The sequence below is a fragment of the Natrinema sp. 1APR25-10V2 genome (genome assembly GCF_031626495.1).
Taxonomy (GTDB): domain Archaea; phylum Halobacteriota; class Halobacteria; order Halobacteriales; family Natrialbaceae; genus Natrinema.
Genome location: NZ_JAMQOJ010000002.1, coordinates 396,986 through 507,186 on the forward strand (window position 1 = coordinate 396,986; position 110,201 = coordinate 507,186).

117 protein-coding genes, 2 tRNA genes and 3 pseudogenes (1 of these 122 cut by a window edge) are annotated in these 110,201 nt (G+C 64.8%); 71 read left to right on the forward strand and 51 right to left on the reverse strand.

The features are described 5' to 3' along the window. Positions 1-332: 332 nt before the first annotated feature. Positions 333-2,588: an NADP-dependent malic enzyme gene (locus NDO75_RS07705; protein ID WP_310905571.1), complete on the forward strand. Its 2,256-nt coding sequence runs from the start codon at positions 333-335 to the stop codon at positions 2,586-2,588. A gap of 56 nt (positions 2,589-2,644) precedes the next feature. Here NDO75_RS07705 and NDO75_RS27745 read toward each other — a convergent pair. Together NDO75_RS27745 and NDO75_RS07710 are read right to left on the reverse strand one after the other, a co-directional pair. Further along, positions 2,645-2,815, reverse strand: a pseudogene (locus NDO75_RS27745) (RICIN domain-containing protein); the annotation flags it as partial. Further along, the gene (locus NDO75_RS07710) at positions 2,796-3,011 is read right to left on the reverse strand and encodes a hypothetical protein (protein WP_310905572.1); all 216 of its coding nucleotides are present in this window, start codon (positions 3,009-3,011) and stop codon (positions 2,796-2,798) included. The pseudogene NDO75_RS27745 and the gene NDO75_RS07710, both read right to left, overlap by 20 nt. Before the next feature lie 869 nt (positions 3,012-3,880). On the opposite strand from NDO75_RS07710, the gene NDO75_RS07715 reads away from it, so the two are divergent. The 4 genes from NDO75_RS07715 to NDO75_RS07730 all read left to right on the forward strand — a co-directional run bounded on the left by NDO75_RS07715 (position 3,881) and on the right by NDO75_RS07730 (position 8,696). Beyond that, positions 3,881-5,185 (forward strand): MFS transporter, encoded by a 1,305-nt coding sequence (locus NDO75_RS07715; RefSeq protein ID WP_310905573.1) that lies wholly within the window; start codon positions 3,881-3,883, stop codon positions 5,183-5,185. 54 nt (positions 5,186-5,239) lie between these two features. Beyond that, positions 5,240-6,259 carry an MBL fold metallo-hydrolase gene (locus NDO75_RS07720; RefSeq protein ID WP_310905574.1) on the forward strand — a complete coding sequence of 340 codons (1,020 nt, stop codon included), beginning with the start codon at positions 5,240-5,242 and terminating at the stop codon, positions 6,257-6,259. Between the two features lie 625 nt (positions 6,260-6,884). Further along, positions 6,885-7,946, forward strand: coding sequence for a zinc-dependent alcohol dehydrogenase family protein (locus NDO75_RS07725; protein ID WP_310905575.1), 1,062 nt, complete (start codon positions 6,885-6,887; stop codon positions 7,944-7,946). A 225-nt stretch (positions 7,947-8,171) separates the two neighbouring features. Beyond that, entirely contained in the window at positions 8,172-8,696 is a 525-nt protein-coding gene (locus NDO75_RS07730) for a winged helix-turn-helix domain-containing protein (protein ID WP_310905576.1), read from the forward strand. 6 nt (positions 8,697-8,702) lie between these two features. Here the strand turns inward: NDO75_RS07730 and NDO75_RS07735 are convergent, their stop codons facing one another. From NDO75_RS07735 to NDO75_RS07755, 5 genes are read right to left on the reverse strand one after another with little or no spacing between them, the layout of a single operon-like run. Further along, entirely contained in the window at positions 8,703-9,524 is an 822-nt protein-coding gene (locus NDO75_RS07735) for an ABC transporter permease (protein WP_310905577.1), read from the reverse strand. Then, positions 9,521-10,453: an ABC transporter permease gene (locus tag NDO75_RS07740; RefSeq protein ID WP_310905578.1), complete on the reverse strand. Its 933-nt coding sequence runs from the start codon at positions 10,451-10,453 to the stop codon at positions 9,521-9,523. The genes NDO75_RS07735 and NDO75_RS07740 overlap by 4 nt, the downstream gene beginning before the upstream one ends. A 9-nt stretch (positions 10,454-10,462) precedes the next feature. Next, positions 10,463-11,662: a Xaa-Pro peptidase family protein gene (locus tag NDO75_RS07745; RefSeq protein ID WP_310905579.1), complete on the reverse strand. Its 1,200-nt coding sequence runs from the start codon at positions 11,660-11,662 to the stop codon at positions 10,463-10,465. Next, on the reverse strand, positions 11,659-12,771 hold the full coding sequence (locus tag NDO75_RS07750) for an ABC transporter ATP-binding protein (RefSeq protein WP_310905580.1): 1,113 nt from the start codon (positions 12,769-12,771) through the stop codon (positions 11,659-11,661). The genes NDO75_RS07745 and NDO75_RS07750 overlap by 4 nt, the downstream gene beginning before the upstream one ends. Before the next feature lie 37 nt (positions 12,772-12,808). Continuing rightward, complete coding sequence (locus tag NDO75_RS07755; protein WP_310905581.1) at positions 12,809-13,945, reverse strand: PotD/PotF family extracellular solute-binding protein; 1,137 nt, start codon at positions 13,943-13,945, stop codon at positions 12,809-12,811. A 199-nt stretch (positions 13,946-14,144) separates the two neighbouring features. On the opposite strand from NDO75_RS07755, the gene NDO75_RS07760 reads away from it, so the two are divergent. The 5 genes from NDO75_RS07760 to NDO75_RS07780 are packed head-to-tail and all read left to right on the forward strand — an operon-like array spanning position 14,145 to position 19,645. Then, the gene (locus tag NDO75_RS07760; RefSeq protein ID WP_310905582.1) at positions 14,145-15,455 is read left to right on the forward strand and encodes an ArgE/DapE family deacylase; all 1,311 of its coding nucleotides are present in this window, start codon (positions 14,145-14,147) and stop codon (positions 15,453-15,455) included. After that, positions 15,445-16,326, forward strand: coding sequence for a creatininase family protein (locus NDO75_RS07765; protein WP_310905583.1), 882 nt, complete (start codon positions 15,445-15,447; stop codon positions 16,324-16,326). Before NDO75_RS07760 ends, NDO75_RS07765 begins: the two co-directional genes overlap by 11 nt. Continuing rightward, positions 16,323-17,306, forward strand: coding sequence for a CoA-transferase (locus NDO75_RS07770; RefSeq protein WP_310905584.1), 984 nt, complete (start codon positions 16,323-16,325; stop codon positions 17,304-17,306). Before NDO75_RS07765 ends, NDO75_RS07770 begins: the two co-directional genes overlap by 4 nt. Next, the gene (locus tag NDO75_RS07775; RefSeq protein ID WP_310905585.1) at positions 17,299-18,249 is read left to right on the forward strand and encodes a CoA-transferase; all 951 of its coding nucleotides are present in this window, start codon (positions 17,299-17,301) and stop codon (positions 18,247-18,249) included. Before NDO75_RS07770 ends, NDO75_RS07775 begins: the two co-directional genes overlap by 8 nt. Before the next feature lie 10 nt (positions 18,250-18,259). After that, positions 18,260-19,645, forward strand: a complete 1,386-nt coding sequence (locus tag NDO75_RS07780; RefSeq protein WP_310905586.1) for an aspartate aminotransferase family protein — start codon at positions 18,260-18,262, stop codon at positions 19,643-19,645. Between the two features lie 431 nt (positions 19,646-20,076). Here the strand turns inward: NDO75_RS07780 and NDO75_RS07785 are convergent, their stop codons facing one another. Continuing rightward, positions 20,077-20,322 carry a glutaredoxin gene (locus tag NDO75_RS07785; RefSeq protein WP_310905587.1) on the reverse strand — a complete coding sequence of 82 codons (246 nt, stop codon included), beginning with the start codon at positions 20,320-20,322 and terminating at the stop codon, positions 20,077-20,079. A gap of 122 nt (positions 20,323-20,444) precedes the next feature. Here NDO75_RS07785 and NDO75_RS07790 point away from each other — a divergent pair, with 122 nt between their 5' ends. Together NDO75_RS07790 and NDO75_RS07795 are read left to right on the forward strand one after the other, a co-directional pair. After that, entirely contained in the window at positions 20,445-21,455 is a 1,011-nt protein-coding gene (locus tag NDO75_RS07790) for a Gfo/Idh/MocA family oxidoreductase (protein ID WP_310905588.1), read from the forward strand. Positions 21,456-21,813: 358 nt separating this feature from the next. Then, on the forward strand, positions 21,814-22,029 hold the full coding sequence (locus tag NDO75_RS07795) for a hypothetical protein (protein ID WP_310905589.1): 216 nt from the start codon (positions 21,814-21,816) through the stop codon (positions 22,027-22,029). Positions 22,030-22,086: 57 nt separating this feature from the next. Here the strand turns inward: NDO75_RS07795 and NDO75_RS07800 are convergent, their stop codons facing one another. The 8 genes from NDO75_RS07800 to NDO75_RS07835 all read right to left on the reverse strand — a co-directional run bounded on the left by NDO75_RS07800 (position 22,087) and on the right by NDO75_RS07835 (position 26,675). Further along, positions 22,087-22,410, reverse strand: a complete 324-nt coding sequence (locus NDO75_RS07800) for a gas vesicle protein (protein WP_310905590.1) — start codon at positions 22,408-22,410, stop codon at positions 22,087-22,089. Further along, complete coding sequence (gvpL, locus tag NDO75_RS07805; RefSeq protein ID WP_310905591.1) at positions 22,407-23,345, reverse strand: gas vesicle protein GvpL; 939 nt, start codon at positions 23,343-23,345, stop codon at positions 22,407-22,409. The genes NDO75_RS07800 and gvpL overlap by 4 nt, the downstream gene beginning before the upstream one ends. Continuing rightward, positions 23,342-23,686, reverse strand: coding sequence for a gas vesicle protein K (locus NDO75_RS07810; protein ID WP_310905592.1), 345 nt, complete (start codon positions 23,684-23,686; stop codon positions 23,342-23,344). The genes gvpL and NDO75_RS07810 overlap by 4 nt, the downstream gene beginning before the upstream one ends. Then, a complete protein-coding gene (locus tag NDO75_RS07815; RefSeq protein ID WP_310905593.1) occupies positions 23,683-24,261 on the reverse strand; it encodes a gas vesicle protein in 579 nt (192 codons plus the stop codon). The genes NDO75_RS07810 and NDO75_RS07815 overlap by 4 nt, the downstream gene beginning before the upstream one ends. A gap of 77 nt (positions 24,262-24,338) precedes the next feature. Further along, positions 24,339-25,247, reverse strand: coding sequence for a hypothetical protein (locus tag NDO75_RS07820; protein ID WP_310905594.1), 909 nt, complete (start codon positions 25,245-25,247; stop codon positions 24,339-24,341). Continuing rightward, on the reverse strand, positions 25,244-25,795 hold the full coding sequence (locus NDO75_RS07825) for an Hsp20/alpha crystallin family protein (RefSeq protein ID WP_310905595.1): 552 nt from the start codon (positions 25,793-25,795) through the stop codon (positions 25,244-25,246). Before NDO75_RS07825 ends, NDO75_RS07820 begins: the two co-directional genes overlap by 4 nt. Next, a complete protein-coding gene (gene gvpF, locus NDO75_RS07830) occupies positions 25,795-26,049 on the reverse strand; it encodes a gas vesicle protein GvpF (protein ID WP_310905596.1) in 255 nt (84 codons plus the stop codon). Before gvpF ends, NDO75_RS07825 begins: the two co-directional genes overlap by 1 nt. Positions 26,050-26,051: 2 nt before the next feature. Further along, on the reverse strand, positions 26,052-26,675 hold the full coding sequence (locus NDO75_RS07835) for a GvpL/GvpF family gas vesicle protein (RefSeq protein ID WP_310905597.1): 624 nt from the start codon (positions 26,673-26,675) through the stop codon (positions 26,052-26,054). A gap of 384 nt (positions 26,676-27,059) precedes the next feature. Between NDO75_RS07835 and gvpA the strand changes: the two genes are divergently transcribed. Genes gvpA through gvpO form a run of 3 tightly spaced genes read left to right on the forward strand, consistent with a single transcriptional unit; the run spans position 27,060 to position 28,985 of the window. Beyond that, positions 27,060-27,338, forward strand: a complete 279-nt coding sequence (gene gvpA / locus NDO75_RS07840) for a gas vesicle structural protein GvpA (RefSeq protein ID WP_310905889.1) — start codon at positions 27,060-27,062, stop codon at positions 27,336-27,338. 5 nt (positions 27,339-27,343) lie between these two features. Continuing rightward, positions 27,344-28,369, forward strand: a complete 1,026-nt coding sequence (gvpN, locus tag NDO75_RS07845) for a gas vesicle protein GvpN (protein WP_310905598.1) — start codon at positions 27,344-27,346, stop codon at positions 28,367-28,369. Between the two features lie 58 nt (positions 28,370-28,427). Then, positions 28,428-28,985 (forward strand): gas vesicle protein GvpO, halophile-type, encoded by a 558-nt coding sequence (gene gvpO, locus NDO75_RS07850; RefSeq protein ID WP_310905599.1) that lies wholly within the window; start codon positions 28,428-28,430, stop codon positions 28,983-28,985. 267 nt (positions 28,986-29,252) lie between these two features. Here the strand turns inward: gvpO and NDO75_RS07855 are convergent, their stop codons facing one another. Further along, positions 29,253-29,465, reverse strand: coding sequence for a hypothetical protein (locus tag NDO75_RS07855; RefSeq protein WP_310905600.1), 213 nt, complete (start codon positions 29,463-29,465; stop codon positions 29,253-29,255). 121 nt (positions 29,466-29,586) lie between these two features. Between NDO75_RS07855 and NDO75_RS07860 the strand changes: the two genes are divergently transcribed. The 3 genes from NDO75_RS07860 to NDO75_RS07870 all read left to right on the forward strand — a co-directional run bounded on the left by NDO75_RS07860 (position 29,587) and on the right by NDO75_RS07870 (position 30,908). Then, the gene (locus tag NDO75_RS07860) at positions 29,587-29,928 is read left to right on the forward strand and encodes a helix-turn-helix domain-containing protein (protein ID WP_310905601.1); all 342 of its coding nucleotides are present in this window, start codon (positions 29,587-29,589) and stop codon (positions 29,926-29,928) included. A 35-nt stretch (positions 29,929-29,963) separates the two neighbouring features. Continuing rightward, positions 29,964-30,269: a hypothetical protein gene (locus tag NDO75_RS07865; protein ID WP_310905602.1), complete on the forward strand. Its 306-nt coding sequence runs from the start codon at positions 29,964-29,966 to the stop codon at positions 30,267-30,269. 285 nt (positions 30,270-30,554) lie between these two features. After that, on the forward strand, positions 30,555-30,908 hold the full coding sequence (locus NDO75_RS07870) for a CHY zinc finger protein (RefSeq protein WP_310905603.1): 354 nt from the start codon (positions 30,555-30,557) through the stop codon (positions 30,906-30,908). A 39-nt stretch (positions 30,909-30,947) separates the two neighbouring features. Here the strand turns inward: NDO75_RS07870 and NDO75_RS07875 are convergent, their stop codons facing one another. Next, complete coding sequence (locus NDO75_RS07875) at positions 30,948-32,171, reverse strand: helix-turn-helix domain-containing protein (protein ID WP_310905604.1); 1,224 nt, start codon at positions 32,169-32,171, stop codon at positions 30,948-30,950. Positions 32,172-32,312: 141 nt separating this feature from the next. Here NDO75_RS07875 and mutS point away from each other — a divergent pair, with 141 nt between their 5' ends. The 4 genes from mutS (at position 32,313) to NDO75_RS07895 (ending at position 38,660) form a co-directional block, all read left to right on the forward strand. Then, positions 32,313-35,054 (forward strand): DNA mismatch repair protein MutS, encoded by a 2,742-nt coding sequence (mutS, locus tag NDO75_RS07880; protein ID WP_310905605.1) that lies wholly within the window; start codon positions 32,313-32,315, stop codon positions 35,052-35,054. Positions 35,055-35,384: 330 nt separating this feature from the next. Then, the gene (locus tag NDO75_RS07885; protein WP_310905606.1) at positions 35,385-35,528 is read left to right on the forward strand and encodes a hypothetical protein; all 144 of its coding nucleotides are present in this window, start codon (positions 35,385-35,387) and stop codon (positions 35,526-35,528) included. Positions 35,529-35,654: 126 nt separating this feature from the next. Then, positions 35,655-36,110 carry a YbhB/YbcL family Raf kinase inhibitor-like protein gene (locus NDO75_RS07890; protein WP_310905607.1) on the forward strand — a complete coding sequence of 152 codons (456 nt, stop codon included), beginning with the start codon at positions 35,655-35,657 and terminating at the stop codon, positions 36,108-36,110. Positions 36,111-36,182: 72 nt separating this feature from the next. Continuing rightward, positions 36,183-38,660 (forward strand): bacterio-opsin activator domain-containing protein, encoded by a 2,478-nt coding sequence (locus NDO75_RS07895; protein ID WP_310905608.1) that lies wholly within the window; start codon positions 36,183-36,185, stop codon positions 38,658-38,660. Between the two features lie 19 nt (positions 38,661-38,679). Here NDO75_RS07895 and nucS read toward each other — a convergent pair whose 3' ends face one another. Next, complete coding sequence (nucS, locus tag NDO75_RS07900) at positions 38,680-39,423, reverse strand: endonuclease NucS (RefSeq protein ID WP_310905609.1); 744 nt, start codon at positions 39,421-39,423, stop codon at positions 38,680-38,682. Between the two features lie 115 nt (positions 39,424-39,538). Between nucS and NDO75_RS07905 the strand changes: the two genes are divergently transcribed. Then, positions 39,539-40,099, forward strand: coding sequence for a hypothetical protein (locus NDO75_RS07905; RefSeq protein WP_310905610.1), 561 nt, complete (start codon positions 39,539-39,541; stop codon positions 40,097-40,099). A gap of 40 nt (positions 40,100-40,139) precedes the next feature. Here the strand turns inward: NDO75_RS07905 and NDO75_RS07910 are convergent, their stop codons facing one another. Then, positions 40,140-40,622, reverse strand: coding sequence for a hypothetical protein (locus NDO75_RS07910; protein WP_310905611.1), 483 nt, complete (start codon positions 40,620-40,622; stop codon positions 40,140-40,142). A gap of 434 nt (positions 40,623-41,056) precedes the next feature. Between NDO75_RS07910 and NDO75_RS07915 the strand changes: the two genes are divergently transcribed. After that, positions 41,057-42,991: a beta-CASP ribonuclease aCPSF1 gene (locus NDO75_RS07915; RefSeq protein ID WP_310905612.1), complete on the forward strand. Its 1,935-nt coding sequence runs from the start codon at positions 41,057-41,059 to the stop codon at positions 42,989-42,991. A gap of 279 nt (positions 42,992-43,270) precedes the next feature. On the opposite strand, the gene NDO75_RS07920 is transcribed toward NDO75_RS07915, so the two are convergent. Then, a complete protein-coding gene (locus NDO75_RS07920; RefSeq protein ID WP_310905613.1) occupies positions 43,271-44,968 on the reverse strand; it encodes a histidine kinase N-terminal 7TM domain-containing protein in 1,698 nt (565 codons plus the stop codon). A 712-nt stretch (positions 44,969-45,680) separates the two neighbouring features. Here NDO75_RS07920 and NDO75_RS07925 point away from each other — a divergent pair. After that, complete coding sequence (locus NDO75_RS07925; protein ID WP_310905614.1) at positions 45,681-46,205, forward strand: hypothetical protein; 525 nt, start codon at positions 45,681-45,683, stop codon at positions 46,203-46,205. Between the two features lie 536 nt (positions 46,206-46,741). On the opposite strand, the gene NDO75_RS07930 is transcribed toward NDO75_RS07925, so the two are convergent. Then, the gene (locus NDO75_RS07930) at positions 46,742-47,761 is read right to left on the reverse strand and encodes an endonuclease III (protein ID WP_310905615.1); all 1,020 of its coding nucleotides are present in this window, start codon (positions 47,759-47,761) and stop codon (positions 46,742-46,744) included. A 277-nt stretch (positions 47,762-48,038) separates the two neighbouring features. Here NDO75_RS07930 and NDO75_RS07935 point away from each other — a divergent pair, with 277 nt between their 5' ends. Next, a complete protein-coding gene (locus NDO75_RS07935; protein ID WP_310905616.1) occupies positions 48,039-49,976 on the forward strand; it encodes an MEDS domain-containing protein in 1,938 nt (645 codons plus the stop codon). A gap of 36 nt (positions 49,977-50,012) precedes the next feature. Here NDO75_RS07935 and NDO75_RS07940 read toward each other — a convergent pair. The 6 genes and pseudogenes from NDO75_RS07940 to NDO75_RS07965 all read right to left on the reverse strand — a co-directional run. Further along, positions 50,013-50,105, reverse strand: a pseudogene (locus NDO75_RS07940) (endonuclease III); the annotation flags it as partial. Positions 50,106-50,218: 113 nt separating this feature from the next. Then, positions 50,219-50,632 carry a DUF371 domain-containing protein gene (locus NDO75_RS07945; RefSeq protein WP_310905617.1) on the reverse strand — a complete coding sequence of 138 codons (414 nt, stop codon included), beginning with the start codon at positions 50,630-50,632 and terminating at the stop codon, positions 50,219-50,221. Positions 50,633-50,691: 59 nt separating this feature from the next. Further along, complete coding sequence (locus NDO75_RS07950; protein ID WP_310905618.1) at positions 50,692-51,066, reverse strand: hypothetical protein; 375 nt, start codon at positions 51,064-51,066, stop codon at positions 50,692-50,694. A 64-nt stretch (positions 51,067-51,130) separates the two neighbouring features. Further along, entirely contained in the window at positions 51,131-52,474 is a 1,344-nt protein-coding gene (locus NDO75_RS07955; protein WP_310905619.1) for an alkaline phosphatase family protein, read from the reverse strand. A 138-nt stretch (positions 52,475-52,612) separates the two neighbouring features. After that, on the reverse strand, positions 52,613-52,747 hold the full coding sequence (locus tag NDO75_RS07960; protein ID WP_310905620.1) for a hypothetical protein: 135 nt from the start codon (positions 52,745-52,747) through the stop codon (positions 52,613-52,615). Positions 52,748-52,879: 132 nt separating this feature from the next. Beyond that, the gene (locus NDO75_RS07965; RefSeq protein ID WP_310905621.1) at positions 52,880-53,413 is read right to left on the reverse strand and encodes an inorganic diphosphatase; all 534 of its coding nucleotides are present in this window, start codon (positions 53,411-53,413) and stop codon (positions 52,880-52,882) included. A 206-nt stretch (positions 53,414-53,619) separates the two neighbouring features. Here NDO75_RS07965 and NDO75_RS07970 point away from each other — a divergent pair, with 206 nt between their 5' ends. Beyond that, the gene (locus tag NDO75_RS07970; RefSeq protein ID WP_310905622.1) at positions 53,620-53,979 is read left to right on the forward strand and encodes a PadR family transcriptional regulator; all 360 of its coding nucleotides are present in this window, start codon (positions 53,620-53,622) and stop codon (positions 53,977-53,979) included. On the opposite strand, the gene NDO75_RS07975 is transcribed toward NDO75_RS07970, so the two are convergent. Both NDO75_RS07975 and rnhA read right to left on the reverse strand, forming a co-directional pair. Beyond that, positions 53,973-54,593, reverse strand: coding sequence for a rnhA operon protein (locus NDO75_RS07975; protein ID WP_310905623.1), 621 nt, complete (start codon positions 54,591-54,593; stop codon positions 53,973-53,975). The genes NDO75_RS07970 and NDO75_RS07975 overlap by 7 nt on opposite strands. 270 nt (positions 54,594-54,863) lie before the next feature. Beyond that, a complete protein-coding gene (gene rnhA / locus NDO75_RS07980; RefSeq protein ID WP_310905624.1) occupies positions 54,864-55,457 on the reverse strand; it encodes a ribonuclease HI in 594 nt (197 codons plus the stop codon). 162 nt (positions 55,458-55,619) lie between these two features. Here rnhA and NDO75_RS07985 point away from each other — a divergent pair, with 162 nt between their 5' ends. Continuing rightward, complete coding sequence (locus tag NDO75_RS07985; protein ID WP_006184711.1) at positions 55,620-56,582, forward strand: transcription initiation factor IIB; 963 nt, start codon at positions 55,620-55,622, stop codon at positions 56,580-56,582. Positions 56,583-56,680: 98 nt separating this feature from the next. Here NDO75_RS07985 and gfcR read toward each other — a convergent pair whose 3' ends face one another. Together gfcR and NDO75_RS07995 are read right to left on the reverse strand one after the other, a co-directional pair. After that, on the reverse strand, positions 56,681-57,334 hold the full coding sequence (gene gfcR / locus NDO75_RS07990) for a transcriptional regulator GfcR (protein ID WP_310905625.1): 654 nt from the start codon (positions 57,332-57,334) through the stop codon (positions 56,681-56,683). After that, complete coding sequence (locus NDO75_RS07995) at positions 57,331-58,452, reverse strand: glucose 1-dehydrogenase (protein WP_310905626.1); 1,122 nt, start codon at positions 58,450-58,452, stop codon at positions 57,331-57,333. Before NDO75_RS07995 ends, gfcR begins: the two co-directional genes overlap by 4 nt. 172 nt (positions 58,453-58,624) lie before the next feature. Between NDO75_RS07995 and NDO75_RS08000 the strand changes: the two genes are divergently transcribed. The 5 genes from NDO75_RS08000 (at position 58,625) to NDO75_RS08020 (ending at position 63,731) form a co-directional block, all read left to right on the forward strand. Then, a complete protein-coding gene (locus tag NDO75_RS08000; protein ID WP_310905627.1) occupies positions 58,625-59,926 on the forward strand; it encodes an HAD family hydrolase in 1,302 nt (433 codons plus the stop codon). Between the two features lie 312 nt (positions 59,927-60,238). Then, positions 60,239-60,922 carry a helix-turn-helix domain-containing protein gene (locus NDO75_RS08005; RefSeq protein WP_310905628.1) on the forward strand — a complete coding sequence of 228 codons (684 nt, stop codon included), beginning with the start codon at positions 60,239-60,241 and terminating at the stop codon, positions 60,920-60,922. 74 nt (positions 60,923-60,996) lie between these two features. Next, a complete protein-coding gene (locus tag NDO75_RS08010; RefSeq protein WP_310905629.1) occupies positions 60,997-61,914 on the forward strand; it encodes a dihydrodipicolinate synthase family protein in 918 nt (305 codons plus the stop codon). Between the two features lie 54 nt (positions 61,915-61,968). Further along, positions 61,969-63,105: an acyl-CoA dehydrogenase family protein gene (locus NDO75_RS08015; protein WP_310905630.1), complete on the forward strand. Its 1,137-nt coding sequence runs from the start codon at positions 61,969-61,971 to the stop codon at positions 63,103-63,105. An 86-nt stretch (positions 63,106-63,191) separates the two neighbouring features. Continuing rightward, the gene (locus NDO75_RS08020; protein ID WP_310905631.1) at positions 63,192-63,731 is read left to right on the forward strand and encodes an HAD-IA family hydrolase; all 540 of its coding nucleotides are present in this window, start codon (positions 63,192-63,194) and stop codon (positions 63,729-63,731) included. A 26-nt stretch (positions 63,732-63,757) separates the two neighbouring features. On the opposite strand, the gene NDO75_RS08025 is transcribed toward NDO75_RS08020, so the two are convergent. Continuing rightward, entirely contained in the window at positions 63,758-63,997 is a 240-nt protein-coding gene (locus tag NDO75_RS08025; protein ID WP_310905632.1) for a DUF5822 domain-containing protein, read from the reverse strand. 143 nt (positions 63,998-64,140) lie between these two features. Between NDO75_RS08025 and panB the strand changes: the two genes are divergently transcribed. Continuing rightward, positions 64,141-64,953, forward strand: a complete 813-nt coding sequence (gene panB / locus NDO75_RS08030) for a 3-methyl-2-oxobutanoate hydroxymethyltransferase (protein WP_310905633.1) — start codon at positions 64,141-64,143, stop codon at positions 64,951-64,953. 221 nt (positions 64,954-65,174) lie between these two features. Continuing rightward, positions 65,175-65,375: a hypothetical protein gene (locus tag NDO75_RS08035; RefSeq protein WP_310905634.1), complete on the forward strand. Its 201-nt coding sequence runs from the start codon at positions 65,175-65,177 to the stop codon at positions 65,373-65,375. 74 nt (positions 65,376-65,449) lie between these two features. Here the strand turns inward: NDO75_RS08035 and NDO75_RS08040 are convergent, their stop codons facing one another. Beyond that, positions 65,450-66,226: an alpha/beta hydrolase gene (locus NDO75_RS08040; protein WP_310905635.1), complete on the reverse strand. Its 777-nt coding sequence runs from the start codon at positions 66,224-66,226 to the stop codon at positions 65,450-65,452. A 237-nt stretch (positions 66,227-66,463) separates the two neighbouring features. Here NDO75_RS08040 and NDO75_RS08045 point away from each other — a divergent pair, with 237 nt between their 5' ends. Next, a complete protein-coding gene (locus NDO75_RS08045) occupies positions 66,464-66,712 on the forward strand; it encodes an Hsp20/alpha crystallin family protein (RefSeq protein WP_310905636.1) in 249 nt (82 codons plus the stop codon). Beyond that, positions 66,709-68,970: a CDC48 family AAA ATPase gene (locus NDO75_RS08050; RefSeq protein ID WP_310905637.1), complete on the forward strand. Its 2,262-nt coding sequence runs from the start codon at positions 66,709-66,711 to the stop codon at positions 68,968-68,970. The genes NDO75_RS08045 and NDO75_RS08050 overlap by 4 nt, the downstream gene beginning before the upstream one ends. Before the next feature lie 31 nt (positions 68,971-69,001). Here NDO75_RS08050 and NDO75_RS08055 read toward each other — a convergent pair whose 3' ends face one another. Next, positions 69,002-69,838, reverse strand: a complete 837-nt coding sequence (locus NDO75_RS08055; protein ID WP_310905638.1) for a helix-turn-helix domain-containing protein — start codon at positions 69,836-69,838, stop codon at positions 69,002-69,004. 310 nt (positions 69,839-70,148) lie between these two features. On the opposite strand from NDO75_RS08055, the gene NDO75_RS08060 reads away from it, so the two are divergent. Further along, positions 70,149-70,475 carry a HalOD1 output domain-containing protein gene (locus tag NDO75_RS08060; RefSeq protein ID WP_310905639.1) on the forward strand — a complete coding sequence of 109 codons (327 nt, stop codon included), beginning with the start codon at positions 70,149-70,151 and terminating at the stop codon, positions 70,473-70,475. A gap of 22 nt (positions 70,476-70,497) precedes the next feature. On the opposite strand, the gene NDO75_RS08065 is transcribed toward NDO75_RS08060, so the two are convergent. The 3 genes from NDO75_RS08065 to priS all read right to left on the reverse strand — a co-directional run bounded on the left by NDO75_RS08065 (position 70,498) and on the right by priS (position 73,236). After that, entirely contained in the window at positions 70,498-70,971 is a 474-nt protein-coding gene (locus NDO75_RS08065) for a peroxiredoxin (RefSeq protein WP_310905640.1), read from the reverse strand. A 118-nt stretch (positions 70,972-71,089) separates the two neighbouring features. After that, a complete protein-coding gene (locus NDO75_RS08070) occupies positions 71,090-72,064 on the reverse strand; it encodes a hypothetical protein (RefSeq protein ID WP_310905641.1) in 975 nt (324 codons plus the stop codon). Next, on the reverse strand, positions 72,061-73,236 hold the full coding sequence (gene priS / locus NDO75_RS08075; RefSeq protein ID WP_310905642.1) for a DNA primase small subunit PriS: 1,176 nt from the start codon (positions 73,234-73,236) through the stop codon (positions 72,061-72,063). The genes NDO75_RS08070 and priS overlap by 4 nt, the downstream gene beginning before the upstream one ends. A 257-nt stretch (positions 73,237-73,493) precedes the next feature. On the opposite strand from priS, the gene NDO75_RS08080 reads away from it, so the two are divergent. After that, positions 73,494-73,685: a hypothetical protein gene (locus NDO75_RS08080; RefSeq protein WP_310905643.1), complete on the forward strand. Its 192-nt coding sequence runs from the start codon at positions 73,494-73,496 to the stop codon at positions 73,683-73,685. 66 nt (positions 73,686-73,751) lie between these two features. On the opposite strand, the gene NDO75_RS08085 is transcribed toward NDO75_RS08080, so the two are convergent. Further along, on the reverse strand, positions 73,752-74,228 hold the full coding sequence (locus tag NDO75_RS08085) for an N-acetyltransferase (protein ID WP_310905644.1): 477 nt from the start codon (positions 74,226-74,228) through the stop codon (positions 73,752-73,754). Positions 74,229-74,395: 167 nt separating this feature from the next. On the opposite strand from NDO75_RS08085, the gene NDO75_RS08090 reads away from it, so the two are divergent. From NDO75_RS08090 to NDO75_RS08105, 4 genes are all read left to right on the forward strand, one after another. Then, complete coding sequence (locus NDO75_RS08090) at positions 74,396-74,827, forward strand: archease (protein WP_310905645.1); 432 nt, start codon at positions 74,396-74,398, stop codon at positions 74,825-74,827. Positions 74,828-74,918: 91 nt separating this feature from the next. Continuing rightward, positions 74,919-76,379, forward strand: a complete 1,461-nt coding sequence (locus NDO75_RS08095; protein WP_310905646.1) for an RtcB family protein — start codon at positions 74,919-74,921, stop codon at positions 76,377-76,379. Between the two features lie 98 nt (positions 76,380-76,477). Further along, on the forward strand, positions 76,478-76,702 hold the full coding sequence (locus tag NDO75_RS08100; protein WP_310905647.1) for an AbrB/MazE/SpoVT family DNA-binding domain-containing protein: 225 nt from the start codon (positions 76,478-76,480) through the stop codon (positions 76,700-76,702). Between the two features lie 20 nt (positions 76,703-76,722). After that, positions 76,723-77,067, forward strand: a complete 345-nt coding sequence (locus NDO75_RS08105) for a hypothetical protein (protein WP_345784892.1) — start codon at positions 76,723-76,725, stop codon at positions 77,065-77,067. 139 nt (positions 77,068-77,206) lie between these two features. On the opposite strand, the gene NDO75_RS08110 is transcribed toward NDO75_RS08105, so the two are convergent. Beyond that, the gene (locus tag NDO75_RS08110; protein ID WP_310905648.1) at positions 77,207-77,425 is read right to left on the reverse strand and encodes a hypothetical protein; all 219 of its coding nucleotides are present in this window, start codon (positions 77,423-77,425) and stop codon (positions 77,207-77,209) included. 63 nt (positions 77,426-77,488) lie between these two features. Beyond that, positions 77,489-78,157, reverse strand: a complete 669-nt coding sequence (locus tag NDO75_RS08115; protein ID WP_310905649.1) for a helix-turn-helix domain-containing protein — start codon at positions 78,155-78,157, stop codon at positions 77,489-77,491. Positions 78,158-78,325: 168 nt separating this feature from the next. Between NDO75_RS08115 and moaA the strand changes: the two genes are divergently transcribed. From moaA to rpsB, 14 genes are all read left to right on the forward strand, one after another. Next, entirely contained in the window at positions 78,326-79,315 is a 990-nt protein-coding gene (moaA, locus tag NDO75_RS08120) for a GTP 3',8-cyclase MoaA (RefSeq protein WP_310905650.1), read from the forward strand. A gap of 209 nt (positions 79,316-79,524) precedes the next feature. Further along, positions 79,525-79,607 (forward strand) — tRNA-Ser (locus NDO75_RS08125). Positions 79,608-79,679: 72 nt separating this feature from the next. Beyond that, positions 79,680-80,204, forward strand: coding sequence for a 30S ribosomal protein S13 (locus tag NDO75_RS08130; protein ID WP_310905651.1), 525 nt, complete (start codon positions 79,680-79,682; stop codon positions 80,202-80,204). Further along, positions 80,204-80,725: a 30S ribosomal protein S4 gene (locus NDO75_RS08135; RefSeq protein WP_310905652.1), complete on the forward strand. Its 522-nt coding sequence runs from the start codon at positions 80,204-80,206 to the stop codon at positions 80,723-80,725. Before NDO75_RS08130 ends, NDO75_RS08135 begins: the two co-directional genes overlap by 1 nt. A gap of 1 nt (position 80,726) precedes the next feature. Further along, positions 80,727-81,116 carry a 30S ribosomal protein S11 gene (locus tag NDO75_RS08140; RefSeq protein ID WP_006182145.1) on the forward strand — a complete coding sequence of 130 codons (390 nt, stop codon included), beginning with the start codon at positions 80,727-80,729 and terminating at the stop codon, positions 81,114-81,116. A gap of 3 nt (positions 81,117-81,119) precedes the next feature. Next, a complete protein-coding gene (locus tag NDO75_RS08145; protein ID WP_310905653.1) occupies positions 81,120-81,869 on the forward strand; it encodes a DNA-directed RNA polymerase subunit D in 750 nt (249 codons plus the stop codon). A 129-nt stretch (positions 81,870-81,998) separates the two neighbouring features. Beyond that, positions 81,999-82,083, forward strand: a tRNA-Leu gene (locus NDO75_RS08150). An 84-nt stretch (positions 82,084-82,167) separates the two neighbouring features. Further along, positions 82,168-82,521, forward strand: a complete 354-nt coding sequence (locus tag NDO75_RS08155; RefSeq protein ID WP_310905654.1) for a 50S ribosomal protein L18e — start codon at positions 82,168-82,170, stop codon at positions 82,519-82,521. Continuing rightward, the gene (locus NDO75_RS08160; protein ID WP_310905655.1) at positions 82,518-82,967 is read left to right on the forward strand and encodes a 50S ribosomal protein L13; all 450 of its coding nucleotides are present in this window, start codon (positions 82,518-82,520) and stop codon (positions 82,965-82,967) included. The genes NDO75_RS08155 and NDO75_RS08160 overlap by 4 nt, the downstream gene beginning before the upstream one ends. Beyond that, positions 82,961-83,359, forward strand: coding sequence for a 30S ribosomal protein S9 (locus NDO75_RS08165; protein ID WP_090614065.1), 399 nt, complete (start codon positions 82,961-82,963; stop codon positions 83,357-83,359). Before NDO75_RS08160 ends, NDO75_RS08165 begins: the two co-directional genes overlap by 7 nt. 12 nt (positions 83,360-83,371) lie before the next feature. Then, positions 83,372-83,566, forward strand: coding sequence for a DNA-directed RNA polymerase subunit N (locus tag NDO75_RS08170; protein ID WP_207269892.1), 195 nt, complete (start codon positions 83,372-83,374; stop codon positions 83,564-83,566). 3 nt (positions 83,567-83,569) lie between these two features. Beyond that, positions 83,570-83,755 carry a DNA-directed RNA polymerase subunit K gene (locus NDO75_RS08175; protein WP_092931150.1) on the forward strand — a complete coding sequence of 62 codons (186 nt, stop codon included), beginning with the start codon at positions 83,570-83,572 and terminating at the stop codon, positions 83,753-83,755. Then, positions 83,752-84,957, forward strand: a complete 1,206-nt coding sequence (gene eno / locus NDO75_RS08180; protein WP_310905656.1) for a phosphopyruvate hydratase — start codon at positions 83,752-83,754, stop codon at positions 84,955-84,957. The genes NDO75_RS08175 and eno overlap by 4 nt, the downstream gene beginning before the upstream one ends. After that, entirely contained in the window at positions 84,954-85,763 is an 810-nt protein-coding gene (gene rpsB / locus NDO75_RS08185; RefSeq protein WP_310905657.1) for a 30S ribosomal protein S2, read from the forward strand. Before eno ends, rpsB begins: the two co-directional genes overlap by 4 nt. Before the next feature lie 95 nt (positions 85,764-85,858). On the opposite strand, the gene NDO75_RS08190 is transcribed toward rpsB, so the two are convergent. From NDO75_RS08190 to NDO75_RS08205, 4 genes are all read right to left on the reverse strand, one after another. After that, positions 85,859-86,818, reverse strand: coding sequence for a glycosyltransferase family 4 protein (locus tag NDO75_RS08190; protein WP_310905658.1), 960 nt, complete (start codon positions 86,816-86,818; stop codon positions 85,859-85,861). Beyond that, on the reverse strand, positions 86,815-87,960 hold the full coding sequence (locus NDO75_RS08195; protein WP_310905659.1) for a DUF354 domain-containing protein: 1,146 nt from the start codon (positions 87,958-87,960) through the stop codon (positions 86,815-86,817). Before NDO75_RS08195 ends, NDO75_RS08190 begins: the two co-directional genes overlap by 4 nt. Positions 87,961-88,121: 161 nt before the next feature. Continuing rightward, entirely contained in the window at positions 88,122-88,289 is a 168-nt protein-coding gene (locus tag NDO75_RS08200; RefSeq protein ID WP_310905660.1) for a hypothetical protein, read from the reverse strand. Further along, the gene (locus NDO75_RS08205; RefSeq protein ID WP_310905661.1) at positions 88,286-89,218 is read right to left on the reverse strand and encodes a thiamine-phosphate synthase family protein; all 933 of its coding nucleotides are present in this window, start codon (positions 89,216-89,218) and stop codon (positions 88,286-88,288) included. Before NDO75_RS08205 ends, NDO75_RS08200 begins: the two co-directional genes overlap by 4 nt. Positions 89,219-89,329: 111 nt before the next feature. On the opposite strand from NDO75_RS08205, the pseudogene mvk reads away from it, so the two are divergent. Together mvk and NDO75_RS08215 are read left to right on the forward strand one after the other, a co-directional pair. Next, positions 89,330-90,319 (forward strand): annotated as a pseudogene (mvk, locus tag NDO75_RS08210) (mevalonate kinase); the annotation flags it as partial. Next, entirely contained in the window at positions 90,316-91,056 is a 741-nt protein-coding gene (locus NDO75_RS08215) for an isopentenyl phosphate kinase (protein ID WP_310905662.1), read from the forward strand. The pseudogene mvk and the gene NDO75_RS08215, both read left to right, overlap by 4 nt. A 17-nt stretch (positions 91,057-91,073) precedes the next feature. Here the strand turns inward: NDO75_RS08215 and NDO75_RS08220 are convergent, their stop codons facing one another. Next, positions 91,074-92,618, reverse strand: a complete 1,545-nt coding sequence (locus NDO75_RS08220; protein WP_310905663.1) for a TrkH family potassium uptake protein — start codon at positions 92,616-92,618, stop codon at positions 91,074-91,076. Between the two features lie 209 nt (positions 92,619-92,827). Between NDO75_RS08220 and NDO75_RS08225 the strand changes: the two genes are divergently transcribed. From NDO75_RS08225 to NDO75_RS08240, 4 genes are all read left to right on the forward strand, one after another. Then, positions 92,828-93,073, forward strand: a complete 246-nt coding sequence (locus tag NDO75_RS08225) for a hypothetical protein (protein ID WP_310905664.1) — start codon at positions 92,828-92,830, stop codon at positions 93,071-93,073. Between the two features lie 142 nt (positions 93,074-93,215). Further along, complete coding sequence (locus tag NDO75_RS08230; protein WP_310905665.1) at positions 93,216-93,902, forward strand: TrkA family potassium uptake protein; 687 nt, start codon at positions 93,216-93,218, stop codon at positions 93,900-93,902. A 103-nt stretch (positions 93,903-94,005) separates the two neighbouring features. After that, on the forward strand, positions 94,006-95,556 hold the full coding sequence (locus NDO75_RS08235; protein ID WP_310905666.1) for a TrkH family potassium uptake protein: 1,551 nt from the start codon (positions 94,006-94,008) through the stop codon (positions 95,554-95,556). Continuing rightward, a complete protein-coding gene (locus NDO75_RS08240) occupies positions 95,553-95,762 on the forward strand; it encodes a hypothetical protein (RefSeq protein ID WP_310905667.1) in 210 nt (69 codons plus the stop codon). The genes NDO75_RS08235 and NDO75_RS08240 overlap by 4 nt, the downstream gene beginning before the upstream one ends. A 24-nt stretch (positions 95,763-95,786) precedes the next feature. Here the strand turns inward: NDO75_RS08240 and trkA are convergent, their stop codons facing one another. Next, a complete protein-coding gene (gene trkA / locus NDO75_RS08245; RefSeq protein WP_310905668.1) occupies positions 95,787-97,118 on the reverse strand; it encodes a Trk system potassium transporter TrkA in 1,332 nt (443 codons plus the stop codon). Between the two features lie 369 nt (positions 97,119-97,487). Between trkA and NDO75_RS08250 the strand changes: the two genes are divergently transcribed. From NDO75_RS08250 to NDO75_RS08270, 5 genes are all read left to right on the forward strand, one after another. Further along, entirely contained in the window at positions 97,488-98,840 is a 1,353-nt protein-coding gene (locus tag NDO75_RS08250) for a ribonuclease J (RefSeq protein ID WP_310905669.1), read from the forward strand. Position 98,841: 1 nt separating this feature from the next. Further along, on the forward strand, positions 98,842-99,894 hold the full coding sequence (locus tag NDO75_RS08255; protein WP_310905670.1) for a polyprenyl synthetase family protein: 1,053 nt from the start codon (positions 98,842-98,844) through the stop codon (positions 99,892-99,894). A gap of 110 nt (positions 99,895-100,004) precedes the next feature. Beyond that, a complete protein-coding gene (locus NDO75_RS08260; protein WP_310905671.1) occupies positions 100,005-100,328 on the forward strand; it encodes a hypothetical protein in 324 nt (107 codons plus the stop codon). Between the two features lie 12 nt (positions 100,329-100,340). Then, on the forward strand, positions 100,341-100,664 hold the full coding sequence (locus NDO75_RS08265) for a hypothetical protein (RefSeq protein ID WP_310905672.1): 324 nt from the start codon (positions 100,341-100,343) through the stop codon (positions 100,662-100,664). Between the two features lie 60 nt (positions 100,665-100,724). Continuing rightward, a complete protein-coding gene (locus NDO75_RS08270) occupies positions 100,725-102,446 on the forward strand; it encodes a glutamate--tRNA ligase (protein ID WP_310905673.1) in 1,722 nt (573 codons plus the stop codon). Positions 102,447-102,830: 384 nt separating this feature from the next. On the opposite strand, the gene NDO75_RS08275 is transcribed toward NDO75_RS08270, so the two are convergent. Both NDO75_RS08275 and NDO75_RS08280 read right to left on the reverse strand, forming a co-directional pair. After that, complete coding sequence (locus NDO75_RS08275; protein ID WP_310905674.1) at positions 102,831-102,995, reverse strand: hypothetical protein; 165 nt, start codon at positions 102,993-102,995, stop codon at positions 102,831-102,833. 38 nt (positions 102,996-103,033) lie between these two features. Then, on the reverse strand, positions 103,034-103,519 hold the full coding sequence (locus NDO75_RS08280; protein WP_310905675.1) for a DUF456 domain-containing protein: 486 nt from the start codon (positions 103,517-103,519) through the stop codon (positions 103,034-103,036). A 77-nt stretch (positions 103,520-103,596) separates the two neighbouring features. On the opposite strand from NDO75_RS08280, the gene NDO75_RS08285 reads away from it, so the two are divergent. From NDO75_RS08285 to NDO75_RS08295, 3 genes are all read left to right on the forward strand, one after another. Beyond that, complete coding sequence (locus NDO75_RS08285; RefSeq protein WP_310905676.1) at positions 103,597-104,337, forward strand: SDR family NAD(P)-dependent oxidoreductase; 741 nt, start codon at positions 103,597-103,599, stop codon at positions 104,335-104,337. A gap of 259 nt (positions 104,338-104,596) precedes the next feature. Beyond that, entirely contained in the window at positions 104,597-104,926 is a 330-nt protein-coding gene (locus NDO75_RS08290; RefSeq protein WP_310905677.1) for a hypothetical protein, read from the forward strand. Between the two features lie 385 nt (positions 104,927-105,311). After that, entirely contained in the window at positions 105,312-105,551 is a 240-nt protein-coding gene (locus NDO75_RS08295; protein WP_310905678.1) for a hypothetical protein, read from the forward strand. 219 nt (positions 105,552-105,770) lie between these two features. Here the strand turns inward: NDO75_RS08295 and tmcA are convergent, their stop codons facing one another. Further along, positions 105,771-108,038 carry a tRNA(Met) cytidine acetyltransferase TmcA gene (tmcA, locus tag NDO75_RS08300; protein WP_310905679.1) on the reverse strand — a complete coding sequence of 756 codons (2,268 nt, stop codon included), beginning with the start codon at positions 108,036-108,038 and terminating at the stop codon, positions 105,771-105,773. A 111-nt stretch (positions 108,039-108,149) separates the two neighbouring features. Next, positions 108,150-110,201 carry the 3' portion of an OB-fold nucleic acid binding domain-containing protein gene (locus NDO75_RS08305; protein ID WP_310905680.1) on the reverse strand. Its footprint extends 150 nt past the window's final position, so 2,052 of the gene's 2,202 nt are visible here — the last part of the coding sequence; its start codon lies off the right edge, out of view; it ends in the stop codon at positions 108,150-108,152.

The window sequence follows — 110,201 nt, forward strand, 5'->3', positions numbered from 1 at the left end:
CGTCGTGACGGTTTCGAACCAACCTCGTCACTTGTCGTTCGGCGATGACGACGTCGGACGGTTCCGTCATCGGAGAGAACGTTCAAGACTAGTGCTGTTTAATCGGAGACGATGGCAGCCCAGTTCCTAACTAGCCGCTCGTATCGATGTCCGGGCTGGGAGGGAGCCCTCACGTTCGAGGAACAGTCCTGACAGCACACCGTATGCGGACACGTCCCGTTCCACGGTGCGGACTAAATCCTTTTGATATCGCGACGTGTGTTGGTTCTCAATGATAGATCAAACACGACCGTACACTTTTATCGGTCCGGAGGAGACACCCGAACACAACAATGGACGAAGACGCGCTCGAGTATCACAGGGCCGATCCACCGGGAAAGATCGAGATATCGACGACGAAACCGACGAACACGCAGCGAGACCTCTCGCTCGCGTACTCGCCGGGCGTCGCCGCGCCGTGTCTCGAGATCGACGAGGACGAGACCGACGCCTACAGATATACGGCGAAGGGAAACCTCGTGGGCGTCGTCTCGAACGGCTCGGCCGTCCTCGGCCTGGGTGACATCGGCGCGCAGGCCTCGAAACCCGTCATGGAGGGAAAGGGCGTCCTCTTCAAGCGCTTCGCCGATATCGACGTCTTCGACATCGAACTCGATCACGACGACCCGGACGCGTTCGTCGAGTCCGTCGCGGCGATGGAGTCGACCTTCGGCGGGATCAACCTCGAGGATGTCGCGGCACCCGACTGCTTCGAGATCGAGGAGCGGCTTCGCGATCGGCTGTCGATCCCCGTATTCCACGACGACCAGCACGGGACCGCGATCATCTCCGGGGCCGCGCTGCTCAACGCCGTGGAGATCTCCGGCAAAGAGCTCGGCGACCTCGAGGTCACATTTGCCGGCGCGGGTGCGGCCGCGGTCGCGACCGCGAAATTCTACGTCTCGCTGGGCGTCCCGCGCGAGAACATCACGATGTGCGATATCGACGGGATCCTGACGACTGGCCGGGCGGAAGCCGGTGATCTGAACGAGTACAACCGGGCGTTCGCTCAGGATCGCCCCGACGGAGACCTCGCGGACGCGATCGACGGAGCCGACGCGTTCGTCGGCCTCTCGGCCGGCGGCATCGTGAGCCCGGAGATGGTCCGGTCCATGGCGGACGATCCCATCATCTTCGCGATGGCCAACCCCGATCCCGAGATCGGCTACGAGGAGGCCAAGACGGCTCGCGACGACACCGTCATCATGGCGACCGGTCGCTCTGATTACCCGAACCAGGTCAACAACGTGCTCGGCTTCCCCTTCATCTTCCGCGGCGCGCTCGACGTCCGCGCCACCGAGATCAACGAGGAAATGAAAGTGGCGGCGGCCCGCGCACTGGCGAATCTCGCCAGACGGGACGTACCCGATTCTGTGGTCAAAGCCTACGGCGACGAGCCGCTGCAGTTCGGCCCCGACTACATCATCCCGAAGCCGCTGGACGCGCGCGTCCTCTTCGAGGTTGCCCCCGCCGTCGCTCGAGCGGCGATCGAGTCGGGTGCAGCCCGCGCCGAACTCGAGGTCGACGAGTACGTCGAAAGGCTCGAGGCCCGACTCGGGAAGTCTCGCGAGATGATGCGCGTCGTGATCAACAAGGCCAAGTCCGATCCCAAGCGGATCGCGCTGGCCGAGGGGACCGACGAGACCATCGTGCGGGCGGCGGCACAGATGTCCGACCGCGGAATCGCGGAACCGATCCTGATCGGCGACGAGGACGAGATCCTGACGGCGGTCACGAGCCTCGGCCTCGAGTTCGATCCCGACGTCGTCGACCCCGAGAACGGCGAGTACGAGGAGTACGCCGAACACCTCTACGAGCGACGGAGCCGCAACGGCGTCACCCGCCGCGAAGCTGCGTCGATGATCCGCGACGACACCAACTACTTCGGCAGCGTCATGGTCGACCGCGGCGACGCCGACGCGATGCTCACGGGGCTGACGAACCACTACCCGTCGGCCCTGCGACCGCCGCTGCAGGTGATCGGGACGGCCGACGACGCCGAGTACGCGGCGGGCGTCTACATGCTGACGTTCAAGAACCGCGTCGTCTTCGTCGCCGACGCGACGGTCAATCAGGCTCCCGACGAGGACGTCCTCGAGGAGGTAACCCGCCACACCGCCGAACTGGCCCGTCGGTTCGACGTCGAGCCTCGCGCCGCCCTGCTCTCGTATTCGGACTTCGGCAGCGTCGACAACGAGGGGACGCGCAAACCGCGGGAAGCGGCTCGCCGCCTGCGCGACGACCCCGACGTCGAGTTCCCCGTCGACGGCGAGATGCAGGCCGACACCGCCGTCCTCGAGGAGATGCTGACCGGCACGTACGACTTTGCCGACCTGGAGCGACCCGCGAACGTGCTGGTCTTCCCGAACCTCGAGGCCGGTAACATCGGCTACAAGCTGCTCCAGCGCCTCGGCGGCGCGGACGCCACCGGCCCGATGCTGGCCGGCATGGACGAGCCGGTCCACGTCCTCCAACGTGGCGACGAGGTCAAAGACATCGTGAACCTCGCGGCAGTCGCGACCGTCGACGCGCAGGACGACGGTTCCTGATCGGCGGAGCGGCCGGCGACCTCGAGGTACAGGCCGCTGTTGACGTTGGTGATGTCGTACGTGCCGTCCCGGTTCTGCGAGAGGGTCCACAGCTGGCAGAGACAGCCGGTGTCCGCGTACCGGCGGACGGTGTCACCGTTCGCGGTGCCGACGTTGGCGACTTCCAGCAGTTTCCCGCTGTTGACGCACACGATGTAGTAGGTGCCCTCAGCGAGGGGACCGGACACCGGGCCGCTGCAGCAGTTCGCTGCCCGGCGCCCGGGCCGTCCTGCTCGGCGTGTTGGTACACCCGACGACCGGCCAGTCGTACTCCCACGTGATCCGGTCCAGCATGAGGACGCGCCGCGGGACGCCGTCGACGAAGCCGCTCATAGTCACAGCGCTGGCCGTCGTGAGCGCGCCGATACCGATCGTCTGCAGCACTGTCCGTCGATCGAAACCGTCTTTGTGACCATTCAACATGTCGACTGGCAAGTCATCGATGTCGAACTAATAACCTTTATATAAGCAGAAAAATATAACCAAATAGTAGTGAGAAATGGAGTTTCTCGATCATTGCCGTCCCCCTGCGTCTTTCGGCGCGTCCTCGGCCTCCCGTCGCGAGTCACTCGAGTACGACCGGGCCACCTCGCTCCGCGGAGTCGTGGAGTGATTCGACGATCCGCATTGGCCTGCAGACCGTGTCGACCGTCCGGTTAGAAGTCGCCGTGGCCGGGGAGGCGGTCCGCGAAGTAGTCGTACTAATCCGTCATCTCGCGCTCAGCATTCATTACACGCATATAGCTGTAAACCAGGTCGAAACCGTGGTCGGGAGCGTCGACTGACGCTCGGCTGGCAGTGCGAGGCGACCCGCTGGGGCCGATTACCGCGACTCGACACAAGCGTAGAAAGAAGCAGAAACAGACGCAGATAATACCATTTTAGTTTTATGTATATGTATCGGATACGAGTTCTACTCGACTGTTCATCGTACCTCGGCACGTCGCATTTTTCTCGTATTACTCTATAATCCCTTCCAGTTCAACCTGCCTCCTATTATATTTATACAATTGCTGAATAGACAACTCCTGATTCCATTTTTGTACTCGGAGAGAGTATGAACTCTCATTGTTGTACATGTCTAAAATAGTATGTTAGGTAAATGCTGTCGATCGAACTGAATGAGACTCGACCCGTATACAGTCGGGGTCGGCCAGCGAACCGAGGCGTGCGTGAACGACGAACGGTGAGTTGAAGTCCACGAGGTAGAAAGAGAGGGCCAATATGGACGAACGGTGCGGCCGACGGGAACTATGAGCGGAGCGACGACGGAGACGCAGCCGTATACGTCCGGTGAGATTCGAACGATCGCGCTCGCGATCATCTCGGGGATCTTCTTCGGGGGCGTGGCGACGGGCGTCGCGTTCCCGACGCTGCCGCTGCTCGACGAGAAGCTCGTGATCAGCGCGGTGATGCTGAGCGTGATCCTCTCGGCCAACCGTATCGCGCGGCTGGTGATGAATACGCCCGCGGGGACGATCATCGATCGGATCGGTGCGCGCAAACCGATGATCTTCGGGCTGTTCACCCAGGCGCTGGCCCCTTTCGGCTACATCGTCGGACTGAAGGCACCGTCGGTCATCGTCGGCTCGCTGCCCGTCTTCGGCGAGGTATCGCTTCCGGGTGTCGTCTTCGTCCTCTCGCGGCTGTTCTGGGGCGTCGGTAGCGCGTTCGTCTTCATCGGCGCGTTCGCGACGATCTCCGCCGTTACCACCGCGGCAAATCGGGGCCGGTGGATCGGGTACATGCGCGGCGGTCAGTCGCTCGGCTTCCCGACTGGCCTCGTCCTCGGCGGTCTGCTGACCGACCTCGCCGATATGCAGACGGCCTTTCTGGTCGCCGGTGTGCTCGCGCTGATCGCCGGGACGATCGCGACGCTCGTCCTCCCTGACGTCCACGGCGGTGCCGAAACGCGGTCGGCGAGCATCCGCGAACTGCCATCGCTGCTCGCGGGTCGCCCGACTGTCCTCGTGATCGGCTTCGGAAACTTCACCGTCCAGTTCCTCTGGGGCGGGATCATCCTCTCGACGCTCGCCCGCTATGCGAGCGACTACGACCTCGAGCTCGCACTCCTCGACGCAGCGGGCGTCAGCGGCGTCGTCATGGCGCTCGGCGTGCTCACCTCCGGCGCGACGACGCTCGGGACCAGTCGGATCTCCGACCGGATGAACGACCGGACGGTGCTGACGGTGCCCGCGTTCCTGTCGATGGGTGCGGGATTCCTCCTCATCGCCACCGTCCCGACGATCGAGGCGCTGCTCGTCGCGATAGCGCTCGCCGGCGGCGGCATAGGCGTCGCAGCACCCGCGTTGATGGCGATCCTCGGTGATCTCACGCCCGGCGACGAGCTCGGTCGGATGGGCGGCGTCTATAACGTGATGGGCGACATCGGGCTCAGCCTCGGTCCGCTGGTCGCGATTCCGGCCGTCGACAGCGGTCTCGGTTACCAGTGGACCTACATCGGCTGTGCCGCACTGATCGCCAGCTGTCTGGCGATCGTCTCGCTCCCGCTACTGCGTAATCCGGCGGTCTCTACGACCGCCGTCGAAACCGACTGACCGCGGTGGGCCGGCACGTCAATCTTTTTCACCCGCGGGAGTCGACTCGAGACCGTGCCACGGACGAACCGATCGGAGGCGGCCGGAGACGGCTCCCGGCCACCGATTCGTCGGCTCGAGTGTTCGGTCGACTGGCCGCCCGGCCACGTCGCGTCGTATCTGCTTCCCGGCGACGAGCGCGTGCTCGTCGACGCCGGTGCGATCGGCGACGAAGCCGAAGAGAAGCTCCGTACCGACCTCACGGCCGCCGACTGCGAGCCGGGCGATATCGATCACCTGCTGTTGACTCACGGCCACTCCGATCACGTCGGACAGGTACAGATGATCCGCGAAGCCGGCGACGTGACGGTTTACGCGCCGGATCTGATCAGACGGCGCTGGAATCGAAGCCTCGAGGCCGTCCGCGATGCGACGCGGGCGAACCTGCGCGAGGCCGGCGTCGCGGACGACCGACTCGAGCCGTCGGTCGATCGTCTCGTCGCGGCCCACCGCTCCGTACGGGAGGCGCTGCCGCTCGAGGCGGTCGACGTCTGGATCGAACGGGGCGACCGACTCACGATCGGCGACTACGAGTTCGAGCCGATATATACTCCCGGCCACCACGTCACCCACTTCTGTTACGGGACGACCGTCGGCGACGAGCGCGTGCTGCTCTCCGGTGACGTAGCGATCGAACCGTTCCGCGCGGCGGCGATCCACGTCAACTTCGACGACGGCGTTACCGAGGGAATCGACGCCTTCCGCGACGCCCTCGAACGCCTGCAGGGATACTCGTTCGACCGGGTCTACCCCGGTCACGGCCCTGTCCACGGTCGCTTCGACGAGGCGGTCGAACGATCACGTGCGGATCTCGAGGAGCGAATCCGGCGCAGTTTCGAGGCGCTCGAGCCGGCCGGCACCACCGCCGTCGAGATCGCCGACGCACAGACGGACGGTCTGTACGAACGGGCACGAGTGCTCCCCGAAATCGTTGGCTCGCTCAGTCACCTCGAGGAGCGGGGGCGCGTCCAATCGCAACTCGACGACGGGGCGCGGATCTTCCAACCGGTCGAGTCGAACGGCGGCCACACCTGATATCTGAAACTACGTGGGAGAAACAATACCTCTTCCGGGAATTATTCCCTCTGTGGTAATACATGTCGAAAAACGGAATCTGACTTCGATTCGACCCAGATTACGACGCGCGACTGAACTACAGGGCTCGAAACGCCGAATAAATAGACTATTAACGCTTTCGTAGCGCTCGTCGATCTATCGAGACGGTCATCGTCCCGATCGGCGGCCGATAGCGGAAACCAAATGCAATCCGCCTTCAGCCTCTGAGGCATCGGGTAAGTAGTTTCTACGGAGTCAGCGGCGAAACGTGAGCTTCACAGTCGGATCACGGCCGACTGAAAATATCACTTTGCATTTGTGTATTCGAATATGGTAGTACAGCAGTATCTCTAGTTCTTTCAAGCGCTTGCACGACAACTGGATGATACGAAGATGGGACCGAATTAGCTATCCGTACATTCTCCGAATTCGACACACCGTCTGCGCGTTTTCGCGCCGAAATCAGGTAGCGGATCGAATGCACGGTAGAACCAATTCAGTGGTGAGTGGCCGATATCCAACGAAGAGAAACTCAAACAGAGTTTGTGATACATCCCAAACGTACCTCATACACTTTTATACTATCTGTCCCTACCGTTGGAATATGCGAGCAGCCGTACTCGAAGAGCATGGGGAACCGCTGGCAGTCAAAGACGTCGACTATCCGGAGCCGGGTGCCGATCAGGTCATCGTCGAAACCGAGGCGTGTGGCATCTGTCGAAGCGACTGGCACGCCTGGCAGGGCGACTGGAGCTGGATCGGCGCGGGCGTCCCGGAAGGTCAGATCCTCGGCCACGAGCCCGCCGGCGTCGTCTCGGAAGTCGGGAGTGACGTCGAGACACTCGAGGAGGGCGACCGCGTGGCGGTGCCGTTCCACCTCGGTGACGGGACCTGTCCCCACTGTCGCGAGGGGCGGGCGAACAACTGCGAGACGGTGCTCCCGCTCGGCCTCTCCGAGTTCTCCCAGGGCGCGTTCGCGGAGGCGTTCCCCGTTCGCGAAGCCGACTTCAACTGCGTGAAACTCCCCGACGACGTCGGCTTCGCCGAGATGGCCGGCCTCGGATGCCGGTTCATGACGGCCTACCACGCACTGGCCGACCGCGCCGACCTTCGGCCCGGCGACTGGGTCGCCGTCCACGGCTGTGGCGGCGTCGGCCTCTCGGCGATTCACATCGCGGACGCGCTGGGCGCCCACCCGATCGCGATCGATCTCGTCGACGACAAACTCGAGCGCGCCGAGGAACTCGGTGCCCGCGAGACGGTCAACGTGACCGAGGTCGACAGTTCGGCCCAGGCGGTCCAGGCCATCACCGACGGCGGTGCCGACGTCTCCATCGATGCGCTGGGCGTCGCCGACACCTGCAAGAACTCGGTCAACAGCCTCGGAACGCGTGGCAGCCACGTTCAGGTTGGCCTGACCACCGGCGAGGAGGAGGGACAGATCGAACTCCCCGTCGACATCATGACGATGCAGGAGATCGACTTCCACGGCTCGTTCGGGATGCCGCTGGTCCGCTACGAGGAACTGTTCAACCTGATCGCACAGGGCACCTTAGAGCCCGACAAGATCATCGGCGAGACGCTCTCGCTCGAGGAGGCTCCCGAAACGCTGGCCTCGATGGACGACTACGAAACGGTCGGGATTCCCGTCATCACCGAATTCTGAGTGCGGGCAGACGGGCGGATCCTCACACCGTTCCCGGTTTCGGCCCGAGGCGTTGGGGGCCGGACGTGGCACAGCACCGTCAGAGCCTCGCGGCAGTTCTGTCGACTCCGGACGACGTACGGAGACTGATATATCGACCGACGTAACGAACGCGTTCGCTCGCCGTGAAGCGGCGTTCGGCCGAAACACGGAACGTAAATATGATTTCCTCGCTAACTGCTGTCCATGGCCAAGGAGCCGAAACCGGACGATATCGACTGGGATTTCAAGGAGCGTGATATTAAGATCCTCCGTGAACTTGCGGCCAACCCACAGATTTCGAGCCGCGATCTCGCGGATCTCCTCGATGAGAAGTACGATATCGACATCTCGAACGTCACAGTGAGCGAAACGATCCGGAAGATGCGGGAGTCGCGGATCTTTCACGAGGCTATCCTCCCGAACGAGGAGTTCTACAACTTCGCGCTGTTCGAGTTCAAATTCTTCCCGTGGGGGTTCAGCGACAACTGGAAGGACGCGATGGAGCACATCATCGAGGACGAACACACCATGATGTACTTCATCTCGAACGGGGAGTACCAGTGGAAGACGATCATGATGTTCAGGACACGCGAGGCGGAATCGAAGTGGATTCACGACTTTTACCGGGAGTACGGCGACGTCGTTCTGAACGTCCGCAACTCCGTGGCGCACAACATGCTGAAGTTCAGAACCGACCCGAAAATCTTCGAACTGCTCGACGAGCCGTAAGCGAAGTCAGCTCGCGTCGTTGGTCAGCCAGCGCTGGATTCCGAGCCCGACGACCGGGACGACCATCGTGATCACGAGCACGAGCGTCGCGAGCACGTTCACCTTCGGCGTGATCGTCGTTCGCACCATCGAATAGATGACGACCGGAACCGTCGTCGTCTCCCGCTGTACCCAGAACTGCGAGGCGGTAAATTCGCCAAAGGAGATGACGAACGAGAGCACCATCGCCGTGACGATCGCCGGCGCGACCTGCGGGAGCGTGATCTCTCGGAACGTCACCAAACGATCCGCGCCGAGGGTCATCGCCGCGTCCTCGAGCGTTTCGTCGAAGAGGAAGAGGCGGCTGCGGATGATCAGGAACGCGTAGGGCAGCGCGAGCAACGTGTGCATGACGATCAGCCACCAGATACTTCGATCGATACCGATCTCGGTGAAGAAACTCGTCGCCGCGACGCCGACGATCACGGGCGGGACGATCATCGGGGTCAGGAGCGCGATCGAGAGCGCCTTCTTCGCGGGAAACGGCTTTCGGACGAATCCCATGGCCGTGAGCGTCCCGATCGTGCCCGCCAGTATCGCGGCTGCGATCCCGACCTGCGTGCTCACCCAGACGGCGCTGAGGAACATCTCGTCCCTGAAGAACTCGACGTACCACTCGAGTGTCAGTCCGCTCGGCGGGAACGTCGCGATTCGCTGCGCGCTAAAGGAATTGACGACGACCACGACGAGCGGGAGGATCATGCTCAGGTAGACCAGCGCGGAGACGAGTTTGATCCCGTGCCAGTTCCAGTTCGACGTGATATCGGATGCGTAGTTTCGGATGCTCATAGCTGGGTCCCCTCGAGTGCTTCCTCGATATCCGCTTTCCTGCTGAACAGGTAGAGTATCCCGACGATCAGCGCCACGTAGACGAGCGACAGCGTCGCCGCGAACGGCCAGTTGAAGTCCTGGCTGAACACGGTCTCGATGACGGGGGCGATCAGTCGGTCACCGGTACCCCCGAGTAGCTGGGGTGCGAGAAACGATCCCGCCGAGAGGATGAACGTGAACAGGATTCCGGAGACGACGCCGGGCCAGGAGAGGGGGAACGTCACCTCCCAGAACGCTCGAGCGTCGCTCGCACCCAGCGTCTTCGCCGCCTGAATGATCTCCTCGTCGATCGTGCTGACGATCGAGTACACCGGCAACACCATGAACGGCATGATGCTCACCGACAGTCCGAGAATCATCCCGCGGGTCGTATAGAGGATCTCGACCGGTTGATTGACGACGCCGAGCCACAGCAGGAAGTCGTTGAAGATTCCCTGGCGGCCGAGGATCGGAATCCACGCGTAGGTGCGGATCACGAGCGGGACCCAGAACTGGACGACGACGAGCCCCAACAGTATCGGCGTCCAGCGGCTCTTGGACCGTCCCAGGAAGTATCCGAGCGTGTAGCCGAACGGCAACACGATCAGCGTCGTCACGACGCCGACCAGCAGCGACCGAACGATCACGCGCTGGTAGACGGTTCCGTTGACGAACCGGCGATAGTTCTCGAGCGTCGGTTCGTAGATGATGGTCCCGAACTCGCCGGACCGGAAGAAGCTGAAGGCGACGATGACCGTCAACGGGAGGAACAGGAACAGCAGTACCCACAGCAGTCCGGATCCCGGCGAGAGCAGGTAGCCGACCCGTTCGCTCTCCATCAGTCGCTGCCGGATCGATTCGGCTCGATCGGGCGTCTCTGCCGTCGTCGATGCGGTTTCGCTGCTCATTGATTCACCTCAGATAAATTTCTCATGGTCGGGATGGGGGGTCCGCGAGAGTACCTCGCTGCCGCGGTCGGTTACGAGCACCATGTCTTCGAAGCGGACGCCGGCGACGCCGCGTCGGAACAGGCCCGGTTCGATCATGACGATCATGTTCTCCTCGAGTGTGGCGTCCGCGGTCGGGCCCACGTACGGCGGTTCGTGGGCGACGACGCCGATGCCGTGGCCGATGTCGCCGTCGGTCAACCACTCCTCGTAGCCGAACTCGGCGAAGACGTCGCGCGCGGCGTCGTACACCTCGCGACCGGTCGCGCCGGGTTCGACGGCGTCGATCGCGGCCTCGTGGGCCGCGAACGTCGCCTGGTACATCGATCGCTGTTCGTCGGACGGCGTGCCAGGGAACGCCATTCGGGCCAGTTCGCTGTAGTACCCCTTCCACATCGGGCCTTCGTCGAGTTGGACGAACTCGCCCCGCCGGATGCGCTTTCTGGACGGATACTCCTGGCAGCGCGACCAGCGGACGCCGGAGCTGACGATCGCCGGGAGGGCGTACGCGCCGGCCGCGCCGGCCGAGAGCATGGCGTCCATGATCGCCCCGGAGACCTCGCACTCCCGCACACCGACCTCGACGGCCTCGATCCCGGCCTCGATCGCGAGTTCGGCGATCGAGAGTCCCTCGTCGATGAGTGCTATCTCCGCGTCCGTCTTGACGGCCCTCGCCTCGAAGAGCAGATCGCCCGCGTCACGCAGCTCACAGTTCGGGAGCGACGCCTCGAGCGTCCGGGCGAACCGGTACTCCATGTGCGGATCGAGGCCGACGGCGCCGTCCGCGACGCCGCGTTCCTCGAGCACCGTCGCGAACGTCTCCGCGGCCTCGTCGTTCGTCGTCGAGAACGGGACGACATCCGGGAGCCAGTGGCGGTCGTCGAGGTCCGCGGCCAGCCGGGGCGCGGCGACGATCGTCGGCGCTCCCGACTGCGTCACGACCGCACCGTGTTCGGCCGACAGCGAGAAACTGTCGTACGGGCCGTAGCCGGTGAGATACCGGAGGTTGTCGGACCGGTTGACGATCAGAGCATCGACGTCCGCGTCGACCATCCGTTCTTGGACGAGCTCGAGGTTCTCCCGCGCGACGGGCTCGAGCACTCGGAAGAGTTCCTGGCGCTCGTAGTCCCGGTGGCTCGCCTCGCCGTGCTGGCCTCGTGTGCCGCTCATCGACCCTCCGCGGGAATCTCGGGCCGCTCCGAGCTGTCAGCCGACGCCCCCGACGCCGTGTAGATGACGTCCGACGGATCGATGCTTACCCAGACCTCGTTACCGGGCTCGAGCATGCTCGCGTTCGCGTGGTGGTTCACCTGCACCGTCGTCTCGAACGCGGGGACGGACACGAAGTAGACGGCGCCCTGTCCCTGGTAGTCCACGCTCTCGATAGTTCCCCGGAAGGCGTTCTCGACCGCGGGTCGCTCCGTGCTGAGGGACGCGAGTTCGGTCCGGACGAAGACGGCGACGTCGTCGCCGTCGTCGATCCCGTCGCGGGCCTCGACGGTCATCGTCGAGTCGCCGAACCGAACGTCGGGGGTCGATCCGAGTCGGAGCGTGCCGTCGATCCTGCTCGAGGTGCCGAGGAAGTCAGCGACGAACGGCGACGCCGGCCGTTCGTACGCCGTTTTCGGGTCGTCGTACTGCTCTAAGGTACCGTCGTTGAGCACCGCGATCCGGTCGCCCATCGAGAGCGCTTCCGTCTGGTTGTGGGTGACGTAGATCGTCGTGATCCCGGTCTCGCGCTGGATGCGTTTGAGTTCGGTTCGCATCTCTCCCCGAAGCTTCTTGTCGAGGTTGGACAGCGGCTCGTCCATCAACACGAGGTCGGGGTCGAACGCGAGCGCTCGAGCGACCGCGACTCGCTGTTGCTGTCCCCCGCTGCACTCGTGGGGATACTCGTTTTCGTACCCCTCGAGATTGATCATCGAGAGCATCTCGGAGACTTTCGCCTCGCGCTCGCGTTCGTCGGCACCGCGCATCTTCAGTCCGAAGGCGATGTTCTCCCCGACGGTTTTGTGGGGAAAGAGCGCGTAATCCTGAAAGACGACGCCGATGTCGCGTTCGTACGGCGGGAGGTCCGTGAGGTCGGTTCCCTGCAGTCGGATCGATCCGGACGTCGGCGTCTGGAGACCGGCGATGTTCAGGAGCGTCGTCGTCTTCCCACAGCCGCTCGGACCGACGACGGTGACGAACTCCCCCTCCTCGACGGAAAAGGAAATACCGTCGACGGCGACTGTCTCGCCGAACTCCTTTCGCAAGTTGTCAATATCGAGAAATTCCATGTGATGGTTGTATGTATGTCGTTAGTCAGCGGAATAACTACGACGATTGGATGCTCTCCCACTCCTGGGACCACTCGTCGGAGTGGTCCTCCTGGTAGCCGGGGTTGAGGAACGTGAGCCGCTCGCCGCCCGTCGGATCGTAGTCGCCGAGGTTCTCGATCACGTCGGAGGTCGCGCCGGTCGCCGGCGGGTAGCCGAGCGCTTCCGCGAGCGGGACCAACACGTCCTCCTCGAGCAGGAAGTCGAAGAACGCCATCGCGGTGCTTCGCTTGTCGTCGTCGATCCCGGACACCATCGCCCAGTTGTCGGACCAGCCGTACGCGCCCTCCTTCGGAATGACGTAGTCGAGGTGGTCGTGACCGTCGTCGACGGCAGCCTTGATTCGGCCGCCCCACGCTTCGCCGACGTAGGCCTCGTTTTGCGCGTACATTCGAACGTGCTCGTCGCCCGTCGACCAGTAGCTGGAGATCAGCTCCTTCTGTTCGCGGACCGAATCCCAGATCCGTCCGATGCCGTCCTCGTAGGAGCTGTCGGCGCCGATATCGTTGGGGTCCATGCCGAGGTAGAGGGCCGTCGTGAAGACGCGCACGAAGTCGGTCCCTTGCATGGTGACGTTGCCGGCGTTCGCCTGATCCCAGCACGCTTCCCACGAGTCGAGTTCGCCGAGTTCGTCGCGGTTGTACGCCATCCCGATGGTCCCGTACACCGTCGGAATGCCGTGAACGTCGTCGCCGGCGTCGTACACCGGGTTCTTGAACGTATCGGCGAGGCTATCGTAGTTGTCGAGTTCGCCTGTGTTGATCGGCGCCCAGACGCCCTCGCTTGCGCCCATATACAGCGTGTTCGCGGAGGTGATCGTCACGTGGGCGTCGGACTGCCCGGACTGGATCTGGTTGTAGCCGTCGAACTGGTCGCTAATCTGGTTGACTGCGACGTCGACGTCCTGTTCCTCTTCGAACGCAGAGAACACCTCGCTCTCGTAGGAGTCGATGTAGTTTCCGCCGGTAACCTGAACGACGAACGGATCGCTCGAGCTGCCGCCGAGACAACCGGCCAGCCCGGCGATACCGGCGGCACTGATACCGCCGATCGATCGTAAAACCCGTCGCCGTCCACGAGTTCTGTTCGTTGAACTGCCGGCGGTATCGGTCGACCCGGTGTGAGCTTCTCTCATTGTACGGGATTAGCATAGGTCAAGGTGGTAATAAAACTTGCTACATCAAAGCCGATTATTCGGAAATGGCGATTGTGTGATCTGCCCTATTCCAAATCAGAATACGACAATAACGGCGCAAGGCTTAACATCATTTGAGATAATTGGTGATCGATGGCACTGCACAGATCACCGCGATATTCGCCAACGGAGGACGAAAATGGAGCCGAATGAGCGCGTCGAGGCGGCCGCGAGCGAGCGCGTCGAGGCCGCCGTTGGGGAAATCAGCGACGACATCGTCGATTTCGCCGCCGATCTCGTCCGCGTTCGAAGCGTTCTGAACGAGGAACAACCCGCCCAGAAACTCGTTCGAGAGCGCCTCGAGGCGCTCGATCTCGAGGTCGAAGAGATCCGCGCCGACGACGTCCCCGGCATCGAGGATCACGACGAGTACGTCGAACGCGACCTGTCCTACGAGGACCGGCCGAACCTCCTCGCGACGCGCGAGGGTGCGGGTGACGGTCAATCGCTGCTGTTCAACGGACACGTCGACGTCGTCCCCGAGGGCGACCGCGACGCGTGGTCGTTCGACCCGTTCGCCGGAACCGTCGAGGACGGACGACTCCTCGGCCGGGGCGCGTCGGACATGAAAGGAGGCGTCGCCGCGATGATTTACGCGCTCGAGGCCCTCGATCGTGCGGGGATCGAGCTCCTCGGCGACCTGTCGTTCAACACCGTCATCGAGGAGGAGTACGGCGGATCCGGCGGGACGCTCGCGAGTGTTCTCGCGGGCGTCGACGCGGACGCCGTCGTGATCCCGGAGCCGACGGGCTTCGACTCGTGGATCGCGAACGACGGCGTCTCCTACTTCCGCGTGACCGTCGAGGGGAAGAGCGCTCACGCCGCGGAGACCGACGCCGGCGTGAACGCCGTCTCGAAGCTGTTGCCGATCTACCACGCGCTCGAGGACCTCCACGACGAGCGCAAGACGACGGTCCACGACGAGCTGTTCGAGGAGTGGCACGAGCACACGGTCTCGCTGAACCTCGGCACGCTGCGCGGCGGCGACTGGGTCTCGAGCGTCCCAGACGAAGCGGTGCTCGAGGCGCGAATCTCGCACGCGCCCGAAGAGACGCGCGAAGACCTCCGCGAGACGGTCGAACGGACGGTCGAGCGGGCCGCCGAGGGCGATCCGTGGCTCGCAGAGCACCCGCCCGAAATCGAGTGGTTCGGCTGGCGCGGCCGGTCCGCGAAGATCGATCCCGACGAGCCGATCGTTCGGACGGTCGAAGCCGTCGCCGAAGAGACGCTCGGCCGGGAGAGCCACGCCAAAGGGTTCCCCGGCGGGATCGACTCCCGGTTCTTCGTCAACGAGACCGGGACGCCGGCCGTCTGCTTCGGGCCGGGCGCGTACAACATCCACGGCACCGACGAGTACCTCCCCGTGGCGGAACTCGAGGAGATCACGCTCGCTCTCGCGTTGACTGCCATGTCGTGGTGTGGCTACAGGGTGACGCCGGATGAGTCGTAGCGGCGGCTCGGAAGTCCGTCGCTACGACGAACTCACGTGGCCCGAAATCGACGAGGCCGCCGAGGACGGTGCGACGGTCGTCGTCCCCGTCGGTGCGACCGAAGACCACGGCCCGCACCTCCCGCTGGACGTCGACCGTCGGATCGTCGAGGCGGTCTGCGAACCGGCCGTCGCCGATAGGAACGACGCGCTGTTGTTCCCGACGATCGACCACGGGTACCTCCCCCATCACATGGACTTTCCGGGCGGGATCACGATCGGGTGGCGCACGTTCGTCGACTACGTCGTCGACATTTGCGTCTCGCTCGCCCACCACGGGTTCGAGCGGATTCTGCTCGTCAACGGACACGGTTCGAACCACCACCTCCTCGAACTGGCCAGCCGGCAGGTACTGCTGCAGTATCCCGACATCCGCTGCGCGATGCTCTCGTGGTGGGAGATCGACGAGGTTCGCGAGACAGCGAGCGCGGTTCGCGAGGCCGGCCCGCAGGGGTCGGCCCACGCGGGCGAGATGGAGACGTCGATCTACATGCACCTCTACCCCGAGCGCGTCGATCTGGACGCCGCTCCCCGCGACATCGCCTATCCCGAGAGCCGACACTTCAACAACCTCGATCTCGCGGGCCAGACCCGCCCCGAAGACTCGACGCCCGTGACGATGTTGGGCTGGTGGTCGACGGTCTCGGAGACCGGCGTCATGGGCGACGCGACCGTCGCTACCCCGGAGACCGGCGAGTTACTGCTCGAGGCCGCGATCGAGGGGCTCGGCTCCGTCCTCGAAGAGTTCGCCGAGTACCCGATCCGGTCGATCGACGACCACCACGAACGGACCGTAACTGACCGCGAATACGACACTTTCAGACCACGATGACACACGCCGCAGACGCCATCCACACCTCCGACAGACCGGCCGAAATCGGCGACGAAACGACCGATCGGGAGAAGGTCACGGACCTCGTCTCCGCGATCGAGGAGTACGTCACCGACGGCTCGAGCATCGCCTTCGGCGGAATGGGCGGCCGCGATCCGGAAGCGGCGGCCCGCGAGATCGTCCGCCAGGAAACGACCGGGCTGACCGTCCTCGACGACGCCAGGACGACCCTATTCGACATCATGGTCGGCGCCGGCTGCGTCGACGAGTACGTCGGCTCCTGGGTCGGGACGAGCCTCATCTCGCAGGGCCACAACGTTCGAAGCGCCGTCGAGAACGACGTCCCCCATCACCTCGAGATGCGCGACGTCTCGAACTTCGGCTCCTCGTTGATGTTCCTCGCGGGAGCGATGGACCTCCCGTTCGTGCCGACGCGATCGATGCTCGACACGGACATCCCGACGCACAACGACGACCTCGAGGTGATCGAGGATCCGCTCGGGTCGGGCGATCCGCTCGTGCTCGTTCCCCCGGCGCGACCCGACGTGGCGATCATCCACGTCCAGCGGTGCGATCCGATGGGCAACGCGCAGATACTGGGCAACGTCGTCAACGATCACCTCAAGGCCCGGGCCGCCGAACACACCGTCGTCACCTGTGAGGAACTCGTCCCGACCGAGGAGATCCGGCGACGGCCCGAACTCACCCGCATCCCGTTCTACACGGTCGACGCGGTCGTCGAGGTCCCCTTCGGCTCTCACCCGTGGCACTGCTACGGGCAGTACTACGCCGATCTGCCCTTCTACCGGGAGTACGGCCTGCGGTCGCGGGACCGCGAGGAGTTCCTCGAGTGGCTCGACGAGTGGATCTGTCCCCACGAGGAGTACCTCGAGAAGGTGGGTGCCGATCGGCTGGCGACGCTCGAGCACATGGAGCGAACGATCAACGGTGCGGACTCCGCGGGGGGAACCGATGAGTGACCGATCGACGGCGGGCGAAGCCGCCGAGCCGTCCACGGAATCGGTGAACCCGGTTCGCGTCGATCGGCCCGAGGAGACGGCCGACGATTACACGACGACCGAACTGCTGGCGGTCGCCGCCGCGCGCCAGATCGACGACGGCGAGACCGCGTTCATCGGCGTCGGCATGTCGCTGATGTCGGGCATCCTCGCGAAACACACGCACGCGCCGGACTGCCAGCTCGTGACCGAGTCGGGGTACATCGGCTCCGTCCCCCCGGGCGTGGTCCAGTCGATCTCCGACACCATCCTCGGGGTCGACGCGCTCGTCGCGACCGACCAGTGCGAGATCTTCGTCGACAACCAGCGCGGGGCCTTCGACGTCGGCATCATCGGCGCGGGCCAGATCGACAGCCGCGGCAACACGAACTCGACGGCCGTGATCGGGGACGCGACGTACGACCGACCGAAAGTGCGGCTGCCCGGCTCCGGTGGGAGCAACGACATCATGACGTCCTGCGGCCGGACCGTCGTCATGATGCGCCAGCAGCGCCGCGCGTTCACGACCGAGGTCGACTACGTGACCGCGCCGGGCCACCTCGAGCGGCCGGGCCGGCGCGAGGAACTCGGCTTCGTCGGCGGCGGTCCGGCCGCCGTCGTCACCGACATGGCGGTGTTCGGCTTCGACGACGACGGCGAGATGGTCCTCGAAACGACCCATCCCGGCGTCAGCGTCGACGACGTCCGCGAGGAAGTCCAGTGGGACCTCCGCGTCGCCGACGACGTCGCGACGACGCCGGAGCCGACGCGGGGCGAGGTCGCAATGTTGCGCGCCATCGACCCCGCGGACGTCGTCCTTCGGGGCACCGACTACGTCTACGAGGTCGGCTTCGAGGAGTGGAGCGACACCGTCCTCGAGCACTGGGAGCAACTGCGAACGGTTCAGAACGAGACCGACGACTGAAACACAGCTAATGACGACACACGAAACACCCCAACGACAGACGAGAGCCGGTACCGACCTCGGGGGGATGTTCCCCCGCGCGTTCGCCGACGAGTACGTCACTATCGTCCGCGGCGACGGGCCGTGGGTCTGGGACGCCGACGGGAACCGCTACCTCGACGCAATCTCCGGAAACCAGAACGTCAACATCGGCCACGGCCGCGAGGAGATCGCCGAGGCCGCGCGCGAACAGATCGACCGCCTCGAGTACGTCTCGAGCATGCTGTTCGCGAACGAACCCGCGATGGAGTACACCGAGAAGATCGCCGAGTTCACGCCCGAGGGCTTCGAGAAGACGTGGCTCGTCTCGAGCGGCTCGGAGGCGAACGAGAGCGCGATCAAGATGGCCCGCCAGTACCACTACGAGCGCGGGAACGAGGGCAAGTACAAGATGATCTCGCGCCGCCGGAGCTATCACGGCAACACCGCCGGCGCGATGGCGGTCTCCGGCTTTCCGGCCCGGAAGACGAAGATGGAGCCGCTGTTCGCGAACTTCCCGAAGGCGCCGAGCGCGACGCCGTACCGCTGTGAGCGCTGCGACGGGGACGGCGGACACGCCTGCGGCGTCGAGTGTGCGAACGACCTCGAGCGACTCATCCAGGACGAGGGGCCGGAGACGGTGTCGGCGTTCATCACCGAGCCGGTCACGGGTGCCGCGAACGCCGGCGCGTATCCCCACGACGGCTATTTCCAGCGGGTCCGCGAGATCTGCGACGAGTACGACGTGTTGTTCATCGTCGACGAGGTCATGGCCGGGTTCGGACGGACCGGCGAGAACTTCGCGATCGAACACTGGGACGTCACCCCGGACATCATCACCGGTGCGAAGGGGATGAGCGGCGGCTACTCGCCCATCGGCGGCACGATGCCCCACCGCCGCGTCGCGGAGGTCTTCGAGACCGTCGAAGACGGGTTCCAGCACGGCCACACCTTCTGTTTCAACCCGGCCTCGGCCGCGATCGGGACGGCCGTCCTCGAGTACATGGACGAACACGACCTCGTGGCGAACGCCCGCGAGGTCGGCGCGTCCCTCCGAGAGCGCTGCGAGGAGTTCTACGAGTACGATTTCGTCGGCGACGTCCGCGGGAAAGGACTGATGATCGGCGTGGAGTTCGTCGGCGACCGGGAGACGAAAGAGCCCCTTCCCGAAACCGGATCGGAGTTCCAGTCGCTCCTGTTCGAGGCGGGACTGGATAACGGGATCATCACCTACCCCGGCGGGGGCCACGTCGGCGGGGAGAACGGCGACTACACGCTCATTACGCCGCCGCTGACCATCGACGAGTCCCTCGCCGACGAGGTCGTCGACCGAATGCACGCGACGCTCGCGGACGTGGAATCGTCGCTCGGGCGGTAGTCAGCGGCCCGGTTTCGGGACGCCGCTCGAGCCGGCACGAAAGCTCGGTACGCACGGCTGTTCGATGTAGCGTCGGAAACCCGGGCGGGCGGGAACCGCCCTGGGCGTGAGAGACATGAGCGTACTCGAAGCGGGGGCGAGTCCACATCCGAGCGATCCGGGCACGAACGCACGCAATCGCCGTATGAGTTGGGCCAGGTGCGTACCCGGCGGGGCGTTACCTCCCCGCAGGTTGGCTAATGCAAGGGTCGTGTATTGTTATGCAGTCGCTTGGTCGCCGGTAGTAGCCCCACACCGACCGCAGGCGGCGTATAACACGAGGGTAGACACCCGCTACGATCGGGTCGACGTCCGAGGGGTCACGGTCTCTCGCTGCACGCTGCCCTCGCGTCTCGTGGAGTTCGTCCCGGTTTCGCTACCGCGTGCCGCTCTCACGCGAGCGTTCTGTCGACGTACTCGAGGATGTTTTCGGACTCCGCCATCGTGACGCCGCGGTCGTCGTCGACGAGGACCGGCACCGCCCGCTGACCCGAGACGCGCTTGACCTGATCGCGGCCGGAGTGTAGCGCCGGGACCTCCTCGCGCTCGTAGTCGATCCCTTCCGCGTCGAGACGGTCGGTGACGGCTTCGCAGTACGGACAGCCCTCGAGCACGTACACTGTGGGTTCAGTTGCCATACAGTCAGTTGTCGATGCGGGCAGAAAGCGCTAGGGGCTCCGGACGATCGCGGGTCGGGACGGAAACGGCGCTTGCCTGCGACGCCTCCAGAGGGATGGTGCTGGGACCCGTTCGGAACGGCATGAGCGACGCCGCTACGTCACGTCCGATTCGGATCGGTATCGTCGGTCTGGGATACATCGGCACCACCGTCGGTGGGGGTTTCCACCGCCACCCGGACGCGAGCGTTCGCGCGATATGCGATCTCGACGCCGATCGACGCGAGGCGGTAGGTCGTGACTTCGACGTTCCCGCGGATCGGCGGTACGCCGACTACGGCGCGATGCTCGAGGAGAGAGCGATCGATGCGGTCCTCGTCGGGACGCCGCACACCCTCCACTACGGTCAGGTCGTCGCCGCCCTCGAGCGGGGCTGTCACGTCTACTGTGACAAGCCGTTGACGACCGACCTCGAGCGAGCGCGGGACCTCGCGACGCGGGCCGAGCGAAGCGATCGGACCGTGATGGTCGGCTACCAGCGCCACCTGCAGACGGCGTTCCGAACGGCCCGCGAGCGGTTCGCCGACCGGGAGCCGACCTGGCTGACCGCGACGATGACGCAGGACTGGATCGACGACTCCCGGGGGACGTGGCGGCTCGATCCCGAGCTGTCGGGCGGCGGGTTCCTGTACGACACGGGCAGTCACGTCCTCGACGGCGTCCTCTGGACGACCGGCCTCGAGCCGGTCTCGGTCGCAGCGAGCATGGACTTCTACGGCGATGCGGAGCGGATCGACCGGCGGGCCCACCTCGACGTTCGGTTCGAAAACGGCGCGACTGGGACGTTCTCCTTCCACGGCGACGCGCCCTCGGTCCGCGAACACCTCCACCTGTGGGACGACGAGGGGGCAATCTATCTCGAGGGGGCCCAGTGGGGATCCCGCGAGGTCGTCGAGATCGATTCCGACGCCGGGGAGTACGCGCCGTATATCGATCCGCGCCGCGAGCAGTCGCGGGCCGATGCCTTCCTCGAGAGCGTCGCCGACGGGACGGATCCGCCGGCAACGGTCGAGGACGCACGTCGAGTAACGGCGCTGACCGAGGCGGCGTACGAGGCGGCACGGACGGGTGATCGGATCGCGGTCGAGACGTGACTCGGGGCCGACTGACCGCGAACTGTCTCCGTCTCGTCGGTGCCGCTCGAGCGTCGGTCGCGAAGCGTCTCTCCCGCTCATCGGCGGCGATAATCATTCCATTTCTCGGTTCGTGCTCCCGGAAAAGACGTGTTTTCGACGGTCGATACGGACCGCAAGCGGTCGCCGACGAAACCGATGCCGTCCCTCGATTACAAGGGAATTACTCGGGCCCTACATCGTTCGGACAGGCGGGAACGAGGGGTAAAGCAACGAACGCGTCCACCGACGACCGACCGCCGGGTAAGAGTTCCATAGTCTCTCATCCCTTTCGGTTACAAGCCGGATAACTACAGTCGGTGCTGGCTATCAAACCGATATGATCACCTGCACTAACTGCGAGACCGCCCAGTTCCTGCAGATCACGCAGAGCCGCGTCTACTTCGAGGACGGGGAGATGATCAACGAGATCTCCGAGACCTACGAGTGTACGCTCTGTGGGTCGACCGGCAAGTACATGTACGACGACGACTCCGACGAGGAGACCGTCACCGGCGAGGTCGAACACACCACCGAACGCCCGAAGTACGCCTGACCGCCGGCCCCTCTCAGGGGCACGACCCGTCGAACAGTGGCCAGCGCACCCGTCTCCTTACTCCTCCGTGTGATTCCGGTCTCGAGCATCCTCGTGTGAACTCCCGACGCCGAGTTCGGTCAGCTCATCGGGAACTGTGGTCGGATCGGGGTCGTCGTACTGTCGTCGGCTGACTGCGGCCGATCGACGAGTCGCGTCCCACTCCTCGAAGAGGCCGTACTCGGTCATCGTCTCCATGCCCGCTATCGCCGCCGTGAGCTTGATTCCCACGAGCGGAATCTCCGCGACGGAGACGATCACGTCCGCCCGGAGGATCGCGCCGTCTCTGAGCAACACGTCGAGCACGTCGACGAGCGCGTCGTCGTCCTTTCGCGGTCTCATGGCTGTGGGTTCGCGTGGTCGTTCGCCGCGGACGTTCCGTCGCCGCCACCACCCAGTTCCGGTGCGAACGTGTAGGGCGGCCACGGCCCCGTGAACCGGACCTCGAGACCGTCGTTCGCGGCCACGTCGTCGAGGATCGAGCCGATGGCCTCCTCGTCGTCCTCGTGGGCCAGCAGCGTGAGCCGACAGAGGGTCTCACCGTCGCTCGCGTCGCCGCCGGAACCGGCGGCCAGCTCGTCGGAGAGCTGCGCACTCGGTGACCGCTCGAGCGCGTGCACTTCCCGCGCTTCGGCGGCCAGCCGTTCCTCGAGGTCGGCGGTCACCGAGTCGCGGCGAGCCGCCCGCAGTTCGGTCAGCCGCTGGTCGAACCGCTTCTCGAGCAGGAACGCCGTCCCCTCCTCGGAGTCGCCGATCTGTTCGTCGAGTTCGCGCAATCGCTCGTCGTGCTCGATCAACGCCTCGTCGCTAATGGGATCGATCTCGACGACTTCGACGCGGTACTCCCAGTGGCCGGCCAGCCCAGAGAGGGCGCGCTCGAGGGTGCCTTCCTCCTCGCGGAGCCATTCGCGCACGCGGTCGTCGTCGCCCCGGAGGATCGTGTCGAACTGGAACGGGATCGGCGTGCCGAAGGCCCGTCCGGCCTCGTCGACGACCGTCTGATGGCGGACGAGCCAGCGTCGGATCTGGGCGAGATTCGCCGAGTCGTAGATGCCGTCACAGGCGTGAACGACGGCTCCGATTCCGTCTTCGACGACGATCGAGACGGGTTCGCCGTCGACGCCGCTCGTCTCGAACTCGGCGTCCTCGTCGGCTCGCACGAGACAGTAGAGGTATCGACCCTCGTCGATCTCTGGCGTCTCGGCCGGATCCGGGGTCGCGTCTCCCTCGAGCGCTTCCATCCGTTCCGTCGGACTACTGGACCCGTTTTCGCTCATTCGCCCTCACCTCCGAACACCGAGTAGCCGGGTTTGCGAGCGGCGGTCGGCTCGCCGTGAAGCTGTTCGATCGCGTCGTTGACCAGCCCGTCCAGATCGCCGCGGAGGTCGTCGACGCCGTCTTCGATCCCCTCGTCGTCTTTGAGCCGCTCGATCTCGGCCTCGATCGTCGCGAGCTGGCTCCCGAGTCGTTCGATCTCCTCGTCCGAGAGGTTCCCCGACTCCATGCGGCGGACCGCCTCCCGCTCGAGCGCCTCGATCAGGAGTTCGACGACGGTGACGATCAGCGTCATCAGCCCATCGCGTGCGTCCTCGCCGTCGCCTACATCGATCGCCGTCACGACTCGTCCCCCTCAGATTCCGTCTTCGCCTCCGGGGCGGCGTCCTCGGTTTCGGACTCAGACTCCTCGTCTGACTCGGCCGCTTCCGTCTCGCTGTCATCCGCGTCGGAATCGTCGTCGCTGAGCAGGTCGAAGCCGCCGCTGGTCGGCCGCTCGGGGTCCGGTCTGGCACCGAGGCGCTGGCTCACCAGGTCCTCGTCGTCGCGAGCCTGTTGGCTCTCGTCGGCAGGCTCGCCGTCGTCGTCGCTCCGGTCGGGATCCGTATCCGATTCCGCGGTGGCGTTGACGCCTCGAGTCGGATCGATCACCGGATTCGGCCGCTCTGCCTCCGCGATTTCGGGATCGTCGACCGCTTCGGCGACCCGCTGCATGTCCGTCCCTTCGGGGAACTCGAGGCCGTACTTCGCCGCGGTCTCGAAGGAGGCGATCGCGGCCCGGAGCTGGACGCCGAGCAGTTGCGTGTCGCCGATCGAGACGGCGATGTCGGCGTTGATGACGATGCCCTTGTCGAGCAGCATCTCGACGACTTCGGCGAGGTCGGCCTTCTGTCGGCTGGGCTGGAACTCATCGACCATCTCCGTCACCTCCGTGACAGCGTGGCCGCTGGTCGGTTATCGGTCCCTCACAGCCGCTCGGTCGCCGCAGTGGTGGATCAGTCATTGGATTCCCTCCGTCGTCGTTCCCGCTCGAGTTCGAAGCGGCGGCCGTAGATCCGTTTCCGCGTGGGTGCCGTCGAGAGCTTGACCTCCCGTGGCACCGTCGAGTAGCGCGCGCCGCCGCCGAGATCGGCTCTGTCGGTCGAGATCGTCGACGCCGCCGTCGGATTCCGCGAGTTCGTACTCGTGTCCTGGCGGCGCATCTTCTCGCGATTGAACTCGTACAGCCGCTCGAATTTCGCGTGCGTCTCGAGCAGCGCCGCGCGGAAGGCGTCGATGCCTTCGATGGCCTGCTGCTGGATGGCCGCCTGATACGCTTCGGGGTCGTCAGCGACGTCTATGTCGCCGAGCGCTTGCGTCGCGGCCTCCGTCGTGTCCATATCTGTCTCGAGCAGTTCGCCATCTTCACCGAACAGGCGCTCGTCGCTGGCCGCGATCTCCGAAACGGCCTTTTCGACCGTGCCGGCGTCGGCGCTGTCCTCGAGGTCATCGAGGGCGTCGTCAAGTTCGCGCTTCTCCTCCCAGAGCCCGGTCAGGTCCGCGGCGTTCCAGGTCTCGAGCAGGTCGATCGCGTCGAACAGCTCCCTGAACGCCACCAGCTCGGTCGCGTCCGTGTCCTCGTCGGCCAAAACGGCGGGGAGCTTGCCGACCTCGATCGCGTCGAGGAGCTCCTCTTCCTCGACCGCCTCCGGAAGTTCGGAGAGGTCCATCTCTTCGAGCAGTTCACCGACCTCCGCGGCGACCCGCGCGAGAGCGTCGATATCGCCGATCAGCGACTCGACGACGTCGTCGTCGAGGTCATCGATCGCGTCGGCGTCGGCGAGGGCCGTATCGAGCCGCTGGAGGCCCTCGGTCGCGTCCGCGAGCAGCGCGGCAAACTCGTCGTCGGACTCGGCGTCGCTCATTCGTCGTCCCCCGGCCGGACTGCGACCGTGAGCACGCCGTTTTTGATCGTCGCTTCCGACGAGGTCTCGTCCCAGGGAACGTCGATACGATCGAGTTCGCTCCCCTCGACGGCGATCACGAGCGTCGAATCGTCGAAGCCGACCGTCACGTCCTCCGGATCGGCACCGGCGATATCTGCGGTCACGAGCAGTTCGCCCTCGTAACTCCGAGCCGTCACGTTGTGATCGCTCGAGGGCCCCGACGACCGAATTCGTCGCTTTCGCGACCGACCGGCGTCGTCGGTTCGGTCCTCGTCGTCGGTCGGCCGTCTACCGAGCGGCGAATCGTCCGCCGAGAGCCCGTCGCCCTTTCGGATCGAGATGTCGTAGTCGAAGACGGTCCGATCGCCGCGGCGGCGACCCGACCGCGACGTCGTGCCGTCGTCGAGCGATTCCAGCGCGGAGAGCAGGCTCGAGAGCCAGTGATCGTTCTCGTCGGTCTGACTCTCGTCGGATCGGTGGTCGTCGGTCGATTCGTCGCGGTCGTCGTCCGGAACTCTGTCGCTCATTATCGTTTCACCTCTACGCGACCGCTCGAGAGCCGCTCGTGAACGTCGCGGGCGGTCTCGAGTTCGGCCTCGAGTTCGTCCTTGCGTCGTCGGTACTCCGCCTCGGATCGTTCGCCGAGTTCGTACAGCAACTGATTCTCCTTGAGTTCGTCCTGGATGGCCTCTACGTCGTACATCTCGTCGAGCGCGATGGAGTGGAGCGCGTTGACGATGCCCATGAAGGGCCGGAACAGGAGGTCATCGAGGACGAACATGGTTACTGTTTGGCTCCGATTTTCACGTCGACGAAGCTGTAGGGTGCGAACGGCCCGGTGTACTGGACTAGCAGTTCCTCGTGGTCGTCTTCGAAGTCGGCGACCGCTTCGTCGAACGCCTCGCGCTCGTCTTCGTCGACGAGGTACGAGCGGTTGAGCACGAGACGGTCGCTGAACAGGCCGTTTTCGACCGACTGATCCGCGATCGAATCGAATCGATCCGCGACCTCGTCTTCGATCTCGTCGGGATCGACGTCGGCGTCTTCCTCGCGCACGAGTTTGAGACCGAGTTCGATCTTCCCCTCGATATCGTTCATCGCGCGTCTGAACGCCGGTCGTGCGCCGCGCAGGACGTTCTTGAGTTCTCGTTCGCCCTCGAAGGCCATCCCGAACTGCATCGGGACGACAGTGGTGCCGCCGTCGTAGTCCATGATCTCTCTGAGGACCTCGTCGTGAATCTGGGCGTCCTCGTCGGTCTCCTCGGGGTCGGTGGTGTCGATGTCCGAGACGACGGCTCCGAATCGCCGATGGGAAACCGTGTGGACGCGCTCCGCGCCGGCGACGGCTTCGGTCTCGAACTCGACGTCGTCGCCCTCGACGATGCCGTATACGTACGGATGGCTCATCTACGGATCACTCGCTGAACCTTCATCGAGTCCCTCGTACTGGATCTGAAGACATTACTTGCGGCCCGTTACGGATCCGTAACCGAACCCCACGGCTCGATAAGCGCGTGCGTAATCCGTCGAATCGGCCGATCGTGGGGCGGTTGAGTGACATTGAATCGATAATCGTACCCTCTAACGCCAGCGTGACGGCGTGGAGTATCGTCACGGACGGTACGCCGCCACGGCGGGTTACGGTAGTGCTTGCAGTCGCAGCCGTTCTCGTTCCGATTTCGCCTTACTGTTGACATATCGGACAGCAGCGTGTGCATCGCTAACAGGATCAGACGGTCGAGACTTGCAAACGCAGCGCGAGCCGTGTTACGCTCTCCACCTCTACGTTCGCTGTATATGGCACAACGAACACCGAACTCATCCAGTCTCGCCGAAGTACTCGACCGCGTACTCGACAAGGGCGTCGTCATCGACGTCTGGGCGCGTATCTCCGTGGTCGGGATCGAGCTACTGACGGTCGAGGCTCGCGTCGTCGTCGCCTCGGTCGACACCTTCCTGCACTACGCGGAGGAGATCGCGAAAATTGAGCAGGCCACCGCCGAGGGCGACGTCGAGGAACTCGAGGAACTCGAGGTAGAGCCGCAGGCCGAAACGACGACGACGCAGTAACCCCTATGGCGAACCACACGTCGCGCAAGCGCAAGGTCCGCGGTCGAAAGATCACGGCCGATCGCGAGCAGAAGGAGGGTCGGAAGTCGAAGAAAGAGCTTGCGCGAAAGACGTCGAACGCCGGCGAACGCGACGGCGACAGCCCACTCTCCGATCCAGAGACGGTCGTCCCCGAACCGTTCGTCGAGACGGACGCCGTCGAGTCCCTCCAGGGGCGGATCACGGGCTGGCTCGAGGCCGACCAGCCGGTCCACCTGATCGGGCCGACGGGGTCGGGTAAGACGGCGCTCGCGCTGTCGGCCGCCGCCGAGCGCGGTCGGCCGGTCGTCTGGCTCAACGGCGACGAGGCGATCGATACGGCCGCGCTCGTCGGCGCCCACGCCGGCGGCGAACGCTACGAGGAGAACGACCAGTTCGTCAGCGGCGTCAGCAAGAAGACGGAGATCGTCCGCGAACGCTGGGTCGACAATCCCCTCTCGGTCGCCGTCCGCGAAGGCGCGACGCTCGTCTACAACGAGTTCTCGCGCAGCGATCCCGCCGCCCACAACGTCCTGCTCTCGGTCTTCGAGGAGGGCGTTCTGGAGCGGCCGGGCAAGCGCGGCGAGGACCGAACGATCGACGTCCACCCCGAGTTTCGGGCGATTCTCACGTCCAACGACGTGGAGTACGCCGGCGTCCACGAACAGCAGGACGCGCTACTCGACCGCTTCATCGGCGTTCACATCGACTACTACGACGAGGAGACCGAACGCCAGATCGTCGCGGCTCACGTCGACCTTTCGGAAGACGCCGTCGACACCGTCGTCGCGACGACGCGAGCGCTCCGCGACGAACTCGAGATCGTCGTCGGCACGCGCGCGGCGATCACGGCCGCGAAGGGCCTCACCGTCTTCGACGGCCACACCGACGACGGCGAGTTCGACGACGAGACGCTATCGAACGTCTTCACCGACGTTCTCGCGCCGAAAGTCGCAGGCGACGACGAGGACGACGTCGACGAACTGCGATCGAAGATCACCGAAGCGATCTGACCGACAGGAGGCGACCGATCGACCCGTACGAACCACATAACGAACCGAATCCAGACCAATGGCCGAAGCCGACGTGCAATCACGAGAGCAGTGCAAGGCCATAACCGAGGACGGCGAGCGCTGCTCACGGCAAGCCCGGGACGACGGCTTCTGCTACCAGCACGACGAGAGTGATCCAACAGTGAGCGACAGTCAGGCAACTCAAGAGGAGGAACGGGCCGAACGAACGGACGAGACGGCCGAACGCGAACGCGAGACGCGGAAATCGGAATCTCGCGAGGCGGTCGACATGACCGCCGAGGAGAAGACCGACCCCGAGGAGACGAACGCGGACGCCGACACCGAACAGGAGGAGATCGCCGGCATCCTCGCGATCCGAAAGGCCGTTCAGTCGACCGCGGGCGAACTCATCGGCCACGAGTTCGACGGCGTCAGCGAGATCACCCCCACCGACGACGGCTGGCGTGCCGTCGTCGAAGTCGTCGAGCGTCGCGCCGTCCCCGATACCCAGGACATCATCGGCCGCTACGAGATCGAACTCGACACCGACGCCACCGTCCACGGCTACCGACGGCTCGACCGCTACCGGCGCGGCGACACCGCCGAGTTCGAGTGACGCTCGAGCGCAGGTTCGAATCGCGGGTCGGCCCGCCTGAGTAGAAACGCTGTCCGTCGTCTCTTCTCGCCAACGGAGCATGCCGACGACGATCTCGAGTTCGTCGCGAAGCGCCCGTCGCGATCGTCGCGGCTCGAGAAAACGGGGCCGGGACCGGTCAGCCGACACGTCTCTTTTCACACCGCCAACGTGCCGTCCGTTCGTGCCCGTCCGAACGTGAGTGCTCGAAACCGTTGCTCGCCTTTCGGTCAACTCGCCGTCGTCAGCTTAGTCCGCGTTCTCGGACGGGGAAACGCGTTGGGCATCCGCGTCGTCCACCGGCACGAGTTTGACCTGATCGAGGCGGATATCGTTCTCCTGGAACTTGCGCACCAGTCGGTCGTCGACGTCGTCGATTACGCCCTCGATGCTGATCCGGATCTCGTTCTCCTCGGGACAGGCTTCGGCTCCCCAGACGAGTCGATCCCAGTCGTTCTTCATTGAATTCACCTCTGTTTCCCGGTTGGAACGTGCCGTTGATAAACCCGAACGGCGTTTGCAGACCCTGCAAACGGGGCCCCGCAAGGTAAAGTGGTGGCAAACAATAGCACGGGACAGTCGAATGGATATCGATCCCCAGGAGATCATCGAGGCGATCGACAGTGAATCGTCGCGACGAATTCTCGCAGCGGCGAGCCGCGAGCCGATGACTGCCGACGAACTCGAACAGGCGCTCGACGTTTCGCTCACGACGGTCTACAGGCGTACGGACGACCTGGTCGAAGTCTCGTTTCTCGAGGAAGAGACCGAAATATCTCCGAAAGGGGACAATTACGATAGTTTCAAGACTGCGATCAGACGCGTCGAGTTCACCATCGAACGCGGGGAATTCCGCATCGACGTCGAGTTCAGAAACGATACGGTCGACCGGTTCGGTCAGCTGTGGCGATCGCTGGGAGGATAGGACCGAACGGCCGAGATCCATATGAGGAAGTTCTGATGACCCAATCGCCGAGTTCGTGGCTGTTCCTGCTCTCGAACGTCATTACGTTCGGTCTGGGAACGATACTCACCGTTATCGCTTACAAGGCGTACAAGCGCGAGGGCCTCTCCTCCCTCCTGATCGTGACCGTCGGTTTCGCGGTTCTCACGCTGGGAACCGTCACGGAAGCGCTGTACGAGTTCGGCGTCAAAGGGGGAGTTATGGCGTTCGGACGAGAGCTCTATCTCCTCCGAACCGCGGAAACGATATTTATCGCGGTCGGATTGGTTCTCATTATCTACTCGGTTCGCCACGTCTCGTAAACCCGGTAGCGGCCGATTCAGCAGCTAGCAACACGGCGCGCTCTGTGCTCCGCGGATCGTCCGGAGGCACAGGTAAACGACCGGTAGCGCTTCGGACAAACGCGACTCGAGGCGATGGGCGAGGCCGCGGTCGACGACCCAGCCTCGAGACGATCCAGCACCGTGGCTTCCGGACCTGCCCTCGTCATAGAGTGTTCTCCCAACGTGCCGGCCCTCGAGCGGTTCGTGGGCCCTATCGCTTCCCGGACCGCAACACCGAAGCATCCTCCGGCCGTCGGTCCGCGCGTGCAATCGATCGGGGGACAGACCGTCCACGGCGTCGACGTCGGTCCGGAAACGCGGTGTGCCCACTACCACACTGACCGCGACGTCGTCGCGTTCAAATTCGCCTGCTGTGAGCGCTACTATCCGTGTTTTCGCTGTCACGAGGAACGGGCCAGCCACGAGGCCGTCCCGTGGCCTCGAGCGCGGTTCGACGAGCCGTCCGTCCTCTGTGGCACCTGCGGGACCGAACTCACCGTTCCGGAGTATCTCGAGGCCGACTACACGTGTCCGGCCTGCGACGCCGCGTTCAACCCCGGCTGTGCGAAACACGCGGAACTGTACTTCGAGACGGCAGCCGACCGGGAAGCACGATAGGCGTCGGTGAACGCAGGACGAGACCCCGGTAGCGCGGCATCAGTCGTCGGCCGGCGCTGGATGCGAGCCGGCGTCCGAGACGGGGTCGTCGACCAGTGCCGCTTCGACCCGCGGCGGAAGCTCGTTGACGACCGAGCGGCCGTCCTTCTCGCGGACGACCAGTTCGTCCTCGGCGAGCGCCGAGAGGTGGTGAGAAACCGTGCTGGGGTCACGCTCGAGTTCGTCCGCGAGCCGACCGTTGTGAGCGCGGCCGAGGTCGGCGAGCGTCTCGAGGACTTCGCGCTTTGCCGACTCCGCCAGGGCGGCCCGCAGTTCGGCGTCGGCGGCGTCGAGGAAGTACCGTCGCTTACCGTTGACCTTCAGCCCGGTCACCAGGTCCTCGTCCTCGAGGATTCGGACGTGGTGGCGAACCGTCGAGAGGGGGATGTCGGTCCGATCGCTGACCCGGGACAGGTAACAGCCGGGTTCGCGCTCGATGACCTCGTAGACGGCCCGGCGACGGTCGTGCTCGAGGGGATCCGAATCGTCGTACTTGCTGTATCGAAACAGCGGCAGGATCTTCCACGGGAGGCTCGAGCCGGCCCGCTGCAGGTCGCCGACGGTCCGGATCTGGCGCAGCCAACCGGCCGTCGCGGTGCTCGCGCTTCCGGCCGCCCCCGACCCGCTGGCGGTACCCGCCGCAGCGCCAGATGCCGTGATCGCGCCGAGCAATCCGACCAGCGCCGCGTCGGCCGCCGTCTCGGCCGGGCTCGGGGTCTCCGACGAACCCGTCTCGTCCCCGCTGCTACCGTCGCCGCGGTTCGAAGGACTGGCCGTTTCCGCGTCGCTCGAGCCGTCGTCGCCACTCGTGGTCCGACCGCCGATCCCAGCCTCGGCACCGACTGACGCGTTGATCGCCGTTCCGTTGACAGTCCCGTTCACGGCTGCGACCGTCGCGTCGACGGTCTCGGTCGTGGTCGAGACGGTGTCGTCGACGACGGCGGTCGTCTCGTTGACGGCCGTCTCCACCGAGTCGTTCGAACCGGATAGCTCGTCGGTCGTGTTCTCGAGGCCGTCGGTCGTCTCGTTGGTCGTGTTCTGGATCGACTCGGACGTCCCGTCGGTGGTGTTGAGGGTGTCGTCGATCGAGCGGGCCGCCGAGTCCGCCAGCGCGGGGCCCCCGCTCGAGACCCCCGCAGCGAGACCCGAGAAGCCGCCGCCGAGGAGCATCATCACGACGAGAACTATGAACGCGCTCACCGTGACCGACGAGGTCGATTCCATACTGATCGTCCGGCCATGCGTGATCGAGCGTAATACGCTTTTTCCGTTCCGTGACAGTCAGGGCCACCGATAGATGCTGTCGTCTCCGCGACGGGGCCGGATCCAGCAAGGTATTTCCGCGTTGGGCGGCCGAATTCGGGTATGGATCCGGCGCTTGGCCCGCCCGAGGCGATGGCCGAGAAACGCGACGAGCTGACGCCCATGATGGCGCAGTACCACGACCTCTGTGCGCGCTACGACGACGCGATCGTCCTCTTCCAGGTGGGGGACTTCTACGAAACCTTCTGCGGCGCGGCCGAACGCACCGCGCGGCTGCTCGAGATCGCCCTGACCAGCCGCGAGGACTCCACCGGCGAGTATCCGATGGCCGGCATCCCGATCGACAACGCCGAGTCGTACATCGAGGAGCTGTTAGAGGCCGGCTACCGGGTCGCCGTCGCCGATCAAGTCGAAGAGCCCGGTGAAACGTCGGGTGTCGTCGAGCGCGCCGTGACCCGCGTCATCACTCCGGGGACGCTCACCGAGGACGAACTGCTCGCGAGCGACGACAACAACTTCGTCGCGGCGATCGCCAGCGACCCCGGATCGAGCCCCGGAGAGAACGACCTCGCGCTCGCCCTGCTCGACGTCTCGACGGGCGACTTCCTCGCGACGAGTTCGACCTCGCGGGAGTCGATCGCCGACGAGATCGGTCGGTTCGATCCCGCCGAAGCCGTCGTCGGTCCCGACGCGCCCGCCGACCTCTTTCCCGAGGACTGCATGGTCACGCCCTACAACCAGTCGGCGTTCGACCGCGGGCGGGCCGGCGAGAAGCTCTCGGCGTACTTCCGCAACCCCGATGCCCTGCTCGCCAGCGACGTCGAAATCCGGGCGTGCGGCGCGCTCCTCTTCTACGCCGAGTACGTCCGCGGCGGCGCACACGAGGGCGAGCGCGGCGAGACGAACGACGGCGACGCGAACGAGAGCGGTGACGGTCCCGGCCCCGCCGAGGGCGACGATAACCGCCTCGAGTATCTCACTCACCTCACGCGGTACGACCCGCGCGAGTACCTGCTACTGGACGCGGTGGCCCTCCGGAGCCTCGAGCTGTTCGAACCGCGCGCGGTCCACGGCCGGGACGACGCGACGCTGGTCGGCGTCCTGGACGAGACCGCGAGTGCGCTGGGCGGACGCAAGCTCAGAGACTGGCTCCGGCGGCCGCTGCTCGAACCCGACCGGATCGAGGCGCGACTCGACGCCGTCGAGGAACTCACGAGCGCGGTCCAGACCCGCGAGCGGCTCCACGACCGGCTGCGGGAGGTCTACGACCTCGAGCGGCTGATCGGTCGGATCTCCCGCGAGCGGGCGAACGCACGGGACCTGCGCTCGCTGCGGGATACCCTCGCCGTCGTCCCCGAGGTCCGCGACGAACTCGCGAACGCGAACTGCGACCGCTTGCAGCGGTTGTACGAGGGCCTCGACCCGCTGACGGACGTTCGCGAACTGATCGAGGACGCGATCGTCTCGGACCCGCCGATCGAGATCACCGAGGGCGATATCATCGCCGAGGGGTACGACGCGGATCTGGACGACCTGCGCGGGACCGCCCGCGACGGCAAGCAGTGGATCGACGACCTGGAGGAGCGCGAGCGAGAGCGAACCGGGATCGACTCGCTGAAGGTCGGCTACAACTCGGTCCACGGTTACTACATCGAGGTGACGAACCCGAACCTCGAGTCGGTGCCCGAGAACTACCAGCGCCGACAGACGCTCAAAAACTCCGAGCGGTTCGTCACGTCGGAACTCAAAGAGCGCGAGGACCAGATCGTCGGCGCGGAGGAACGCGCGGACGAGCGGGAGTACGAACTCTTCTGCGAGGTTCGCCGCGAAATTGCCGACGAAGTCGAGCGCGTCCAGGGGATCGCCGAGGCGCTCGCGACGCTGGACGCACTCGTTTCGCTCGCGACGGCCGCCGCGCAGTACGACTACTGCCGACCCGAGATCCTCGAGCGAGACGGAGAGCGGACGCTCGAGATCGAGGGCGGCCGCCATCCGGTCGTCGAGCGCACTCAGGAGTCGTTCGTCCCGAACGACGCGCGCTTCTCGCGCGACCGACGGCTGGCGGTGATCACGGGGCCGAACATGTCGGGAAAGTCGACGTACATGCGGCAGGTCGCCCAGATCGTTCTGCTCGCCCAGGTCGGTAGTTTCGTCCCCGCCAGCGCTGCTCGACTCACGCCCGTCGACCGCATCTTCACCCGCGTCGGAGCCAGCGACGACATCGCCGGCGGCCGCTCGACGTTCATGGTCGAGATGGACGAACTGGCGACCATCCTCGAGGAGGCCGACGAGCGCTCGCTCGTGTTGTTAGACGAGGTCGGTCGCGGCACCTCCACGGCCGACGGGATGGCCATCGCGCAGGCGATCACCGAACACCTCCACGACGCGGTCGGCGCGACGACGCTGTTCGCGACCCACCACCACCCGCTGACCGAACTCGCCGACGACCTCGCGGACGCCTTCACGCTCCACTTCGAGGTCGACCAGCAGGACGGCGAGGTCGTCTTCCACCACGAGATCGCTCCCGGCGCGGCTACGGGCTCCTACGGGGTCGAGGTCGCGACCGCCGCGGGAGTCCCCGACTCCGTCGTGGATCGGGCACGGACGCTGGTCGCGGACGCGGACGACGAACTCGAGACGAGCGACGAGACCGAAACGGGTGCCGAGACGGACGAGCGGCCGGCGCTCGCGTCGGACGAGAACGCCGCGTCGACGGCCACTGCAGACGGAGGCGACGTACCGACCGACGTGGCCGCGGAACTCCGCGCGCTCGATCTGGCCCACCTCACCCCCGTCGAGGCGCTGACGGAACTCGACCGACTGAAGCGGTTGCTCGAGGAGTGACCCCTCCGGCGGCCATTACTCCCCGGCGAGTGATTTTCGATAGACAAGTATCTCGAACGGATCGCCGAATCCATCGATTCGTTCGCGATGCACCGCTTCGAAACCCTGCGACTCGTACAGCCCGCGGGCCGCGGTCTGTTTCACCATCGTATCGAGGACGATTTCGTCGCTTCCCGTCGACCGAACACGGCGCTCGATACCGTCGAATCGTCAGTGCTGGAGCCACGGTCGAACGTCCGATGCGACGAGTGAAAAATACACTCGAGTGACAGGTGGACAGATTGCGAGGACCTGCAGAACACACAACTGCATCGATAGCGACATACCCGTATGACATATCGAACGACGATCGGCTGGTCGCTCATCTCGTCGGGCATCGTCACGCTGCTGCTGGCGTATCTGCCGGGCAAATCGTGGTGGTGGGGCGTCGGACTCCTCATTCTGGGAATCGCGATCTTCACCGTTCGCCGGTAACGACCCGCCAACCCGGACCGTTCGATCCCGCGACTGACGCGGGGTACGGACGTCGCTCAGTCGACTGCAAGTTTCTTCACCAGCGACGGTGAACGGCCGACGTGACGGCGAACGGAGGTGATCACCGTGACAGAACTCAGACTCGAGAGTCCGGCATTCGACGACGGCGAACGGATCCCCGAGGAGTACGGCTACGCGGAGACGAACGTCAACCCGCCGCTCGAGATCGATGGCGTCCCCGACGACGCCGAATCGCTCGCGCTGATCGTAGACGATCCCGACGCGCGCGAGCCCGCCGGAAAAGTGTGGGACCACTGGATCGTCTGGAATATTCCGCCAGAGACGACGACGATCTCCGACGGATGGACCCCGGACGACGCGACCGAGGGGACGAACGACTTCGGGGAACGCGGCTACGGCGGCCCGAACCCGCCGGATAGGGAACACACCTACCGGTTCCGGCTGTTCGCCCTCGACACGACCCTCGATCTCGGCTCCGACACCGACGCCGATAGCCTCGAGTCGGCGATCGAGGGCCACGTCCTCGAAGCGGCGCATCTCGAGGGGACGTATCCGGCGTAGGAATATGCGTCGGGCAGTGCCAAGACCAATCTTTATCAACACTCGAAGAAACGACCGAAATAACCGAGAACGATGACGACGGGATCGGCCGATACGCTTCTCGTCGGCGAACCAGCGGTCCTCGAGACGGTCGCGGACGACCTTCGAACCGTCGACGCCCGGATCGAGGTTCGGACCGCCGAGACCGTCGACGGCGCGCTCGAGGCGGTCGACGACCGCCTCGACTGCGTCGTCACCGCGTACGAACTGCCCGACGGAGACGGCCTGTCGGTACTGTCGGGGGTCCGCGAGCGCCGGCCCGGTATCCCCGTCATCCTGTACGCCGGCGACGGCAGCGAGGAGGTCGCCAGCGAGGCGATTTCGGCGGACGTGAGCGATTACGTTCCGACCGAGTTGACCGCCGAACGCCCCGACGTGTTGACCAACCGAATCGAGAACGCCGTCACGCACCACCGGACCGAAACCGAACTCGCCGAGCGGGAGCGCCAGCTCTCGACGCTAATCGGCAACCTCCCGGGGGTCGTCTACCGGTCCCGGACTGGCTCGGGCTGGGCAATGGAGGTCCTCCGGGGCGAGTGCGAGGAACTGGTCGGCTACGACTCCGATGCGTTCGTCGACGGGGACGTCTCGTGGGGCGAAGACGTCGTCCATCCCGACGACCGCGAGGACGCGCTCGAGTCGATCCGCCGGCAGCTCACCGAGGGCGACCGCTTCAAGGTGACCTACCGGGTTCGAACGAAGCACGGCGCGCACAAGTGGGTCGAAGAACGCGGCGCGGCCGTCTACGCGACCACCGACGGTGGTGCCGGCGTGAGCGACGAGCCCGGCGTCGGAAACGCCGACTGGATCGACGAGGACGACGGAGATCTGGTCGCCTTCGAGGGGTTCGTCATGGACGTCACCGAACGCGAGCACCGCGAGCGGGAACTCGAGCGCTACGAGACGCTCCTCGAGACGATCCCTGACGGAGCGTACGTCCTCGACGACGCCTACTGTTTCCGGCTGGTCAACGACGCCCTCGTATCGATGACCGGCCGGGACCGAGGGGAACTGCTCGGGTCACATATCTCGACGATCGATACCGAAGCCACGAGCGACATCGAACGGCTGCGCTCGGAACTCGAGGTCGGCACCCGCGACGTTGCGACGATGGAAACCCGAATTCGGCACGGGGACGGCGAAACGTTCCCCGCGGAGGTCCGGTTCACGACGCTGCCGCCCGGCGAAGCCGACCACGGCAAGGGCGGCAGCGATGACCAGTTCACCGGGACCGCCGGCGTGATTCGGGACACGAGCGAGCGCAAGGCCCGCAAACGCCAGCTCGAGCGCCAGCGCGAACAGCTCGCGACGATCAACCACCTTCACTGGGTACAGGAGGACATCACGCGATCGGTGATCGAACTCTCGGCGCGCGAGGAGATGGAACGGCGAGTCTGCGAGCGCCTCGTCGAGACCGACGCCTACCAGTTCGCGTGGATCGGCGGCATCGACCGCGGCTCGAAGACGGTCGAACCGCGAGCGTCCGCCGGGGCCGGCGACGGCTACCTCGAGGAGATTACGATCACGGTCGACGACAGCGACACCGGTCAGGGGCCGGCCGGCGAAGCCGTCCGGACCGGCGAGGTACAGGTCCAGACGGACATCCCGACCGCCCCCGCGTTCGAGCCCTGGCGCGAGCCGGCGCTCGAGCGCGGGTATCGCGCCGTCGCCGCCGTTCCGATCACGTACGGCGGTGCGACCTACGGCGTCCTCGGCGTCTACACCGACCGCGAGGACGCGTTCGAGGGCCGCGAACGGGAGATTCTCGCGGGACTGGGCGAGATTCTCGGCCACGCGATCAGTGCCCGCCAGCGAAAGAAGACGCTGGTGAGCGACGCGGTCCGCGAGATACAGTTCCGGGCAAGCGAGATCGAGTCGCCGCTCGTCTCGGCCTCGGCCGGACACGACTGTACGATCGAGATCGAACGAATGGTACCGGCCGACGAGGACGCGTTCGTTCACTTCCTGTCGGTCGAAGGGATCGACCCCGACGAGTTCGAGGACGCCCTCGCGGCCGCGGCCGGCGTCACGGACGTGACGGCGATCACGCCGACCGGCGACGCGTACCTGTTCGAGGCCACCATCCGCGACCCACCGCTGACGGGGCTGTTCGCCGAACGCGGTGGCCGGCTCCGGTCGGTTCACATCGATGACGGTGACCTCCACTGCGTCGCCGAACTCCCGGCTGACGTCGACGTTCGTGCCACGATCGAGACGATCCGGGAGACGCACCCGGACCTCGAGGTGGTCGCCCAGCGAACCCGTCAGACCGAGGATCGATCCGTCGCGGAGGTTCGCACGCGCGTTCTCGAGTCGCTGACCGACAAGCAACGCCGCGCGCTCGAAACGGCGTACAGTGCCGGGTTCTTCGACTGGCCGCGGGAGCAAAGTGGCGAGGACGTCGCCGAGATGCTCGATATCGCGCCGGCGACCTTCTCCCAGCACCTCCGTGCGGGCCAGCGCAAAGTCATGGAGACGTTGCTCGCGGAGGATTCGGACGGCGACGGCTGATCCGCGCCGCTGCGAGGACTCACTCGGCCGGCGGCTCGAGCGCGACGAACTCGAGGCCGTGGTCGGAGAGCAATCGCCCGGCGCGGTCGGTCACAGACGGCGCGACCAGAATCCCGCGGACGGCGGCGTCGGCGTGCAAGTCCCGCTCGAGGGCGTCGACGTAGCGCCGGAGCTGACTCACCGCGTCGGGGCCGACCCGGCGGCGCTTCAGTTCGACCACGACGGCCCGGCCGGCGTCGTCCTCGCCGTAGATGTCGACGGCACCCGCCGGCGTGTCCCGTTCGGTGGCCAGCGGCGTGAAACCGGCCTCGAGCAGTGCCGGTTCCTCGAGGATCCGCTGGCGAAGGTCCTCTTCCGTGCCGACGAGAGCGAGTTCCGTCTCGTCCGAACCGGAGAACGACGACACCTGCAGCACCTCCCCGAAGCTGACTCGGAGACGCTCGTCCGGCGTCGACCGCAGGCTCTCGATGACGAGCGTGCCGTCGTCGCAGAACGCCTCGTGGTCACAGCCCGGCGGCTGCCAGTTGACCGGCTGCTGACCCTCGTCGGTGTGGACCAGCGCTGCCCCGTCGGGTTTGAGCATGACGTGGCGATCCCCCGCCTCCAGAAAGCTCGTCGCTCGACCGTCGTAGTCGACGGTACAGCGCCCGTAGACGGTGACGATCGCATCGCGGTCGATTCCGCGGACGATCACGTCGCGTGCGGCCGCCGGCGTCGGGTTCTGGAGGGTCTCCGTCCGCTGTTCGTACGCTGAATCGCTCACTGAAACCGGCTACGAGCGGGACGGATAAAAGGTGTCCGTCGGCGGGCGGCTGCGACCGATCGTCGTTCGAGCCGACGCAGAAGGTTCTTCCGCACTCGTCCCCGCGCACGACACGATGTCGAATCTTCCGACCCGTCGCGGTTTCCTCGCGCTGACCGGTACCGGCGCGGCCACGTCGCTCGCCGGTTGTTCGCAACTCGATTCGATCACGGGGAGCGGCTCCGACTCCGGCGAGGCGCTGACCGTCACGGTTCAGCCCGACCAAGAGCAGCTGTCGGCCCTTGAGGAAGAACTCCGGGCCGGCCTCGAGAGCGGAAACGTCAGCCAGCAAGAGGCCCAGCAGCGGTTCCAGGACGCACAGCGAAGCCTGACAGAGGAAGCGGCGGCGACGTTCGAGGAAACCGCCGCGAGCAGCGACGACCTGTCGATCGTCGAGTCCGCCCCGTCCTACGGCTTCTTCCTCGTCGACGGATCGGAAAGGGAGATCGTCGACGCGCTCCGCCGCGGCGAGATCGCCGCGATCTATCCCCGCACCCAGTACGAACAGTTCGCTCAGCGACGGGAGCAACTCGAGCAACAGCGCGAAGCGATGCGCGGTCAGGGAGAGGGTAACACGACGACCGGCGGAAACGAGTCTCCGACGAACGAGTCCAACGATACCGAATCCGAGACGTAGTCGGCTCGAGTGGTCGGTTCTCCGCCACACGACCTGCCTCTCACTCGACGGCGAACGGGCTGTCGCGCTCGACCCAGTCCCAGCCCGGCAGTCGCTCCTGAAAGCCGGCGGCCAGTGCGGCCTCGCAGTCGTCGACGCCGGCGTTTTCGCTCTCACCGCCGTGGTGGTTTACGTCGACGTAGTGGAAGGTGGCCTCGCCGAGCGTCCGCAGGGGCTGGGTGCCGGCGATCGTCGCGGCCAGTTCGCGGCCGAGGAGTTCGTCGACGACGAACCCCGGATAGTCTCCGTCGACGTCGAGGTCTCTGAGAATCGCGACCATCGCGGCGACGTTGACGGCCAGATCACCGTCCGCGAAGACGGCGTCGACCTCTCTGCGATACTGCGCTTCGGTGACCGCGTCAACGTCGGTATCGAAGCGCTCGCCGAGGTCGTCGCGGACCTCGTTGACGAGGGGGACGATCGTCTCGGCTCGAGCGGCGACCCAGTTCCGTTCCTCCCGAACGCGGGCTGGCGTGAGACGCATGTTCGGTGACGACGGATCTGTCCGACAAAACGTTTTACGCGCCGATCGCGGAACGATGATCGAACGATCGCTGACTGTCGCCTGACAGTATCCGCCCGATAGCCCCGATTTTTGCGAAGGCTTTTATACCACGCAAAGAATAGCGTCGAGTAAGCGGGTTCTCCCTGGAATTGTCCCGCACGGACCAGGATAACCGATCCGGGAGCGTGTTCGTCAGGCACGGAGTAGGATACGATGATCCGGACACCGAGACGGAGTGTGAGCTACGTTGTCATCCGTTGGCGACGATACTCACGACCGGTTCCGACGCGATGGCCGCCGAACGGCGGCCGCCACGGGATCGCGTTCCGCTCTCTGTCACCGATCGATAACGCTTCGCCTGCCGCCGCGTGCGGCCCCGGACGACGAGTTCACGCAAGCCACATTGGCGACCTATGAGTACTGTAGAGCAGCAACTCGACGATTTGAAAGCACAGATCACGAGCGAGTTACCGAGCGATATCTCGGTCTCCTCGGTGAAATACGAGGGCCCCGAACTGGTGGTCTACACTCGCGATCCGAAGAAATTCGCCCAGCAGGGCGATCTCATCCGCCAGCTCGCGAGCAAGCTCCGCAAGCGGATCACCGTCCGACCGGACCCCAGCGTCCTCTCGCGGCCCGAACAGGCCCGCGAGGAGATCATGGACGTCATCCCCGAAGACGCGGGCGTAACCGATCTCGACTTCCACGCCGACACCGGCGAGGTCGTCATCGAGGCCGAAAAGCCCGGCATGGTGATCGGCCGGCACGGCTCGACGCTTCGCGAGATCACCAAGAACGTCGGCTGGACGCCCGAAGTCGTCCGCACGCCGCCGATCGAGTCCTCGACCGTCTCGAACGTCCGCAGCTTTCTCAAGCAAGAGCGCGACGATCGACGCGACATTCTCGAGAAAGTCGGCCGACAGATCCACCGCGAGGAGATGTCCGACGACGAGTACGTCCGCATCACGACGCTGGGCTGCTGTCGCGAGGTCGGCCGCGCCTCCTTTATCCTCTCGACGCCCGAGACGCGGATCCTCATCGACTGCGGCGACAAACCCGGTGCCGAAGACGAGGTGCCGTATCTCCACGCACCCGAGGCCCTCGGCGCGGGCCCACAGACCATCGACGCGGTGGTGCTAACCCACGCCCACCTCGACCACTCCGCGCTGATCCCGCTCCTGTTCAAATACGGCTACGACGGCCCGATCTACTGTACCGAACCGACACGGGACATGATGGGGCTGCTGACGCTGGACTATCTCGACGTCGCCGCCAAAGAAGGTCGCGCCCCGCCCTACGAGAGCGAGCAGGTCCGCGAGGCGATCAAACACTGCATCCCGCTCGAGTACGGCGACGTCACCGACATCGCGCCCGACGTCAAACTCACCTTCCACAACGCAGGTCACATCCTCGGCTCGGCCGTCTCGCACTTCCACATCGGGGACGGCCTCTACAACGTCGCCTTCTCCGGCGACATCCACTACGAGGACACCCGCCTGTTCAACGGCGCGGTCAACGACTTCCCGCGCGTCGAGACGCTGGTGCTCGAGTCGACCTACGGCGGCCGCAACGACTACCAGACCGATCAGGAGGACTCCGAGCGCAATCTCAAGGAGATCATCAACGACACCTACGACGAGGGCGGGAAGGTCGTCATCCCCGCGTTCGCGGTCGGCCGCTCCCAGGAGATCATGCTCGTCTTAGAGGAGGCGATGCGAAACGGCGACATCCCCTCGATGCCGGTCCATCTCGACGGGATGATCTGGGAGGCGACGGCGATCCACACCACCTACCCCGAGTACCTCCGCGACGACCTGCGAGATCGGATCTTCCACGAGGACGAGAACCCGTTCCTCGCCGAGGAGTTCAACCACATCGACGCCGGCGAAGAGGAACGTCAGGAGGTCGCCGACGGCGACTCCTGCATCATCCTCTCGACCTCCGGGATGGTCACCGGCGGCCCGATCATGTCTTGGCTCTCCCATATCGGCCCGGACCCGGACTCGACGCTCGTCTTCGTCGGCTACCAGGCCCAGGGAACCCTCGGGCGGCGCATCCAGAACGGCTGGGACGAGATCCCCACCAGCGAAGTCGGCGCCATGGGCAACGGCGGCGGCCGCGGCACCCTCTCGCTGAACATGGACGTCGAGACCGTCGACGGCTTCTCCGGCCACGCCGACCGCGCCGGCCTCGAGAACTTCGTCAAGACGATGAACCCGCGTCCCGAGAAGGTGCTCTGTGTCCACGGCGACGAGCGCTCCACGCAGGACCTCTCCAGCGCGCTCTATCACAACTACGACATGCGCACCTTCGCGCCGAAGAACTTGGAGACGTTCCGCTTCCTCTGAACAGTTCGGAGGACCACAAATCGCGTCGTGATTTTTGAGTTCCCACGCGCTCGCTCCGTGGCTTCGCCGTCTTCTCGCGGACGTTGGCCGCTCGAATGGCCGTAAAGCGTTGCGCCACGGGATTTCGATTCGAGGTCGGGGAGCGACCTCACACCGCTTCCCCGTGTCGTGGCTACCGGAGCGTCCGCGGCGTTCCGGTCACCCGAAAATCTTCGATTTCCGCAGGCCGCCAGGCCCGTACGGTCGGCCTGCCCTCTCCCGTGACGCGAACGTCGACGGTCATTCCCGGAGCGCCTCTGGACACTCCTGTCGGGCCCCGGCTTTCGGGAGTTCGACGACGAAGGCCGTGCCACCTTCCTCGGCAGTTTCGACCCATACGTCGCCGCCGTAGCCCTCGACGAGGGTATCGACCAGGTAGAGGCCGATACCGGTGCCCTCGCTCTCGAGGCCTTTCTGACCGCGTCCGAAGATTTCGTCCCGTTGCTCCTCGGGCACACCGGGGCCGTTGTCCGCGACGCGGATCGAGACGGTTTCGTCTCGTTCCGCGATCGAAAGCACCACGCGTGGGGAGTCCGCGTCGTTGTGTAGCACGGCGTTGTTGAGGAGGTTCGTGAACACGGACGACAACATCTCGTTGGCCCGGACCGTGACGTCGGTCGGCAGTTCATCATCGATACGGAACGCCGCGTCAGGGTAGCTGGTTCGCGCTTTCTCGAGTTGGTTCCAGACGACGGGCATCAAGTGAACGGGTTTGAGGTCCAGATCGCCGTCGGTGGTCAGCGTTTCCACGAGATCACCGACGACCTGCGTGAGGTTGACGACGTGATCGCTACTCTCGAGCATCAACTCGAGGTGTTCCTCGCCGTCGGGGTCGACGTAGTCAGCGAGGAGTTCACCACGACCGATGACCACGTTCATCTCGTTTCGAATGTCGTGGCGAACGATCCGATTGAGGACGGTCAGTTCCCGTTCCCGGTTTTTCAGTTGTGTAATGTCCCGGAGGACAATCAACTGGCCGGTCTGTCTCCCTCGGGAGTCCGTTAGTGGCGACAGCTGGATGGCGAAGTGTCTAGTCTCGCCGTCGATTTCGACCGTCCATTCTGTTGGGGCGTCGGCCGTGTCGTCAAGCCCGGAAAACGGGGATGAGGGGAACGCCGCCGCGAGCGAGTCTCCGATCGATATCTCGTTGCCGGCGAGTCGTTTGGCCGAGGGATTCGCGTCGACGATCCGATTCGCCGCGTTGACGACGAAGACGGCGTCTTGCATGTTGTCGATCACTTTCGTCCGCGCGACGGGGACGATATCGAGGAGCTGTAATCGGTCCACTGCGACGTAGAAGCCGACGACTTTCACCGTGCTCGTCAGGGCGAGCGTATCGACGGGAACGAACCCGCGCCACCAGACGAGCAGTCCGACCGTGACGAACAGTATCGTCGCAATGAGGACGCCCGCTTGCTTTTCGAACCCCGGGAGCGAGTGGAGCAGTCGGATCAGGAGGTAGACTGCGAGACCGAGATACGCAATCATGGTCACGGCGTAAATCCAGTACAGCGGTTCGAACGTGGGAACGAGGAGTCCGGTCACCGGGTCGATCGATGCGGTGTACACCCACTCGTGACGATAGTTCGTCCACGCCGCAAACTGGACCAGGACCGGAACGACGGCGAGTGCCGCCCCGTTTCGATACGTTATATACTCCTCGTTGTTGGTGTACTCGACCGCCATGAGCAGATAGCCGATCCCCATAAACGATCCCGCGACGAACCGCCAGTTCCACCAGAAGAGTTTCGTCGACTCCGCCGTCGCGAACAACTGAAGCGACACCGTCACGGAGAGGATGATCACTCCAGCGATGTCCAGAAGGAACCCTTTCGCACCCCGCCGGTGACGGTGTTGCCAGATCGTACTCAACAGCACGGTACAGACGACCGCCGCGGTAATATACGGGAGCGCTATTGGCGTGAATTCGTACGTCATGTTCGGGTAGAAACCCTATGTATGTCAGTTTCGCCCCCTCGAGCAGCCGACAACTGTCGCGCCTCTTTGTCGACCGGTTGGTAGCGCTGGCCGTTCGTGCACGAACATACTCGCGGTGTGCCGGCCGAAATAGGAGACATTAAACACAGCGTTTTTCGTTTGACACCGAGTATCACCTTCCGAATTGCATTAACGTTGTGGCAGTGAAGGAGCTCCACCGGACATTCGGGGAGAATCGATTCCGACTGTCGTCCACACCGTCGGCGTCTCGGCGGGCACTCTTTCGTCCGCCATCCACCGCCAGACGGCGACTACCGTGGCTGCGATTCGGATCGGGAACGCGACCACGAGCCGCGACCGCTGTCAGCGCTACGCTCGCGAGCAGCGAAGCATCCCATAACGGTATTCTATCGCCTTTTGACTAATTGTTTTCCAGATACCTTCTGAGGCCATCGATAGTCGTACAGCGGGCTCTTCATAGCCAACGTACCAACGGTCCTTGTCCGTGAACTCCCCCGTCACACGCCGGGTGTTTTCCTCCATCGATTATTGGCCCCGCCGTTCGGGATGAGCGGTCGGAAGACTTGCGCTTAACCGGCAAGTGAAATAGTCTTCTTCGCACCCATGTTGAATGATATCATGGGGCAAGGTTTTGGTGTTACAGGCTGTAGCATCCACTTGCTCTACGATGTAGAGCGAGAGGTGAAAGTCCATGCCACGACACCCAGACCGGCGAACCGTCTTGCAAACGACCGGGGGGCTCCTCGCTGGGGCGACGGTGTTTACTGGCACCAGTGGTGCACTTCCAGACAGGCCGTTTCGAATAGACATCAGACAGGAATCGCTAAACCCCAACAAGAAGGGTGTCGTCCCCATCGAAGTGGCGTTTCCCCGGGACACCTTCTCCGGGGACGTCTCCTTCTCGGAGGAGACCTTCGTTGGGGTTCACGACGACAACGACGTCCCCGAGGAGAAGGCATTCCAAGAGGAAGGCGAAGAGGTGATTATCGCCAACGACGAGGCCGTAGCCACCCCGGAAAAGGTGAACGACTTCGGGAACCCGCACGACCCGACGCGGCGGTATGTGATGACGTTCGACAACGAGGAAATCCTCTACCCCGAGGGCACTTTGGACGATGGCCTGGTCACGCTGGGACTCGGCGTGTTCTCAGATGGTACTGCTGTCCCGGACGTTAGCTGGGCCACCGCTTCCTGTCCCGGGCATCGCGACTACTGAACCTGACCGAAGAACGGTGAGCGCCTATGCCACGACACACCGGGGCGCAGTCACAGCCCATGTTACCGGCGGCTGATGCGTGGGGGGACTACAACAGTCCGTCCGACGGCACATTCTGTGTATAGCGAGATTTTCATATATTGGGGTACGGTTTGACAAACACTCTCCAGCTACCTCGCGCTTAACGGGCAAGTAAAATAGTCTTCTTCGTACCTATGTTGGATGATAACATGGGTCAAGGATTGATGTTGCAGGTTGGAGCATCCACTTGCGCTACCATGTAGAGCGAGAGGTGAACACCCATGCCCCGATATACCGACGGGCGGACCGTACTGAAAACGACCGGGGCGTTTCGTCGCCAGGCAGGCCTAAAGTTTAATTGATGGAAACGCCCGACCTCGCACCCCAATATTGGTAACATATATTACATTATGGACAACGGTCTGACCAAGATTATCCGGCTATCCGGGTGGGCCGTCTTCGTGGTGCCCTGGGTTCGTGCGTTTAAAAAACGGCATTCAGCCCAGCGTCCTGGATTACTCCTCGTCGTTTGATACTGTTTCTGCAGGGTCAACGACGGTCCCGGATTCGATGTCGACCCCGACCCTGTCACAGAGGTCGAAGAGCGGACACGCCTCCGGCCCTTCGAGACAGGCCGGTTTCCTCGCCGTACAGTACTCCCGGCCGAATTGAATCGTCGCAGTATGGCCGAAACCGCATTTCTCGGGAGGCACACCACCATGGGCAAAGGTAATCTCCTCTCCATCAACTACGTAGGTACCTCCGTTGTGGAACTCGTGTTCATCTGACTGGCAATCCCCGTTATAACGTTTTGCTATCTCTTGTCGTCCGAAGCCGCACTCGGCCGCGGGCACGTCGCGCTCGAGGACAGCACGAACCCCCTCGTGGTCTGCTGCGGGTGGCGCGATCCCCATGCGCCGGTAGATCCGGTGGACGTGCGTATCGACGGGGAAGACACCGCCGCGGCCACCCGAAAAGAGCAGCACGCAGTCGGCCGTTTTCGGGCCGACGCCGCGGACTTCGAGGAGCGTGTCGCGAACCGTTTCGGGGTCCTCGTCCGTGACGAATGCGTCGAAGGCAGCGGCAGAGCCGAACCGCTCGAGGACCCACGCTGCGGTGTCGATGATGATCTCCGACTTCTGGTTGTAGAGCCCGGCGGAGCTGATCGTCTCGGCGAGCGTCGACTGCTCGGCGTTCGCGAGCGATTCCGCGAGATCGACATCGTTCGCTCGCGGTTGCCCGCCCGCACCGTGTGCGTCGCCGTGCGAATCGCTTTCCGTGTAGCGCTCGAGCAACGCGTCGTGGGCTGGTTGGCTCGCCTTGTCGCTGGTGTTCTGACTCAGAATCGTTCGGACGAGACAGATGAAGGCGTCCTGTCCGCCGTAGGTCTTCTGCCAGTAATCACGCTGCGAGTCGATATCCGTTATCGAAGTATCCTGCTCGGGAGCGACCCCGATGTTTTCGCTCGGACACGGCGAGTACGTCTCGGCGTACAAGTCCCAGAGACGATCGACGACCCGTTCCGCTCGCGTCATACTCGGTCAGTAGAGTCCGTGCAAAATAGCTCCCACGATAGCCTTAAAACTCGTTTCCGACACCGAATGTAATGGATCGCCACTGTGCGAAAAAATGCCACGACGACTTTTTCCCTGCCGCTCTTCACCATTCGCTGTATGATCGAACCACCACTACTGCCGACCGGGTCTGCGAGTGCAGATGGGCAGGCAGTCTCTTCCTCTCTCAGTTACGATCTATTTCTCGATCACGGTCATTCGAGTACCGGACGCTCTGGTTCGAGAGTTGGGATGAGATATGAGTAAAAACGCCTCCACGAACGAAATATCGGGCGAGTCAGGACCCCTCACGAGCGCGTTCGAGGCTCTCCAGTCGAGCCCGGAGTTCCGTGGGCCGGTCGAACCCCTCGAGGACCACGAGCATGCCCATGCGAACGACCACTTCGCGCTGATCTACGAGTCCCAAGAGGAACAGTTCGCCACCGCGATTCCGTTTCTCCGACAAGGACTTGAGCGCAACGAGCGGTGTCTGTATATCACCTACGAGAATTCCCGTGAGGAAATCCTCGAAGCGATGCGAGACTACGGGATCGATGTCGATACCGCCCTCCGTTCGGGCCAACTCTCCATTCACGACGAGGAGGAAACCTACCTCCGGAACGAGACGTTCGACGCCGACGAGACGGTCGATTTCATCGACGCCGCCATCGAGGAAGCTACTGCGGAGTACGAGGCGCTCCGTCTGACCGGCGAAATGAGCAGCGTCTTACAGGAAGATCCCGAGGGGACGGAACTCGTCAAATGCGAAGCCAAGGCCAATTACCTCTTCGACGATGCGGACGGCATCGCGCTCTGCCAGTACAATCGGAACCGATTCCCGTCGGACGTCATCCACGACGTCATCAGCACCCATCCGCTTCTCATCCACGACGAGCGAGTCAGCTACAACGTCTACTACACACCACCCGGGGAGTTCTTCGGTCCCGAGAAGACTACCCGCGAGGTCGACCGCCAACTCGGGGCGCTTCGAGACCAGACCGACACGAAAGTCAGAGTCCAGCAGCGCGAGCGCTTCCTCCGAGAAAGTCACGAGATCACCGCTGAGCCAGAACTCGACTTCGAAGAGAAACTCGGGAAACTTCTCAATCTCGTGCGTGAACGGCTGGATCTCGATGCGGCCGGACTGACTCATCTCCCGTCGTGGAACGACAAATTCCTCAACGAGTATACCATCAGGTACGGGGACGAGTCGGGCGAGGTATGGACCGATCCCGGAGAGGGATGTTACTGCAGGGAGGTCATCGAGAGCGACGAACCAGTCGGAATGGCGGACGTCCGCGGGACCGACTGGGAGGACGACGAGATCTACCGAGAGCACGGTCTCACGTGTTATCTCGGGACGAAAGTGATGAACGGTGCCACGCCGTACGGAACGCTGTGGGTCGGGAGTACGGAGCCGCGCGACAGCGAGTTCACGGAGACCGAGCGGATGTTCCTCAAATTGATCGGGCAGTGGGTGAGCTACGAGGTCGAACGAGAGGAGCGAGAACAGTCGCTCAAAGAATCGAACGAACGACTCGAGCAGTTCGCGTACGCCGCCTCTCACGACTTACAGGAACCGCTGCGAATGGTCTCGAGCTACCTGCAACTCATCGAAAACCGGTACGGTAACGCCTTCGACGAGGACGGCGAGGAGTTCCTCGCGTTCGCCGTCGATGGTGCCGACCGAATGCGTGAGATGATCGACGGCCTGCTCGCGTACTCGCGGATCGAAACGCAGGGCGAGCCGTTCGAACTGGTCGAGTTCGAGACCGTTCTCGACGACGTGCTCGATGATCTCCAACTACAGATAGAGGAGACCGACGCAGAGATCACGGCTGACGAACTTCCTCGCGTAAAGGGCGACGGCAATCAACTCCGCCAGGTCCTTCAAAACCTCTTGGACAACGCGATCACCTACAGCGGCAGTTCGTCCCCCCGCATTCATATCGATGCGAAACGGCGAGAGCAGGAGTGGGTGATCTCGGTCCACGACAACGGGATTGGTATCGAATCGGCTAATCAGGACCGTATCTTCGATATTTTTGATCGATTACACACTCGTGACGAGTGCGACGGAGCGGGAATCGGACTGGCGCTCTGTCAGCGGATCATCGAGCGTCACGATGGTGAGATGTGGGTCGAGTCCGAGCCCGACGAGGGGTCGACCTTCTCGTTCACGCTCCCCGCGATGTGATCGGAAGTACAGTCTGATCACTATCTTCCTTGTCTACGATTGCTGCCAGTACAGTTCGCCCAGTCGGTCGACGACCAGTTCCGCGCGGGTATCCGCGGTCGACGAATCGAACTCGGCCGCCGCACCGCCGCTGCTGTTCTCGGCTCACTCCGGATCGTCACGTTGGATCGTAGACGGTAAAACAACGGCGGACCCGTCGGCGACTCGAGCCGGGAAGCGCCCACTACTGCTGTCGACAGCGCTCACTCGACAGAAATCGTCACCGTCGCCTCGGCGCCGTCGGCCAGCGCCGCGACGAGGTCGCGATCGAACCCCTCGGCTGCGAACTCGGCTCCGACTACGATCGTCCGATCGTCGACGTAGTCGCTTGTCCGACCGACCGCGCTGCGCTCGTTGGTGAACTCGAGGGCGGGATCGCCCCGACCGGTCACGGATTCGCGGTGGCCGTCGGCCTCGATCTCGACCGCGATCGTCGCGTCTCGGTCCTGACAGGCCGCGACGAACTCGGGATCGAAGTCTGCCGGGGCGCGATCGGCGTCGATCGCGAGGATGCAGTCGCCGGCGGGGGTGAGGAAGTCGTCGGTCGTCACCTCGAAGGTGCTCGCGTGCTCGGCCGAGACGTGCTCGTGGCCGCGGGCGTGGATCACTTCTTCCATGCGTGGCGGTTCGGTGCCGGCCGGAAAACGGAATCGAATCGGGTCGCTCCCGTGACGGCTCACGAGGTCGACTGATAGCCGGCACGGAACTCGCGAACGCCCGCACCGAGGGCGTTTCCGAGGACGAGGACGAGGACGAGGAGAATCGCGACGATTCCGCCGCTCCACTCCGCGTTCGGGGATCCCGTCGCGACGCCACCGATCAGGACGACCGCCCCACCGGCGACCGCGAGGCCGGCCAGGCCCAGTTGCAGCCTCGAGCTGCTGCGACGCGAGAGCAGGTACTGGGGGAGGCCGACGCCGACGGTCAGGTAGATGGCGATCCCGACGGGCGTGACGCCGAGAACGGCCGGACTGGCGGTGATCGCACTGACGATGCCGGCGAACAGGACCGACAGCGTGAGACAGCCGCCGACGAAGAGGCCGTTTCTCATCGTGCGTCGTTCACGAGCGCTGAAAATAAATCCGGCGACGGCGAGGACGGATCGGCAGTGGCGACTAGACCAGACTCGCGCCGTCGAACTCGCTGCGGCCGTAGTCGATGTCCATCAGCTCGAGGATCGTCGGCGTGATATCGAACAGGTCGGCGTTCTCGATCGTTGCGTCGGGGCTGTCGATGTACAGCGACGTGTTGTCGAAACTGTGCATCCCGTTTCGCGGTCCGGTGTCGAAGATTTCGGCGTCGCCCTTGAATCCGGACTTGAGGTCGAAGCCCTTGTTCGGAATCGCGACCAGATCGGGTGCGATGTCGTCGTGATCGCCGCGGAAGGCTGCCTCCTTCTCGACGACCCGGTCGACCACCTTGTTACCGTTCGGCCCCTCGAGCGCCTCGAGGTCGGCCTTGAGCTCGTCGCGAACGGCGTCGTACTCGTCCTCGGGGACGGAGCCGCGGGGTTCCCGGCCCTCGAGGTTGATGTAGAAGCGGCCGGGAATGAAGGAGTAGGCCTTGGTGTCGTCGGAAATATCGCCGAGTTCCTCGGGATCGTCCGTCCGGAAGGAGAGCCACCCCTCCTCTCGGAGCCACTCGTTGAAGTGGACCTCGTAGTCGAGGCTGGTGAAGCCGTGGTCGGAGGCGACGATCATGGTGACGTCCTCGGGCAACGCCTCGCGTAGTCGGCCGATGTAGTCGTCGACCTTCCGATAGAACTCGATGAACTCGTCCTTGTACTCGCCGTCTCGCTCGTAGTCTTTGAACAGGAAGTGGTTGACACGGTCGGTCGTCATGAAGACGCCGAAGAACAGGTCCCAGTCGTCCTCCTCGATGTAGTGTTTGAAGGCCTCGAACCGGGCGTCGACGGTGGCGTGGGCGTCCTCGATGAACTCGGACTTGTCGTCCTGATGGCCGAGTTTCGGGTTGACGTCGATTCGGTAGTCGAGCGTCTCCAGGTACTCGCGAACCTCGTCGGGGTAGGCGGCCTTCTCGAGGCCGGGGGAGAGGAAGCCCGAAACCATCCGCTGGACGTTGCGCTGGGGCGGGAAAGTGACGGGAACGTTCAGCACGGTGGCCTTGCGGCCCTCCTCCTGAACGCGGTCCCAGACGCGGTCGGCCTGGACTTCCCGGCCCATCGGGACGTAGGTGTCGTACGTTCCGACTTCGCGGTCCTGAAAGCCGTAGACACCGGTTTCACCGGGGTTGACGCCAGTCGTCAGCGACGGCCAGCAGGCGCTGGATTCGGGCGGGACGATGCTCGAAATCTCGCTCGCCGTTCCCTCGTCGGCGATCGCGGCGAAGTTGGGAAACAGTTCCTCGTTCTCCGACAGGAGACTATACGGCACGCCGTCGACCCCAATAAATGCGACCCGGGGATCGCCGTCGCCCCGCAATCGATCGAACAGACCCATAGACGGACGTAGTCCGACCGCATACAAGAAGGTTCGTTTCGAGATAGTGTTTTGCGAATTGCTGACATGCCTTGGCATGCCAACCGGCGGCCGTCGATCCCGTCGGGAACCGCGGCCGTTAGACTGTCGGGAGGTCGGTTACTCGTCCCGTCCGCTGGAGTTCTCGGGATCGAAGTTGGTTGGCACGACCGTGAGGTGGGCCATACCGACGCCGTCGTCGGTCGTATCGTCGGCGGGCGGTGACGTTCGTGGGGACGAGTCGGATGCTGCCATACAGGCAACAGTACGGCAGGAGCGGTCATAAAATTACCCATGCTCATAATGCATGCGCCGAACGGGCCGGAATAACTCTCGGGAATCTATCGTGGAAGCGGTACAGAAAAACCGCGTTACGGCCGCGAGTCGCTACTGGAAGTTCTCTTCGTAGAGTTCCTGGGCGTGCTCGATCGCGTCGTAGGCGGCCTGCTTGTCCTCCCAGCCCTGCGTCTCGACTTCTTTTCCTTCTTCCAAGTTCTTGTACGTCGCGAAGAACTCGTCGATCTCGTCGAGTTCTTGCTGGGGGATGTCCTCGAGGTCCTCGATGTGATCGTAGCGCGGATCTTCGGAGGGGACCGCGATGACTTTGTCGTCTTGCTCGCCGTCGTCGTCCATCTTCATCAGCGCGACGGGGCGGGCCTCGATGACGCAGCCGGGGAACGTCTGATCCTCGACGAGGACGAGGACGTCGAAGGGGTCCTCGTCGTCGTAGTACGACTGCGGGATGAAGCCGTAGTCGCTAGGGTAGTGGACATTACTGTGGAGCACACGATCGAGGACGACGCCCGGAACGTCCTTGTCGTACTCGTACTTGTTCCGCTCGCCCTTGAGACACTCCACGACGGCGTAGATCTCTTCGGGTGGGTTCGGTCCGGTCTCGAGGTCTTCCCAGAGGTTGACCATGTACCGGAAACTCCACCGTCGATCAAAAAGTACTTTCGTAATCGAGTGTCACTACCCAAGTGACGGTTGCCAGATCCCCGACAGACACGAATCGGACACGTTCCACCAGTGTCCGGCCGCATAGCGGTCAGTAGCGGGCTGTCTGACCGGCTGATACGAAGGAATAGTTGACAAGTCTTAAATAGTCTGGTGACATTTACACACGTATGTCAGAGGCACAATCAATCACCGGCGAACAGAGCATCGCACGCGAACTCACCGCCTTCCAGAACAACATCCTCGTCATCCTCGCCAAAGAGCCCATGTACGGGCTCGCGATCAAGCGCGAACTCGAGGACTACTACGGCACGGAAGTAAACCACGGCCGACTCTACCCGAACCTCGACGAACTCGTCGATCTGGGACTGGTCGAGAAGAGCGAACTCGACAAGCGGACGAACCAGTACTCGCTGACCGACGACGGCTACGACGCCGTCCTCGACGGCATCCAGTGGACCCTCTCGAAGGTCGTTACCGGCGACGACCGCGCCGAGGAGATCACGGATATCGTCGAGAACAGCTACTGAACGTCCGGATTCGGCTCTCCGGCCACTTCGAAAACGAGCTCGATCGACTCCTCGATCATCTCCTGTTGTTTTTCCGACGGCCAGGCGTTCCGCACGAAGTACTCGGTCCGAAACTCCGCGAGCTCCTCGCTCGTCAGCGACGCGATCGGCTTCGCGTAGTGGTTGCCAGCGAAATCGGCGAGCAGCGCCGCGTTGTCTCCGTGAACGTCGCCGTGGTCCGCTCTGACGGCTTCGACGAGGTCCCGGTTACGTGCGTCGACCGTCTCCCAGTCGTCCGGATCGCTCGTCCCCTCGAGCGGAATCTCGACTGCGCGGTCGATGTCGTCGATGCGGTCGGTCCGGATGACGCCGTCCTCGTGCCACTCCGCGGGATGGAGGACGAGTACGTCGTCGCCGTCGTCGTCGCGGATCCGCGACGTAAAGTCGTGCTCGTCGAGCAGGTCGTCACGTCGCGCGTCGTAGGCGTCGGCCTCGTTCTCGTCGACTGCAGTGCGCTCGAGGCGGGTTATCCGCTCGACCTCGTCGACGACACCTCGAGGGAGTTCGCCGCTGTCGAGTTCGTCGACATCGTCGTCCGGACGCTCGTCGTCGTCCATCGCGTTCTGGTCCGTCATGAGCGATCGTACGTGCTCGAGCGGTTTTCCCATTGCCGATCCGGTCTCGTGGTGTCCCGGGAAGCTGGTTCCTACTTCGGCCACAGCGCCTCTTTTTGCGAACACACTGGGAGAAGTGAAGGCGTACTAGACGGTGTGTTCGGGCGGAGATGTGCCTTGCTCTGGCCGAGTGGCGCTCGCTCGATCACTCCTGCGGTGTCGTCGGCCAAAACGAGCGTCGTTACATCAGGTCGACCGGACTGACGCGATCCGGGGATCGACGAAGCGAGCCTACGCCTGATCCAGCGCCTCGTTCACCAGGCCGTCGGCGCGGTCGTTGACCTCGCGGGGGACGTACTCGAGCGTCCACTCGTCGAACTCGCGAAGCAGTTCGTGGACGGTTACGCGCTTCTCGCGGAGTTCCGGATTGTTCGTGTCGTACTCGCCGCGGACCTGCTTGACGATGAGTTCGGAGTCGCCGCGAACGTGGACCTCGTCGTAGCCGTAGTCGCTGGCGGCCTCGAGACCCGCGATCAGCGCTTCGTACTCGGCCTGATTGTTCGTCGCCGTCCCGATCGGTTCGCCGTCTTCGGCGACGATGCCGTCACCGGTGACGATCACCCAGCCGATCGCGGCCGGGCCGGGGTTTCCGCGGGAGCCGCCGTCGAAGTAGACGTGGGCGCGGCCGCCGCCCTCGCGGAGCAGTGCCTCGAGGTCCCGCGGGTCGGCTCCCTGAATCACGACTTTGTCGTCGTAGGCGACGGCGGTCGCGTCGCCGCGGCTCGCGCGCCAGCGTTCGTGGTCGGTGTTGCCCGACTCGACGGCAACGTTTGCCGCCTCGAGTCGCTCACGAGCGGTCTCGACGTCGCACTCGATAACCGGCATTCGTCTCCGAAATCCGGGGGAATCGGATAAAGGCTTTCCGGTTCCAAAGCGTAAATCTCGTACCTGAATCCCCGTACAGCCTGTTTTCGGCCGATACGGCTCTGGTGGGGAAAACGCTTACCGAATCTTTATATAGTATGGTGATACTACTATAAAAGTGCGATGACACGGTCCACCCGCCAGCGGGAGCGAACGCGCGAGACGGACGAGACCGAGGATCAAGAGGGGGTACGTGCCTGCCCCGAGTGTGAATCGGATAATCTCGTTAAGGACTCCGACCGGGGAGAGCTCATCTGTGAAGACTGTGGGCTCGTCGTGGAGGAGGAACAGATCGACCCCGGCCCGGAGTGGCGGGCGTTCAATCACCAAGAACGGCAGGAAAAGTCCCGCGTCGGCGCGCCGACGACCCAGACGATGCACGACAAGGGACTGACGACGACGATCGACTGGAAGGACAAGGACGCCTACGGACGCTCTATTTCCTCGAAAAAGCGCAGTCAGATGCACCGACTGCGCAAGTGGCAGGAACGGATTCGTACCAAAGACGCCGGCGAGCGGAATCTTCAGTTCGCGCTCAGCGAGATCGATCGAATGGCATCCGCACTGGGCGTCCCGCGCTCGGTCCGCGAAGTCGCCTCGGTGATCTACCGGCGCGCGCTCAAGGAAGACCTCATCCGCGGCCGCTCGATCGAGGGCGTCGCGACATCCGCGCTGTACGCCGCCTGTCGAAAGGAGGGTATCCCGCGAAGCCTCGAGGAAATCTCGGAAGTCTCCCGCGTCGAACGCAAAGAGATCGGTCGCACGTATCGATACATCTCGCAGGAACTCGGCCTCGAGATGCGTCCCGTCGACCCGAAAAAATACGTCCCCCGCTTCTGTTCTGAACTCGAACTCTCCGAAGAGGTCCAGACCAAAGCCAACGAAATCATCGAGAAGACGGCCGAGGAAGGGCTGCTTTCCGGAAAATCGCCCACGGGCTACGCCGCCGCCGCGATCTACGCCGCCTCGCTGCTGTGTAACGAGAAGAAGACCCAGCGCGAGGTCGCCGACGTCGCACAGGTGACCGAGGTGACGATCCGGAATCGGTATCAGGAGCAGATCGAAGCGATGGGCATTCACGGCTAATCGAGATCCGTCTCGAACCCCGATTTTTATCGCAGCAAAACGTGACCGTCAGCGACCGTACAGCGCCGCTGGCCGTGTCGACCGCCCCGACAGCCGCGTTACTCGTCTTTGCCGACGCTGATGACCTGTAACAGCGAGTAGACGGGGACGCCCTCGAGTTCCTCGAGGCCCTGCTTGTCCGCGAGGACGACGCAAGCCAGGGGTTTGCCGCCCTCTGCGCGGATCGCTTCGATCGTCTCTCGCATGGTGGTACCGCTGGTGATGGTGTCGTCGACGATGTAACACTCCCGGTCGCGGATGCCGGCGAAGTTCCGCGAGAAGGTACCGCCCAGTTCCTCGATGTCGCCTTCCTCCCACTGGTGTTTCGCTGGGGTGTAGGTCCCGAGATCGGTCTCGAGTTCGCGGGCGACGAGGGTGGCGATGGGACCGCCGGCCTTCTCGATACCGATCGTCAGATCGACGTCCTCGCCGTGTTTGGCGAGCATGTCGGCCATCGCCGAGGCGACGTCGCTCATCCGCTTGCTGTCCCGGCCGATCGCCGACCAGTCGACGTGGATATCCTGTGGCCCGCTCCCGCCGTTGTCCGGTCGCTGGGATGGCTGCTCGGTTGTCTGCGGGGTCGTCCCGCTGCGCTCGACGAGCCAGCTCGCGGTCTCCCGCGAGACGTTCAGTTCGTCCGCGATCTCGCCCTTCGAGAGCCCGCGAGCCGCGAGCTCGGCCGCGCTCTCGATCAGGTCGTCGACGTTCTTCATATAGCGTCGAATTCGACCGCTGTTTTTATAGGCGTGTCGTCATCCGGAGCCGTCGTCGTCCCGTGTCCGGCCGGGACGCTCGCAGTCGCCTTCGGGAACGCCCGATCGACCGAATCGAGGCCGTAGATTCCCGTCACGATCGCCTCGAGGACCCCGTCGGGAAGCGCTGCGAGCGTATCGATGGCCGCCTCGAAGTGGTCGCGGTTCGAGTTGACGCTACCGACGATCGCCTTGTTGTGGAGGACGAGTTCGCGGTGGAGGCGGCCGCCGTCGACCTCGAACGACCAGTCCTCTGGAACGCCGAGTAAGGCGGCGACGCCGTTGGGGGCGAGCGCGTCGACCGATTCGAAGGCGTGTTTCGCGTAGCCGGTCGCCTCGTAGACGACGTCCATCGGCTCGTAGGCGGCCGGAATCTCCGCGAGCGGCGTCTCGCGGGAGTCGATGTACGTCGCGCCCAGCCGCTCGATGATGTCGATCGACGGGTCGGGCCGGTCGCGCCGACCGAGGCAGTAGACCCGCTCGTAGCCGAGCGTCGTCGTGAACATCGCGACGGTCAGCAACCCGAGCGAGCCGTTCCCGAGGACGAGTGCGGACTCGGGCCGCCAGTCGAACGCCGAGCGAGTCGCGTAGGCGTGCTCGAGCGCCTTCTCGGTGATACTGATCGGTTCGACGAGGAAGCCCCACTCCGCGAGTTCGGCGGGGATCGGGACGAGGTAGTCGGCCGGGCTCGTGATGTATTCGGCCATGAATCCGTGAGCCCCGGCGATGCCGCGTTCGACGTATTCGCCCTCGGGGGCCATGTCGGGTTCGCCGCGCTCGAAGTAGTCGTTCGTCTCGACGCCCGCAGGCGGTCGACGGACCGTCGGGACGACGTACTGCCCCTCCTCGAGGGCCGTTCCGTTCGCGTCTTCGACGACGCCGACGGCTTCGTGGCCGAGGACGAGTCGGTCGTCGCCGGCGGGGACGCCGCCGTGGCTCCCCTCGATGACCTCGTAGTCGGTGCCGTCGACGCCGACGCGACGGATTCGAACGAGCGCCTCGCCGGGGGCTGGTTCTGGAACGGGCCGCTCGACGATTTCGGGGACACCCGCTCCGGGCTGGACTGCGATAGCTTTCATGCTAGCACAGGAGGAACCGTGATGTTAAATATTTATTCCTACTCGAGTAAATTCCTGTACTATCGGTTCGGCTGATCGTCGGTCGCGATTTCGGGTCGATGCGCGCCTCGACGTAGCGGCCGACTCGGCCACACTGCAAACGATTATCCGGCTTCCCATGCCTGTTCCCTACATGGAACGGTACGACCTCGTCTATCAGCTCTACGACGAGTACGATACGAAGACGTTGCGCGAGTACCAGGAGTTCGTCGACGTGTTCCCTGCCGTCGACTCCCGGGTCGCCCTCGAGCACTGGCAGGGCGCGACGGAGGAACTCGAGGAGCGCAAAGACGAGATCCGCTCGTCGTTCGCGGCCGGCGAAACGTTCGCGGAGATCGCCGCCCGCGCGACCCGCGACCAGGCCTTCACCGCGCTGGACCTCGAGGCGAAGTACGGCCGGGCGGTGAACGTCCTCGTGCTCGACGTCGACGAGACGCTGCGCTCGGCCGGCGGAACCGACAACGAGATTCCCCGGGACACGCTGCATCTGTTGACCGAGTTCCACGAGGCCGGCGTCCCGATCGTCATCTGTACGGGCCAGACCCTGGAGAACGTCAAGGGGTTCGCGATCCAGGGGCTCGGCAGCGAGATCGTCCACTCGGGGGACCTCTCGATCGTCTACGAGGCGGGGACGGGCGTGTTCACGCCGGGCCACGGCGCGGACACGAAACAACTGCTCTACGAGGACTTAGAAGAGGAGATACGGGCGATCTTCGACGACGTGCGCTCGCGGGTGCTGCCCGAAGCACCGGAGGAGCTCCGTCGGGGCTGTCACCTCCAGGGCAACGAGTTCAACGTCACGATGAAACCCAACTACGAGACCGGGTCGACGAACGCCCGCGAGATCATCGACGAGGCGCTGGTCTACCTCATCGATCTGCTCGCCGAGGCCGTCGGCGCGACGTTCGAGGGTGATACCAGCGGTGACGGCCGATCCGACGCCGCACCGGACGACGGCGAAACGACCCTGTCCGGCGAGACGATCGCCGACTGGACGCGCGCCTTCTACGCCGCTCAGGATCCCGAGATCAGGGCCGTCCTCGAGGGCGAAGGGGCCTACCCCAACCTCGAAGCCGACGCGATCCCGGCGTCGCTCGCGGCGACCCTGGACCGCATCGACGTCGCCTACTACGAGGCCGACGCGGCCGAGATCGGCAGCCTCGAGTTGAACAAGGTCGTCGGGGTCGAGCGCGCGCTGGACGTTCTGGGCGTCGAGGACCCGTTCGCGCTCGTGATGGGCGACTCCAAGAGCGATCTGCGCGTAATGGAGTGGGTCGACGAGAACGACGCCGGCATCGCGGCCGCACCGGAACACGCCTCACAGGACACGTTAGAGCACGTCCTCGAGACGGACGAACTCGTCTTCGACCGCGGGAAGAGCGTCGACGTGCTCCGGACGGTGTACGCGCTCAACCGGCTGGCTCGGTTAGGGTGAGCGGGGCCGCCGGGCGAAACCGTCATCGCCGTTCCGTCACGTGATTCTGACCGTCGCGAGGGGTGACGTGCGCTCATAAAGGACCTGAAGGGGAAAGCCCGCTCATCAAACGTCTCGGAGTCTTCCCTTCTATCAGACGATCCGGGCGAACGCGGTCGTCAGCGGCGGTCTCGCGACCGTTGTGGCGGCCCGCTTCGGATGCGACGAGCGGATCGGCTTGGTGCTTATGAGACGAATCGAGTCCCACTACCCACACGACAGCGACGTTGTTCGCCGATCGGACTCGAGCCAGCGATACGAGGTGACCTTCCAATGACGACCATCGCAGAACTTTCGCTTTCGACCGACGGGTTCGCGCTCGCAGAGACTTTTCAGCAACTACCGGCCCTCGAGGTCCGCGTCGAAAGCGTCGTCGCGGAAGGGCCGGTCCGGACGACGCCGCTCGTCTGGTTCTCCAACGTCGACCACGGCGATCTCAAGAGCGCCCTCGGATCGGATCCGACGGTCGCCGAGTACAGCCAACTGTTAGAGGACACCGAGGACGGCGAACTGTTCTACCGCCTCGAGTACACCGAGGAAGTCGGCTCGATCTGCCGCTGTGTCTACACCCACGGCGGGACGGTCCTCGACGCCCACGTCACGGACGGTCAGTGGACGCTCAGACTGCTCTTTCCGCACCGTGAGGAGCTCTCGAGCGCCGTCTCCGACATCGAGGACCGCGGCGTCCGGATCGACGTCAAGCGCATGGTCGAAGCCGGCCAGGACGAGGACCTCGAGACGACGGCGGCGGCGCTGACCGAACCCCAGCAGGAGGCCATCGCCGAGGCCTACCGACAGGGGTACTACGACGTTCCCCGCGAGATCTCGCTCGAGGAACTCGCGAACGAACTCGACATCTCTCATCAAGCGCTCTCCGAGCGGCTTCGCCGTGCGAATCGGGTCCTCGCTGGCGAACAACTCGACGAGCCGGCGGGCGAGATGGCGACGCCGGAGTAGACCACGGGACGACCGCTCCAGTTCCGTTCGTACACAGCGGGCGTTTTTTTACCGTTCCCGGCGGACGGTCGTTTATGTCGCACCACGATCCCGGCACTGCCGACCCGCTGTCGCTGCACGGTGTCGTACCGCCGACCGTCACCGCGTTTCAGGAGGACGAGTCCGTCGATTACGAGGCGACGGCCGCACACGCTCGATTCGTCGTCGAACGGGGCGCACACGGCGTCTTTCCGCTCGGCACCAACGGGGAGTTCCCGCTGCTCTCGGACGCGGAACGCGACCGCGTCGTCGAAGCCGTCGTCGAGGAAGTCGGCAACGAGGTCCCGGTCATCGCCGGCGTCGGCGCGCCGAGCACCTACCGAACCGTCGCCCGCGCCGAACACGCCGAATCGGTCGGCGCTGACGGCATCGTCGTCGTGACTCCCTACTACTACCCGCTGGACCACGAGGGCGCGCTCGAACACTATCGTCGGGTCGCCACGGCCGTCGATCTGCCGGTCTACATCTACCACATCCCGAGCAAGACCGGCAACGAACTCTCTCTCGAGACACTCGCTGACCTCGCCGAGATCGACAATCTCGCGGGCGTCAAGGACTCGAGCAAGGACGTCCCCTGGCTCGCGCAGGCGATCGACGCCCATCCCGACCTGACCTTCCTCGCCGGCTCGGACTCGCTGATCTTCACCGGGCTCGAGGTCGGCTGCTCGGGCGCGGTCAGCGCCGTCGCGAACGTCTTCCCGGAGCTCGTGGTCGACTGTTACGAGGCCTACGACGACGGCGACGAGGACCGCGCTCGCGAACTACAGAGCAAGATCTTTCGAGTGCGAGACGCGTTCAAGACCGGCGGCGCGTACATGTCCGGCGTCAAGACCGCGCTCCGGATGCGGGAGTTCGACGCCGGCCCGCTGCGGAGCCCGCTCCGACGGAAGGACGACGAGTCGGCCGCCGAGATGCGGGAACAGCTCCGAGAGCTGGAACTCGAAGGGGTCTGAACCCGAGAGACGTCCCGACGCGGAGACTTTTGTCGCGGCCGTCGAATGGCCGGCATGGAACTCACCGCGGAACAGGAGGCGGTCCGCGAGACCGTCCGGGAGTTCGCCAGCGAGGAGATCAGGCCGACCGCGCTCGAGGCCGACAGGGACGGGGCGTTCCCGGAGGCGGTCTGGGACGGCCTCGCCGACCTCGATCTGACCGGGTTGACAGTCCCCGAGGAGTACGGCGGCTACGACGCCGATCCCGTCACCGCGGCCGTCGTCAACGAGGAGGTGGCCTACGGGATGTTGGCCGTCGCGACGGCGCTGTCGGTCCACTCGCTCGCGACTTCCTGTATCGCGGAGTTCGGCAGCGAGGCCCAGCAGGAGCGCTGGCTACCGGAGATGGCCGAGGGGCGACCGGTGGGTGCGTTCGCGCTTTCGGAACCGCACGCAGGGTCGAACCCCGCGGAGATGACCGCCGAAGCGAGGAGGGAAGGCGACGAGTACGTTATAAACGGCGAGAAGCAGTGGATCACGAACGGCGAGCGGGCTGGCGTTTACATCCTCTTCGCGAAGACCGACCGCGACGATCCCTCGACGGTCACGCAGTTTCTCGTCCCCGGCGACGTCGCCGGGCTGACCGTCGGGGAGCCGGAGGAAAAGCTCGGTCTCCGTGCGAGCGACACGACGAGTCTTTCGTTCGACAACGTTCGGATCCCCGCCGAGAACCGGCTGACAGAGGAGGGCGCGGGGCTATCGGCCGCGTTCCACATCCTCACCGGCGGCCGGATCGCCATCGCCGCGCAGTCGGTCGGACTCGCGCAGTGTGCCCTCGACGAGGCCATAGCGTACAGTCAGGAACGCGATCAGTTCGGCGGCCCCATCGCTGACATCCAGACGATCCGTCACAAACTCGCGGAGATGGCGACCAAGGTTCGGGCCGCGCGATTGCTGACCCGGGACGCCGCCCGGAAGCGAGGAGACGGCTCGAGCCCCGGCGACGCGGCGCTCGAGGCCAGCATGGCGAAGTACTTCGCGAGCGAGGCGGCGACGTTCGTCACGAACGAGGCCGTACAGATCCACGGCGGCTACGGCTACGTCACCGAAGGCGAGGTCGAACGGCTCTACCGCGACGCCAAGATTACGGAAATCTACGAGGGAACGACCGAGATTCAGAAGACGGTCATCGCGCGGGAACTGCTCGAGTGACCGATCGGCCGCGAGCGAACGGCCGGCCGAATCGGGAACGGTGAGGCAGCGATCAGTATATTCCGCGTCCGAACGTACGGTGGGACGTGAACGGATACGACGCCATCGTCTACGATCTGGACGGGACCCTCGTCGATCTCGACGTCGACTGGAACGCCGTCGCCGTCGACGTCCGCGAGGTGTACCGCGACGCGAACGTCGAGCCGCCGGGCGACGGGCTCTGGGGGATGCTCGAGACGGCGAGCGATGCCGGGCTGGCCGCCGAAGTAGAGTCGGCCATCGCGACCCACGAACACGACGGCGCGCGAACGTCGGATCGACTCGCCCACGCCGACGAGTTGCTCGAGCGGACGGTTCCGGCCGGCGTCTGCTCGCTGAACTGCGAGCGGGCCTGCCGGATCGCGCTCGAGGAACACGCGCTCGAGACGGCGGTCGATGCGGTCGTCGGCCGCGACACGGTCGGAACGTGGAAACCGGATCCGGAGCCGTTGCTCGCGACCGTCAGCAGACTCGACGCCGACCCCGAGCGGACGCTGTTCGTCGGGGACTCTACGCGTGATCGAAAAACCGCGGAACGGGCGGGCGTTGCGTTCGAATTCGTCGGTGACGGCCCGTCCGGGCTCTGAACGTCGGCCTCGAGGAGGGGCAGCGGTTACTCTTGATCGTGCTTGCGCTTTGCGTACGCGAAAACCGTAATCGCCGTGAGCAACCAGACGAGGGCTCCGACGCGGATCGCGAACTCGGCGCGCGAGCTCCACGTCGGAAGGGTGGCGGTCGTCGACAGGCCGGCCACGACGGGTGCACCGATCACGATGGTAGCGACGAACGTCGTCTGCATCACCCAGCCGTAATCGACGCCGTCGGGCGAGGTCGTTTCGACGCGTTCTGGCACGCTTGGAACTGACGACCCGGTCCTCTTAAGCGTCGCGGGTGGGGCCGACGGACCGAACCCGACTGGTTCCGTGTTGTTCGGCTGAGCGCACGCCGTCGCTCGAAGAACAACGACGTTTAATCGTGGGAGGGTAACCTATGCGTATGCCTACCGTGCGGGACGTACGAGCGAAGGCGGGCGAGGAGCCGATCACGATGCTGACGGCCTACGACGCGCCGACGGCGGCGATCGTCGACGAGGCCGGCGTCGACATCATTCTCGTCGGGGACAGCCTCGGGAACACGAGCATGGGCTACGAGACGACGCTTCCGGTGACCGTCGACGACATGGCGCGTCACACCGGCGCGGTCGCGCGCGCGACCGAGGACGCCCTCGTCGTCGCCGACATGCCCTTCCTCTCGGTCGGCGTCGACGAGGCGGCCAGCCTCGAGAACGCCGGTCGCATGCTTCAGGAGGAAGACGCCCACGCGGTCAAGCTCGAGTGTGGCCCTCACACCGTCGAACTGACCGAAAAGATGGTTCAGCTGGGGATACCCGTAATGGCTCATCTCGGGCTGACGCCCCAGCACGTCAATCAGTACGGCGGCTATCCTCGGCAGGGAACCGACCAGGAGGCGGCGGAGCGAATCCTCGAACTGGCCGAGGCCCACGAGGAGGCGGGAGCGTTCTCGCTCGTCCTCGAACACGTACCGTCGAACCTCGCGGGGGAAGTGACCGAAGCGATCGACATCCCGACGATCGGGATCGGAGCCGGTCCCGACTGCGACGGGCAGGTGCTCGTCGTCGACGACGCCGTCGGGTTGAGCGAGTGGACGCCCTCGTTCTCGAAGCAGTTCGGGAACGTCCGCGCGGAAATGGAGTCGGCGATCGGCGCGTACGTATCGGCCGTCGAATCCGGCGAGTTCCCCGCCGAGAAACACGGCCACGAGGAGAGTACGCTCGACGATCTCTACTGACGTCTTCGACGCGCTCGGCTGACAGAAAGACGACCTGTTCAGCCGGGAACGGTACACCGCGTGGCCACAGCACCCGTTCACGTTCTCGCCGCGACGCTACGCCCGAGTGCCATCGTCGATACTAGGGTGATAATATAACATATAGGCTAGGAGCCCGTTTAGGGGCAGTGTTTATATATCGCCATCACATAAGCTGAGTTACATCACGGAGGACGGAAACCATGACAGAGTCAACGAGGGCGACGCCCGTTGGAGATGGGTCGGAGGCCGACGATCGGTCGGAATTGCAGCATGTCACCGTGGAGCGAGATGACGTCGCGGTCTGTACGATGTTCCCGCGAGAGATCGGAGAGGAGGCGATGTCGGAGCAGTGGATCACCGCGACGACCGATTCGTTCGTTTCGCTCGCACAGCAGCGATAACGCGCGGAGCCCCGTCGACTCCGCACTCGCGTCGGTCGGGGGGCACCCGCTTTCACCCAACCGTTTTCCTTCTCTTACGTATCGGCCGCTGTGAGAAACTCGTCGACGACTGCGTTGAACGCCGTCGGCTGCTCGAGCATCGCCAGATGGCCCGCGTCCTCTATTTCCGCCAATTCGCCGCGTTCGATTTCGTCGGCGAGGTACTCGTGGAACCACGGCGGGGTCAGCTGATCGTGTTCGCCGTACGCGGCGAGCGCGGGCGTCTCGATTTCACCGAGCCGATCACGAACGTCGAACTCGTGGCTGGTCAGGAAGTCCCGGCGCGTCACCGCCTGTCCACAGTCGTACATCCGTTCCATCGACTCCGCTCGCAGGTCGGGGTCGGGGTCGTGAAAGAGCCGATCCGGTCCGTGGAGGAACTCGACCGCTCGCTCGAAGTCGGACTCGAGCCACTCGAGGAGGTCGTCGAGGACGCCGAGTCGAGCACCGGTACCCGTCAGGACGACCGCGTCGGGGTCGAACGAGCGCTCGAGCAATATGTGCAGGGCGATGGCACCGCCGAGGGAGTTGCCGAGCAGAACGCTGGCGTCGGTCGCCTCGACGACGGCCAGTACGTCGTCGGCGTAGGCCGACAGTGCCGTGTAGCCGGCGCTCGCGTCGGCGTCGTCCGAATCACCGTGGCCGCTGAGATCGACCGCGACGATCGGATATCGATCCGCGAGTGGATGCTGCCCGGTCCAGACATCGCGCGCACCGCCGCTCCCGTGGAGACAGCAGATCGGTGGCCCGTCACCGCCTCGATCGACGACCTCGTAGGCCGTCGTTCGATCGTTGTGTGATACCGTTTCCATACGTAGTAGAACGGGCGGAACCGATATAAATTCACGAGACAGGACGACCGGCGAGCGCCAGCAGCGGGGCTATATTCGTACCAGTCGAAATGGACGTGACACCTTCGGCCGACCGGACCGGAGCACATCCTCGCTGTGAACTACGAACAATCACTTTTCGACGGATCGCATTACAGTACCGTGGTTCTCTACGGAAGATTTATATACTTCTGGTGCTTACCTTGGGTTAGTTGAACCATGACTCTCGAACAATTCACCCGTGAAGAGGGGCAGTTAGCCCGTCGGTACGACTACGACGACAGTACGGTGCTCGCCGTCGATTTCGGTACCGACGAGGCTGACGCCTCCGTCGATTTCGTCGATGATACCGTCATCGTCGTCGTCGACGACGAGCAGTACGAGATCGATCTCCCCGCGGAGGTCGGCGACGCGCACACGTTTATCAAAAACGGAGTCCTCACTGTCGAACTGGAGGAGGAACTATGAAGCTCACCGTCAAACCCCTGAAACAGAAGGACGCGGGCCGCGGACTGGCCGCTATCGACCGTGTCTCGATGAACGAACTCGATCTCGAGAACGGTGACTACATTGTCATCGATGGCAAAGGCGACGGGCAGGCCGTCGCACGCGTCTGGCCCGGTTACCCCGAGGACGAAGGCCGTGGAATCGTCCGGATCGACGGCCGCCTCCGTCAGGAGGCCAACGTCGGGATCGACGACAACGTCACCATCGAAGCGGCCGACGTCAAGCCCGCGAAGTCCGTCACCGTGGCGCTGCCACAGAACTTGCGGATCCGGGGCGACATCGGGCCGCTCGTGCGCGACAAGCTGAGCGGTCAGGCCGTGACCGAAGGCCAGACGGTACCGTTCTCGCTGTCGTTCGGGCCGATGGCCAGCTCCGGCCAGTCGGTGCCGCTGAAGATCGCGAGCACCTCGCCGTCCGGAACGGTCGTCATCACCGACTCGACGAACATCGACATCTCCGAGACGCCGGCCGAACAGGTCAGCTCGGGAAGCGGCGCGTCCGCCGAAGGCGTCCCCAACGTCACCTACGAGGACATCGGCGGCTTAGACGACGAGCTCGACCAGGTCCGCGAGATGATCGAGCTCCCGATGCGCCACCCCGAGCTGTTCCAACAGCTAGGGATCGAGCCGCCGAAGGGCGTCCTGCTGCACGGCCCGCCGGGCACCGGGAAGACCCTGATGGCTAAGGCCGTCGCCAACGAGATCGACGCCCACTTCGAGACGATCTCCGGGCCGGAGATCATGTCGAAGTACTACGGCGAGAGCGAGGAGCAGCTCCGCGAGGTCTTCGAGGAAGCCGAGGAGAACGCGCCCGCGATCGTCTTCATCGACGAACTCGACTCGATCGCCGCCAAGCGCGAGGAGGCCGGCGGTGACGTGGAACGCCGCGTCGTCGCCCAGCTACTCAGCCTGATGGACGGCCTCGAGGAACGCGGCCGCGTCACGGTCATCGCCGCGACCAACCGCGTCGACGCCATCGACCCCGCGCTCCGCCGTGGCGGTCGCTTCGACCGCGAGATCGAGATCGGCGTCCCCGACAAGGAGGGTCGCAAGGAGATCCTGCAGGTCCACACCCGCGGGATGCCCCTCGACGAGGGAATCGATCTCGAGCACTACGCCGACAACACCCACGGCTTCGTCGGGGCCGACCTCGAGTCGCTGGCCCGTGAGAGCGCGATGAACGCGCTCCGGCGCATCCGCCCCGAACTCGACTTGGAGTCCGAGGAGATCGACGCCGACGTCCTCGAGTCGCTCGAGGTCAACGAGCGCGACGTCAAGGAGGCACTCAAGGGCATCCAGCCCTCCGCGCTCCGCGAGGTCTTCGTCGAGGTCCCCGACGTCACGTGGAACGACGTCGGCGGCCTCGGTGACACCAAAGAGCGCCTGCGCGAGACGATCCAGTGGCCCCTCGACTACCCCGAAGTGTTCGAGGCCATGGACATGCAGGCCGCCAAGGGCGTCCTCATGTACGGCCCGCCGGGCACTGGGAAGACGCTGCTCGCGAAGGCCGTCGCCAACGAGGCCCAGTCGAACTTCATCTCGATCAAGGGCCCCGAGCTGCTGAACAAGTACGTCGGAGAGTCCGAGAAGGGCGTCCGCGAGGTCTTCGAGAAGGCCCGCGAGAATGCCCCGACCGTGATCTTCTTCGACGAGATCGACTCGATCGCGGGCGAACGCGGCCAGCGCCAGGGTGACTCCGGCGTCGGCGAACGCGTCGTCTCCCAGCTCCTGACCGAGCTGGACGGCCTCGAGGAACTCGAGGACGTCGTCGTGATCGCCACGACCAACCGGCCGGACCTGATCGACAACGCCCTGCTCCGTCCCGGACGGCTCGACCGCCACGTCCACGTGCCGGTCCCCGACGAGGACGGTCGCAAGAAGATCTTCGAGGTCCACACCCGCAGCAAGCCCCTGGCCGACGCGGTCGACCTCGAGTGGCTCGCCAGCGAGACGGAGGGCTACGTCGGTGCCGACATCGAGGCGGTCTGCCGCGAGGCGTCGATGGCCGCCAGCCGCGAGTTCATCAACTCGGTCGACCCCGAGGAGATGGACGACACCATCGGCAACGTCCGCATCAGCCGAGAGCACTTCGAGCACGCCCTCGAGGAGGTCAACGCGAGCGTGACCCCCGAAACGCGGGAGCAGTACGAGGAGCTCGAAGAGGAGTTCCAGCAGGCCGAGCCCGGACAGGAAGAACAGGTCGGACGGACCTTCCAGTAAGGTCGCCGATCGCGGCCCGGTTTACAGCGATTCATTCTTCGCACGTTTCACACTCGGCAGTGGCATCGCAGCGGTGCGGTCCGTCGTCGGTGACGAACTCGAGGCGCGTCAGTCGCCACTCGAGGACGTACCGGAACCAGCCGACGAGCCCGTGACCCCGTTCGCTGGCCCAGAATCCCGTCTCCGTCCGTTGATCCGGTACGAGACCGGTCGTCAACGCGCTCAGCACGACCGTCACCCGATCGACGAGCAGTAGCCGGCCGAGCGGTCGCTCGACCCGGACGTGCGAATCGAACGCGAAGTCGGAGACGGCGACTTCGGCCGTCGGCACCTCGTTGTGAACGCGTCGCCGGTCGGCCTCGGAAGGGACTTCGACGAACACGGCGACGTTCCGGTCCCGCGCCGCCCCGAGCCACTCGAGCAGCGAAGGACTCAGCACGCTCCCGTCGCCCGCGAGGAGATAGATTTCGCTCGTCGCTTCCTCGAGCGCCGTCCGCGTCCGGTTGTCGACGTCCCGCTGGCCCGCGACCTGCCAGACGCCATCCTCGTCGACCGTCCGCTGCTCGAGGTCCTGTAAGTGGGCCGTCGCAGTCTCGAGGTGATCGCGGTACTCCTGTCGGAGTCGTTCTCGAGCGACGTCGACGGGGACGACGGCGTACCGCCGGGGGTCGGATTCCTGGACGTCGACGAGTCCGCGCCGGTGGAGGCGGTCGACGACGTCGTAGACTCGCGACTGCGGAACGTCGGCGACCTGACTGATCTCCGTTGCCGTCCCCTCCGAGAGCTGCGTCAGTGCAACGAAACACCGCGCTTCGTATTTCCGAAGGCCGAGCTCCTCCAGCGCTTCGACGGCGTCCGCTTTAGACATGATCGACCTTCCCGTTCGGCGAGAGACTCATACGCTACAGGAAATATTTGCACGGGACAGGGAAAAGCTGATCCAGATCTTCAGCCCGATAGAACGGAACGGGAAGCCACCCCCGCCACGGTAGGGAGCGACTGTCGACTCTCGAGTAGAGTTCGATCGACGCACCGACCCTGGTACGTCCATCGAACTCTCTTATTCAAGCCGAAGCTTCGTAGGCAATAGTCCAGTAGCACCCGGTGATGGACGGAACACCGATCGGTTGGGGTCCGGGTGGCGCTGTTCGAGCGTACTACAGCGGAGGGCGTCGCGGATGACGGATTCCGCTCGTGATCCTACGGACGATCGGCCGATACTCGTCGAGCGGACGTACGACGAAACGACGCCAGCGAGTATGGCTGCTGTCTATGCGCTCGCAACTGCACTCGATACCGATCCGATCCGCTGTTCGACCGACCTCGGATTCACGCTGTACGATCACGTCGACCCCGAAGCCCTCGATGCACTGGTCACGCACGGCCACCGCGAGGGCACCGTCACTATCGAGCTATCGCTCGAGGAGTATCTACTCCAGGTCACGGACACGGGCCGCGTCCGCGTGCTGGGGGCTACCGACTCGTCCACGGAATCGGACCGGTAAGCAGAGTCCCGTAGAGCTGATCTCAGTGGGCGATATCGACCGGCTCGAGGTCGGCGAGGACCTCGTCTGCGTGGCCGTCGGGCGAGACGCCCTCGTAAACCGCCTCGATCCGACCGTCCGGTCCGACGAGGTACGTGTTTCGGAAGACGCCGTCGAAGGTGTTGCCGAACATCCGTTTTTCGCCGTAGGACTCGTAGAGGGTCGCGACTTCACCGAACTCGTCGGAGAGGAGATCGAACTCGAGGTCGTAGTCGGCCGCGAAGTCGGCGAGATCGTCGACGGGATCGTCGCTGATGCCGACGACCGCAGCGTCGAGGTCCGCGAACCGAGAGAGCGCGTCGTTGAACTCGCGCGCTTCGGTCGTACAGCCGTCGGTGTTCGCGCGCGGATAGAAGTAGACGACCAGCCGCTGGCCGTCGAAATCCGATCGGCGGACGGTCTCGCCGTGTTGGTTTTGCAGTTCGAATTCTGGCGCTTCGTCGCCAACGTCGAGCATGCACGGGAGTTAGCGAGTGTTGTTGTATACGTTACGGTTTCTCACGGGAATATGTCTCAATACGAACGTCTCCCGAGAACTCGGTAGGTGCGTGAATCTGTCAGCCGCCGCACGGCGGTCACTCGAGGCGTTCGGCCGCCTCTCGGTCGACGAGCGGGGCTGCGTTTTCCTCCGGCAGCGTGACTACGTCGTCGCTCGTCAGCGTATACTCACGGTCGTCGACGCCGAGGATAGAGCCGATGTCGCTGGTGATCCGGACGGTCGTTCGATCGACGGCCGCGGGAGCGGACTCGGTCGATTCGTCCGAGCCCGCATCTCCACTCCCGTCGGTTGGGCCGGCTGTATCGGAACCCGTGTTGGGGCTGTGATCGGTGTCGGGTTCGCGAGCAGCGTCCGCTGCTCGTTCGCTGGTATCGGCTCCGTTTCGCTGGCCAGCTGGCTGCGCCGACGGCCCGTCTCCACCCATGACGTCCGCGGCAGAGACGCCGCTCGAGTCGGCCGCCTCCGACTCCGATCGCGCCTGGGTCCCCGGATCGACCTCCGTCGGCGGTTCCTCCGGCGGAACGGGTGGCGTGTCGTCCGCCGTCGCGCGGTCGGGAGCCGGATCGGTCGATGCGGACTGCGGATCGCTCGGCTCCCCGGCCCGGGTCGGGTCGGGGTCAGCCGCCGCGTCGGGGGCATCGTCGGAGTCGACCGTCGACGCCTCGACGCCCTCGAGAACGTCCAGTACGCGAGACTTGTTCGACCCGATCCGGTCGACGAGATCGTCGAACAGGTCGGCTTCCTCGGCGGTCAGGCCCTCGTCGTCGGCCGGCATCCCAGCCGCGGCGAGGCTGGCCTGCTTGACGAGTTTCCCCATCCGGCGCTCGTAGATCGCCTCGACGACGTCCTTTGCGGTCTCGATCTCGTCGGTCAGGCGGCCCACTTCGGGCGACGAAAAGGGGTCGTCGGCCCGATCGGCGACGCGGTCGCGTTCGTCCTCGAGATCGGCGATGTACTCGCCGACCTCCTGGTAGAACGAGGGGCGCAGGTTCTGGAGGCTGTCTTTCTGACGCTCCTTGCTCTGCACCGAGCGCAACTCGTCTAGATTCATTCTTTCTCCTTCTCGGCTCGGCCGCGTGCCATCAGGAACACGGCGACGTACTCCGGTAGTGACTGGTCGCCTTCCTGGACCGTAAAGCTATCTCCTCCCAACTCGACCTCGCCGCCCTCGGTCACGTCGACGGCGATCTCGTGGCCCGTGAACGTCTCGGGGACGGCGTCGACGAGCGGGTCGAAATCAGCGATGTCGTCTCGCCCGAGGCGCACCGTCTTCAGACCGCTGCCTCCGTGGAGACTGCCCGGCAAGCGGATGAGCCGGTTCGTGTCCGTGGTGACCGGCTCGTCGATCGGCGCGTTGTCCCGCTCGACGGCCGTCTCGGCGAATCGTTCGGCCAACTGGGCGACCGCGGTGTGGACGGTGACGTTGCCCGCCTCGAGTTGCTCGCGGTTGTTTCGAGCCGCGTTCAGCGTGGCCTCGGCTTTGCCCTCGCCGATGCCGTCGAACGCCTGCAAGCGCTCGAGGGCCGCGTCGTCGTCCAGCGCGAGCAACTCGTCCACGAAGTCCATGAAGTGCTCGTGCGTTCTGGCCCCCCAGCCGCCCTCGATCTGGAGTGTGCGGCGCTCGGTCGGCGTCTTCCGCCCTAGCCCCGCGACGGTCTCGGTCTCGATCAACTCGTCGTACTCGAGCCCGATGCCGCGGACGTAGTCGACGATCTCGCGGCGGTGTTCCCGCTCCAGGTGCAGGACGTTCTCGTCGCGGACGTGGACGTGATAGCCGCGTCCGCCCGAGAAGACGATCTCGAGGTCGTCGAAGGCGAAGTCGTCCTCGAGGAACTCGAGCAGCCGAAAGAGGGCGTCCTTGCACTTCGCGAGCATCTCGGCGTAGCTGTCCTCGCCGAGAGTGACGCTCGGCAGGTGGTCGGCGTCGAGGTCGAAGACGAGGTCGGCTGACTGCCAGTCTTTGGCGTGCATCGAACTCGCGCCGGGGTCGCGAAAGCGTCCCGCGGAGAAGTAGACGTGTCGCGGACGCTTCCGGACGAGAAACTCCGAGAGATCGCCCAGTTCGAGGAGCGACCGGTGGCGGACCATCGTCGTATCGGGTCCCTCGGTCCAGGGGATGAAGCCCCACTCGCGTTCGTTCGCGGCGGGCGGCGGCGTGATCTCCGTCCGTCGGTAGTGATCGCGGAATCGCCCCCGAAGATAGGCCCTCGTTCGCTCCTCCATACGACTCGAGTAGTCGTGGGTGGGGGCGTATAATCCTGCCGAAAGGCGCGAACTCGATACGCCGGGATACCGGCGGCTGCTACGGGTCGCCGTCTCTCGGAACGGGACGAATGTGGGCGCCTTACTCCCTCGAGGCGAAGGCGCCGGATTACGCTCGTTTTCCCGCGTGAGAGTTCACGGCGTCCGACGGTCGACGCTTCGAGCTCGGGTCACACGGAAGCAGCCGTTAAGATAGATCGGGTCCGAGGATCGTACGTATGCGCGAAGCCTGGGTCGACCTCGAGTGTCCCGACTGCGCAGAACAGTGGGAACGCAACCGGACCGAGCTGCCCGCGCCGGGAAACGAATTTCGGTGCGACCACTGTGACGCCGAGCGCCCGATCGCCGAGTTTGTGAAGACCCAGCGCGGGCTCGAGATCCACGAGCAGTTCCACGAGAGCGCCGTTTGATCGGCGACTGGACCGTCGGCAAGCTACGGTCGGAGAGTCGAGGTGGGACGCGAGCGGCGTCGATCGCTACCGGCGAATCAGTTCCGAAATCCGGTCGGTGATCCCGACGTCGGACCCGAGCTTCAGGTAGTAGGCGTCGCCGCCGTCCTCGTAGTAGTTGTCGATCCGGCGTTTGATCTCGAAGCCGAGGTGTTCGTAGAACTGGAGGGCGTTTTCGTTGCTGGTGCGGGCGTGACACGTGATCGTATCGTGGTCGTCGGCCACGTGGGCGACGAGTCGTTTGCCAATTCCTTCGCCGCGATACTCGGATGAAACCGCCAGAAAGAGAATGTATCCGTCGCGGCGAACGGCAGCGAACCCGATTAGCTCACCGTCCTGGATGTAACAGTGTACCTTCGACCGGCGATACGCGTCGGTGAAGAAGTCGTATCGCTGTTTGAGCACACCTTCCTGACGGTTGATCGTCTCTTTCAGCTGCCAGGCTTCGTCGACGAAATCGCCGCTCCCCGGGGCGACGACGCGACTGTCGATGTTGACGCTCACTACCACACACTACCAGCGTCGTCAATATAATTCCACCGGCAGTCGATCCTCTGGAACGTCAGACAGCGGCGACATGTTCGCAACGATTCGTGTTCGCTCGACCCCATCAAAAGGCGACGCGTCCGAAACGACGGACATAGGATCCCGGCCGACGAAGCGAGGCTCGAATGGGGTTCGAACTGCGCGATCACACGGCCGACGTCGCGGTAGCGGCGACCGGCGAGTCGCTGGAGGCGGTCTTCGGAGCGGTGGCCGACGGCCTCGCGGCCGCGTCGTGCGACGAAATCCCGGCCGAGAACGGCGAACGGTTTTCGCTCTCGGTGACCGCCGAGAACCGTGAGGCGCTGCTGTTCGACTATCTCGACGAACTGATCTATCTCCGTGACGTTCGGGCGGAACTCCCGGTCGACCACCGTGTCGACTCGATCACGAGCAGCGAGGCGGCCGACGGATCGGCAGCGTGGAACCTCGAGGCCAGCGCCCGCGGCGTCCCGCTCGCCGGCGTCGACGCGCGCGAGGTGAAGGCGGTGACGTACTCCGAGATGCGACTCGAGCGCACCGATGGCGGCTGGGAGGCGTACGTCGTCTTCGACGTTTGAGCGAGTGGCCCCGGTTCGAGACCGCCGACGAGCGGTCCGACCGCGAGCCGAGAGACGAACATCTTTCTTCGCCGCCGTCCGACTCTCGTGTATGACCACGTTCGACGCCGATGGCATCACGCTCGAGCGAGTACGCGAGTACGTCTGGGAGATCCCACAGACGAACGGCATGCGCACACCTGCACGCGTACTGGCCAGCGAAGCGCTGCTCGAGGAGATCGAGGAGGACAAGACGCTCGAACAGATCTCGAATACGACGCACCTGCCGGGAATCACGAAGCACGCGATCTGTATGCCCGACGGCCATCAGGGGTACGGCTTCCCGGTCGGCGGGGTCGGCGCACTCGACGCCGAAAACGGCTGTATTTCGCCGGGAGCGGTCGGCTACGACATCAACTGCGGCGTCAGAATGATGCGGACGAACCTGACCTACGACGAGCTCCGGGGTCGAGAAGAGGAGCTTGTCGACTCGCTGTTTGCCAACATTCCGACAGGTCTGGGCGGCGGCGGCGTCGTCGAAGCCGGCGTCGACACCGTCGACGAAATCCTCGCCCGCGGCGTCGACTGGGCGCTCGAGAACGGCCACGCCGTAGAGGACGACCTGTTACACTGCGAGGACGAGGGGATGCGCGAGGGCGCAGACCCCGACAAGGTCAGCCAGAAAGCCAAGGACCGCGGGAAGAACCAGATCGGCTCGCTGGGGTCGGGGAACCACTTCCTCGAGGTCCAGCGCGTGACCGATATCTTCGACGACGGTGTGGGCGAGGCCTACGGGCTCGAGGAGGACCAGATCGTCGTTCTGATCCACTGCGGTTCGCGTGGGCTGGGTCACCAGACCTGTAACGATTACCTGCGAAAGATCGAGCAGCAACATCAGGGCCTGTTGAATCAGTTGCCGGACAAGGAACTCGCGGCTGCGCCCGCCGGATCGCAACTCGCCGAGGACTACTACGGCGCGATGAACGCCGCGATCAACTTCGCGTGGGTCAACCGCCAACTGATCATGCACCGCACGCGGCAGGTTTTCGAGCGCGTCTTCGATCGGTCCTGGGAGTCCATGGACATGCACCTGCTGTACGACGTGGCCCACAACATCGCGAAGAAAGAGACGCATACCGTAGACGGCGAGGAGCGCGAACTCTACGTTCACCGCAAGGGTGCGACGCGGGCGTTCCCCGCTGGTCACCCCGAGGTGCCGGCGGCCTATCGCGACGTGGGACAACCCGTCATCATCCCCGGAAGCATGGGCGCGGGCAGCTACGTCCTCCGGGGCGGCGAAAACTCGATGGACCTCACGTTCGGCTCCACTGCTCACGGCGCGGGTCGACTGATGAGTCGCACACAGGCGAAGAACGAGTACTGGGGTGGCGACGTCCAACAACAGCTACAGGAGCAGAACCAGATCTACGTCAAGGCCCAGTCGGGCGCGACGGTCGCCGAAGAAGCGCCGGGCGTCTACAAGGACGTCGACGAGGTCGTCCGCGTCTCCGACGAACTCGGCATCGGTGACAAGGTCGCGCGGACGTTCCCGGTCTGTAACATCAAGGGGTGACTCGGAAAGTACGACCTCCTTCCCCACAATCCGTCTCATCTTTCCGTCAGGTCGGTATCGGCGGAAGAACAATACGATTTTGGAGCGTAGTCGTCGGTATGCGCGTCAGTACCGACGACGGTCGGATCTATCTCCCGAAATCCCTCCGGAAGGAATTCGGCGAGGAGTTCGAACTCATCGATCGAGGCGATCGGCTCGTACTCGTTCCAGTACCTGACGACCCGCTCGAAGCCCTTCGTGAAGAGGCACGGAAGAGCGCCAGGTCCGCTGAAGAACTCAAAGAGAGCGCGTTAGACGAAGCGCTCGAGGAAGCAGGCCGATAACGTACGCCGAAACCGACTTCTTGCTCGCGTTAATCAAAGACGACGATTGGCTTCAGGAGGCAGCCGAACGGGTTTACGAGAGACGGAAAGACGAACTCTGGATAGAGCGAACGACGCTGATCGAGCTGATGTTGGTCTCGTATCGAGAGGGGTGGAACGTGCTTCGGACGGTGACCGCCGCCCGATCACTCGTCGAGATTCGGGACGATACGGAAGACATCCTCGCTGCTGCGAGTTACGTCCAGGACGACGGTTTCACGCCGCTCGACGCGCTTCATCTCGTAACCTCTGGAGACGATCCGATCGTTTCGAGCGAGTCGGACTACGACGGTCACTCCGAGCGAGTCAAACTCGAGGACCGATAGTAGCCCCTGAAAATCACTGCACACCCGATCGCACGACGGAAGCGCGGATCGGCGCGAGCAGCGAGCGCGAGACCCGCGGACAGTACGATCGGGGTGTCTATCGGTTCAGTTGGTACTATAGTCTAACCTTCGTCTGCGGCTACTTCACACGGAACGGGCTCTCGTCGTCCTCACCGTCGCCGTCGTCGTCCTCGCTCTCGTAGGGCTTCCGGGCAGTGATCGTGACGGTCGCCTCGGGGTCGTCCTCGTCGGCCCACGGGCTGTCGTAGGCCGAGAGCTCGAGATCGGTCACGTCCCAGCCTTCCGCCTCGATCAGTTCCACGAGGCGACGCTGATCGGCGAGCATATCCTCGTCCATACGGCCCCGTTCGAGCGTCGGCGGGGTAGGTCTTCTGCCGCTCGGTGCGATCGACGACGCCAATCACGCACCCTCGTCGGGCTCGCCGATATCGACCACCTCCTCGACGAGCGTCCGGTGAGCCCGCCGGAGGCGCTCGGAGAGCGCCTGATGAGAGATGTCGAGTTCGTCCGACAGCGCTTCCATATCCATCTCGCGGGGGATCCCGTAGTAGCCACGCTCGAGGGCCGCGACTAGCGTTTCGTACTGCGCGTCGGTGAGTCCGATCCGGCCCTGGCGGTTCTCTTCTAACTGGTGAATCTTCTGGATCTCGATCTGTCGGCCCTGTTCGGTCGCGAACTCGTACGTTCGGGAGAGTGCATCACGCTCGGGAAAGAGGACCCTGAGTCGCCACCGTTCGTTCTCGGTCCGTGCCTCCAGGACCGTGGCCCGCTCCTCGGTCAGTAGATGGAGCATCACGGTGACGTCGTCGACCCAGTGCATTCGGTAGAGTCGCTCGCCGTCGAGGTCCGTGAGCCGCTCGGCCTCGTCGACGCTCGGGTCGTCCCGGAGCGCGTCGCCGAGGCCCGCGAGCGTGGACTCGTCGCTCGCAAACCAGACGTACGGCATCACGTGGTCGGGATCGTACGCGACGACGCGTTCGATCTCCACGTCGAGGCCGTCGGTCACCTCGAGCGTATGTCGCAGCGCGAACTCCGCGGCGGGGATCGTCAGTTCCGCGATGGTACTCATGGCCGCGTTCACCACGCCGACGACCAAGAGACCCTGACCACGTCCGTCGGCAGCGGTCGCCGACGGATCCGATCGTCGTTTACCGTTGACACCAAACGAAACCGAAACCCGTTACGGAACGCCGAAATCCCCGGCGCGTTTAAGCAGGTCCGACTGTAACTCGGTAGCATGCTCACCGACGAGTTCGGGCGCGAGGTGACCGGGGTGCGCGTCTCGCTCACCGATCGGTGTAATTTCGATTGCGTCTACTGTCACAACGAGGGGTTAGGCGACACCCGCGGGCCGATGGACCCGCAGGACGACGAGATGTCGACCGACGACGTCGTTCGCTTTCTCGAGGTCGCCGCCGAGTTCGACGTCGACGCGGTGAAGTTCACCGGCGGCGAGCCGATGCTCCGGGACGATCTCGAGGAGATCATCGCACGCACGCCCGACGAAATGGAAGTCTCCCTGACGACCAACGGTACGTTCCTCCCCGGCCGTGCCGAGGGCCTGGTCGACGCCGGTCTCGAGCGGGTCAACGTCTCGCAGGACGCGCTCGATCCGGCTGATTTCGCCGAGATCACCAAGAGCGGAGCCTACGAGAAGGTCATCGAAGGGGTCGACGCGGCGCTCGAGGCGGGCCTCGACCCGGTCAAGCTCAACATGGTGGTCTTCGAGCACACGGCGGGCTACGTCCCGGAGATGGTCGATCACGTCGCGGAAAACGACGGGCTCCAGCTCCAGTTGATCGAGTACATGCCCGAACTGACCGGCAAACCGGAGTGGAACGTCGAAATCGAACGCGTCCACGACTGGCTTGCCGAACAGGCCGTGGAGATCGAACACCGGGAGATGCACGACCGGAAGCGCTACTGGATCGGCGGGACAGCGGACGACGGAGGGGGGATGGTCGAAATCGTCGACCCCGTCGAGAACCCGACGTTCTGCGCGAACTGCCACCGCGTTCGAGTCACTCACGAAGGCTATCTGAAGGGGTGTCTCAACCGCAACGACGACCTCAAACCGATGGGCGAGATGACCAAACCCGAGATCCGAGAGGCCTTCCGCGACGTCGTCGCAAATCGGGTGCCCTACTACGGCGAATACATGGTCCGAAACGACGAGGGGGAGTGGGAGGTCAACGACAAGTACATCGAGGAGTTCGTCGGCGCGTAGCGCCGGCCGATCGGACGCGCTCGATCGCCCGTCTCCGTCGCCGAACTCGAGCGCAGTCCCTCGATTCGATGCGGCTCGGTAACAGGCCTACTACTGCCGGGCGGTCGCCACCTTTCGTTGCGCTTAAGTAGTCGACGGGGGTAGGTCCGGGTGCGATACGTGTAGGGGAGTGATCCCCGAGTCCGCGAGGGCGACGATAGATAGACCGTGTTGTGGTAGCCAAGCGGCCCAAGGCGCATGGTTGCTAACCATGTGGCGTCAAGCCTCCGGGGTTCGAATCCCCGCCACAACGTCGGATACTCAGCTGGCGTTTTCCCGCCAGTCGATTTGCAACGCACGCAGACCAGACACAGATACACGACACATGAGCGCGGAAGAACCTCAAGAACAACAGGACGACGAAGATCTCCAGTACTTCGTCCGCATCGGGCAGACCGACCTCGATGGGACGAAGTCCGTCGAGCGCTCGCTCTCGGAGATGAACGGGATCGGCCGCCGAACCGCCCGTCTCATCGCCGAGGAAGCGGGCGTCGACCGAACGGCGACGTTCGGTCGACTCGACGACGACGTCATCGACGAGGTCGTCGAGGTCGTCGAGAACTACGCCGACCAAGTCCCCGACTGGCTCAACAACCGTCAGGAGGACTTCTACACCGGCGAGACGACTCACGAGATCGGCAACGATCTCCAGTTGACCCGTCAGCACGACATCAACCGGATGAAGATGATCGACTCCTACAAGGGCGTTCGCCACAAGCGCGGCCAGAAGGTCCGCGGCCAGCGAACCAAGTCCACCGGTCGAACGGAGGGCACCATCGGAGTCAACGTCGAAGAGATCCGCGAAGAACAGGCCGAAGAGGCCGCCGCCGAGGAGGACGAGGGTGAATAATGCCACTCGGAACTGATACTAAGCAGTACGAGACGCCGAACCACCCCTACCAGGGTGAACGCATCGCTTCCGAGCACTCCCTCGTCGACCGCTACGGACTCAAGAACAAAGAAGAGCTCTGGCGCGCCCAGTCCGAGCTTCGCTCCTACCGACGCGAGGCCCGCGAACTGCTCGGCCAGCCGCAGGGCGACGAGACCGTCGTCCGACGCTCCGAGGAGTTCCTCGGGCGACTCAAGCGCGTCGGCATCTTGGACGAGACCGACGAACTCGGCGACATCCTGTCGCTCGAGATCGAGGACATCCTCGAGCGCCGACTGCAGACGGTCGTCTACCGGAACGGGCTGGCGAACACGACCCAGCAGGCCCGCCAGTTCATCACGCACGGACACGTCGTGATCGGCGACCAGCGCCACCGAGTCCCCTCCTACGTCGTCGACGTCGACGAGGAGGATCTGGTGGCCTTCGACGAGAACAGCCCGCTCGCGGACGAACTCCACCCCGAACGCGCGGAGGGTCAGTAACATGAGCCAAGACGACGAGAAATGGGGCATCGCCCACGTGCACGCATCGTTCAACAACACCGTCATGACCGTGACCGACCTCACGGGCGCGGAGACGATCGCGAAGTCGTCCGGCGGAACGGCGGTCAAGCAGAACCGCGACGAGGCGTCGCCGTACGCGGCCATGCAGATGGCCGAGTCCGTCGCCGAGGAGGTCAAAGCGGCCGGCATCACGGGCCTGCACGTTCGCGTGCGCGGCCCCGGCGGCAACCTCCAGAAGTCCCCCGGTCCCGGCGCGCAGGCGACGATCCGCGCGCTCGCCCGCTCGGGCATCGAGATCGGGCGCATCGAGGACGTCACGCCGATCCCGCACGACGGATCGCGCGCTCCGAAAGGCAAGGGCGGCTACTAGATCATGTCTGCAGAGTACGACGTCGAGTTCGTCGAACGCGAGGATCGCGAAGCGCGGTTCCTCGTTCGCGGCGTGACGCCCGCGTTCGCCAACGGCATCCGTCGCGCGATGGTCGCCGACGTGCCCACGATGGCGATCGACACCGTCCGGTTCGTCGAGAACTCGTCGGTCATGTTCGACGAGCAACTCGCCTTGCGGCTCGGGCTCGTCCCGCTGACGACGCCGCCGGTCGGCGAGTTCGGCGAGGACGATACCGTCACGCTCTCGATCGACGTCGAAGGGCCGGCCACCGCTTACTCCGGCGACCTCGTCACCAGCGACGACCTCGTCCGACCGGCGGACGAGAACGTCCCGATCATCGAACTCAAAGACGGCCAGCGCCTCGAGGCCGAGGCCGACGCGGTCATCGACCGCGGCAAGGACCACGCCAAACATCAGGGCGGGGTCGCGGTCGGCTACCGACACCTCCAGCGCGTGGAGGTCGACGGTGATCTCCCCGAGTTCGAGGACGAGGAACCCCGGATCATCCGCGGTGTCGTAGAAGACGACGGCGAACTCGTTCCCACGAGCGAGTTCGATCACGACCTCTCGAACCGCTACCCTGGCAAGCAGGTCCGGGTCGAGGACGTACCCAACGCCTTCGTCTTCCACGTGGAGACGGACGGCTCCTTTACCGTCGAGGAACTGGTCACGCGGGCCGCGGAGACGATCGCGGCGCGCGCGACCGAACTCGAAGAAGCAGTACAGCTATAGCAATGAACCGACGCCCCCGACCCGAACAGGGCACGCCGCTCGCCGACGCCGTGAGCGACGAGATCGGCGATCGCGTGTCCACCGGAATCGAAAGGGGTTTGAAGGGGCGACGGATAGACGGAAGTGCGAGCAGGGATAGCCAAGTCAGGCCAACGGCGCAGCGTTCAGGGCGCTGTCTCGTAGGAGTCCGCAGGTTCAAATCCTGCTCCCTGCATCACTTCTCACAGATCGATTCCGACCACGCCCGCGGAGACGCTTCCTCGTCTCCCCGGGCCGTTGCAGTATTTGGAGGAAACCAATGAGTAGCAAGACTAATCCGAGGCTCAACGATCTCATCGCCGAGCTGAAGTCGACGTCCCGCGAGACGGACGCCGACGTCTGGCGAGACGTCGCGGATCGACTCGAGAAGCCCCGGCGCACCCACGCAGAGGTGAACCTGGGCCGCATCGAGCGGTACGCACGTGAAGAAGAGACTGTCGTCGTTCCCGGCAAAGTGCTGGGCTCCGGCGCACTACAGAAAAACGTCACCGTCGCCGCCGTCAACTTCTCTTCGTCCGCCGAGACGAAGATCGAACAGGTCGGCGAGCCGGTCTCGCTCGAGCAGGCGCTCGAAGCGAACCCCGACGGATCCGATGTCCGGGTGATTCGATGAGTCTCGCGGAATTCGACGCAGATCTCGTCGTCGATGCCCAGGACTGCATCCTCGGTCGCGTCGCCAGCGAAGTCGCCCAGCGCGCGCTGGACGGCGAGCGCGTCGCGATCGTCAACGCCGAGGACGCAGTCATCACCGGCGACAAGGAAGACATCTTCGAGACGTACCGCACGCGGCTGCAGATGGGTTCGGACAGCGGACCCTACTACCCCAAGCGACCGGACACGATCTTCAAGCGGTCCGTTCGCGGGATGCTGCCGTACAAGAAACCGCGCGGCCGCGAGGCGCTCGACAGCGTTCGCGTCTACGTCGGCAACCCCTACGAGAACGACGACGACACCGAGTCCGAGGTACTCGAGGGGACGTCGCTGGATCGCCTGTCGAACATCCGCTTCGTCCACCTGCACGAAGTGTCCGAACAGTTAGGTGCTAACGTCACATGGTAACCAACACGAGTGGCAAGAAGAAGACGGCCGTCGCCCGCGCCACGGTGCGCGAGGGTGAGGGTCGCGTTCGAATCAACTCCCAGCCCGTCGAACTGGTCGAACCGGAGATGTCCCGGCTCAAGATGCTCGAGCCGTTCCGCATCGTCGGCGAGGACCTGCGCGGCGAGATGGATATCGACGTCCGCGTCGAGGGCGGCGGTATCAGCGGGCAGGCCGACGCCGTCCGCACCGCCATCGCACGCGGCATCGTCCAGCACACCAACGACGCCGAACTCCGCGACGCGTTCATGGAGTTCGACCGCTCGCTGCTGGTCAACGACGTCCGCCAGTCCGAACCGAAGAAGTGGGGCGGCCCGGGCGCTCGGGCGCGCTACCAGAAGTCCTACCGCTAAGGTGATCCAATCATGATGGTACCGGTCCGGTGTTTCACCTGTGGCAACGTCGTCGCCGAACACTGGGAAGAGTTCGACGAGCGGGCGAACGAGGGCGACGAGGACCCGGAGAAGGTCCTCGACGAACTCGGCGTCGACCGCTACTGCTGCCGGCGCATGCTCGTCAGCCACACCGACCTCGTCGACATCGTCTCCCCGTACCAGTAACCAATGCAACAGCAACAACACAACCGCTACGAGAAAGCACGCATCCTCGGCGCGCGAGCGCTGCAGGTCTCCTACGGCGCACCGGTGCTGATCGAGACCGACCAGACGCAGCCGATCCTCATCGCCGCCGAGGAGTACGACGCGGGCGTGCTTCCGTTCACGGTCAAACGGGGGTACGACCGCAAATGACGCTCATCACTGACGTTCGGCTGCGCCGAATTCTCGACTCGCGGGGCAATCCGACGGTCGAAGCCGACGTCGTCACCGAGAGCGGCGGTTTCGGCCGTGCTGCTGCCCCCAGCGGTGCCAGCACCGGCGAGTACGAGGCCGTCGAGCGGCCGCCGTCCGAGGCGATCGCCGCGGCTCGAGAACGCGCCGTCCCCCGGCTCGTCGGCGAAGTCTACGCGGGCAACCAGCGCGACGTCGACGCGGCGCTCCACGCCGCCGACGGCACCGACGACTTCTCGGAGATCGGTGCGAACAGCGCGGTCGCCATCTCGATGGCCGCCGCGAAGGCCGGTGCCGACGTGCTCGGTGCCCCGCTGTTCCAGCATCTCGGCGGGACGTTCCGCGGCGAGAACTTTCCGGTCCCGCTCGGCAACGTCGTCGGCGGCGGCGAACACGCCGCCGACGCGACCGACATTCAGGAGTTCCTCGCAGCACCCGTCGGCACACCCAGCGTCGAAGACGCCGTCTTCGCCAACGCGGCCGTCCACGCTGCCGTCGCCGATCTGCTCGAGGAACGCGGCGTTCCCTGCGGCAAGGGCGACGAGGGCGCGTGGGCACCGTCGATCGACGACGGCGAGGCCTTCGAGATCGTCGCCGAGGCCGTCTCGATGGTCGAAGCGGAAGTCGGCTTCAACATCGGCTTCGGTCTCGACGTCGCCGGCGCGGAGCTGTACGACGCCGACTCCGGCACGTACGAGTACAGCGACCGAAGCCGCGACACCGACGAACAGATCGCGTACATCGCGGAGTTGGTCGAGGAGTACGACCTCGTCTACGTCGAGGATCCGCTCGACGAGGACGACTACGACGCGTTCGCCGACCTCACCGACGAGGTCGGCGATCAGACGCTGATCTGTGGCGACGACCTGTTCGTCACCAACACAGACCGTCTCATCGAGGGGATCGATCGCGGCGCGGCAAACAGTATCCTGATCAAGCCAAATCAGATCGGGACGCTGTCGGACGCGTTCGACGCGATCGAACTCGCGACCGAGAACGGCTACGACTCGGTCGTTTCCCACCGGTCGGGCGAAACCGAAGACGCGACGATCGCACACCTCGCCGTGGCGACCGACGCACCCTTCATCAAGACGGGTGCCGTCGGCGGCGAGCGAACCGCTAAGCTCAACGAGCTCATTCGAATCGCAGACGACGCGACATGACAGAAAACGACGCAACCCAGGAAGGGCTCGACGCCGCCGAGGAAAACATCGACGAGGAGCCAGCCGAAGGGGCTGGCCCCGCCGCCGAGGAGGACGTCGAGCCAGTAGACGAACAGCCCGCAGACGCCGAGGGAGCGCCCGCGGCCGACGCCGAACCAGCCGACGACGACGCCGAGGCCGAGGACGCCGGTCCGACCCTCGACGACGACGTCATGTCCGACGAGGAAGCGGACCTGCTGATCCCCGTCGAGGACTACCTCGGCGCTGGCGTCCACATCGGGACCCAGCAGAAGACCGCGGACATGGAGCGGTTCATCCACCGCGTCCGAACCGACGGTCTCTACGTGCTCGACGTCTCGAAGACCGACGGCCGTATCCGGACGGCCGCGGACTTCCTGGCCAACTACGACCCCGAGCAGATTCTGGTCACCTCGAGCCGCCAGTACGGTCGGTTCCCGGCGGAGAAGTTCGCCGAGGCCGTGGGCGCACGCGCCCGCACCGGCCGCTTCATCCCGGGCACGCTGACCAACCCGAAGTACGACGGCTACATCGAGCCGGACGTGCTGGTCGTCACCGACCCGATCGGCGACGCCCAGGCCGTCAAGGAGGCGATCACGGTCGGCATCCCGGTCATCGCGATGTGCGACTCGAACAACCAGCTCAGTAACGTCGACCTCGTCGTCCCGACGAACAACAAGGGTCGCAAGGCCCTCTCGGTCGTCTACTGGCTGCTCGCAAACGAGGTCCTCGACCGCCGCGGTGCCGAGCCGTCCTACTCGCTCGAGGACTTCGAGAGCACGGTCTGACGCGTTCGATTTCGACGCTGCGCTGTTCGTTTTCTCGCTGCCGCCAGCCGCCAGAGCGGTCGCTCTCGAGTGGGCACGGATGGGATCGCAGCGAACTACGTCGGCTCGTTCTCGAGACAGCGCTCGTAGACACCACGCAGGCGTTCCCCCATGTCGGCGACGGTGTAGCCGGAAATTCGATCTCTCCCGTCCGCGGGCTCGCCGGTCGCGAGGACGTCGGCCAGTCGCGCTCGGAGGGCGCGTTCGTCGTCGGCGACGTAGGAGTTCGAGACGTCCTCGAGGACGTCTCGAGCGAAGCCGACGTCGCGCGAGACGACCGGGACGTTACAGGCGGTGGCTTCCTTGACCGTCATCGGGCCGCTCTCGAATCGGGACGTGATCAGGACGGCATCGGCGGCGTTCAGGTAGTACGGCACGTCCTCGTAGGGCTGGTTGGCGACGGCCCGAAGGGTGGCATCCAGTTCGAGGCCGTCGACGGTGCGTTTCGCCAGTGGGAAGTTCTTTTCCGTACGCGAGGGTGCGTACGGGAAGAGGACGATCCGTTCGCCGGGGTCCCAGCCGATATACCTGCGCGCTTCCTCCGTTGGAATCGGACGGAACAGCGCCGTGTCGACCGGAAACGGAATCACGTCACACGGACGGCCGATACGGTCGACCATGACGTTCGAGGGAACGACGATACGGTCCGCACGCGACACGAACGGTTTCATGACCGGTGTGTATCGGTTGCCGACGTATTCGCCGCCCCAGAGCGTACAGACGACCGGCAACTGGGTCGTCGGGAGCGCCGACGCCGCGGCGGCAAACGGCGCGGTGAGTCCGTAGTTCGCGTGGACGAGATCGTAGCCGGTGCCCGCTTCGCGGAGTACGTTCGGGAGGTACCTGAGGTAGTCGACCGGGGTTCTCCGTCGAACGTCGTCGGCGACCGCCCGATGATCGCCGGGAACCGAGAGCGTCGTCACCTCGATACCCGCGGACTCGAGCGCCGCGACCTGGGTTTCGTAGAAACTCCGCCACTCGGTCGTTGTGAGGCTCAGGACGCGGCGGGAAGTCATGGGTTCGGAATCGGCTCGTCGGACTGTCGGCCATCGGTCGACTCGGCGGGCCGTCGCTCGCGCGTGATCGGTTCGGACGCCGCCCCGGACAGTTCCTCGAGGGCCGCCGCATCGAGGAGTTCTTCGAGAACGAACCGGGTGACATCGATCTTGTTCTCGAGGAGCCGTTCTCGCCGTTCCGCCCAGACCGCGGTCGTAGCGGGGTCACGGTAGAGCCGTTCGACGCTTTCGATCGCCTCGGCTTCGCGGTCCACCGGGAACGATTTGACGAGGCCGTACTCCTCGAGCTCGAGGAACTTCCCCATATCCGAGTCGCCAGCGAACGGGCTGATCCGAACGGTAGGCGTTCCGAGGACGCCTGCTTCCATCGTCGTCGTGGCGACGTCGCCGACGACGAGATCGGCGAACGCGAGCAACTGGTGGAAGTCCGCCGGCTCGACGGGGATCGGCCGAGCGTTTTCCGGGAGCGGCCGATCGCTCTCGTCGGACACGTACACCGTTCCGTCCCGCGCGAGTTCGTCGACGATTCGCTGACACCCCGCCGTGGAAATCCCGCTCTTGCCGATATCGTGGTTGCTGTCGAACGCGCCGCGACGAACGACGGCGTACCGATCGTCGGGGTCGACACCGTTTCGACGAAGGAGTGATGGATCCGGGTCGAATCGGTCGGGATGGAGGTACGCGAGTTCGTGGTACCCGGGGTATCGTACGTGGCCGTCGCCGAGATCTTCGTTGAAACTCGAGGGAGTGTAGACGCGATCCGCGAACGGAATCGTGAGGGCGTTTCCGTGGTTGATACTCGACTCGGTGTCGATGTAGATGTGGCTCTCCGCGCCGACGAGCGTCGCGACGTGAGAGGCAGCGATACCGTGGCTACTGACGATGTAGTCCGGATCGATCGCACGCGCTCGCCTGAGGATCCGCGCCTCGTATCGTAACTGCGTCAGTCCGGAACCGAGCAGCGTAGTGGGCTCTCCACAGAGGAGTTCGTGGTCGATGTCGGCGGACTCTAACAGGGAGCCGACTACTTCGGACTCTCGAGCGAAGACGTGAACATCGTGGTCGGCGGTCCGGAGCGTTCGTATGAGGTGTTCGAAGAAGTGAACGTTCCCGCCGTGCTGTATCGTGACGATGATCGCCATCGTCGGAATCGAACGAGCGCACGTACTTTATTACCGATTTTGTAATAGGAAACGGCTTTCACCGGGTCCGTTATTCTCGGGGCACGTTCGGCGGTAAAGGATACCGACAGGAGAGGTAATCGGACCGCCAGTCGCCGATAGTGGCAACACGTACAATCGTTTCAGCCCGGCCGGCGGTCGGTTTGCAGGTCTGCAAGTCCCGTTCGACGGACGGAATCGCGCTCGCTGTGGCCGCTCGCGTGGAGTTTTTCCTCGAACCGAACGCAGACACCGTGCTCTTCGGCGGAACACTCGTAGTCGAGGCTCGAGGTTCCGACGGACGAGCTCACCGATCGGTGCGGCGGCGCTTCGAGACCAGCGTCTCGACCAGGTCCGCGGCGTCGGCTGCCGTCGAACCGAAGACGTACGTCGCGGGTTCGATCCCGAACGCGCCGCGGTGGTAGGCGAGCCGGGGGACTGCTCCGCGTTCCTCGAACCGGGTTCGGAGGTGGTCGGCGCGGTCCTCGTACTCGGCGTCGAACTCGAGGGGATCGATACCCGTCGACCGTGCGGCCGCGAGCAGGTCGTCGTCGGTGGCGATGTTCGTCGCACCGCGAACGGTCGAATCGACGGCGTTGGCCGAGAGAACCGCGGTCGCGACGTGTTTCGACGCGCCAAACTCCGGGTTGGCCGGTATCTCGATTCGACCGCCCATCGCGTAGATTCGACCGGGTACCGCGGCCACGTCGGTTTCGTCGTTCGGATCGGGCAGACACATCCCGACGTTGGTGCCGACGTTCGGGATTGCCGCGGCCATGCCGGGGGTCGAGGCGAGCGTCCGCGCAGCAGTGCGGACGTTCGCGAGCACGTCCCGTTCGGCGCGGACGTCGGGATCTAACCCGCGAACGCAGAGGTCACAGCCGAGCCCCCGTAGCTCGGGCATCACTTCCTCGTGGAGTTCGCAGATCGGTCCGCGGTCCTCGAGGCTGCGGACGAGCGAGAGGAGTTCCGCGAGCGCGTCGTAGCCGTCCATCTCGCCGCCGGCCAGCCCGTCGGCGATGCGATCGACGGTCGCGACGGTCTCGGGGTCGTCGCGAAAGCGGTCGTCGCCGCCGCCCTCGCCGGCGACGTACTTGCTGACGGCGGCCTGCGTAACGCCGAGTTCCGTTGCGATCTCCTGCTGGGTCAGTCCCCGGTCGGCGAGTCGGGTCGCCAGCATCGCCCGCACCGTGGGGAGGAACCGATCGACGACGAGCTCACTCGGTAAGACGAGCGACATACGACCGACGTTCGAGCGCAACGCCTTAAATTCCGACTACGGTGAGGCCGGACGACGGCGAGCGCCAGCGGCGACACAGACAGCTATTAATCGTCGTCGTTCGAACGGCCGGTCATGACAGTCTCGAGCGCTCCCGGCAAGGTGTACCTGTTCGGGGAGCACGCGGTGGTCTACGGCGAACCCGCCGTCCCGTGTGCGATAGAACGACGTGCGCGCGTCGAGGTACAGCGACGGGACGACGGCAAACTCCGCGTCCACGCCGAAGACCTCAGTCTGGACGGCTTCACGGTCGAGTACGACGGGGTAACGGGGAACGGCCCGGACGTCGACGTCTCGGAATCGCTGATCAGCGCCGCGATGGGCTACGTCGACGGCGCGATCGAGCAGGTTCGCGAGGTCACCGGCGCGGACGAGGCCGGCTTCGACGTCACGATCGAGAGCGACATCCCGCTAGGTGCGGGCCTGGGATCGTCCGCGGCGGTCGTCGTCGCCGCCATCGACGCCGCCGCCCGCGAACTCGGCGTCACCCTCGAGACGGACGAACTCGCCGATCGGGCCTATCGGACGGAGCATCAGGTTCAGGAGGGACAGGCGTCGCGGGCGGACACGTTCTGCTCGGCGACCGGCGGCGCGGTCCGCGTCGAGGGCGACGACTGTCGCTCGATCGAGGCCCCCGATCTGCCGATCGTGATCGGGTTCGACGGCGGCGCGGGCGACACCGGCCGACTCGTCGCGGGCGTGCGCGACCTGCGCGAGGAGTACGACTTCGCTGCGAGCACGGTCGAGGCGATCGGCGACGTGGTTCGAAACGGCGAGGACGCGCTCGCGGACGGTGACATCGACGAGCTAGGTCGGCTGATGGATTTCAACCACGGCCTGCTGTCGGCGCTGGGCGTCTCCTCGCGCTCGCTCGATACGATGGTCTGGGCTGCCCGCGACGCGGGCGCGTGTGGTGCGAAGCTGACCGGGGCGGGCGGGGGCGGCTGTATCGTCGCGCTGGACCCGACCGAGGAGACCGAAACGGCCCTCTCCTTCACGCCGGGTTGTGAGGACACCTTCCGCGCGGAGCTCGCCGAGGAGGGGGTGCGTCGGCTCGAATGATCGTCCTCAAACTCGGCGGCAGCGTCATCACCGAGAAGGATCGCGCGGAGACGCTCGACGGCGACGCCCTCGAACGGGCGACCGACGCCATCGCGGCTGCGCTCGAGGCCGGGCTCGAGGACCTCGTCGTCGTCCACGGCGGCGGCAGCTTCGGCCACCACAACGCCAGCGAACACGGCGTCAGCACGACCGCGGGAACGCACGACGCGAGCGCTGTACTGGAGATCCACGGCGCGATGAAGACGCTGAACCGGTTCGTGCTGAGCCGACTGCTCGAGCGCGACGTGGCGGCTGTGCCGGTCCATCCGTTTTCGGCGGCCCACCGCGACAGCGAGGGCCGACTCGAGTTGCCGACCGGTCAGGTCGAGACGATGCTCGCGGAGGGATTCGTCCCCGTCCTGCACGGAGATCTGATCGCTCACGCCGGCGCGGGCGCGACCGTCGTCAGCGGCGACGAACTCGTGACGTCGCTCGCCGGCGATCTCGAGGCGGACCGGGTCGGCCTCTGCTCGACCGTCCCGGGCGTGCTGGACGGCGAGGACGCGGTGATCGATCGGATCGACGAGTTCGACGCCGTCGCGGACGTGCTGGGGGCCAGCGACGCGACCGACGTGACCGGCGGAATGGCCGGCAAGGTGCAGACGCTGCTCGACCTCGAGGCAGAGGCGTCGATCTTCGGGCTCGAGGCGCTGGAGTCGTTCCTCGAGGGTGCGGAGCCGGGAACGACGATCGACTGAGTCTCCCAGCGCCCCTCTCAGCGGGTCCAGAACCCGCCGGTGAACAGGACGAGGACGGGAATGATCTCGAGGCGGCCGATCCACATGAGGAAAATCATCAGGAGTTTCGAGGGGATCGGGAAGTCCGTGTAACTGCCGAAGGGACCGAGGTGACCGAATCCGGGGCCGATGTTACCGATCGTCGCCAGGCTCGCGCTGAACGCCTCGAGCGGCGTGAAACCGGCGATCGCGTTGGCCCGGCTGACGTCGAGCGCGATGACGAGCGTCGCGAGGGCGAAGATAATCAGGTACATGAACGAGAACCCGAGCACGCCGCGAATGGCGTCCTCGTCGACGATATTGCCGCCGAGCCGGATCGGTCGGACGACCTCTGGATGAGACGCCGTGAACAGCTCCCGGCGCAGCACCTTGAAGATGATCAGCCAGCGGACGACTTTGACGCCGCCACCGGTCGATCCGGCACAGCCGCCGACGAGCATCGCGAAGAGGAGCACGATCTTGCCCGTCTCGGTCCACTCGGCGAAGTTACTGGTCGCGTACCCGGTCGAGGTCAACAGCGACGCGATCTGGAACGCGCTCTGTCGCAGCGAGTTCTCGAAGACCCCCTCCGTCACGCCGCCGAGGTCGCCGAGCGCCGGCGCGGCGCCGACGTAGAGGATCCCCGCGAGCAGCACCGTCAGCGCGGCGATCGCACCGACGTACGCGCGAAACTCGGAGTTCCGGACGAAGCGGTGTCCCTCGCCGCTGAAGACGTGCCAGAACAGGGCGAAGTTCGTTCCTGCGATGATCATGAAGGGGACGGCGGTCCACTGAACGACCGCGGAAAAGGCCGCGACGCTGTCGGCCTCCGGCGAGAACCCGCCGGTCGGCAGCGTCGTGAACCCGTGTGCGATGGCGTTGTACAGCCCCATCTCGGGAGCCATTCCCGCGAGATGGAATCCGTAGAGGATCGCGATGTAGACGAGAGTAAACGCGAAGTAGACGAGCCAGAGGATGCGCGCCGTTTCGGCGATCCGCGGTGTGAGCTTCTGTAACTCCGGCCCCGGCGCTTCCGACTCGACGAGCTGTGCGCCGCTGACGGCGATCTCCGGCAGGATCGCGACCATCAGCACGATGATCCCCATCCCGCCGAGCCACTGCGTGAGCTGTCGCCACATCATCACGGCGTGGGAGTGGCGCTCGAGCGAGATTTCGCCGAGGACGGTCGCCCCGGTCGTCGTGAAGCCGGACATCGACTCGAAGAGGGCGTTGACTGGATTGGCGAGCATCGATTCGGTTCCCCAGCCGGCGATGACGTACGGGATCGCGCCGACGATCGCTACAGCGAGCCACGAGACCGCGACGAAGAGCATCGCCTCGCGGATCCGGAGATCCGGTTCGGGGTCGAGTCGCTCGAGGCCGTAGCCGACGGCGATCGTGAGCGCGATCGTCGCGACGAACGGGAGTAAGGGATCGCCGTAAATGAGTGCGACGACGATCGGGACCACGAGCGGGACGGCGAGATACTTCAGAAGGGTACCGATGAGCGCGAAGCTAGCGCGCCAGTCAGTTCGAAGCCGCATATAAACACCCCGTCAGCGGATTACGTCTGGACACGGTATCTAACGGCATTTCGGCTCGGTCGTATTAATCCATCGTAAGACGCTGTCACGACGGAGGCTGCAGTTTCCAGACAGTCGAAAGTGGACGCACCGTGGCCCGGTCGAAGGAGATCGCACCGGTCGCACCGCCGAGACGAGGATCTATATACGAACTTCCCGTAGTGACATCTATGAACGTCCGATTACCGAGCGTTCGGCACCCGCACTCGTTCTACGACGTGTTCAGCGTCGTCGCGATTGCGGTGGCGATCGTGGCCCTCGTCCTCACCGTTCGATACGGGGAGGTGATCCGGCTCGAGATGGTCGCCTTCATGGCGATCGTCTTCCTGTGGGCCGGCTGGGCGATCGAACGGATTCTGGCCGAATCCGAAGATCGTTCGAAGCGGCGCCGACGGCGGGAGCCGCCCTGGGACTGAGCCCACCACGTTCTCGTCCGTCGTCTTCCTCGGTCGCGGGGAAACGGCCGAGATAGCTCAGCCCTACCCTCGAAACCACGAGGCAGGGTCCAAGTTACGAAAGCGATATGTTTTCAACGGTTACGCAAGAATACCGGCGTAAATGTATATCGTCATCGTCGGTGCAGGCGATATCGGGATGCCGCTGATCGATATCGCAACCCGCTCGGGAAACGAAGTCGTCGTACTGGAGAACGACCCCGAACGAGCGGACCGGGTCGCCGGCGTGTACGACTGTCTGGTTCTCAACGACGATGCGACGGACAACGAGGCGCTGCGGGACGCGGGTATCGATAACGCGGATGCCCTGATCAGTACGACCGACCGGGACCCGACCAACATCATGGTCTGTCTGCTCGCCCAGGAACACGAGGTCCCGAACATCGTCTCGGTCGTCCACGATCCCGAGCACATGAGTGTGTTCCGTCAGATCGGCGTCAACACGATGGAGAACCCGCAGGAACTCATCGCGGAGTACCTCTACCGGGCGGTCGCCCGCCCGGCGATCGTCGACTATATGCGGATCGGGGAGCAGGCGGAGGTGTTCGAGATTCGCGTCACCGAGGGCGCGCCGATCGACGGAAAGACGCTCATCGAGGCGGCGGACGAGGACCTCCTCGACGAAGACGTGTTGATCGTCGCGATCGAACGCGAAGGAGAAGACCCGCCGATTACGCCGCGAGGGAACACGCGAATCGAAGCCGACGACTTGCTCACCGTCTATTCGGGGTTCGGTGCCGAACCGAGGCTCACCGACGTGTTCGGTCACGAGGAAGATCGGGAACGATGACGGCCGAACGCTGCCGATCGCGAGTCTGCGACGGGCGGCGGTTGCGGGTACGCTCTCGACGGTTCGACGCGTCTCCGGGTCCGAACCGGAACGGAGGTGAGGTATGAACGAGGCGATGGAAACGATCGGCCGGGACCTCGGGCGGATACTCGAGGCGCTGTCGGGGTTGCTGTTCGTCTCGCTGCTCGTCCCGCTCGTCTGGGGCGAGTTCTGGGCGATTCCGGCGCTGATCGTCTCCGGGCTGGTCCCGTTCGCTATCGGCTACTATCTGACCTCGCGGTTCCGCGAGGCGACCCAGCCCGGGAAGTTACACGGGATGATCATCGCCGCGACGGGCTGGCTTCTCGTCGCCATCTTCGGCTCGTTGCCGTTCCTCCTCATCGCCTGGACGGTCGAACTCGGCCTCCCGCTGGTCGAGACGCCGGCGCAGACCGAGACGCTCGCGGCGTTTACCGAGCCGCTGAACGCGCTCTTCGAGAGTATGAGCGGTTTCACCGGAACCGGGCTGACGATGACCGACAACGAGGAAGTCCTGCCTCGGACGCTGCAGTGGTGGCGGTCGTTCATCGAGTGGATCGGCGGCGTCGGCGTGATCGTCCTCACGACGGCGATCCTCGCCCGCCCCGGCAGCGGATCGTTGACCCTCTACGAGAGCGAGGCCCGCTCCGAGCGCATCCATCCGAGCGTCGTCTCGACGGTCCAGACCATCTGGTGGATCTTCATCCTCTTCACGTTCGTCTCGATCCTGCTGCTCTGGGTCGCCGGCATGCCGATCTGGGGCGCGATCAATCACGGGATGACCGGCCTCTCGACCGGGGGGTTCTCGATCACCGACAACTCCATCGCGACCTACGACAGCGCCGCCATCGACTTCGCGCTCCTCCCGATCATGCTGCTCGGCAGCATCGCGTTCCCGATCCACTACCTCATTCTACAGGGCGACCTGCGGAACTTCTACGCGGACCTCCAGACGCGATGGGTGTTCATCTACATGAGCGCCGGGACGCTCGCGCTCACCGCGTTCGTGTACGTCGGCGACACGTACGACTCCCTGTTCGCGGCGTTCCGATACGGTTCGTTCCAGTTCGTCTCGGCGGCGACCTGCGCCGGCTTCCAGACCGCCGTCGACGCGACGAACGTCGCGCTGGGCCGGTGGCCGGCTCAGGCACAGCTCACCGTGACGATCGGGATGATCGTCGGCGGCGCGGCCGGGTCGACGGTCGGCGGGATCAAACTCATCCGGGCGCTCACGCTACTGAAGGGGATCCGATTCCGGATCGCGGACGTCTTCTACCCCGAAACGGCCGTCCGCCGACTGCGGATCAACGGCCGCCGCCTCGACGAGCGCGAGGTGCGCCAGGAATTCGAGGAAGCGGCGATCATCGCCGTCCTCTGGATGCTGTTTCTCGCCGTCGGCACGTTCGTTCTCCTCGTGATACTGCCACCGGGCGAGTACACCCTCGAGAACGTCGTCTTCGAGATCGCGAGCGCGCAGGGCAACGTCGGCCTCTCGACGGGCATCACCGGCCCGGACACCCTGCCAACGCTCGGCAAGATCACGTTCCTCTTCAACATGTGGATCGGCCGTCTCGAGATCATCCCCATTCTGGTGACGCTTCGGACGATCTTCAGTCGCGGAGGGCTGTACCGATGAACCTGAGCGACGTCCCGATCGTTGGCGACCTCCTCGAAGCAGGAGCCGAGGACCGCGTCTTCGATTCGCTCCTGCTCGTCGGCCCGCTGCTCATCGCCGTCATCGCGGTCGTCGGCCGCTCGCCGCTCACGACCGCGATCGCGTCCGCGTACCTGCTCTTTTTCGTCTCGTACGTCCTGTATCGCGGCGTTCGTCACGGGGCGTGACGGCCGCTCGTACTGCCTCGAGAATCAAATCAGTTCGACGACCTCGTCGAGCACCGCCGCGTCGACGAAGACGATCACGTGATCGCCGGGTTCGACGACGGTCGAGCCGCGGGGCGTGATGTGATCGCCGCCGCGGGAGATCGCGCCGATGACGACGCCCGCCGGGAGGTCGTTCGTCGCGGCCGCGATGTTCTGCCCGACCAGAACGCTTTCGGGCCCGATCTCGATCTCGATGACCTCCGCGCGGTCGTGCTCGAGCATCGCGACCTTCTCGGTGTTGTCGGTCCGGGTAAAGCGGATGATCTCCTCGGCGGTCTCCTCGCGGGGATTGATGGCGACGTCGATCCCGACGGTCTCGAAGAGGTCGGCGTACTCGGGGTTCTCGATGATCGCGACGGTTCGGTCGACGCCGATTCGGTCGGCCAGCAGGGAGACGAGCAGGTTCTTCTCGTCGCTGTCGAGGGCGGCGACGACGACGTCGGCCTCGCCGACGTGTTCGCGCGCCAGGAACTCGGAGTTAGTCGCGTCGCTCTCCATGACCATCGTGTTCGGCAGCGATTCGGCGACCTCGCGGGCCCGCTCGTGGTCCCGTTCGATCAGTCGCGGCCGGAAGCCGTGGTCCTCGAACTCGCGGGCCGCCTGATAGCCGATCTCGCTGGCCCCGACGATGACGACCTCCTCGGCCTCGTCGGGCTCGGTCGCGACCTCGTCGGCGAACTCGTTGATCGAGTCGGGGCTGCCGATCACGACGACCCGGTCTCCGCCCCGAATGACAGTGTCGCCGCGGGTCACGATCATCTCGTCGTCCCGGAAGAGCGCGGCGAAGGTGAGCGAATCGTAGTAGTCGGCCTCGCTGACGGTTCGATCCGCGATCGGGCTATCGACTGGGATATCGAACTCCGCCATCCGGACGAGCCCGCCGGCGAAGGTATCGACGTCGTGTGCGCTCGGAAGCCCCGAGATCCGGAAGATCGTCTGCGCGGTCAGCAGATCGGTACAGACCATGAAATCGACGCCGAACGCGCCCTGTGACCCTTGCCAGGTCTCGAGCAGCGTTCTGCGTCGCACCCGCGCGATAGTGAAGACCTCGGCCGTGGCTTTCGCCGCACCGCAAACGACCGCGTTCGTCTCGTCGTTGTCCGTACAGGCGATGACCAGTCCGGCTTGCTCGAGCCCGGCCTCGCGCAGCACCTCGAGGTCGGTCCCGTCGCCGTGAATCGTCAGCACGTCCAGCGAGTAGGTGAGTTCCTCGGCCACGTCGGCGTCGCGGTCGATGATGACGACGTCGTGGGCGTCTTCCAGGTTGGCGGCGATCGATCGGCCGACCTCGCCGGCCCCGACGATGATTACGTACATGACGATCCCTCGGAGAGCATGGTTGCTGCACACCGTTTTCGAGGCGACCGGCAAATGGATTTCGATGCCGAAAACGGTCGTCGAACGAGCGAGCCCCCTCGTCTCAGACGGGAGCAGTTCCGAGGCGAGTTCGGCGCGCCGACGACCCAACCCGCTGCGTTTTTAACACCCGGCCGTGTACATCGAGCTAGCGAAACCCGCGGGCAAGTGCGTTCGGGCCCCACGATGTCGTGAGGCGTCGACGGACCGGCCGTCGACCGGACGCATAGCGGGATGGCCGACGAGCTGTAAGACGCCGGGGCCGTACAACCGGGAGTCCGCGGACCGTTTCGATGAGAGTCCACGACGCGGCTTTCAGTGCTACGAACCATGGAAATCGAAATCGCAACCATTGGCGGCTACGAAGAAGTCGGACGGCAGATGACTGCCGTCCGCGCCGGCGACGACGTCGTTATCTTCGACATGGGTCTGAACCTCTCACAGGTCCTGATCCACGACAACGTCGAAACCGAGCGGATGCACAGCCTCGACCTGATCGACATGGGCGCTATCCCCGACGACCGGGTCATGAGCGACCTCGAGGGCGACGTGAAAGCGATCGTCCCCACCCACGGTCACCTGGACCACATCGGTGCAATCAGCAAGCTGGCCCACCGGTACAACGCGCCGATCGTCGCGACGCCGTTTACGATCGAACTCGTCAAACAGCAGATCGAGGGCGAACAGAAGTTCGGCGTCGAGAACGACCTGATCAAGATGGATGCCGGCGAGACGATGTCGCTGGGCGACTCCGGCAAGGTCGACCTCGAGTTCGTCAACGTCACCCACTCGATCATCGACGCGATCAACCCGGTCCTCCACACGCCCGAAGGCGCGATCGTCTACGGGCTGGACAAGCGCATGGACCACACGCCGGTCATCGGCGACCCGATCGACATGGAGCGGTTCCGCGAGATCGGGCGCGAGGGCAACGGCGTCCTCTGTTACATCGAGGACTGTACTAACGCGAACAAGAAGGGGCGGACGCCCTCCGAGAACGTCGCCCGCGAACACCTCCGCGACGTCCTCTACAGCATGGAGGACTACGACGGCGGCATCGTCGCGACCACCTTCTCGAGTCATATCGCCCGCGTGAAGTCGCTCGTCGAGTTCGCCGACGACATCGGCCGCCAGCCCGTCCTGCTCGGCCGCTCGATGGAGAAGTACTCTGGCACCGCAGAGCGACTGGACTTCATCGACTTCCCCACCGACCTGGGGATGTTCGGCCACCGCAAGTCCGTCGACCGCACGTTCAAACGGATCATGAACGAGGGTAAGGAAGACTACCTGCCCGTCGTCACCGGCCACCAGGGCGAGCCCCGCGCGATGCTCACCCGAATGGCCCGCGGCGAGACCCCCTACGAACTGGACGACGGCGACAAGGTCGTCTTCTCCGCCCGCGTCATTCCGGAGCCGACCAACGAGGGCCAGCGCTACCAGGCCGAGAAACTGCTCGGCATGCAGGGCGCCCGGGTCTACGACGACATCCACGTTTCCGGCCACCTCAACCAGGAGGGCCACTACGAGATGCTCGACGCGCTGCAGCCCCAGCACGTCATTCCGGCCCACCAGGACATGAGCGGCTTCTCGAGCTACGTCAACCTCTGCGAGAGCGAGGGCTACAAGATGGGGCGCGACCTCCACGTCACGCGAAACGGGAACCTCATCCAACTCGTCGACTGATATGACGAGCCCCGAGGCACGCGAAGAGGCGGTGCTCGAGGCGGTCCGACAGCGCCGCGAGCAGGTCAACGAAGCGATTCCCGAGGAGTTGCCGATCCAGCGGCCCGAACGCCTCTACGAGGCGTCCCGGTACCTGCTCGACGCGGGCGGCAAGCGGCTTCGACCCGCCGTCTTGCTGACGACCGCGGAAGCCCTGACAGACGTCGAGCCGCTCTCGGCGGAGTACAGGTCGTTCACGCCGCTCGACGGCGGACACACGGTCGACGTGATGGCCGCCGCCGTCAGCGTCGAGGTCATCCAGTCGTTCACCCTGATCCACGACGACATCATGGACGACGACGACCTCCGGCGCGGCGTCCCCGCCGTCCACGAGGCGTACGACCTCGAGACGGCGATCCTCGCCGGCGACACGCTCTACTCGAAAGCGTTCGAGATCATGCTCGAGACGGGCGCCGAGTCCGACCGGATCGTCGACGCGCTCGACGTCCTCGCGACGACCTGCACGAAGATCTGCGAGGGGCAGTCGCTCGACGTCACCTTCGAGGAGCGCACCGACGTCTCGCCCGACGAGTACCTCGAGATGGTCGAACAGAAAACCGCCGTCCTGTACGCCGCCTCCGCGTGTCTCCCCGCGATCTTGCTGGGTGCCGACGACGAGACGATCGACGCGCTCTACGGCTACGGCCTCGACATCGGCCGCGCGTTCCAGATCCAGGACGACGTCCTCGATCTGACGGTCCCCAGCGAACAACTCGGCAAGCAGCGAGGGAGCGACCTCGTCGAGAACAAACAGACGCTGATCACGGTCCACGCTCGCGAACAGGGCGTCGACGTCGACAGTCTGGTCGACACCGACGACGTGGACGCGGTCACCGAGGCCGAGATCGACGACGCGGTCGCCGAACTCGAGGCGGCCGGTTCGATCTCGTACGCCAACGACACCGCCAGCGAACTCGTCGAACAGGGGAAAGAGCGACTCGAGGTCCTGCCGGACAACGACGCCCGCGACCTCCTCTGTGAGATCGCTCACTACCTGATCGAGCGCGGCTACTGACGCGTCCGGGGCTTGCAATCGTTTTTCGCGGAACGGTCCTCGAGCGGCGGCCGAACTCACCGTTCGATATCGTCCGGGTCTTTTTGCCGATACCGTCCCGATCGACGGACGTGACTGACGACGCCTCCAGCGGCCCGGAGACCGGCCGCTCCCGCCGCCGATTTCTCAGCACGGCCGCCGCAGCCGGCTCGGTCGCGACCGCCGGCTGTACGGGATCGCTGCTCGGAACCTCGAAATCGAACGAGATCGAACCCGAAGAACCGAGCCAGCCGCGCGAGGGGACGCCCGGCGAGTTCTACACGCTCGTCGAGCGAAACGACATTCCGGTCGAGTCGCTCCGGTGGGACGGCTCCGATCTGGTACTGCGATACCGCTCGAGTGCGACGACCGAGTCCGACTCGAGGACCGAAATCGAGATCATCACGACGGTGTAAAACGAGAACCTCGTGAAAAACGACGCCGATGTCGGCATGCTCTACGCGGAAATCGCGAACCCATTCGACGGTCAGGCCCGCGGCTGGGGCGTCAAGACCGAGTGGTGCGAGCGGTACAACGAAGCCGTCGCTGGCAGCTCGGGTGACAGCGACTCGGGCGACGGCAGTTCGGGTGACGGCGACAACGAGACGACCGCGACGGGCGGCGGTAACGGTACCGAAGGGGGCAACAGCACCAACGAATCGGAGGGGATGTCCGCGGCGGACTCGGCTGCGATGATCCTCATGAGCAACGTCCTCAACACGCGGGTCTACGAGGAGGACCTCGAGGACTGACGCGTCGGGAGAGGCCGCGAATCGCGAGGGTTTTGGGCCGGGCGCGAATACCGCTCGGTAATGAACGACGAGTTACGCGAGCGCGTCGAGCGCGAGGCGGAGAAGCACGCGCTGCTGAACGCCGTGAAACACGAGAGCGACGCCGACGTCGGCGCGATCATGGGGCCGCTGATGGGCGACAACCCCGACTTCCGCGAGCACGGCGACGAGATTCCGGGCATCGCCGGCGGCGTCATCGGCCGGGTCAACGACCTCTCGTACGAAGACAAGCGCGCCCGCCTCGAGGAGATCGCACCCGAGGAGCTCGCCGAAATCGAGGCCGAGGACGAGGAAGACGAACACGACCTGCCGGACCTTCCCAACGCAGACGAGTACGACGAGGTCCGGATGCGGTGTGCCCCCAATCCCAACGGCCCGTGGCACGTCGGCCACGCCCGGATGCCCGCCGTCATCGGCACCTATCGCGAGCGCTACGATGGCTGGTTCTGCGTCCGGTTCGACGACACCGACCCCGAAACCAAGCGGCCCGATCTCGAGGCCTACGACGCGATTCTCGAGGATCTGGACTACCTCGGCTTCGAACCCGACGCGATCTACAAGGCGAGCGACCGCCTCGAGACCTACTACGACCACGCCCGCGACTTGATCGAGTTGGGCGGGGCCTACACCTGCTCGTGTTCAGGCGAGGAGTTCTCCGAACTGAAGAACTCGGGCGAGCCCTGTCCGCACCGCGACAAGGACGCGGACACGGTGCTCGAGGAGTTCGAGGCCATGATCGACGGCGAGTACAGCAGCGGCGAGCTGGTCCTGCGGGTCAAGACCGACATCGAACACAAGAATCCCGCGCTGCGGGACTGGGTCGCCTTCCGGATGATCGACACGCCCCACCCCCGCGAGGAAGCGAGCGACTACCGCTGCTGGCCGATGCTCGACTTCCAGTCGGGTGTCGACGACCACCTGCTCGAGATCTCCCACATCATCCGCGGGATCGACCTGCAGGACTCCGCGAAGCGCCAGCGCTTCGTCTACGACTACTTCGACTGGGAGTACCCGGAAGTGATCCACTGGGGCCACGTCCAGCTCGACGACTACGACGTGAAAATGAGTACGTCGACCATTTCCGAACTGATCGCGGCCGGCGAACTCGACGGCTGGGACGACCCCCGAGCGCCGACGCTGAAGAGCCTGCGCCGGCGCGGCATCCGCGGCGAGGCTATCGTCGATGCGATGACCGGCCTCGGCACTTCGACCAGCGACGTCGACCTCGCGATGAGTTCGATCTACGCGAACAACCGCGACCTGATCGACGAGGAGACCGACCGGCGCTTCCTGGTCCGCGACGGCAACCAGATTCCCCTCGGCGGGAGCCCACCCGACGAGGCGAACCCGCCGCTGCACCCCAACCACGAAGAGCGCGGCGTCCGCGAGATTCCCGTCGGCGACTCGGTCCTGCTCGAGTCCGAGGATCTCCCCGGGCGCGAGGAGCGTATTTGGCTCAAGGGGCTGGGCTGTTTCCAGTTCACGCGCGATACCCTCCAGTACACGGGCGAGGACATCGACGTCGTCCGCGAAGGCGACGTGGATGTCGTCCACTGGGTGCCCGCCAGCGAGAGCGTTCCCGTCCGCATGCGGACGATGGACGGCGACGTGACTGGACGAGCTGAACCGGGGGTCGGCGACCTCGAGCCGGACGAAATGGTCCAGTTCGAGCGCGTCGGCTTCGCGAGAATTGATCGTCACGAGGACGACGAGAAGACGGTCGCGTACTACGCGCATCCCTGATTTGACGAGTCGCGATATTCGAGATCGTTGCCCCCTCAGATCGTGAACTCGGACCGCCTCGAGGACCGCCGCGACCGCAACCCGACCGTGAGCGTGTACGCGCCGAACTCGAGGGCCAGCGCATAGCGTCCCGTCCCGTCTCGTCGGTTGAGACTGGATCCCGGTCGCCGACGGTCACGGTCGCGTCTTCGAACGGCACGCCGAAGTAACGCACCGTGGCTCGAATCGCGCGCCGGGGGAGGTACCGGCATCGCCTCGAGTGGCGGTGGTTCCTGTCGTGGCCCCGATCAATCCCGATCCGAGAAGTGCCTACTCGCGGCTGAAAGACGGGTAACCCTGAGTATCGAGTGACGGCCCGGTCGGTGCGCCGCAGCGCCGATCGGCTCACTCGAGCAACTCCTCACCCGAATCCGGATCCGGGTCAGCCACGACCCCGTCCTGTCGGCCCAGCACGCGAGCGTGGGCGGCGCAGACGAGCCGATTCTCGTCCCAGGGGATATGCAACTCGACCGCGGCGGGGCGATCGCAGTCGGCCTCGGAACACTCCATCGTCCGTGCCAACGACACCCACGACTTCAGCGTTTCCCTCAGAGCAGGAAGACACCGACGACGAACCCGAAGAGGACCGACGTGGTCAGCAGGACCTGGACCGCCGTCGACGCGAGGGTACCGACCGTCGTGTAGAGGGCCGACCGCACGCTCCCCTCGAGTTCTCCCTCTCGGACGAACTCGAGGGCGAAGACCGTGCCGAAGAGGCCGACGAGCAGCCCGAGCGGGCCGGTGACGAGCATGAGGGCGATACCGACGACGGCCGCGGCGGCGGAGGTCAGCCAGGACGCGCCGCCGGCTTTCGCGGCGATCGAGCCGCCGAAGAACTCGACGAGCATCGTCACGAAGGCGATGAGGGCGAGCACGAAGAACGTGAGGGCACTCAGTTCGGCGAACCCGGCTCCCCACCAGTAGAGGCCGAGTCCGGCGAGCGAGAGGAGGCCGCTGGGAACCATCGGGACGGCCGCCCCGACGATCGCGCCGAGGAGCACGGCGATCGCGAGGACGGTAACGATGTCGACCATACCCGTCCAGACGGCCGACGACGGCAAAACCGTACTGCCTTCAGTACTGTTAGGTATCAGGCACCGAACGTGTGGGTATGACCCAACAGCGCGGAGCGATCATCGTCGGCGCGTCGTCGGGTATCGGCGAGGCGCTGGCCCGCCGGCTCGCCGACGACGGCTACGAGATCGGCATGGCGGCCCGGCGAACCGAACGGATGCGACAGATCGGTTCGGAGCTACCGACGAAGACGTACGTCGCGACGATCGACGTCACCGACACCGACGACGCCCGCGAGGGCTTTTTCGAACTCGCCGCGGCCATGTCCTCGGTCGACGTCGTCGTCATCAGCTCCGGCGTCGCCCACGTCAACCGCGACCTCGAGTGGGAACCCGAACGCGAGACGATCGACGTCAACGTCCGCGGCTTCACCGCCATCGCGACGGCGGCGATGGAGTACTTCGAGGGCACGCCCGACCACGCCAGCGCGACCGACGGCCACCTCGTGGGAATCTCCTCGGTCGCGGCCCACTTCGGAACCGGCAACGTGCAGGCGTACAACGCCTCGAAGGCCTACGTCTCGACGTACCTAGAGGGACTGCGCAGCCGACAGGCCCAGCGGGACGCGGACGTGACGATCACGACCATCGAGCCGGGGTTCGTCGACACCAAGCTCTCGCTTGGTGGGTTCTGGGAGTGTTCACCCGAGACGGCTGCGGATCAGATCGCTCGAGCGATCCGGAAACAACGAAATCACGCCTACGTGACGCGACGCTGGCGGCTGATCGCGGGGTTCCTCGATCTGGCACCGGAGTGGCTGCTGCGGCGACTGTTCTGAGCGTGAATCTCCCTATTCGATGTGCGGTATTCCTGTACCGCGAGTACTGTACTCGAAAACTCGATGTGAGGCAGAGCGGTGATCTCGAGCGTGCAATAAGTACAGCTGCTTATTGACCCCTGGGATTCCTGCCAACCAGCGTATCTCTTCAAAGAGTCGTGCTGAATGCAGAGCGCGTAATAATCATCTGTGACGAACTAAACAAGTCGAGAAATTACGTGCGGTGTTTATTATGATCGATGATGGAGAATGCTCCGTAATGTCCGACCCAACTGATCGCGAACACGTCAGAGAACTTGGGATCGAATTCGGCCCCCTCGCCCACCAGCTTGATCAGCACGAGTATCCGACGACGTGCGAAGAACTGGTCGAGGCATACGGAAGTGCGGTCCTCGGGTTCCAAAACGGCGAACAGACGCTTGCGGAGGTGCTGAGCCCGGTGCCTGAGGAGCAGTTCAATTCGGCTACGGAAGCCCGTGCAGCCATCTTCAGCAACGTCCCTGAAGGCGCCATTGGACGCAAAGGCTACAGTGATCGCACGCCGCCAGCACTCGGTGAGCAAAGCGAGGAACCGGACGAATCGTTCTGAGTACCCCTGAAAGACACACCCTCTGTATTCAGCACGTTTTCTTAGCAGTGACCCGAGAATTCTTTCAGGTATTGTTGGATACAGAGCGCGTATTTAGGACTGAGATCACTCCATTATAGAGTCGTGAATTGCCGTACACCCTTGATCGATAGGCTCTCTTCTGGCCGGTATCACACGGCTGTTCGTTACGGATGGTGAATACAGATGGACACTATTTCTAAATACTAGGTTGACGAACTTCTTCATGTGGTTGGGTGACTCCGACAGCGACTGGTGACTGAACCTGCTGAACAGTCACGGACTATCAGCGAGCAAACGGATTCGAAAGCAATTCCCCCAGACGACACTTTTCCGGCTGGGCCGGTGGGTCTATGGTGGGATACTCTTGCTGGTCGGCAGTGTCGGGATCATTCTCTGGCGAGGGTGGGACCTCGCCACGAGTGCCGTGGTGACGTTCTTTCTGGGTGTGACCCCGCCAATGCATAACTTCTGGGCCGTTGATGACCCCGAACAGAAACAACGGGAAATGTTCCACTTGCTCAAGAACACGGCGCTTCTCGGTACAGCACTGTTATTACTTGGAATCGCCGAACGGGAGGATTCGCTGGAGAAACAATCCAGATAACTACCAATCTATGACTGGCCGGCCTACAGGAACCAGCAAGCTGTTATGCTGATTCCAGCCTCTAGATTCAGCAGGCGGCTTTTGGCATAGTTCGGATAGATCGATTGCCGCTTCGGTAACTGCTTGCTCTGTACTGAACGTTCCAAGAGGGCTGCGTGAAAAATCGCTCCGCCGTCGCGGCAACGAGGGGTGGCTGCATCCCCTCCACCCGATTCCTCGTTACTCGTCGGCGAGTCGATCGCGGACCTCGAGCGCGGCGTCTCCGCCGTAGCGGTCCACGAGCGGACGGAAGGCGTCGCCGAGCGCCCGCATACACTGGCCGGCGGAGGGATACGCGAGGCGGTCGGCGACGGTGTCCCAGTCCCGCGCCTGCAACGCTCGCAGGACGAGCAGCCGCTCCTCGCGATCGGTCAGGTTGACGCTGGCGGGATCGTCCACAAAGTATCGAACGACGAGTTCGCGGAACGGGCCGGGATCGACGTCGAACAGCCCGGGTCCGTAGGCGGCGCCCGCGACGACGCGCCACTCGTGATCCGAGAGTTCGAGCGGCGGCCCCGACTCGTCACCGACGCTTCGAAGCACCGCGCGGGCCACGTCGGGCTCGAGGTCGTCGAGCGCGTCGGAACAGAGTGCAGCGAACCGGCGTGCGAACCAGTCCGCGTGGCGATCGTGGAGCGCCCGCCCCGCCTCGCTCGTCGGCGCGAGCATGAGCGCGGAGTACTCCCCGCTGGCGTCGTTGCGGGTCGTCGAGACGTGGACCGTCCGATAGTCGTTCGCCCGCCAGAACTCGAGGAGGCCGGGCGTCGCGCCGAAGCCGGTGCCGAGCCAGTCGATCTCGGATCCGAACTCGTCGCGGACGCACTCGAGCAGGCGCGAGCCCAGCCCGCGCGACCGCGCGGCGTGGTGGGTCGCGATGCGAACGACGCGGAGCCCGGCCGGCTCGCCCGCCGCCTCGTCGCGCAGTTGGCTCGTCAGCACGTCCGGGAGCATGTTCCCGCGGACGCGGCCGCCCTCGTACATCATCGAACGGGTCTCGGCCGAGAGGTTCCCCTCCCGGGCGAGCAGGGCGACGCTGACGACGTGGCCGTCGTGGACCAGCGCGCGTGCCTCGAGGTTCGGCGCGTCGAGCAGCCGAGCGAGGTCGTTGGGCTCGGTCCGGTAGTGGGCGAGGACGAGCAGGCCGAAGGCCTCGCGGAGCAGAATCTCGTCCTCGAGAAGGTCGTCGGGCTCGAGGGATCGATACGCGACCGTTTCGGGCGCAGCGTCGGTCACGAGCGGCTCGACCGGGGGATTGGCGTCGAGCAGTAGCGCGCGGAAGGCCCACGCTTCGACGGGGTCGCCGGCCGCGTACCGGATCGGCTCGACGAGCGTGCGATCGGTCACCTCGTGATCGCTCTCGGCGAGTCGGTCCCGAAATCGGACGGAAAAGCCGCGTCCGGCCCCCTCGTAGCCGTGGATCGTCGTCGCGAACGCGACGCGGTCGGCCGAAAGGAGCGCCTCGAGTGTCGCGACCGGAAGCGCGGCGGCCTCGTCGACGATGACAATATCTGCCGCTTCACACGCGTCGACGGCGGCAGTGGGCTCGAGGAATCGAACGGAGCCGCCGGCAGCGGTGTCGATTCGTCGGGGATCGATCGTCGGCCCGCGGTCGTCGTGCTCGTCGGCGAGCGTCCGGCAGAGTTCGCCCGCTCGGTCGAACAGCTCGCTCGCGTTCCGCGCGGCGGGTGCCGTCACGAGAACGTCCTCACCTGCAGCTGCGAACGCGCCCGCCGCCAGCCCCGCCGCGCTGGACTTGCCTCGCCCACGATCGGCCTCGAGGACGACGACTCGATCGGTCTCGAATAGCGTCTCGATGGCTCCGACGGCGTCGGCCTGATCGCTCGTCAGGCAGGCTCCGTAGGCGGCGGCCGGAAACCGATGATCCGGAGGCGCCGTCGGCGACTCCGTCGCCAGCCTCGGAGCCGGCTCGGTGAGTCCGTCGGCCTCGAGTCGGTCGCGCTCGAGGTCGACGATGGCGATCCCGCGGTGTGCCCGCATCGCGTCGACGAGGCGACGGCGGAAGCGGCCGGTCACGTCCTCGAGTTCGAACGGGGGAACGGCCAGCGAAGCGTCGAACCCGTCGCGGCGGTCCGGCCACGACTCGAGCGCTGGCGTCAGGAGAACCAGCAGGCCGCCACCGTCGACCGCTCCGACGAGTTTTCCGAGCGCGTTGGGCCGGAGTTCGTCGTGGGCGTCGATTACGACCAGTTCCCGGGTCGTCCCGAGGATTTCCCCCGCGTTGGCCTGCGGGAGCTGCTCACAGCGCAACCGATCGTCGGGACCGACCAGCGTGGTCTCGGTGATAGGAACGGGAAGGGCGTCGAGGATCGACTCGAGGGCGTCGTACCCGCGCTCGCGAGGACCGGCGAGAATCAGCAGGCGGCGCTCGTTCGCTCGCTCGGCTTCCTCGCGGAGCGATTCGGCGAGACCGACGACGTCGACGTCCATGCGTTCGGATTGGCGTCGCGAAGGTAATATGCACCTCGAACCGGTGGCAGCGTGGGCGGCTCGACGGGCGCTGTCGCTGGTCGATCGAGCGGACGACGGAGAAGACGAGTCTTACGCGAGCGTCTCGCCGAGCGCCTCGAGGGCTGCCTCGCGCACCGCATCGCGTTCGCCGGGCAGGAATTCGACGTGCCCGTCCTGTCCGCCGACGACGCTGACACCGGCGTTAGGCACGGCTTCGGCGATCGCGTCGCCGAGGTCGCGCACGTTCACGGGTTCGGTCGCGCGGACGTGGAGTTCGTCGTCGCCGACGCCGAGCGTGACGTACGGCGGGTCCGTCCGGTCGCGTTCGCCGCGGTGGAGCGCGTCCAGCAGCAGGATCGTCGTCGGGAAGTTGTATCGGTGCGTGAAGGCGTCCGTGTCGAGCACGGAGACGGTAACGCCGTTGATCCCTCGCACGGAGAGGTTCTCGCGCGCCGTCTCGAGTTCGGTCTCGAGCTTGTCGCGGAACTGCTCGGAGACGTGGGCGGCCAGGTCGCCGTTTCGTGGTCGGTCGGACTCGTCGTCGCCGAACAGCAGGTCGATGACGAGTTCGCGCTTGTCCTTGTAGGACTGATAGTAGGCCTCGAGCGCGACGGCCTCGCGGCGCTCGGAGATGCCGGTCTCGTCGTAGCCGGCCTCGCTAGCGAGTTCGAGGTACGCGTCGGGAGTGTTCTCCCAGTAGCTGACCGCGGGGAGGTGCTCGAGGTCGGCGCGGACGTCGTCGTTGACGTGGGCGGCGACGTTCGCTGCGAGCGCGGCCGAGGTCACGTCGTCGACATCGACGCCGGCCAGCGACGGTGCGACGGCGACGTCGACCGCGTCGGTGATCTGTTCGTCCGCGCGACTGTCGTCGATGACGAGCGCGTCGGCGTCGTACAGCGAGAGCAGTTCGTAGCCGTCGATGGACTCGATGGTCGAGCCGGCGTCGACCAGCACGACGAGCGGAAGCTGCTCGCCGTGACGGTCGCGGGCCTCGAGCATCGAGGTGACGTCGCTGGTGGCGGCGTCCATGTCGTAGACGCGGCCGTCGAGCGGGCGGCGCTCGAAGTAGTGATACTCCGCGTCGTCGCGGGTGTGTTTCTCGCGGATCAGCGGCAGGACGGCGCGCTCGATGGCGGCCCCGGCGACGTAGCCGTCGGCGGTCGCACCGTGGCGGACGACGATCGGGCGCGCCTCCATGACGGCCCGGCGGATCGCGGTCGCCGCATCTGCGATACTGTCCTCGACGGCCGCGACGGCCTCGTGGTCGGCCAGCGGGGCGACGTCTGCCGGACGGGCCTCCTCCTCGATCGCGCTCTCGAGGCGGTCGACGACCGTCTCTCGGTCCTCGCCTTCGAGGATGTCGAGAGTCTCGGTCTCGACCTGCAGGTCGCCGTGGTGGTGTTCGACCTCGCCCTCGAGGGCGACGACGTCGTCGATCTCGACCTGGGGATAGGCGCGAACGCCGGCCTCCTCGAAGGCCGCACATTCGACGGTGCCGGTCTCGTCGCTGAGTTCGAAGACCGTCGGGCCGCTGGTCTGGCGGACGCCGGTGATCTCGCCCTCGAGGCGGACGACGCTGCCGACCTGGTTCTCGATGGCGTCGATGGTCGTCCGGTTGAGCGCGGGCTCCGGCTCGGACTCGGTGTCGGCGTCTGCCGCGTCCTCGGCCGTCGGCGTCGAGGCGGCGGCGGACTCGGTCGCGACGGAACCGCTGCTCGCGACGGTGCCGGCCGTTTCGGCGGCCGCGGGTTGGCCGTCGTCGACGGAGTCGGCGTTCGGTTCCGGTTCGGAATCGGTCTCCGACTCCTCGGCGGCCGCCTGCAACTCGCCGGCCGACGCATCGCTTTCGTCGGCCGATTCGAGTTCGCTCTCGGTGGTCGTCTCGGTCGACGACTCCTCGGTCTCGCTCTCGTCCTCTGGCTGGTACTCGTCGTCGGCCGTCTCGATCAGCTTCCCGCGGAACTCGCGTTCGCGCTGGCGGATCGACCAGCCGAGGTCGACGTTACCATTGTCCCGGACGTCGAGAACCTGGACGAAGACGTCGTCGCCGGGTTCCCAGTCGAGACTCTCGAGTCGTCGGTCGAGTTCGCTTCTGTGCAACAGGCCGGTGACGTGATCTCCGATGTCGACGAAGACACCGAA

Bases quoted from the DNA above. Each gene is read 5' to 3' on its own strand.
- NDO75_RS07705 (WP_310905571.1), top strand. From the start codon at position 333: ATGGACGAAGACGCGCTCGAGTATCACAGGGCCGATCCACCGGGAAAG.
- NDO75_RS07715 (WP_310905573.1), top strand. From the start codon at position 3,881: ATGAGCGGAGCGACGACGGAGACGCAGCCGTATACGTCCGGTGAGATT.
- NDO75_RS07725 (WP_310905575.1), top strand. From the start codon at position 6,885: ATGCGAGCAGCCGTACTCGAAGAGCATGGGGAACCGCTGGCAGTCAAA.
- NDO75_RS07730 (WP_310905576.1), top strand. From the start codon at position 8,172: ATGGCCAAGGAGCCGAAACCGGACGATATCGACTGGGATTTCAAGGAG.
- NDO75_RS07735 (WP_310905577.1), bottom strand. From the start codon at position 9,524: ATGAGCATCCGAAACTACGCATCCGATATCACGTCGAACTGGAACTGG.
- NDO75_RS07740 (WP_310905578.1), bottom strand. From the start codon at position 10,453: ATGAGCAGCGAAACCGCATCGACGACGGCAGAGACGCCCGATCGAGCC.
- NDO75_RS07745 (WP_310905579.1), bottom strand. From the start codon at position 11,662: ATGAGCGGCACACGAGGCCAGCACGGCGAGGCGAGCCACCGGGACTAC.
- NDO75_RS07750 (WP_310905580.1), bottom strand. From the start codon at position 12,771: ATGGAATTTCTCGATATTGACAACTTGCGAAAGGAGTTCGGCGAGACA.
- NDO75_RS07755 (WP_310905581.1), bottom strand. From the start codon at position 13,945: ATGAGAGAAGCTCACACCGGGTCGACCGATACCGCCGGCAGTTCAACG.
- NDO75_RS07760 (WP_310905582.1), top strand. From the start codon at position 14,145: ATGGAGCCGAATGAGCGCGTCGAGGCGGCCGCGAGCGAGCGCGTCGAG.
- NDO75_RS07765 (WP_310905583.1), top strand. From the start codon at position 15,445: ATGAGTCGTAGCGGCGGCTCGGAAGTCCGTCGCTACGACGAACTCACG.
- NDO75_RS07770 (WP_310905584.1), top strand. From the start codon at position 16,323: ATGACACACGCCGCAGACGCCATCCACACCTCCGACAGACCGGCCGAA.
- NDO75_RS07775 (WP_310905585.1), top strand. From the start codon at position 17,299: ATGAGTGACCGATCGACGGCGGGCGAAGCCGCCGAGCCGTCCACGGAA.
- NDO75_RS07780 (WP_310905586.1), top strand. From the start codon at position 18,260: ATGACGACACACGAAACACCCCAACGACAGACGAGAGCCGGTACCGAC.
- NDO75_RS07785 (WP_310905587.1), bottom strand. From the start codon at position 20,322: ATGGCAACTGAACCCACAGTGTACGTGCTCGAGGGCTGTCCGTACTGC.
- NDO75_RS07790 (WP_310905588.1), top strand. From the start codon at position 20,445: ATGAGCGACGCCGCTACGTCACGTCCGATTCGGATCGGTATCGTCGGT.
- NDO75_RS07795 (WP_310905589.1), top strand. From the start codon at position 21,814: ATGATCACCTGCACTAACTGCGAGACCGCCCAGTTCCTGCAGATCACG.
- NDO75_RS07800 (WP_310905590.1), bottom strand. From the start codon at position 22,410: ATGAGACCGCGAAAGGACGACGACGCGCTCGTCGACGTGCTCGACGTG.
- gvpL (WP_310905591.1), bottom strand. From the start codon at position 23,345: ATGAGCGAAAACGGGTCCAGTAGTCCGACGGAACGGATGGAAGCGCTC.
- NDO75_RS07815 (WP_310905593.1), bottom strand. From the start codon at position 24,261: ATGGTCGATGAGTTCCAGCCCAGCCGACAGAAGGCCGACCTCGCCGAA.
- NDO75_RS07820 (WP_310905594.1), bottom strand. From the start codon at position 25,247: ATGAGCGACGCCGAGTCCGACGACGAGTTTGCCGCGCTGCTCGCGGAC.
- NDO75_RS07825 (WP_310905595.1), bottom strand. From the start codon at position 25,795: ATGAGCGACAGAGTTCCGGACGACGACCGCGACGAATCGACCGACGAC.
- gvpF (WP_310905596.1), bottom strand. From the start codon at position 26,049: ATGTTCGTCCTCGATGACCTCCTGTTCCGGCCCTTCATGGGCATCGTC.
- NDO75_RS07835 (WP_310905597.1), bottom strand. From the start codon at position 26,675: ATGAGCCATCCGTACGTATACGGCATCGTCGAGGGCGACGACGTCGAG.
- gvpN (WP_310905598.1), top strand. From the start codon at position 27,344: ATGGCGAACCACACGTCGCGCAAGCGCAAGGTCCGCGGTCGAAAGATC.
- gvpO (WP_310905599.1), top strand. From the start codon at position 28,428: ATGGCCGAAGCCGACGTGCAATCACGAGAGCAGTGCAAGGCCATAACC.
- NDO75_RS07855 (WP_310905600.1), bottom strand. From the start codon at position 29,465: ATGAAGAACGACTGGGATCGACTCGTCTGGGGAGCCGAAGCCTGTCCC.
- NDO75_RS07860 (WP_310905601.1), top strand. From the start codon at position 29,587: ATGGATATCGATCCCCAGGAGATCATCGAGGCGATCGACAGTGAATCG.
- NDO75_RS07865 (WP_310905602.1), top strand. From the start codon at position 29,964: ATGACCCAATCGCCGAGTTCGTGGCTGTTCCTGCTCTCGAACGTCATT.
- NDO75_RS07875 (WP_310905604.1), bottom strand. From the start codon at position 32,171: ATGGAATCGACCTCGTCGGTCACGGTGAGCGCGTTCATAGTTCTCGTC.
- mutS (WP_310905605.1), top strand. From the start codon at position 32,313: ATGGATCCGGCGCTTGGCCCGCCCGAGGCGATGGCCGAGAAACGCGAC.
- NDO75_RS07885 (WP_310905606.1), top strand. From the start codon at position 35,385: ATGACATATCGAACGACGATCGGCTGGTCGCTCATCTCGTCGGGCATC.
- NDO75_RS07895 (WP_310905608.1), top strand. From the start codon at position 36,183: ATGACGACGGGATCGGCCGATACGCTTCTCGTCGGCGAACCAGCGGTC.
- NDO75_RS07905 (WP_310905610.1), top strand. From the start codon at position 39,539: ATGTCGAATCTTCCGACCCGTCGCGGTTTCCTCGCGCTGACCGGTACC.
- NDO75_RS07910 (WP_310905611.1), bottom strand. From the start codon at position 40,622: ATGCGTCTCACGCCAGCCCGCGTTCGGGAGGAACGGAACTGGGTCGCC.
- NDO75_RS07915 (WP_310905612.1), top strand. From the start codon at position 41,057: ATGAGTACTGTAGAGCAGCAACTCGACGATTTGAAAGCACAGATCACG.
- NDO75_RS07920 (WP_310905613.1), bottom strand. From the start codon at position 44,968: ATGACGTACGAATTCACGCCAATAGCGCTCCCGTATATTACCGCGGCG.
- NDO75_RS07925 (WP_310905614.1), top strand. From the start codon at position 45,681: ATGCCACGACACCCAGACCGGCGAACCGTCTTGCAAACGACCGGGGGG.
- NDO75_RS07930 (WP_310905615.1), bottom strand. From the start codon at position 47,761: ATGACGCGAGCGGAACGGGTCGTCGATCGTCTCTGGGACTTGTACGCC.
- NDO75_RS07935 (WP_310905616.1), top strand. From the start codon at position 48,039: ATGAGTAAAAACGCCTCCACGAACGAAATATCGGGCGAGTCAGGACCC.
- NDO75_RS07945 (WP_310905617.1), bottom strand. From the start codon at position 50,632: ATGGAAGAAGTGATCCACGCCCGCGGCCACGAGCACGTCTCGGCCGAG.
- NDO75_RS07950 (WP_310905618.1), bottom strand. From the start codon at position 51,066: ATGAGAAACGGCCTCTTCGTCGGCGGCTGTCTCACGCTGTCGGTCCTG.
- NDO75_RS07955 (WP_310905619.1), bottom strand. From the start codon at position 52,474: ATGGGTCTGTTCGATCGATTGCGGGGCGACGGCGATCCCCGGGTCGCA.
- NDO75_RS07960 (WP_310905620.1), bottom strand. From the start codon at position 52,747: ATGGCAGCATCCGACTCGTCCCCACGAACGTCACCGCCCGCCGACGAT.
- NDO75_RS07965 (WP_310905621.1), bottom strand. From the start codon at position 53,413: ATGGTCAACCTCTGGGAAGACCTCGAGACCGGACCGAACCCACCCGAA.
- NDO75_RS07970 (WP_310905622.1), top strand. From the start codon at position 53,620: ATGTCAGAGGCACAATCAATCACCGGCGAACAGAGCATCGCACGCGAA.
- NDO75_RS07975 (WP_310905623.1), bottom strand. From the start codon at position 54,593: ATGACGGACCAGAACGCGATGGACGACGACGAGCGTCCGGACGACGAT.
- rnhA (WP_310905624.1), bottom strand. From the start codon at position 55,457: ATGCCGGTTATCGAGTGCGACGTCGAGACCGCTCGTGAGCGACTCGAG.
- NDO75_RS07985 (WP_006184711.1), top strand. From the start codon at position 55,620: ATGACACGGTCCACCCGCCAGCGGGAGCGAACGCGCGAGACGGACGAG.
- gfcR (WP_310905625.1), bottom strand. From the start codon at position 57,334: ATGAAGAACGTCGACGACCTGATCGAGAGCGCGGCCGAGCTCGCGGCT.
- NDO75_RS07995 (WP_310905626.1), bottom strand. From the start codon at position 58,452: ATGAAAGCTATCGCAGTCCAGCCCGGAGCGGGTGTCCCCGAAATCGTC.
- NDO75_RS08000 (WP_310905627.1), top strand. From the start codon at position 58,625: ATGGAACGGTACGACCTCGTCTATCAGCTCTACGACGAGTACGATACG.
- NDO75_RS08005 (WP_310905628.1), top strand. From the start codon at position 60,239: ATGACGACCATCGCAGAACTTTCGCTTTCGACCGACGGGTTCGCGCTC.
- NDO75_RS08010 (WP_310905629.1), top strand. From the start codon at position 60,997: ATGTCGCACCACGATCCCGGCACTGCCGACCCGCTGTCGCTGCACGGT.
- NDO75_RS08015 (WP_310905630.1), top strand. From the start codon at position 61,969: ATGGAACTCACCGCGGAACAGGAGGCGGTCCGCGAGACCGTCCGGGAG.
- panB (WP_310905633.1), top strand. From the start codon at position 64,141: ATGCCTACCGTGCGGGACGTACGAGCGAAGGCGGGCGAGGAGCCGATC.
- NDO75_RS08035 (WP_310905634.1), top strand. From the start codon at position 65,175: ATGACAGAGTCAACGAGGGCGACGCCCGTTGGAGATGGGTCGGAGGCC.
- NDO75_RS08040 (WP_310905635.1), bottom strand. From the start codon at position 66,226: ATGGAAACGGTATCACACAACGATCGAACGACGGCCTACGAGGTCGTC.
- NDO75_RS08045 (WP_310905636.1), top strand. From the start codon at position 66,464: ATGACTCTCGAACAATTCACCCGTGAAGAGGGGCAGTTAGCCCGTCGG.
- NDO75_RS08050 (WP_310905637.1), top strand. From the start codon at position 66,709: ATGAAGCTCACCGTCAAACCCCTGAAACAGAAGGACGCGGGCCGCGGA.
- NDO75_RS08055 (WP_310905638.1), bottom strand. From the start codon at position 69,838: ATGTCTAAAGCGGACGCCGTCGAAGCGCTGGAGGAGCTCGGCCTTCGG.
- NDO75_RS08060 (WP_310905639.1), top strand. From the start codon at position 70,149: ATGACGGATTCCGCTCGTGATCCTACGGACGATCGGCCGATACTCGTC.
- NDO75_RS08065 (WP_310905640.1), bottom strand. From the start codon at position 70,971: ATGCTCGACGTTGGCGACGAAGCGCCAGAATTCGAACTGCAAAACCAA.
- NDO75_RS08070 (WP_310905641.1), bottom strand. From the start codon at position 72,064: ATGAATCTAGACGAGTTGCGCTCGGTGCAGAGCAAGGAGCGTCAGAAA.
- priS (WP_310905642.1), bottom strand. From the start codon at position 73,236: ATGGAGGAGCGAACGAGGGCCTATCTTCGGGGGCGATTCCGCGATCAC.
- NDO75_RS08080 (WP_310905643.1), top strand. From the start codon at position 73,494: ATGCGCGAAGCCTGGGTCGACCTCGAGTGTCCCGACTGCGCAGAACAG.
- NDO75_RS08090 (WP_310905645.1), top strand. From the start codon at position 74,396: ATGGGGTTCGAACTGCGCGATCACACGGCCGACGTCGCGGTAGCGGCG.
- NDO75_RS08095 (WP_310905646.1), top strand. From the start codon at position 74,919: ATGACCACGTTCGACGCCGATGGCATCACGCTCGAGCGAGTACGCGAG.
- NDO75_RS08100 (WP_310905647.1), top strand. From the start codon at position 76,478: ATGCGCGTCAGTACCGACGACGGTCGGATCTATCTCCCGAAATCCCTC.
- NDO75_RS08110 (WP_310905648.1), bottom strand. From the start codon at position 77,425: ATGGACGAGGATATGCTCGCCGATCAGCGTCGCCTCGTGGAACTGATC.
- NDO75_RS08115 (WP_310905649.1), bottom strand. From the start codon at position 78,157: ATGAGTACCATCGCGGAACTGACGATCCCCGCCGCGGAGTTCGCGCTG.
- moaA (WP_310905650.1), top strand. From the start codon at position 78,326: ATGCTCACCGACGAGTTCGGGCGCGAGGTGACCGGGGTGCGCGTCTCG.
- NDO75_RS08130 (WP_310905651.1), top strand. From the start codon at position 79,680: ATGAGCGCGGAAGAACCTCAAGAACAACAGGACGACGAAGATCTCCAG.
- NDO75_RS08135 (WP_310905652.1), top strand. From the start codon at position 80,204: ATGCCACTCGGAACTGATACTAAGCAGTACGAGACGCCGAACCACCCC.
- NDO75_RS08140 (WP_006182145.1), top strand. From the start codon at position 80,727: ATGAGCCAAGACGACGAGAAATGGGGCATCGCCCACGTGCACGCATCG.
- NDO75_RS08145 (WP_310905653.1), top strand. From the start codon at position 81,120: ATGTCTGCAGAGTACGACGTCGAGTTCGTCGAACGCGAGGATCGCGAA.
- NDO75_RS08155 (WP_310905654.1), top strand. From the start codon at position 82,168: ATGAGTAGCAAGACTAATCCGAGGCTCAACGATCTCATCGCCGAGCTG.
- NDO75_RS08160 (WP_310905655.1), top strand. From the start codon at position 82,518: ATGAGTCTCGCGGAATTCGACGCAGATCTCGTCGTCGATGCCCAGGAC.
- NDO75_RS08165 (WP_090614065.1), top strand. From the start codon at position 82,961: ATGGTAACCAACACGAGTGGCAAGAAGAAGACGGCCGTCGCCCGCGCC.
- NDO75_RS08170 (WP_207269892.1), top strand. From the start codon at position 83,372: ATGATGGTACCGGTCCGGTGTTTCACCTGTGGCAACGTCGTCGCCGAA.
- NDO75_RS08175 (WP_092931150.1), top strand. From the start codon at position 83,570: ATGCAACAGCAACAACACAACCGCTACGAGAAAGCACGCATCCTCGGC.
- eno (WP_310905656.1), top strand. From the start codon at position 83,752: ATGACGCTCATCACTGACGTTCGGCTGCGCCGAATTCTCGACTCGCGG.
- rpsB (WP_310905657.1), top strand. From the start codon at position 84,954: ATGACAGAAAACGACGCAACCCAGGAAGGGCTCGACGCCGCCGAGGAA.
- NDO75_RS08190 (WP_310905658.1), bottom strand. From the start codon at position 86,818: ATGACTTCCCGCCGCGTCCTGAGCCTCACAACGACCGAGTGGCGGAGT.
- NDO75_RS08195 (WP_310905659.1), bottom strand. From the start codon at position 87,960: ATGGCGATCATCGTCACGATACAGCACGGCGGGAACGTTCACTTCTTC.
- NDO75_RS08205 (WP_310905661.1), bottom strand. From the start codon at position 89,218: ATGTCGCTCGTCTTACCGAGTGAGCTCGTCGTCGATCGGTTCCTCCCC.
- NDO75_RS08215 (WP_310905662.1), top strand. From the start codon at position 90,316: ATGATCGTCCTCAAACTCGGCGGCAGCGTCATCACCGAGAAGGATCGC.
- NDO75_RS08220 (WP_310905663.1), bottom strand. From the start codon at position 92,618: ATGCGGCTTCGAACTGACTGGCGCGCTAGCTTCGCGCTCATCGGTACC.
- NDO75_RS08225 (WP_310905664.1), top strand. From the start codon at position 92,828: ATGAACGTCCGATTACCGAGCGTTCGGCACCCGCACTCGTTCTACGAC.
- NDO75_RS08230 (WP_310905665.1), top strand. From the start codon at position 93,216: ATGTATATCGTCATCGTCGGTGCAGGCGATATCGGGATGCCGCTGATC.
- NDO75_RS08235 (WP_310905666.1), top strand. From the start codon at position 94,006: ATGAACGAGGCGATGGAAACGATCGGCCGGGACCTCGGGCGGATACTC.
- NDO75_RS08240 (WP_310905667.1), top strand. From the start codon at position 95,553: ATGAACCTGAGCGACGTCCCGATCGTTGGCGACCTCCTCGAAGCAGGA.
- trkA (WP_310905668.1), bottom strand. From the start codon at position 97,118: ATGTACGTAATCATCGTCGGGGCCGGCGAGGTCGGCCGATCGATCGCC.
- NDO75_RS08250 (WP_310905669.1), top strand. From the start codon at position 97,488: ATGGAAATCGAAATCGCAACCATTGGCGGCTACGAAGAAGTCGGACGG.
- NDO75_RS08255 (WP_310905670.1), top strand. From the start codon at position 98,842: ATGACGAGCCCCGAGGCACGCGAAGAGGCGGTGCTCGAGGCGGTCCGA.
- NDO75_RS08270 (WP_310905673.1), top strand. From the start codon at position 100,725: ATGAACGACGAGTTACGCGAGCGCGTCGAGCGCGAGGCGGAGAAGCAC.
- NDO75_RS08275 (WP_310905674.1), bottom strand. From the start codon at position 102,995: ATGGAGTGTTCCGAGGCCGACTGCGATCGCCCCGCCGCGGTCGAGTTG.
- NDO75_RS08280 (WP_310905675.1), bottom strand. From the start codon at position 103,519: ATGGTCGACATCGTTACCGTCCTCGCGATCGCCGTGCTCCTCGGCGCG.
- NDO75_RS08285 (WP_310905676.1), top strand. From the start codon at position 103,597: ATGACCCAACAGCGCGGAGCGATCATCGTCGGCGCGTCGTCGGGTATC.
- NDO75_RS08290 (WP_310905677.1), top strand. From the start codon at position 104,597: ATGTCCGACCCAACTGATCGCGAACACGTCAGAGAACTTGGGATCGAA.
- tmcA (WP_310905679.1), bottom strand. From the start codon at position 108,038: ATGGACGTCGACGTCGTCGGTCTCGCCGAATCGCTCCGCGAGGAAGCC.